The organism is Haloarcula marismortui ATCC 43049 (assembly GCF_000011085.1).
Classification (GTDB): Archaea; Halobacteriota; Halobacteria; order Halobacteriales; family Haloarculaceae; genus Haloarcula; species Haloarcula marismortui.
In genome coordinates this window covers 1,409,682-1,521,312 of record NC_006396.1, presented here as the reverse complement: position 1 = coordinate 1,521,312, position 111,631 = coordinate 1,409,682, and the positions used below count along the sequence as shown (strand labels likewise).

General features: G+C 60.3%; 118 protein-coding genes, 3 tRNA genes and 6 pseudogenes (2 of these 127 only partly in view). 86 read left to right on the top strand and 41 right to left on the bottom strand.

What is annotated here, in order from left to right:
* Positions 1–138 carry the end of an ABC1 kinase family protein gene (locus RR_RS11620; RefSeq protein ID WP_049938911.1) on the top strand. 1,581 nt of this gene lie to the left of the window's left edge, so the window shows 138 of its 1,719 coding nt (coding positions 1,582–1,719); its start codon lies beyond the left edge, outside the window; the stop codon is at positions 136–138.
* Positions 139–159: 21 nt separating this feature from the next.
* On the opposite strand, the gene RR_RS11615 is transcribed toward RR_RS11620, so the two are convergent.
* Positions 160–687, bottom strand: a complete 528-nt coding sequence (locus RR_RS11615; protein ID WP_007187704.1) for a GNAT family N-acetyltransferase — start codon at positions 685–687, stop codon at positions 160–162.
* A gap of 220 nt (positions 688–907) precedes the next feature.
* On the opposite strand from RR_RS11615, the gene RR_RS11610 reads away from it, so the two are divergent.
* Together RR_RS11610 and RR_RS11605 are read left to right on the top strand one after the other, a co-directional pair.
* The gene (locus RR_RS11610) at positions 908–2,326 is read left to right on the top strand and encodes a sulfatase-like hydrolase/transferase (RefSeq protein WP_011223796.1); all 1,419 of its coding nucleotides are present in this window, start codon (positions 908–910) and stop codon (positions 2,324–2,326) included.
* A gap of 6 nt (positions 2,327–2,332) precedes the next feature.
* Positions 2,333–2,743 (top strand): GtrA family protein, encoded by a 411-nt coding sequence (locus RR_RS11605; protein ID WP_007187702.1) that lies wholly within the window; start codon positions 2,333–2,335, stop codon positions 2,741–2,743.
* Here the strand turns inward: RR_RS11605 and RR_RS11600 are convergent.
* Complete coding sequence (locus tag RR_RS11600; RefSeq protein ID WP_011223795.1) at positions 2,740–3,687, bottom strand: AAA family ATPase; 948 nt, start codon at positions 3,685–3,687, stop codon at positions 2,740–2,742. The genes RR_RS11605 and RR_RS11600 overlap by 4 nt on opposite strands.
* 85 nt (positions 3,688–3,772) lie before the next feature.
* Between RR_RS11600 and RR_RS11595 the strand changes: the two genes are divergently transcribed.
* A tRNA-Ser gene (locus tag RR_RS11595) sits at positions 3,773–3,857 on the top strand.
* A gap of 70 nt (positions 3,858–3,927) precedes the next feature.
* On the opposite strand, the gene RR_RS11590 is transcribed toward RR_RS11595, so the two are convergent.
* From RR_RS11590 to RR_RS11575, 4 genes are all read right to left on the bottom strand, one after another.
* Positions 3,928–5,784 carry a DUF2070 family protein gene (locus RR_RS11590; RefSeq protein ID WP_011223794.1) on the bottom strand — a complete coding sequence of 619 codons (1,857 nt, stop codon included), beginning with the start codon at positions 5,782–5,784 and terminating at the stop codon, positions 3,928–3,930.
* Between the two features lie 55 nt (positions 5,785–5,839).
* The gene (locus tag RR_RS11585) at positions 5,840–6,409 is read right to left on the bottom strand and encodes a GMP synthase subunit A (RefSeq protein WP_004957654.1); all 570 of its coding nucleotides are present in this window, start codon (positions 6,407–6,409) and stop codon (positions 5,840–5,842) included.
* A 69-nt stretch (positions 6,410–6,478) separates the two neighbouring features.
* A complete protein-coding gene (locus RR_RS11580; RefSeq protein ID WP_049938910.1) occupies positions 6,479–7,576 on the bottom strand; it encodes an ATP-binding protein in 1,098 nt (365 codons plus the stop codon).
* A 67-nt stretch (positions 7,577–7,643) separates the two neighbouring features.
* Positions 7,644–8,189 carry a DUF7097 family protein gene (locus tag RR_RS11575; RefSeq protein WP_011223792.1) on the bottom strand — a complete coding sequence of 182 codons (546 nt, stop codon included), beginning with the start codon at positions 8,187–8,189 and terminating at the stop codon, positions 7,644–7,646.
* Positions 8,190–8,271: 82 nt separating this feature from the next.
* Here RR_RS11575 and RR_RS11570 point away from each other — a divergent pair, with 82 nt between their 5' ends.
* Both RR_RS11570 and RR_RS11565 read left to right on the top strand, forming a co-directional pair.
* Positions 8,272–8,616 carry a DUF192 domain-containing protein gene (locus RR_RS11570; RefSeq protein WP_049938909.1) on the top strand — a complete coding sequence of 115 codons (345 nt, stop codon included), beginning with the start codon at positions 8,272–8,274 and terminating at the stop codon, positions 8,614–8,616.
* A gap of 196 nt (positions 8,617–8,812) precedes the next feature.
* The gene (locus RR_RS11565; RefSeq protein ID WP_011223790.1) at positions 8,813–10,321 is read left to right on the top strand and encodes a (R)-citramalate synthase; all 1,509 of its coding nucleotides are present in this window, start codon (positions 8,813–8,815) and stop codon (positions 10,319–10,321) included.
* A 72-nt stretch (positions 10,322–10,393) separates the two neighbouring features.
* Here RR_RS11565 and RR_RS11560 read toward each other — a convergent pair whose 3' ends face one another.
* From RR_RS11560 to RR_RS11540, 5 genes are all read right to left on the bottom strand, one after another.
* Positions 10,394–11,362: a terpene synthase family protein gene (locus RR_RS11560; RefSeq protein WP_011223789.1), complete on the bottom strand. Its 969-nt coding sequence runs from the start codon at positions 11,360–11,362 to the stop codon at positions 10,394–10,396.
* Positions 11,363–11,789: 427 nt separating this feature from the next.
* Positions 11,790–12,089: a HalOD1 output domain-containing protein gene (locus RR_RS11555; protein ID WP_011223788.1), complete on the bottom strand. Its 300-nt coding sequence runs from the start codon at positions 12,087–12,089 to the stop codon at positions 11,790–11,792.
* Between the two features lie 99 nt (positions 12,090–12,188).
* Positions 12,189–14,642, bottom strand: coding sequence for a PAS domain S-box protein (locus RR_RS11550; RefSeq protein ID WP_011223787.1), 2,454 nt, complete (start codon positions 14,640–14,642; stop codon positions 12,189–12,191).
* A gap of 90 nt (positions 14,643–14,732) precedes the next feature.
* Complete coding sequence (locus RR_RS11545) at positions 14,733–15,407, bottom strand: HAD family hydrolase (RefSeq protein WP_007187695.1); 675 nt, start codon at positions 15,405–15,407, stop codon at positions 14,733–14,735.
* Positions 15,408–15,450: 43 nt separating this feature from the next.
* Complete coding sequence (locus tag RR_RS11540; protein ID WP_007187694.1) at positions 15,451–15,912, bottom strand: bifunctional nuclease family protein; 462 nt, start codon at positions 15,910–15,912, stop codon at positions 15,451–15,453.
* Positions 15,913–16,229: 317 nt separating this feature from the next.
* Here RR_RS11540 and RR_RS11535 point away from each other — a divergent pair, with 317 nt between their 5' ends.
* Positions 16,230–16,760 carry a hypothetical protein gene (locus RR_RS11535; RefSeq protein ID WP_011223786.1) on the top strand — a complete coding sequence of 177 codons (531 nt, stop codon included), beginning with the start codon at positions 16,230–16,232 and terminating at the stop codon, positions 16,758–16,760.
* A gap of 78 nt (positions 16,761–16,838) precedes the next feature.
* Complete coding sequence (locus RR_RS11530) at positions 16,839–17,165, top strand: hypothetical protein (RefSeq protein ID WP_004957624.1); 327 nt, start codon at positions 16,839–16,841, stop codon at positions 17,163–17,165.
* A 53-nt stretch (positions 17,166–17,218) separates the two neighbouring features.
* Here RR_RS11530 and RR_RS11525 read toward each other — a convergent pair whose 3' ends face one another.
* Both RR_RS11525 and RR_RS11520 read right to left on the bottom strand, forming a co-directional pair.
* Entirely contained in the window at positions 17,219–17,455 is a 237-nt protein-coding gene (locus tag RR_RS11525; RefSeq protein ID WP_004957622.1) for a hypothetical protein, read from the bottom strand.
* A 4-nt stretch (positions 17,456–17,459) separates the two neighbouring features.
* Complete coding sequence (locus tag RR_RS11520) at positions 17,460–17,849, bottom strand: prefoldin subunit beta (RefSeq protein WP_004591484.1); 390 nt, start codon at positions 17,847–17,849, stop codon at positions 17,460–17,462.
* Positions 17,850–18,053: 204 nt separating this feature from the next.
* On the opposite strand from RR_RS11520, the gene RR_RS11515 reads away from it, so the two are divergent.
* Positions 18,054–18,356, top strand: coding sequence for a hypothetical protein (locus RR_RS11515; protein WP_004957619.1), 303 nt, complete (start codon positions 18,054–18,056; stop codon positions 18,354–18,356).
* A 13-nt stretch (positions 18,357–18,369) separates the two neighbouring features.
* On the opposite strand, the gene RR_RS11510 is transcribed toward RR_RS11515, so the two are convergent.
* Positions 18,370–18,687 carry a hypothetical protein gene (locus RR_RS11510; protein ID WP_049938908.1) on the bottom strand — a complete coding sequence of 106 codons (318 nt, stop codon included), beginning with the start codon at positions 18,685–18,687 and terminating at the stop codon, positions 18,370–18,372.
* A gap of 437 nt (positions 18,688–19,124) precedes the next feature.
* Between RR_RS11510 and RR_RS11505 the strand changes: the two genes are divergently transcribed.
* Entirely contained in the window at positions 19,125–20,474 is a 1,350-nt protein-coding gene (locus RR_RS11505) for an IS200/IS605 family transposase (RefSeq protein WP_011223782.1), read from the top strand.
* A gap of 47 nt (positions 20,475–20,521) precedes the next feature.
* On the opposite strand, the gene RR_RS11500 is transcribed toward RR_RS11505, so the two are convergent.
* Together RR_RS11500 and RR_RS11495 are read right to left on the bottom strand one after the other, a co-directional pair.
* A complete protein-coding gene (locus RR_RS11500; RefSeq protein WP_011223781.1) occupies positions 20,522–21,031 on the bottom strand; it encodes a hypothetical protein in 510 nt (169 codons plus the stop codon).
* The gene (locus tag RR_RS11495; protein WP_004957605.1) at positions 21,028–21,330 is read right to left on the bottom strand and encodes a UPF0175 family protein; all 303 of its coding nucleotides are present in this window, start codon (positions 21,328–21,330) and stop codon (positions 21,028–21,030) included. Before RR_RS11495 ends, RR_RS11500 begins: the two co-directional genes overlap by 4 nt.
* Positions 21,331–21,488: 158 nt before the next feature.
* Between RR_RS11495 and RR_RS11490 the strand changes: the two genes are divergently transcribed.
* Together RR_RS11490 and RR_RS11485 are read left to right on the top strand one after the other, a co-directional pair.
* Positions 21,489–22,325: a pantoate kinase gene (locus RR_RS11490; protein ID WP_011223780.1), complete on the top strand. Its 837-nt coding sequence runs from the start codon at positions 21,489–21,491 to the stop codon at positions 22,323–22,325.
* 61 nt (positions 22,326–22,386) lie between these two features.
* Positions 22,387–23,115: a DUF2103 domain-containing protein gene (locus RR_RS11485; RefSeq protein WP_011223779.1), complete on the top strand. Its 729-nt coding sequence runs from the start codon at positions 22,387–22,389 to the stop codon at positions 23,113–23,115.
* Positions 23,116–23,136: 21 nt separating this feature from the next.
* Here the strand turns inward: RR_RS11485 and RR_RS11480 are convergent, their stop codons facing one another.
* Positions 23,137–23,781, bottom strand: a complete 645-nt coding sequence (locus tag RR_RS11480; protein ID WP_011223778.1) for a hypothetical protein — start codon at positions 23,779–23,781, stop codon at positions 23,137–23,139.
* A gap of 75 nt (positions 23,782–23,856) precedes the next feature.
* Here RR_RS11480 and RR_RS11475 point away from each other — a divergent pair, with 75 nt between their 5' ends.
* The 3 genes from RR_RS11475 to RR_RS11465 all read left to right on the top strand — a co-directional run bounded on the left by RR_RS11475 (position 23,857) and on the right by RR_RS11465 (position 24,685).
* Entirely contained in the window at positions 23,857–24,165 is a 309-nt protein-coding gene (locus RR_RS11475) for a 50S ribosomal protein L37ae (RefSeq protein WP_004591489.1), read from the top strand.
* Between the two features lie 26 nt (positions 24,166–24,191).
* Entirely contained in the window at positions 24,192–24,326 is a 135-nt protein-coding gene (locus tag RR_RS11470; protein ID WP_004517024.1) for a DNA-directed RNA polymerase subunit P, read from the top strand.
* A gap of 107 nt (positions 24,327–24,433) precedes the next feature.
* On the top strand, positions 24,434–24,685 hold the full coding sequence (locus RR_RS11465; RefSeq protein WP_004957592.1) for a KEOPS complex subunit Pcc1: 252 nt from the start codon (positions 24,434–24,436) through the stop codon (positions 24,683–24,685).
* A 44-nt stretch (positions 24,686–24,729) separates the two neighbouring features.
* Here RR_RS11465 and RR_RS11460 read toward each other — a convergent pair whose 3' ends face one another.
* Positions 24,730–25,332 carry a metal-dependent hydrolase gene (locus RR_RS11460; RefSeq protein WP_004957591.1) on the bottom strand — a complete coding sequence of 201 codons (603 nt, stop codon included), beginning with the start codon at positions 25,330–25,332 and terminating at the stop codon, positions 24,730–24,732.
* A gap of 75 nt (positions 25,333–25,407) precedes the next feature.
* Between RR_RS11460 and RR_RS11455 the strand changes: the two genes are divergently transcribed.
* The 7 genes from RR_RS11455 (at position 25,408) to RR_RS11425 (ending at position 32,277) form a co-directional block, all read left to right on the top strand.
* Positions 25,408–26,049, top strand: a complete 642-nt coding sequence (locus RR_RS11455; protein WP_049938907.1) for a hypothetical protein — start codon at positions 25,408–25,410, stop codon at positions 26,047–26,049.
* Positions 26,050–26,066: 17 nt separating this feature from the next.
* Complete coding sequence (locus tag RR_RS11450; RefSeq protein ID WP_049938906.1) at positions 26,067–26,672, top strand: hypothetical protein; 606 nt, start codon at positions 26,067–26,069, stop codon at positions 26,670–26,672.
* A gap of 173 nt (positions 26,673–26,845) precedes the next feature.
* A complete protein-coding gene (locus RR_RS11445; RefSeq protein WP_049938905.1) occupies positions 26,846–29,608 on the top strand; it encodes a PAS domain S-box protein in 2,763 nt (920 codons plus the stop codon).
* A gap of 158 nt (positions 29,609–29,766) precedes the next feature.
* Complete coding sequence (locus RR_RS11440; RefSeq protein ID WP_049938904.1) at positions 29,767–30,126, top strand: DUF7344 domain-containing protein; 360 nt, start codon at positions 29,767–29,769, stop codon at positions 30,124–30,126.
* 75 nt (positions 30,127–30,201) lie between these two features.
* The gene (locus RR_RS11435) at positions 30,202–30,963 is read left to right on the top strand and encodes an aldo/keto reductase (RefSeq protein ID WP_011223772.1); all 762 of its coding nucleotides are present in this window, start codon (positions 30,202–30,204) and stop codon (positions 30,961–30,963) included.
* A 168-nt stretch (positions 30,964–31,131) separates the two neighbouring features.
* Positions 31,132–31,962, top strand: a complete 831-nt coding sequence (gene hop, locus RR_RS11430; protein ID WP_011223771.1) for a halorhodopsin — start codon at positions 31,132–31,134, stop codon at positions 31,960–31,962.
* A 132-nt stretch (positions 31,963–32,094) separates the two neighbouring features.
* Positions 32,095–32,277 (top strand): hypothetical protein, encoded by a 183-nt coding sequence (locus tag RR_RS11425; RefSeq protein WP_007187680.1) that lies wholly within the window; start codon positions 32,095–32,097, stop codon positions 32,275–32,277.
* A 473-nt stretch (positions 32,278–32,750) separates the two neighbouring features.
* On the opposite strand, the gene aspS is transcribed toward RR_RS11425, so the two are convergent.
* A complete protein-coding gene (gene aspS, locus RR_RS11420; RefSeq protein WP_011223770.1) occupies positions 32,751–34,055 on the bottom strand; it encodes an aspartate--tRNA(Asn) ligase in 1,305 nt (434 codons plus the stop codon).
* A gap of 192 nt (positions 34,056–34,247) precedes the next feature.
* Here aspS and RR_RS11415 point away from each other — a divergent pair, with 192 nt between their 5' ends.
* From RR_RS11415 to RR_RS11390, 6 genes are all read left to right on the top strand, one after another.
* Positions 34,248–35,147, top strand: coding sequence for an ABC transporter permease (locus RR_RS11415; protein WP_011223769.1), 900 nt, complete (start codon positions 34,248–34,250; stop codon positions 35,145–35,147).
* The gene (locus RR_RS11410; protein WP_049938903.1) at positions 35,144–35,893 is read left to right on the top strand and encodes an ABC transporter ATP-binding protein; all 750 of its coding nucleotides are present in this window, start codon (positions 35,144–35,146) and stop codon (positions 35,891–35,893) included. Before RR_RS11415 ends, RR_RS11410 begins: the two co-directional genes overlap by 4 nt.
* Positions 35,890–36,462, top strand: coding sequence for a hypothetical protein (locus tag RR_RS11405; RefSeq protein WP_011223767.1), 573 nt, complete (start codon positions 35,890–35,892; stop codon positions 36,460–36,462). The genes RR_RS11410 and RR_RS11405 overlap by 4 nt, the downstream gene beginning before the upstream one ends.
* Positions 36,463–36,611: 149 nt before the next feature.
* Positions 36,612–37,103 carry an Lrp/AsnC family transcriptional regulator gene (locus tag RR_RS11400; protein WP_004957559.1) on the top strand — a complete coding sequence of 164 codons (492 nt, stop codon included), beginning with the start codon at positions 36,612–36,614 and terminating at the stop codon, positions 37,101–37,103.
* A gap of 157 nt (positions 37,104–37,260) precedes the next feature.
* Entirely contained in the window at positions 37,261–37,695 is a 435-nt protein-coding gene (locus RR_RS11395; protein ID WP_232508572.1) for an NAD-binding protein, read from the top strand.
* A gap of 2 nt (positions 37,696–37,697) precedes the next feature.
* Complete coding sequence (locus RR_RS11390; RefSeq protein ID WP_011223765.1) at positions 37,698–39,902, top strand: APC family permease; 2,205 nt, start codon at positions 37,698–37,700, stop codon at positions 39,900–39,902.
* On the opposite strand, the gene RR_RS11385 is transcribed toward RR_RS11390, so the two are convergent.
* Positions 39,903–40,616, bottom strand: a complete 714-nt coding sequence (locus tag RR_RS11385; protein ID WP_049938902.1) for a phosphoglycerol geranylgeranyltransferase — start codon at positions 40,614–40,616, stop codon at positions 39,903–39,905.
* A gap of 145 nt (positions 40,617–40,761) precedes the next feature.
* Between RR_RS11385 and RR_RS11380 the strand changes: the two genes are divergently transcribed.
* The 3 genes from RR_RS11380 to RR_RS11370 are packed head-to-tail and all read left to right on the top strand — an operon-like array spanning position 40,762 to position 41,886.
* Positions 40,762–41,238, top strand: a complete 477-nt coding sequence (locus tag RR_RS11380; protein WP_004957546.1) for a hypothetical protein — start codon at positions 40,762–40,764, stop codon at positions 41,236–41,238.
* A gap of 58 nt (positions 41,239–41,296) precedes the next feature.
* A complete protein-coding gene (locus tag RR_RS11375) occupies positions 41,297–41,698 on the top strand; it encodes a Rieske (2Fe-2S) protein (protein ID WP_049938901.1) in 402 nt (133 codons plus the stop codon).
* Positions 41,695–41,886, top strand: a complete 192-nt coding sequence (locus RR_RS11370) for a hypothetical protein (RefSeq protein WP_007187673.1) — start codon at positions 41,695–41,697, stop codon at positions 41,884–41,886. The genes RR_RS11375 and RR_RS11370 overlap by 4 nt, the downstream gene beginning before the upstream one ends.
* Positions 41,887–41,898: 12 nt before the next feature.
* On the opposite strand, the gene RR_RS11365 is transcribed toward RR_RS11370, so the two are convergent.
* Positions 41,899–45,993, bottom strand: coding sequence for a DNA topoisomerase I (locus RR_RS11365; protein ID WP_011223762.1), 4,095 nt, complete (start codon positions 45,991–45,993; stop codon positions 41,899–41,901).
* Positions 45,994–46,219: 226 nt separating this feature from the next.
* Between RR_RS11365 and RR_RS11360 the strand changes: the two genes are divergently transcribed.
* Together RR_RS11360 and RR_RS11355 are read left to right on the top strand one after the other, a co-directional pair.
* Positions 46,220–46,765 carry a hypothetical protein gene (locus tag RR_RS11360; RefSeq protein WP_049938900.1) on the top strand — a complete coding sequence of 182 codons (546 nt, stop codon included), beginning with the start codon at positions 46,220–46,222 and terminating at the stop codon, positions 46,763–46,765.
* 170 nt (positions 46,766–46,935) lie between these two features.
* On the top strand, positions 46,936–47,232 hold the full coding sequence (locus RR_RS11355) for a hypothetical protein (protein WP_004957532.1): 297 nt from the start codon (positions 46,936–46,938) through the stop codon (positions 47,230–47,232).
* 52 nt (positions 47,233–47,284) lie between these two features.
* Here RR_RS11355 and gatB read toward each other — a convergent pair whose 3' ends face one another.
* Complete coding sequence (gatB, locus tag RR_RS11350; protein ID WP_011223759.1) at positions 47,285–48,802, bottom strand: Asp-tRNA(Asn)/Glu-tRNA(Gln) amidotransferase subunit GatB; 1,518 nt, start codon at positions 48,800–48,802, stop codon at positions 47,285–47,287.
* Positions 48,803–48,931: 129 nt separating this feature from the next.
* Here gatB and RR_RS11345 point away from each other — a divergent pair, with 129 nt between their 5' ends.
* From RR_RS11345 to RR_RS11325, 5 genes are all read left to right on the top strand, one after another.
* Positions 48,932–49,681 (top strand): DICT sensory domain-containing protein, encoded by a 750-nt coding sequence (locus RR_RS11345; protein ID WP_232508571.1) that lies wholly within the window; start codon positions 48,932–48,934, stop codon positions 49,679–49,681.
* A gap of 111 nt (positions 49,682–49,792) precedes the next feature.
* Positions 49,793–50,095: a DUF7518 family protein gene (locus RR_RS11340; protein WP_004957526.1), complete on the top strand. Its 303-nt coding sequence runs from the start codon at positions 49,793–49,795 to the stop codon at positions 50,093–50,095.
* A gap of 21 nt (positions 50,096–50,116) precedes the next feature.
* Positions 50,117–53,704, top strand: a complete 3,588-nt coding sequence (gene smc, locus RR_RS11335) for a chromosome segregation protein SMC (protein WP_011223756.1) — start codon at positions 50,117–50,119, stop codon at positions 53,702–53,704.
* Positions 53,697–54,785, top strand: coding sequence for a segregation/condensation protein A (locus RR_RS11330; protein ID WP_049938899.1), 1,089 nt, complete (start codon positions 53,697–53,699; stop codon positions 54,783–54,785). The genes smc and RR_RS11330 overlap by 8 nt, the downstream gene beginning before the upstream one ends.
* Before the next feature lie 79 nt (positions 54,786–54,864).
* Positions 54,865–55,968 carry a site-2 protease family protein gene (locus RR_RS11325; protein WP_011223754.1) on the top strand — a complete coding sequence of 368 codons (1,104 nt, stop codon included), beginning with the start codon at positions 54,865–54,867 and terminating at the stop codon, positions 55,966–55,968.
* Positions 55,969–55,998: 30 nt separating this feature from the next.
* On the opposite strand, the gene RR_RS11320 is transcribed toward RR_RS11325, so the two are convergent.
* A complete protein-coding gene (locus RR_RS11320) occupies positions 55,999–56,649 on the bottom strand; it encodes a hypothetical protein (protein ID WP_007187665.1) in 651 nt (216 codons plus the stop codon).
* A 48-nt stretch (positions 56,650–56,697) separates the two neighbouring features.
* On the bottom strand, positions 56,698–56,934 hold the full coding sequence (locus RR_RS11315; RefSeq protein WP_004957514.1) for a DUF7576 family protein: 237 nt from the start codon (positions 56,932–56,934) through the stop codon (positions 56,698–56,700).
* A 93-nt stretch (positions 56,935–57,027) separates the two neighbouring features.
* Here RR_RS11315 and RR_RS11310 point away from each other — a divergent pair, with 93 nt between their 5' ends.
* Entirely contained in the window at positions 57,028–57,279 is a 252-nt protein-coding gene (locus tag RR_RS11310) for a hypothetical protein (RefSeq protein ID WP_004957510.1), read from the top strand.
* 338 nt (positions 57,280–57,617) lie between these two features.
* On the opposite strand, the gene RR_RS11305 is transcribed toward RR_RS11310, so the two are convergent.
* The 3 genes from RR_RS11305 to RR_RS11295 all read right to left on the bottom strand — a co-directional run bounded on the left by RR_RS11305 (position 57,618) and on the right by RR_RS11295 (position 58,960).
* Positions 57,618–57,863, bottom strand: coding sequence for a hypothetical protein (locus RR_RS11305; protein WP_007187664.1), 246 nt, complete (start codon positions 57,861–57,863; stop codon positions 57,618–57,620).
* A gap of 215 nt (positions 57,864–58,078) precedes the next feature.
* Positions 58,079–58,510, bottom strand: coding sequence for a hypothetical protein (locus RR_RS11300; RefSeq protein WP_007187663.1), 432 nt, complete (start codon positions 58,508–58,510; stop codon positions 58,079–58,081).
* Positions 58,511–58,522: 12 nt separating this feature from the next.
* Positions 58,523–58,960 carry a pyridoxamine 5'-phosphate oxidase family protein gene (locus RR_RS11295; protein ID WP_004957479.1) on the bottom strand — a complete coding sequence of 146 codons (438 nt, stop codon included), beginning with the start codon at positions 58,958–58,960 and terminating at the stop codon, positions 58,523–58,525.
* A 194-nt stretch (positions 58,961–59,154) separates the two neighbouring features.
* On the opposite strand from RR_RS11295, the gene RR_RS11290 reads away from it, so the two are divergent.
* Positions 59,155–59,745, top strand: a complete 591-nt coding sequence (locus RR_RS11290; protein WP_007187662.1) for a HalX domain-containing protein — start codon at positions 59,155–59,157, stop codon at positions 59,743–59,745.
* A gap of 192 nt (positions 59,746–59,937) precedes the next feature.
* On the opposite strand, the gene RR_RS11285 is transcribed toward RR_RS11290, so the two are convergent.
* A tRNA-Met gene (locus RR_RS11285) sits at positions 59,938–60,082 on the bottom strand.
* A 145-nt stretch (positions 60,083–60,227) separates the two neighbouring features.
* Between RR_RS11285 and RR_RS11280 the strand changes: the two genes are divergently transcribed.
* Positions 60,228–61,238: a DUF7115 domain-containing protein gene (locus tag RR_RS11280; RefSeq protein ID WP_004957470.1), complete on the top strand. Its 1,011-nt coding sequence runs from the start codon at positions 60,228–60,230 to the stop codon at positions 61,236–61,238.
* A gap of 220 nt (positions 61,239–61,458) precedes the next feature.
* On the opposite strand, the gene RR_RS11275 is transcribed toward RR_RS11280, so the two are convergent.
* Positions 61,459–61,848 carry a DUF5830 family protein gene (locus tag RR_RS11275; RefSeq protein WP_049938898.1) on the bottom strand — a complete coding sequence of 130 codons (390 nt, stop codon included), beginning with the start codon at positions 61,846–61,848 and terminating at the stop codon, positions 61,459–61,461.
* 51 nt (positions 61,849–61,899) lie between these two features.
* Here RR_RS11275 and RR_RS11270 point away from each other — a divergent pair, with 51 nt between their 5' ends.
* Complete coding sequence (locus tag RR_RS11270; RefSeq protein ID WP_011223751.1) at positions 61,900–62,559, top strand: TVP38/TMEM64 family protein; 660 nt, start codon at positions 61,900–61,902, stop codon at positions 62,557–62,559.
* Here RR_RS11270 and RR_RS11265 read toward each other — a convergent pair.
* The gene (locus RR_RS11265; RefSeq protein ID WP_049938897.1) at positions 62,537–65,068 is read right to left on the bottom strand and encodes a PAS domain S-box protein; all 2,532 of its coding nucleotides are present in this window, start codon (positions 65,066–65,068) and stop codon (positions 62,537–62,539) included. The genes RR_RS11270 and RR_RS11265 overlap by 23 nt on opposite strands.
* Before the next feature lie 46 nt (positions 65,069–65,114).
* Positions 65,115–65,237: an HVO_2523 family zinc finger protein gene (locus tag RR_RS22980; protein WP_004591539.1), complete on the bottom strand. Its 123-nt coding sequence runs from the start codon at positions 65,235–65,237 to the stop codon at positions 65,115–65,117.
* 105 nt (positions 65,238–65,342) lie between these two features.
* On the opposite strand from RR_RS22980, the gene RR_RS11260 reads away from it, so the two are divergent.
* Both RR_RS11260 and RR_RS11255 read left to right on the top strand, forming a co-directional pair.
* Entirely contained in the window at positions 65,343–66,863 is a 1,521-nt protein-coding gene (locus RR_RS11260) for a sulfite oxidase (protein ID WP_011223749.1), read from the top strand.
* Between the two features lie 43 nt (positions 66,864–66,906).
* The gene (locus RR_RS11255; protein WP_004957453.1) at positions 66,907–67,197 is read left to right on the top strand and encodes a DUF7526 family protein; all 291 of its coding nucleotides are present in this window, start codon (positions 66,907–66,909) and stop codon (positions 67,195–67,197) included.
* Positions 67,198–67,280: 83 nt separating this feature from the next.
* On the opposite strand, the gene RR_RS11250 is transcribed toward RR_RS11255, so the two are convergent.
* Positions 67,281–70,379 carry an adenosylcobalamin-dependent ribonucleoside-diphosphate reductase gene (locus tag RR_RS11250; protein WP_007187656.1) on the bottom strand — a complete coding sequence of 1,033 codons (3,099 nt, stop codon included), beginning with the start codon at positions 70,377–70,379 and terminating at the stop codon, positions 67,281–67,283.
* Between the two features lie 573 nt (positions 70,380–70,952).
* Between RR_RS11250 and RR_RS11245 the strand changes: the two genes are divergently transcribed.
* From RR_RS11245 to RR_RS11235, 3 genes are all read left to right on the top strand, one after another.
* Positions 70,953–71,522, top strand: a complete 570-nt coding sequence (locus tag RR_RS11245; protein ID WP_004957446.1) for a J domain-containing protein — start codon at positions 70,953–70,955, stop codon at positions 71,520–71,522.
* Positions 71,523–71,559: 37 nt separating this feature from the next.
* Positions 71,560–72,243, top strand: coding sequence for a phosphoglycolate phosphatase (locus RR_RS11240; protein WP_011223747.1), 684 nt, complete (start codon positions 71,560–71,562; stop codon positions 72,241–72,243).
* A gap of 459 nt (positions 72,244–72,702) precedes the next feature.
* Positions 72,703–74,334, top strand: coding sequence for a GTPBP1 family GTP-binding protein (locus RR_RS11235; RefSeq protein ID WP_011223746.1), 1,632 nt, complete (start codon positions 72,703–72,705; stop codon positions 74,332–74,334).
* Positions 74,335–74,346: 12 nt separating this feature from the next.
* Here RR_RS11235 and RR_RS11230 read toward each other — a convergent pair whose 3' ends face one another.
* The 5 genes from RR_RS11230 to RR_RS11210 all read right to left on the bottom strand — a co-directional run bounded on the left by RR_RS11230 (position 74,347) and on the right by RR_RS11210 (position 77,419).
* Positions 74,347–74,844 carry a hypothetical protein gene (locus RR_RS11230; protein WP_011223745.1) on the bottom strand — a complete coding sequence of 166 codons (498 nt, stop codon included), beginning with the start codon at positions 74,842–74,844 and terminating at the stop codon, positions 74,347–74,349.
* A 3-nt stretch (positions 74,845–74,847) separates the two neighbouring features.
* Entirely contained in the window at positions 74,848–75,780 is a 933-nt protein-coding gene (gene mch / locus RR_RS11225) for a methenyltetrahydromethanopterin cyclohydrolase (RefSeq protein WP_011223744.1), read from the bottom strand.
* A gap of 24 nt (positions 75,781–75,804) precedes the next feature.
* Positions 75,805–76,137, bottom strand: a complete 333-nt coding sequence (locus RR_RS11220) for an MTH1187 family thiamine-binding protein (RefSeq protein WP_011223743.1) — start codon at positions 76,135–76,137, stop codon at positions 75,805–75,807.
* A 99-nt stretch (positions 76,138–76,236) separates the two neighbouring features.
* Positions 76,237–76,884, bottom strand: coding sequence for an HVO_2922 family protein (locus RR_RS11215; RefSeq protein WP_004957428.1), 648 nt, complete (start codon positions 76,882–76,884; stop codon positions 76,237–76,239).
* A 463-nt stretch (positions 76,885–77,347) separates the two neighbouring features.
* Positions 77,348–77,419: transfer RNA gene (locus RR_RS11210), tRNA-Gly, on the bottom strand.
* Positions 77,420–77,767: 348 nt separating this feature from the next.
* On the opposite strand from RR_RS11210, the gene RR_RS11205 reads away from it, so the two are divergent.
* From RR_RS11205 to glmS, 28 genes and pseudogenes are all read left to right on the top strand, one after another.
* On the top strand, positions 77,768–78,613 hold the full coding sequence (locus RR_RS11205) for a putative RNA uridine N3 methyltransferase (protein WP_004957426.1): 846 nt from the start codon (positions 77,768–77,770) through the stop codon (positions 78,611–78,613).
* A gap of 4 nt (positions 78,614–78,617) precedes the next feature.
* Positions 78,618–79,634, top strand: coding sequence for a 50S ribosomal protein L3 (rpl3p, locus tag RR_RS11200; protein ID WP_004957423.1), 1,017 nt, complete (start codon positions 78,618–78,620; stop codon positions 79,632–79,634).
* A gap of 3 nt (positions 79,635–79,637) precedes the next feature.
* Complete coding sequence (gene rpl4p / locus RR_RS11195; RefSeq protein ID WP_004957420.1) at positions 79,638–80,378, top strand: 50S ribosomal protein L4; 741 nt, start codon at positions 79,638–79,640, stop codon at positions 80,376–80,378.
* Positions 80,375–80,632 carry a 50S ribosomal protein L23 gene (locus RR_RS11190; protein ID WP_004591553.1) on the top strand — a complete coding sequence of 86 codons (258 nt, stop codon included), beginning with the start codon at positions 80,375–80,377 and terminating at the stop codon, positions 80,630–80,632. Before rpl4p ends, RR_RS11190 begins: the two co-directional genes overlap by 4 nt.
* Before the next feature lie 2 nt (positions 80,633–80,634).
* Positions 80,635–81,357, top strand: a complete 723-nt coding sequence (locus tag RR_RS11185) for a 50S ribosomal protein L2 (protein ID WP_004957415.1) — start codon at positions 80,635–80,637, stop codon at positions 81,355–81,357.
* On the top strand, positions 81,354–81,776 hold the full coding sequence (locus tag RR_RS11180) for a 30S ribosomal protein S19 (protein WP_004516967.1): 423 nt from the start codon (positions 81,354–81,356) through the stop codon (positions 81,774–81,776). The genes RR_RS11185 and RR_RS11180 overlap by 4 nt, the downstream gene beginning before the upstream one ends.
* Before the next feature lie 2 nt (positions 81,777–81,778).
* Entirely contained in the window at positions 81,779–82,246 is a 468-nt protein-coding gene (locus tag RR_RS11175) for a 50S ribosomal protein L22 (RefSeq protein ID WP_011223742.1), read from the top strand.
* A complete protein-coding gene (locus RR_RS11170) occupies positions 82,246–83,160 on the top strand; it encodes a 30S ribosomal protein S3 (protein WP_004957404.1) in 915 nt (304 codons plus the stop codon). Before RR_RS11175 ends, RR_RS11170 begins: the two co-directional genes overlap by 1 nt.
* Positions 83,157–83,372 (top strand): 50S ribosomal protein L29, encoded by a 216-nt coding sequence (gene rpmC, locus RR_RS11165; RefSeq protein WP_004516964.1) that lies wholly within the window; start codon positions 83,157–83,159, stop codon positions 83,370–83,372. The genes RR_RS11170 and rpmC overlap by 4 nt, the downstream gene beginning before the upstream one ends.
* Positions 83,372–83,656 (top strand): ribonuclease P protein component 1, encoded by a 285-nt coding sequence (locus RR_RS11160; RefSeq protein ID WP_007187647.1) that lies wholly within the window; start codon positions 83,372–83,374, stop codon positions 83,654–83,656. The genes rpmC and RR_RS11160 overlap by 1 nt, the downstream gene beginning before the upstream one ends.
* Entirely contained in the window at positions 83,647–83,985 is a 339-nt protein-coding gene (locus tag RR_RS11155; RefSeq protein WP_004591559.1) for a 30S ribosomal protein S17, read from the top strand. The genes RR_RS11160 and RR_RS11155 overlap by 10 nt, the downstream gene beginning before the upstream one ends.
* Entirely contained in the window at positions 83,985–84,383 is a 399-nt protein-coding gene (locus tag RR_RS11150; RefSeq protein ID WP_004516961.1) for a 50S ribosomal protein L14, read from the top strand. Before RR_RS11155 ends, RR_RS11150 begins: the two co-directional genes overlap by 1 nt.
* 4 nt (positions 84,384–84,387) lie before the next feature.
* Complete coding sequence (rplX, locus tag RR_RS11145) at positions 84,388–84,750, top strand: 50S ribosomal protein L24 (RefSeq protein ID WP_004957398.1); 363 nt, start codon at positions 84,388–84,390, stop codon at positions 84,748–84,750.
* Entirely contained in the window at positions 84,747–85,451 is a 705-nt protein-coding gene (locus RR_RS11140) for a 30S ribosomal protein S4e (protein WP_011223741.1), read from the top strand. The genes rplX and RR_RS11140 overlap by 4 nt, the downstream gene beginning before the upstream one ends.
* Positions 85,448–85,981, top strand: coding sequence for a 50S ribosomal protein L5 (locus RR_RS11135; protein WP_004957391.1), 534 nt, complete (start codon positions 85,448–85,450; stop codon positions 85,979–85,981). Before RR_RS11140 ends, RR_RS11135 begins: the two co-directional genes overlap by 4 nt.
* Positions 85,978–86,163: a 30S ribosomal protein S14 gene (locus tag RR_RS11130; RefSeq protein ID WP_004591563.1), complete on the top strand. Its 186-nt coding sequence runs from the start codon at positions 85,978–85,980 to the stop codon at positions 86,161–86,163. Before RR_RS11135 ends, RR_RS11130 begins: the two co-directional genes overlap by 4 nt.
* 2 nt (positions 86,164–86,165) lie before the next feature.
* Entirely contained in the window at positions 86,166–86,558 is a 393-nt protein-coding gene (locus RR_RS11125; protein ID WP_004516956.1) for a 30S ribosomal protein S8, read from the top strand.
* A 2-nt stretch (positions 86,559–86,560) separates the two neighbouring features.
* Positions 86,561–87,097, top strand: coding sequence for a 50S ribosomal protein L6 (locus RR_RS11120; protein WP_011223740.1), 537 nt, complete (start codon positions 86,561–86,563; stop codon positions 87,095–87,097).
* Positions 87,097–87,822 carry a 50S ribosomal protein L32e gene (locus tag RR_RS11115; RefSeq protein WP_011223739.1) on the top strand — a complete coding sequence of 242 codons (726 nt, stop codon included), beginning with the start codon at positions 87,097–87,099 and terminating at the stop codon, positions 87,820–87,822. Before RR_RS11120 ends, RR_RS11115 begins: the two co-directional genes overlap by 1 nt.
* Positions 87,822–88,271 carry a 50S ribosomal protein L19e gene (locus RR_RS11110; protein ID WP_004516953.1) on the top strand — a complete coding sequence of 150 codons (450 nt, stop codon included), beginning with the start codon at positions 87,822–87,824 and terminating at the stop codon, positions 88,269–88,271. The genes RR_RS11115 and RR_RS11110 overlap by 1 nt, the downstream gene beginning before the upstream one ends.
* Positions 88,271–88,834 carry a 50S ribosomal protein L18 gene (locus tag RR_RS11105; protein WP_011223738.1) on the top strand — a complete coding sequence of 188 codons (564 nt, stop codon included), beginning with the start codon at positions 88,271–88,273 and terminating at the stop codon, positions 88,832–88,834. Before RR_RS11110 ends, RR_RS11105 begins: the two co-directional genes overlap by 1 nt.
* Complete coding sequence (locus RR_RS11100) at positions 88,831–89,469, top strand: 30S ribosomal protein S5 (RefSeq protein WP_004957374.1); 639 nt, start codon at positions 88,831–88,833, stop codon at positions 89,467–89,469. Before RR_RS11105 ends, RR_RS11100 begins: the two co-directional genes overlap by 4 nt.
* The gene (gene rpmD / locus RR_RS11095; protein WP_004957369.1) at positions 89,469–89,933 is read left to right on the top strand and encodes a 50S ribosomal protein L30; all 465 of its coding nucleotides are present in this window, start codon (positions 89,469–89,471) and stop codon (positions 89,931–89,933) included. The genes RR_RS11100 and rpmD overlap by 1 nt, the downstream gene beginning before the upstream one ends.
* Entirely contained in the window at positions 89,933–90,430 is a 498-nt protein-coding gene (locus RR_RS11090) for an uL15m family ribosomal protein (protein ID WP_011223737.1), read from the top strand. The genes rpmD and RR_RS11090 overlap by 1 nt, the downstream gene beginning before the upstream one ends.
* Positions 90,431–90,436: 6 nt before the next feature.
* The gene (gene secY, locus RR_RS11085; protein ID WP_011223736.1) at positions 90,437–91,900 is read left to right on the top strand and encodes a preprotein translocase subunit SecY; all 1,464 of its coding nucleotides are present in this window, start codon (positions 90,437–90,439) and stop codon (positions 91,898–91,900) included.
* 279 nt (positions 91,901–92,179) lie between these two features.
* Positions 92,180–92,620, top strand: a complete 441-nt coding sequence (gene tnpA, locus RR_RS11080) for an IS200/IS605-like element ISHma17 family transposase (RefSeq protein ID WP_049938896.1) — start codon at positions 92,180–92,182, stop codon at positions 92,618–92,620.
* Positions 92,617–93,924: an RNA-guided endonuclease TnpB family protein gene (locus tag RR_RS11075; RefSeq protein ID WP_049938895.1), complete on the top strand. Its 1,308-nt coding sequence runs from the start codon at positions 92,617–92,619 to the stop codon at positions 93,922–93,924. Before tnpA ends, RR_RS11075 begins: the two co-directional genes overlap by 4 nt.
* Before the next feature lie 37 nt (positions 93,925–93,961).
* A pseudogene (glmS, locus tag RR_RS11070) lies at positions 93,962–95,787 on the top strand (glutamine--fructose-6-phosphate transaminase (isomerizing)).
* Positions 95,788–95,945: 158 nt separating this feature from the next.
* Here glmS and RR_RS11065 read toward each other — a convergent pair.
* Positions 95,946–97,355: a sugar transferase gene (locus RR_RS11065; protein WP_049939161.1), complete on the bottom strand. Its 1,410-nt coding sequence runs from the start codon at positions 97,353–97,355 to the stop codon at positions 95,946–95,948.
* Between the two features lie 178 nt (positions 97,356–97,533).
* Positions 97,534–98,026 (bottom strand): annotated as a pseudogene (locus RR_RS11060) (sugar phosphate nucleotidyltransferase); the annotation flags it as partial.
* Positions 98,027–98,315: 289 nt separating this feature from the next.
* Between RR_RS11060 and RR_RS11055 the strand changes: the two are divergent.
* From RR_RS11055 to RR_RS22815, 5 genes and pseudogenes are all read left to right on the top strand, one after another.
* Positions 98,316–99,428, top strand: a complete 1,113-nt coding sequence (locus RR_RS11055; protein WP_011223731.1) for a glycosyltransferase family 4 protein — start codon at positions 98,316–98,318, stop codon at positions 99,426–99,428.
* 459 nt (positions 99,429–99,887) lie between these two features.
* Positions 99,888–100,613, top strand: coding sequence for a glycosyltransferase (locus RR_RS22425; RefSeq protein WP_079890987.1), 726 nt, complete (start codon positions 99,888–99,890; stop codon positions 100,611–100,613).
* Between the two features lie 652 nt (positions 100,614–101,265).
* Complete coding sequence (locus RR_RS22055; RefSeq protein ID WP_137440608.1) at positions 101,266–102,255, top strand: hypothetical protein; 990 nt, start codon at positions 101,266–101,268, stop codon at positions 102,253–102,255.
* Positions 102,256–102,615: 360 nt separating this feature from the next.
* The gene (locus tag RR_RS22050; protein WP_137440607.1) at positions 102,616–103,446 is read left to right on the top strand and encodes an O-antigen ligase family protein; all 831 of its coding nucleotides are present in this window, start codon (positions 102,616–102,618) and stop codon (positions 103,444–103,446) included.
* Positions 103,447–103,574: 128 nt separating this feature from the next.
* Positions 103,575–104,034: pseudogene (locus tag RR_RS22815) on the top strand (IS5/IS1182 family transposase); the annotation flags it as partial.
* A gap of 219 nt (positions 104,035–104,253) precedes the next feature.
* On the opposite strand, the pseudogene RR_RS11040 reads toward RR_RS22815, so the two are convergent.
* Positions 104,254–104,865 (bottom strand): annotated as a pseudogene (locus RR_RS11040) (IS5 family transposase); the annotation flags it as partial.
* Positions 104,866–105,154: 289 nt separating this feature from the next.
* Between RR_RS11040 and RR_RS21505 the strand changes: the two are divergent.
* From RR_RS21505 to RR_RS21490, 5 genes and pseudogenes are all read left to right on the top strand, one after another.
* Positions 105,155–106,168, top strand: a complete 1,014-nt coding sequence (locus RR_RS21505; RefSeq protein ID WP_079890986.1) for a glycosyltransferase family 2 protein — start codon at positions 105,155–105,157, stop codon at positions 106,166–106,168.
* A 928-nt stretch (positions 106,169–107,096) separates the two neighbouring features.
* A pseudogene (locus RR_RS11030) lies at positions 107,097–107,471 on the top strand (ISH3 family transposase); the annotation flags it as partial.
* 76 nt (positions 107,472–107,547) lie between these two features.
* Positions 107,548–108,372: an IS5-like element ISHma9 family transposase gene (locus RR_RS11025; RefSeq protein ID WP_011223724.1), complete on the top strand. Its 825-nt coding sequence runs from the start codon at positions 107,548–107,550 to the stop codon at positions 108,370–108,372.
* 590 nt (positions 108,373–108,962) lie between these two features.
* Positions 108,963–109,895, top strand: a complete 933-nt coding sequence (locus RR_RS21495; RefSeq protein ID WP_011223723.1) for a glycosyltransferase family 10 domain-containing protein — start codon at positions 108,963–108,965, stop codon at positions 109,893–109,895.
* On the top strand, positions 109,895–110,779 hold the full coding sequence (locus RR_RS21490; RefSeq protein WP_079890985.1) for an alpha-1,2-fucosyltransferase: 885 nt from the start codon (positions 109,895–109,897) through the stop codon (positions 110,777–110,779). The genes RR_RS21495 and RR_RS21490 overlap by 1 nt, the downstream gene beginning before the upstream one ends.
* A gap of 125 nt (positions 110,780–110,904) precedes the next feature.
* Here the strand turns inward: RR_RS21490 and RR_RS21485 are convergent.
* Positions 110,905–111,547: pseudogene (locus tag RR_RS21485) on the bottom strand (DDE-type integrase/transposase/recombinase); the annotation flags it as partial.
* 46 nt (positions 111,548–111,593) lie between these two features.
* On the opposite strand from RR_RS21485, the gene RR_RS11020 reads away from it, so the two are divergent.
* On the top strand, positions 111,594–111,631 hold the 5' portion of the coding sequence (locus tag RR_RS11020; RefSeq protein WP_011223722.1) for a helix-turn-helix domain-containing protein. It continues 355 nt past the right edge of the window; the window shows 38 of its 393 coding nt (coding positions 1–38); it begins with the start codon at positions 111,594–111,596; its stop codon lies off the right edge, out of view.

Genomic DNA, 111,631 nt, shown 5'->3' with positions numbered 1-111,631 from the left:
TCGTTCCGCTCGAAAAAGGCCGTCCGCGCCAAGCCGCAGTTCACGCGACAGAGTATGCGTGAGCAAGACAGGGAGAGCCCGGGCGGGCTCAACACCTCCTTCGGCGAGGACACCGACGACGCCTACAGCGGTGACTGAACGCCGCGTCCGATTGTTGGGTCAGAGCCGTTTCTCGAAGTGGACGAGTTCGTACTCGCCCTGTGTTGACTGGTCTACCTCCTGGTATCCTTCGTCGCGGTAGAACGCGACCGCGGCGGGCTGGCTCTGTGATGTCGTCGCAAGCAGGACCTCGTATCCCTGCTCGACCACTTGCTGTTCGAGTTTGTGGAGGAGGCTCCGACCGTAGCCACGTCGTTGCCGGGACGGAGCCACCCGCATCCGGTGGAGTTCGGCCGCGCCGGGGACGGTTCGCTCGTCCGCGTGCCCGACTTCATTCGGGAGGAACCCGCCCATCGCGGCCAGGCCACCGTCGAACGTCTCCGGGAGTTCGTCGTCGACGGCGGGCACGACGCCGACGAGAAACGCGCCGCCGGTGTCGAAATACCGGGTCTCGATGTTTTTCAGGTCCGACGTTCCGGGGATGTCGCTGGGGTCGTTGCCGGTCGCTCGCATCGCCCACTCGTGGAGGCGCCAGACGGCGTCGGCATCCCGGCTGTCGTAGGCTCGAAACTGAATCCGGTCGGTCATCGAATATGTTCTGAAGCGCACATTATCGCAGAAGGGGTTTAATTCTACCTTATTAGCGTATGGTTCTATTATACCGCTCTGAATTTATCCGGAACGTTCAGTATTCAGTGTCTGGTATAGGGGGTATGAGAAAATACGGTGGCACGCATTGGGTGCAACCCCCGGTCTGTGGACGCGATACGTCGGTAACATTGCGAGTGAGGGGGAAGGTGGGTCGGTTATGACGGCTTCAGAACCCCAGAACGTGGTGCTAGTCACGGTTGACTCGCTGCGGGCCGACGCACTGGGTGGTACTGACAGCGTCTCCCCAGTCATGGATTCCCTCGCCGACTCGGGCGTCGTCTTCGAAAACGCCGTGGCACAGGGGAACTGGACGCCGTTTTCGTTCCCTAGCATTCACGGGTCGCGACCGGTGTTCACCGAAAGCGAAGACATCGGTCTGGCGTCAACACCGACGCTGGCCGAGCAGGTGTCCGATGCCGGTGTCGAGACGGCAGGGTTCAACGCCGCCAACGGCTTTCTCACCGACCACTGGGGGTACGACCGCGGATTCGACGAGTTCGAGCCGTTCGTCGACAGCGGCGGCTACAGCAAGTATCTGGCGGCCCATCCGACGATTCAGGCATGGGTCCAGCTGGGAACCTCGCCGTTCCGGCGCGCCGCAACCGTTCTCAGCGGCGGGTCCGACGAACGCCCCTTCGCCGACGTGTCCCGGATGGGTGACCTCGAAGACCACGCTACTGAGTTCTTGGAGACGACCGACGGACCGTTCTTCCTGTGGGTCCACTACATGGATACGCACACGCCGTACGTCCCGGCACCACGGCACATCCGTGAAGTGTCGGACAACCACTTCGGCGTCCTCCGGATGCTCACGTCCCACCTCCGAACCGGGCTGGGCTGGGAAGTCGACGACCGGACGCTGGAGACGCTCCGGACGCTGTACGAGGCGACGGTCCGGCAGGTTGACGCCAGCGTCGGTCGGCTCCTCGACACTCTCGAAACTGAAGGCCACCGCGACGACACTACCATCATCGTCGCCGGCGACCACGGCGAGGAGTTCCTTGAACACGGTCATCTCGCTCATTACCCCAAGCTCTACCGGGAACTCATCGACGTTCCATACATCGTCTCGACGCCGGACAGCGAGCACCAGTCGGTCGAGACGCCGGTCGGCCTCGACACAATTGCGCCGACAGTGTGCGACCTGCTGTCGCTCACGCCGGCGGCGGAGTGGGACGGGGCGTCTGTCGCTCCAGCGGTCCACGGCGAGGCCATCGAGGACCGCGGTCCCATCGTCTCCGCAGCGGTCCGGGGCGAGAGCGTGACCAGTCAGCCGATTCCGCGGAACCGTGCGGATGGGGAACTCCTCCTCAGCGCACGCGACGAGCGCTACACGTACATCGAATTCACAGAATCGGGCCACCAGGAACTGTACGACCGGACGAACGACCCCGAGGAACAGGTCGATCTGTGTTCGGGCTCGACGGATGCCGACCCGCCTGCAACCGTCCTCGACCGCCTGTCGGATGCCGTCGCCGACCACCTCGCCACACTCGACAGCGACGGGACGGGGGCTGGAAACACCGAGGCATCCGACGAGATAACAGCACGATTAAAGGCACTCGGTTATCAGTAAGGCTGTATGGCGTCCGCTGTCGTCACACCGGCCCGGCGACAGCAACTCGTCCGGTTTTTCCTCGTCGGTGTGTTTGCTGCATCGGTCCAGCAGGCGCTCCTATGGCTGTTTACTGATATCGGTGGCCTGAATTACATTTTCGCAGCCGCTATCGCCATCGAATGTACGATCCTGCTACAGTACGCTCTGAACAACGCCTGGACGTTCCACCGGTCGCAGCATTCGAGCCTGCGGGAGTACGTACTCGGGCTAGGGAAGACGAACCTCGTCCGCGGGACAGCTATCCCACTTCAGTTAGGCCTTCTCTACGCCTTTGTCACCTGGGGCGGCGTCGTGCCGTTGGTCGGGAATGCCGGGGCCATCGTCATCACAGGTGTGTATCGCTACGCGCTTGATGCCCACTGGACGTGGGGTTAGACGGTCGGGACGGGGACCTCGTCGAGCACGCTCTGGATGACGGTTCCCTTGTCGACTTGCTCGACGCGGGCATCGGGCGTTAACACGAGCCTATGGGCCAGCACCGGCTGTGCGACCCGCTTGATGTCGTCCGGTGCAACGTACTCCCGGCCGGCGATTGTTGCCATCGCCCGCGTTGCCTCGAACAATCGCTGGGTCCCGCGCGGTGAGACCCCCACATCTACGCGGTAGTCGTCTCTGGTCGCCCGGACGAGGTCAGCCATGTACTGCAGCAGGTCGTCGTCGACCGTAACTGTCTCCGGAACGCTCCGGAGTTCTTTGACTGACTCCGCGTCAAGCACCGGTTCCACGGTCGGACTCTGTGTCGTTCGACCGGCACGCCGCCGGAGGAGTTCGACCTCGCCCTCGCCGTCAGGATAGCCGAGTGATGTCTTGGCCAGAAACCGGTCGACCTGTGCTTCGGGGAGTTCGAAGGTCCCCTCCATATCGACAGGGTTCTGCGTGGCGATGACAAAGAACGGTTCCGGCAGCTCGTACGTGTCCCCGTCGACGGTGACCTGTCCTTCTTCCATCGCTTCGAGCAGCGCGGACTGGGTCTTTGGCGGTGCGCGGTTGATCTCGTCGGCCAACAGGACGTTGGCGAACACCGGTCCTTCGGTGAATTCTAAGCTCCGGGACTCCTCGTTGAAGATGTGTGTCCCCGTGATATCGGCCGGCAGGAGGTCCGGCGTGAACTGGATGCGGGAGAAGGACAGTCCCAGCGCGGTCGCGACGCTGCGGGCGGTCAGCGTCTTCCCTGTGCCGGGAACGTCCTCAAGCAGGACGTGGCCCTTCGCGACGACCCCCAGCAGCACCGTCTCGAAGAAGCCGCGGTCAGCGATGACGGCACTCCCGATCTCATCGAGGATCTGACTCGACACCTCGCTTGCCTCGGTAGCGTCCATAGCCTGTCATGTTACGGGTCCGATAAAGGGGTGTCGAGTCCGAAATCGAAACCCCTAAAGAGCAAACGGCGGTACTGATTGATGAGCCGAGGTAGCCTAGCCTGGCCAAGGCGGTTGCTTCGAGAGCAACTGTCCTCACGGACTCAGGAGTTCAAATCTCCTCCTCGGCGCTTTCTAACGGTACAGTTCGCTGAGCGACAGCGCTGTATCTCTGACGGAGCATATTCGGTCGACCGCCCGTCAGGTCAGCAGGAAAATCAGCACGCTAACCGTCATGACGATGAGAATAAACGCTGCAGCCAGCGCACCGCCCATCGACACCATCGCGTTGGCAGTCGAGGCCAGCGTCTCGGTCCGGTCGTTGCCGAACACCGTTACCGTCGCCTGTTCGCTCGCCATCCCGGCCTCGACGGGCTCAAGATCGGCGATGGCCCTGTCGACGAGGTCCCCAATGAGCGCAACGATCTCCTTCTCAGAGATAACCTGTCCGACCTGATTCTCGGCTTCGACTGTGTTGACGATATGGGTGTCGCTGGTCATCACCTCCATCGTATCCACGCCTTCAGCGGCGTCGATGATGCGCTGGCGGAGGCCCGGCTCCATGTTGTTGCCGTCGATGAGTACGTACGCCGTCCGCTGGTCGTTGACCTCGAAGACACAGACCCGGATTCCGAGCGGGCCGATACCCTCCTCGGGCTTCCAGGGGGTTTCATCCCAGGCGACGCCACAGCGGAGTTGGCCAGTTTCGGCGTCTGTGAGCAGGCTTCCAAGCTGTCCAGCGCCGTGAAGCATATCGAAGGACCGCTGACTGCCGGGAACGACGTGGCCGAGGTCGTCGCCTTCGAGCCCGTCGTTGCAGTTGTGTGCGTCGACTAGAAGCACGTCGTCGAGCCCGTCGGCCCGCGCTTCCGACATCGCAGAGAGTCCCACGGCGTACTCCACGTCGTCGGCACAGCCCGGCGCGTACGTGTTCACGACGAGCGCGTCGGAGCCAAACGCCTGTCCCGTCAGCGTGGCCTCTCCCTCGGTGACCCGGTGTCCTGCCGTCGCTTGGCTGTCGTATTCGATGTTCTGGTACGCAGTCTCGGCCGTCGACAGGATCTTGTCGACTTCCCGTTCGGTGACGAGGTTGAAGTCGTGGCCGGCGGTCGCGTGTGGCGGGAAAGCAAGGCCGTCAGCCGACTCGGCGACGCGTCTGGGGAGGTTGCCACCACCGATTTCACCCATCGGACCAGGGTGAATCATCGGCAGGACGAACCGGGCTTTCTCCTCGCCGTCCGGCCGGCGGACCGACAGCAAGGTGACTGGGACGACGGCTTCTTCGCCGATCTCCTCGAAGAACTCCTCCAGTTCGCGCGTGCCCTCGGCAATGTGGCCGATGAAGCCCCGGAGGAAATCGAGTGCGGAAACACCCAGCGAGGAGCGCCACGGTTGGTCGATAACGACGAGGAATAGCCAGACTGCCAGCGCATAGATGACACAGATAACCGCGAGAATGATGAAATCCTCCGGGATGAACCCCTGTACCTGCGGGGGGACCTCTTCCGGGCGGGAGAGGTACTCCCGGAGCATCGGGTCTTCGAGGATGAACGCGGTTGCGCCGCTGTATATCGCCAGCAACACGGCGGCAGTGACTGTCTGGACGCTCGCCGGAATCGTCGCTTTCAGCAGCGAGTGCCGCGAGACGGCCATCAGTATCAGCAGCCGGAAGGCGAATATCGATGCCAGCGCGACCAGCAATACGTCGAAGACGAAGTTCTGGCCGAGGCGGACAGTAAAGACGGCGATAACGCCGGCGATGGTCAGCATCGCAATCGTGATGAGCTCACAGATGACCGCAAGCAGGGTGGCGCGGTTCGGGGTTAATTGTCCGCCCAGCTGCCGGTCGACCCACGGCGTCACGGCACTGGCGATTGAGGTCGGCAGGCCGATAAGAAACACGCCCTGCCAGGCGTCGTCGAGGATGAACCGCGAATCGAACGCAACGATACCAGTCATCGCCGCGATGACCAGTGCAAAGGCCAGGCTCGTATACCAGGTCGGAGCCCTGAAAATAAACCGCGAAAGACTAGCGAGATTTCCCTGTGTCGCCGTCATTTATGTATCACATCCTACGCGTGAATATAAAACCAGTTACATCACGCTGCAGCGATTACTGGCGAGCGACAGACTGCTGGTCACAGACCGACAGGAAGTTCTCGAACACTTCCTCGCCCTCTTCGGTGTGAGCGACCTCTGGATGCCACTGGACGCCGTATATCGCTTCGTCTGTGTTGCTCATCGCCTCGACGCCACAGACATCGGAGGTCGCGGTCCGCTCGAATCCGGGCGGGACTTCCTTCACTTCGTCAGCGTGGCTGGCCCACACACGCGTTTCGGGATACAGCGAGCCGAGCAGCGGGTCGTCATCATCGAGGATGTCCACCGTCACGTCCGCGTAGCCGCCGTACTCGCCGCCGCCGACCCGACCGCCGAGTTCGTCAGCGATGAGTTGCATCCCCAGACAGATGCCGAGCACGGGCACGTCGAGATCGAGATACTCGGGGCAGTTTCCGATATCGTCCATGTCGGGGCCGCCGGAGAGAACAATGCCGTCGGCGTCGATCTCCTCTGGCGGAGTCGTGTTGTCCCTGAGCGAGACATCGACACCCATGTCACGGAGCGCGCGCTGCTCCAGATGTGTGAACTGTCCGTGATTGTCGATAACGTCGATTCGGGTCATTACTGACGCGAAGGCTGCGAAGGCGTATATATCTCCTGATGCGGTCGACGGTTCCCTTTGCGACTGGCTTCAGGGCCACTCTCGAAGTGTTTGGCGGATCTCGTCGAGAACTGTCGGGCCACACAGTTCCAGCGTCACGGTGTTGCCGTCGTCCGAGGTTGTGAGGTGCACTGCCCCGCCGTAACTCTCGACGATCCACGTCGTCAGCCACAGTCCGACTCCTTTTGAGTGGCACAGTTGCGTCTCCACGCCGCTATTGAGGACATCCCGTTCGTGCTGTGGAATCGACGGACAGTTATCCCCGATGTGGACGAATACGGTTCGACCGTGTTCTTCGACTGAGATATACAGTGTCGGGGTCTCTTCGCAGTGGACGACTGCGTTCTCGATAACGTTCCGGAGCACGGTGTCGAGCATCCAGTCGGCGTACACCCGCGACTGTTCAGGGAGGTCGAGTTCAACAGTTGCCTCCGGAGTCGACTGCGTGATCTTTTTTGCCTGTTCTCTGACGCATGGCACGAGGTCAATCGGCTCCTGCGCACGGCGGTCCGCATCGAACGCGAACTCTATCTGTCTCGCCTTCTCTGTGGTAGCGATGATGCCATCGATAGTTCCGCTCAACTGCTCGACATGTGCGCGTGACTCGGGCCTGCCGCGCTCTGCCGTCTCCCGCTGCAATTCACCGAGGTGTCCGAGTGCGACATTGAGGTCGTTCCGCAGGTCATGCCTGAGGACTCGAAACAACACTTCGTTGCTCTGGGCGAGGCGGCGTCGAGACCGCCGGAGTTCCAGCAGCCACCCGAACAAAATCCCGCCGAACCCGCCGACTGCGACCCCGCTTGCAAGTATCGACGGGATCATCGAGGACTGCGGTACCGGGGCGAGCAATACGACGATTTTGATAACGGTAAACAGCGCGACACCCAGCCCGCACCACTCCGCGGCAGTCCATATCTGGTCGCCAGACAGTCCACTCACCGGTAGCCAGTAGTTCGCTGCTACCAGGGCTAGCGCCGGTGTCAGCCCCACGCCGAGGATGACCACGTCTACCGGGGACGGCCGGACGATAGACATGCCGTGGGCGAGTAATGCGCCGGAAATCACGACGCCCGTTGCGACGACATATCCCGTCCCCAGCGACTGTTTCGTGAGCGCTGGAGAGGTCACTTTAGTAACTGGTTACTACGTGACTACTTATCTGTGCGGCAGTAATTATCAAATAAGATATTTAGAATCACTCCGAGTCGTCATAGCGGTCGGCCGCCGATTCGAAGCCCAGTTCGGATTGCTCCTTAGAACGGCGCTGTTCACGCTGTGCGATGGCTTCGGGGTCCGGGTTCGCGTCATCGTTGATTCGCGCCCACGACTGATGAATCTTCGCGTGACACCACCGGCAGAGAAATACCGTTATTTCGTGAGATAGCTCGTCGCCGCCGTCGCGGTACGAGAGATGGTGTTCCTCCAGCAGCGGTCGGTCCGCAGAGTGGGCCATCCGTCGCTCTTCAAGTCCGCAACGAACACACTCCCGGTCGTGGTTTCGGGAGCGGAAATGCGGGCAGTCGGCCCAGTCCCATTCCGGCTCCGTGTCCGTGTCATCTGGCGCAATTGCTGCCGGACAGCGAAAGTCATCGGCGCTCCGGGCATTGGCGAATTCGGGGTCGTGACGGCCGTGTTCGCGCGCCCAGCGACACTTCCCCTCGCTGGTGACGAAGTCACACCGCTTTACATGGTCGTACGGGTCGTCAACGCCGACGGATGTCCCCCCGGGAGCCTTTTCCATGCGAGGTAATGAGTGTCCGTGCCCCCTCAAATCCACCGTTCCGACAGAAGACTTTTTGCCTGCCTACGACTTCGGCGGTGGTATGCGGCTCGTTCACGACCCCGACGGCGCGGCACACCCCCTCGCAACGGAGGTGGAGTACGCCGAGTCGATACTCGAACAGGGACGGGGGCTGATGTTCCGGTCATCAATTCCCGACGACTACGCGCTCGTCTTTCCCTTCGACCACGCGAGCCGACAGTTCATCCACATGCTGTTCGTCCGGTTTCCGCTTGATGTGCTCTGGCTCGTTGACGAGGAGGTCCAGGCTGTCGACACCCTGCAACCCTGGCGCTCAATTGGCTACGCGACCGCAGACACTGTCATCGAACTACCCGGTGGCGCGGCGTCGGACGTTTCCGAAGGTGACACGGTCCGTCTGGAATAACGAGTCTCAATAGCATGGGTCGTGGTAATCAGTTCCGTCACCTTTTAGACCGTGAAGAGTAGAGTAGACACCACTATGTCGGAATACCCGACGGAGGATAGAGGAAGTCGCCGCGAGGCGGCTGGCCGCGAAATTCGTGGCGCGTGATGGAGCATCTTCTGTGAGTCAGAACACATTGTTCGAGGGGCACCCAGCGATGCGTGCGCTCTCAGATGTCGGTGAGGTACAGTTTCTCGACACGACGCTGCGTGATGGCGAGCAAGCCCCCGGCGTGTCGCTGACGCCGGACGACAAGGCCGATATCGCCCGCTCGCTCGATGCGGCGCGTATCGACGTCATCGAAGCCGGGAGCGCCTGTACCGGCCCCGGCGAGCGCGAGACGATTTCCCGCGTCGCGGGGCTTGACCTCGACAGCACTGTCACCAGCTTCTGTCGTGGTATCCAGAACGATATCGACCTCGCGCTTGACTGTGGTGTCGACGGCATCAACCTCGTCGTCCCGGCCAGTGACAAGCACGTAGAGCAGAAGGTCGGGACCTCCAAGAGCGAAAACGTCGACAACACCGTCGAACTGGTGGAGTACGCCGTCGACCACGGGCTCTGGGTCGAGGTCATCGGCGAGGACGGCTCCCGAGCCGATCTGGACTACCTCGAAGAATTACTCGGAGCCGCCGTCGAGGCCGGCGCAGACCGCATCTGCTGGGCCGACACCGTTGGCCACGCGACGCCGGACCGCGCGCTCGAATGCGTCTCCCGGCTCTCGGACCTGGGTCCGGTGAGCACACACACCCACGATGATCTGGGGCTCGCAGTGACGAACGCTCTGGTCTCCATCGCAGCGGGTGCGGACCTCGTCCACGGGACGATAAACGGCATTGGCGAGCGCGCCGGCAATGTCGCCCTTGAAGAGGTCGCCATTGCGCTCGACCATGGCTACGGCGTCGAATCGATGGCCCTCACCGAGGTGTACGACCTCGCTCAGCTCATCGCCAACCGGACCGGCATTCCGCTGGCTCCCAACAAGGCGGTTGTCGGGGAGAACGCCTTCACGCACGAGTCCGGCATCCACACCGACGGGACGCTCAAAGACGACTCGATGTATGAGCCGTACCCGCCGGAGAAGGTGGGCCGCGAACGCCGACTCGCGCTCGGTAAACACGCGGGCCGAGCCGGTGTCGAGGCGGCACTCGACGAGCATGATGTCGAGGTCACCGATGACCAGCTCTCGGAGATCGTCAGTCGCGTCAAGGAGATCGGCGACCGCGGCAAGCGCGTCACCGACGCCGACCTGCTGACCATCGCCGACGAGGTAACCGACGATGCGCGCGCCCGCCGGGTCGAGCTGCTCGGCCTAACTGCCGTTTCCGGCTCCGATACGCCGACGGCGAGCGTCCGACTCTCGGTCGATGGCGAGGAACGAAAAGAGGCAGCAGTCGGCTCCGGGCCGGTCGATGCCGCGATGAACGCTGCCGAGGTGGCACTGTCCCACACCGCCGATGCGACACTCGAAGACTACCACGTGGACGCCATCACCGGCGGGACGGACGCGCTCGTTACGGTCGAAATCGAGATGTCACGCGGCGATGACCACGTCGTTGTCTCCGCCAGCGACTCAGACATCACGCGGGCGTCTGTGCGCGCAATGGTCGATGCGATGGACCGCCTTGTCGCCGACGACGAGGAACCGCTCGTCGCCGACGACTGACGGTACGACAGTTCTGTTTTAAATACGTAGAATCAGTTCGCACCTGTCCGCGGACCACGGAACGTCGCTTTGTTACTTGTGTCCGCGGCTGGCTTCGTGGTACTGGAACACTGTTTCCATGCCCTGCACCAGCGCGTCAAGGTCGACACTATCCGTATCGAACTCGCGGTCACGCACGGACTGATAGATGTCGGCCCACCGGTCCCGGAACCGTGCCTCGAGCTGCTCGGTTTTGATTTTGTCGATGAGTTCGGCTTTCCGGTCAGGGTTTTCGAGTTCTTCAGGTGTAACGAACCCTTCTTGAAGGGCCAACACGACGATTCCCGCAGTGTAGTCTCCTTCCTTGACCTCTCGCTCCCAGGTCGTGAGCCAGTTGCCGATTCGGGCCATCTCCTGCAGGTCCCAGATGAGGTCCCGGACCGTGCCGTAGTCCGCGAGATCGAATTCCGGCGAGTACATCAGGTCAACGGCCGCGTAGGGGAACATTACCATGTTATGTGCCCCATAGGTTTCGGCCCCGCTGAGGTTCGCAATCCGTGGGTTCTCGTTGACGACGGCGCTGTAATCCATCGCGTTTAGCGTCTGTCGCATATCGTAGGTGAACACGTCGTAGAACTCCTCAACACGCGGTGCGTCAGTCAGGCCCCCCTCAAACTCCCGCCATACACGCTCGATAAAGGAGAAATATTCCTCGCTTACCGCTGCACGACTCGGGTCCACGGCTGACGGGTCCTGAACGAGGCGTCGGGCCTCTTCGAAGGTGTCTCGGTCCCCGTCGTTCTCGACGATGTCGTCCAGAATCGTGACGTACATCGTGAGTATCGTCTTTTGTGTCCGGACGTGGTCGGCGTGATCCGGGTGGACAGAGGAGAGCGTAAACTCAGGGAACAGCGAGTAGATCCACTGCCAGAGGAACCGATCACGCTCGCCACAGATCCGTTCGTACTCGTCTGCCAGTTCTGCAACCTGGTCCGGGAGACTGGTTGTCCGAACCTCTTCAAGAAGGTCCTGTGCATCAACCGCCGGTGACTCAACACTCATTGTGACTGCCTCCCGATAGTTGCACCCTGAATATCGACACAGGCGGTAGAATAATGTCCAATTAACTGGTGTTTGGGTGCTTCTACTTCTTCAGATTGAACGGTCACTGCCTTGGCGCTCTTGCCCGACTGCGAGTCGGTTCCGATCAGTTGGTGTCCACGGTCCATACATTTGAGAGGCAAAGTTGCGCTTATAGTGGTACTGACGTGTATGCTGCTAGTAGTATATTATTAACAAAGTAGTTGGTCAGCTTTACTCCGAGTTACGTACCAGTTTTTCAATTGCTACCACAAAAGAAATATCTACTTACTGAAATATAGCAGCGATCTGTGGGTGATATGTAAAAATAAAGTGACAATAATACGTTTGCTGGCGGCAATATCTCTCTAAATAAGGTCACACAGCGCCAGCAGAACAGTCGCGCGAGTTATGCCTCGAGTTCAGTTGCCACCGAGCCGCCGCGGGACGGTGTCACCAGCACCGAACGGTTCCCTTCGACTTCGATACGACAGCCAGCCATACTGAACACGACCAGCCCGTCAGGACTCGTGGTGCCGTCCGTCTCGGGACGGAACAGTCGGTCCAGCGCATCAGGGTCGATACAGTCACTGATTCGGTCATCGAGGTCGACAGGGTCGATACCCAGCGTGTCGGCTACGGCGTGGACGATGGTTTCGCTCAGCGGTTCATTGGGTGTCGGTCTGTAGACCAGTTTTGCCTGGGACATGATTCGTCGCTGTTTGTCTCTTGATCAGTGGTTCAAAAGGTGATTGTGGCTATACAGATACCGCCCGCCGGACTGGTCACTAGTAGTATAGCGCCGCTATCAGCTATCGCCGAACACGAGTTCGAGCAACTTTCGCTCGCTGACGCGGAGGTGCCGATTGACCGTCGGCTGTGACACGTCTAAACTGGCCGCGATTTCCTGACCAGTCGTCTCCCGGGGCCAGTCGAAAAACCCACTCAGATACGCCGTCTGAAGGACTTCGAACTGTCTATCGGTGAGTTGCTCCTCCAGTGCCGACCGGACCGTCTCGTCTCGTTGACCGTCGGACTGTGCGCCGTCACGGCGCGCGATCAGTGTGACGTTCGCGTAGCGCTCGCCGAGCTGCTCGACGAACTGCCGGACATCGGTTTCGCCCGAGACGACAACTGTCACAGTGAGTCCATCCGTTGACGTTCGGATCGATTTCAACCGCCCGCCCTGCTCCAGTACCGTCTCTGCAACGGTCTGACCAGTCACGACGACCTCGTAAAACCCGTCCAACTGGTCGGTCGAGATCGACCGCGCAGTGTCGACACGAGCCATCGAGACTATCTGCTCCTCAACGACAGCGGGGTCACAGTCCGAGATAGCGAGGAAGAGACGGGTCGCACCGTCGCTGCGCTGTACGGCCCCTTCACAGATGACCGGGGCACCGACCTGGTCTGAGAGGTGGGTCAAGAAAGACTGTGGGGCCGACAGCGATAGTTCGAGCTCGACGGTCCCGTCGCCGGCCCGCCGCTGTCGGGACTCAACCTCCTGTATCGCATTCGCGATGGTCTCGCCGAGTTCGGCAAACACCTCCTGAAGCATCTCGCCGAACCCGTCTTCCTGCTGGGCGTACACCGTCAAGACACCGTAGACAAAATCGTCGTATTCGAGCGGAATGCTGAGTGCTGACTGGAATTCTCGGGAAAGTGCCTCCGTCCGCCAGTGGTCTCCTCGAAGGTTATCCGCCACTGATGGGACGATAGTCATCGCTTCGGACTGTGCAGTCTGGACGGCCGGTGGCCCGCCCTCGCGCTCCAGCGACAGCGAGATGGCGTCCAGATAGCTGGCGGTGTCGCCCGCCCACGCTCTGGGGACGAGTTCCGTTGCATCCTGTCGGCCGAGCCAGGCGAAGGAGAACCACTGTGACTCGGCCAACTGGTCACACACCGCCTGCTCTATCTCCTCGGTGGTCTCCGCTTCGACGAGCACCTGATCAATCCGGCGGATGATGGCATTGACTTGCTTGAGCCGTCGCAGCTCCCGGTTCTGTTCGCGGCGCTCGGCCTCGCGTTCACGGAGCGTCGTCTCGCGGTCCACACGTGCGAGCGCGGCCTCTGCGCTGGCGGCGAGCAGATCTACCATCTCGCGTGTTCTGGCGTCGCTGTGTTGCTGGCCCAGTTCGATGTAGAACACGCCGTGGTCTTCGAGCGGGAGGCAGAGCCGCTTCGCGTCCGCCGTGACCGGCCCCGCCCCGAGGTCGATGCTCTCGCCGGGGGGAACTTCGACAGCGCTGTCCTGCACGAACACATCCCACGCTGTACTCTCGCCCGGGCCGATCGACGCGCTTCGGTCCGCGTCGACGTCGCCGACGCTGCGAAGGGTGTTGTCGCTTCGGTCGAACAGGTATATCTCCACGTCGGGGAGCTCCAGCACGTCGACGGCCGTGTCGAGTATCTGCTCGGCCACGGCCGTCTTGGTTTCCGTATGTAGCAGCTTTCTGGTTGACTCGTGCAGTGCCGCGAGTGTCTCCTCGAACCGCTTCCGGTCAGAGATATCTCGAACGACGCCGACCTGCCGGTAGCTCCCGTCCTTGCGGTCGTACGTCGTGAATTTGGTTTCGATCGGCAGCGTGTCCCCGTCAGCGGTTCTGAGGTCCGTCGTCAGCGTGCCCACATCGCGCTCGCCCTCGATGAACTGTCGCGACATCTCTGCGGCCTCCTCGATGACGGATTCATCTGCCAGCAGCGTCGCGTTCGACCCGACCAGCGTGTCCTTATCATAGCCGGTCATCGACTCGACGGCACTGTTGACCGTCTGCATCGTGAACGCCTCGTCAAGTGTGTAGATGCCGTCCTCAATGGTCTCGACGATCCGTTCGTACTGTTCGAGCATCTCCGTCCGCTCGTGGCGCTCGGTGATATCGTGGACGATTCCCAGATACAATTCTTCGCCGTCCCACTGCTGGGGCTCGAAGGCGATTTCGACCCACCGCTCCGTGCCACCAGCAGAGCACGACGACGTTAGCGGTGTTCCCGGTGACTGACTACAGTGGGCTCTAAGGTCAACGTCATCCAGACCTGGGAAGAACGTCCCTATCTGGCTTCCAAACACGTCCGATGGGTCCGAGTCGAGGAGGTCACAGAGGTGGTCGTTCCCGGTCCGTATCTCCCCGTCAGCGGCAGAAACGACCACTGGCTCGGGCATTCGCGCGGCGAGCGTCTCCAACAGCACAGGAGGGGACTGCTGTGCCGGTGTGTCGCGTGCCGCTTGTTCGTTCTCATCCGTTCCACCGACCGGCTTCTCCATACCGTTTCACGGCACTTGCCATGGGAAAGGTTGCTTTCAGTATACGTACCAGAACACGAAGAGTGCGTGTCCGTTAGGTCCGGATACGTCTCAGTCGCTCCCGCTGCGTCGACTGGCGAGGTGAACCACGTCTTCGAGGCCAGACACATCGTGGTCCGGTGTCACGTCGAGTTGCGTGTCGACCCGATGTGGGCGACGAATAAACGCCGAGTCGATCCCGGCCCGATGTGCTGCCTCGATGTCGGATTCGTTGTCGCCGACGAACAGGGCATTACTGACGTTGAGGTCGTCCATCGCCCGCTCGATGTAGTACGGCCGCGGTTTCTTCCGGCGGAGGCTCTCGACTGTCGGCTCGCGTGCCCAGACGGTGTCGAAGTAGTGGCCGATATCGAAGTGCTCAAAGGCGAACGCGACGGTGTCGCGCTGATTCGAGGAAACCACACCCAGCGGGCAGTCTAGCCGGTCGAGCACAGATACATCGGCGTATGGCTGTTTCTCTCCGGCCCGGATAAGCGCCCGCTGGACCGCGGTCAGGGCCTCGTCACGAGCCCGGAAGAACCGCTCGGGGTCGATATCGTACTGCGTACAGATGTCGGTGAGCTCGGGCACTGTCACACCGATGCTCATCGCCTCGACGTGGGCTGTCGACGGCGAGACCACGCCCAGTTCCTCGAATGCCTGGCGCGCGCCGACGTAGTGTGCATCCATGTCCGTCAGCGTCAGCAACACGCCGTCGTTGTCGAAGATGACCGATTCGTACCCCATCACGTACTTTCAGGGCGGACAGACGCAGAAAGGTTTCGCGTCCTCACAGCCCGAGATCCTCACTGCCACTCCCGCTCTGGTCGAACTGCTCCGGCGATCGCCCGGCCTCGTCGATAACATCGTCTGTCACGACGACCGGACAGTCTACCCGGAGGGCAATCGCGATGGCATCCGAGGGGCGAGCGTCAAATACCATGTCCTTGCGCCGGTCGTCGGTGTACTGTTCCGCGTCGATCTTCCCGTAGAAGGTCCCGTCGGCGAGGTCGTCGATACGGACCCGGTCGATAGCTCCCCCGAACTCCGTCACCATCTCGACCAACAGGTCGTGAGTGAGCGGGCGCTCAAAGGGTTCGCCGTCGATAGCCAGTTGCATCGACTGGGCCTGGTCCGTGCTGACAAAGATTGGGACGATCTCCTCACGTGCACGGAGTAGAACGACCGGCGTGCCGCTCCCTTCCTCGCTGACACCGACGCCGACCCCTTCGACCGTGGCATCGTGTTCCATGAACCAGTGTTGGGCTCGCTGGTATGAAAAGCTACCCCGGCGGCGGTTTCAGGGGCCTGTCCCGTGCGCTATCATCTGACCGACTCCAACTATGTCTTCGTCGGCCGGGCCGGCCCCGCGACGCGCACGCCAACCATCTCACCCAGCGGTCCGATCTCGGCGCGATGACGTGGTGAGTGGGCTTTGAAGCGGGATTAAATCGAATTAAAACAGACGATAGAACACTCAAATCGGGCAAATTCGACTTAATTCGCCTTTTCGGCTTGCCCCCTTCATATGCCATCCGACCAGAGAGCCAAGCGGAGGCAACGACCACAATGAAACTCACTACGATTGCCGGCGGCCTGCTTGCCGTGCTCGTCATCACGGGCTCGGCGGCGGCACTTCCCGGCGCAGCAGGCGCACAGGCTGATGACCACGCGGACAACGCACAGGCAGACAACGCTGCTGAGCAAGCAGCGAACGACACTGAACAGGCAGCGAACGAAACAGCGAGCGCTGACGAGAACACGTCGGACGGCGCCGCCTCGGCGTCTGACCGTCGCGGCCCACCTGCTGACGCCGGCCAGGCAGGCGACCAGCGTGGCCCGCCGTCGGACCTCCCCGAACAGGTCCCTGATTTCGTCAGCGAGATTCACACGCTCATCGGACAGAAGCAGGCCGGCGAACTCACGGGTGATCTGGGCGCACAGATCAGCGACCTGACCCCCGGTGACGAGAGCGACGCGGCCGAGAACGAAACCGAATCGCCGTCTGAGAGCGGTGGCGCGGACGACGCTGCTGCGGAGTCGACTGAGGACGCGGCTGGAGACGATGAGCAGTCCACTGACGACGACAGCGACGCGTAATCCCCCTGACCTGACGGCTCTTCACCCGCCGAGTAATCAAGCGCGGTTTTTTTGCTTGCTGAACTCTGAGTGATGGGTATGGATGACACCGCCGAGTCCAGCGTCCGCGCTGGCGACGGAACCCGTGACCGCACGACGGCAGACCTACTTGCGGGTGACGAGGACTCGTCGGCGTCGGAATCGTCGGGTGAGATGAACCGGAAGCGTGCTCTCCTGTTCGTCTCGCCGTTTCTCGCTATCGGGCTGTTTGATCTGGCCCTGCTACTTGGCTGGGGACTGGACCCGCTGTGGGGGTTCATGATTCTCCCGCCGATACTGTTCGTCTCAGTGCTTGGCTGGATCGCGTTCCGAACCGGGTTCGCGAGCGACCGGACCGGGGACCCAGCCGCCGATAGCCACGACTGACCGTTCGCGGTGTCGGTAGAACACCGAGTGACTGCCCGCTTGGTTGCGGGTGCCTATTCTTCGAACAGGTCGTCGACGGCGGCCCGTGCGGCAAGGGCAGCGTCGTCCGCGACTTGTGCCTCGTCCTGACGACTGTCGGGCGCGTTGACGTACACGTCGACGTCCAGTACGCCGTCTTCGAAGGTGACAGTCACGTCGAGGTCCTCGACCGCGCCGACGTCGTACCGAGAGAAGACAACGTCTTCGGCGGCGGCTGAGGCTGTCTCGACGACCTCATCGTCTGTCGGCATCGCCTTATGCGCCGCCAGCGCCGGGGCCGCCGGCCGGACCCGCGCCGCCTGCGCCGCCGAGCATCTGCTGGAGCTCGCTCTGGAGCTCTTCGAACTGCTCCTGAACGCGCTCTTCCTGCTTTTCGAGTGTCTCAACGCGGACTTCGAGGCTGTTGACCTTCTCTTCGAGGTCGTCCTGTGCCTCGTCGAACTCGGTCTTCACGAGAAGTTCGCCGACCTCGCGGTACATGGTCGAGTCCTCGTCGATGTCGTCGAGCTCGTCCAGAGCCGTCTGGGACTCCTGGAGCTCCGTCTCGGCCTGCTGTTTCTGTGCGGCGACCTGCTGTGCTGTCTGCTGAAGGTCCTGCAGTTCCTCGAGCTTCTCCTGTGCTTCAGGCGGAAGATTACCCTGCATACCTCCAGAGTTGGGAGCCGGAGTGTTAAACCCATGCATCTAGCTCCGAACGCGGGTGCTGGCACCCCGGCCCGTTCAGGGCCCAGAATGTCCGATATCGGCGTATACCGTCCAAATTGACGGGGAGGTCAGCTCCACGCACCGATAGTAGAATGACGGGACAGTCGGCGTAACACGTTTGCGTCTCACAGCCCTTACTACAGTATGTCCCACCCGTCACCGGAGACAGCCGCTGACCCGGAGGAGTTGGTCGCTGCGCTACCGGACCCGCCGGCACCGTGGCAGCGAAGCGACGCCAACGGCGGCATCGTCGAGTATCGGATTCCGGACGACGACGGCGTCTGTGCTGCAGCCAAACTTGTTGTTCGCCCTGAGCTCTTCGACGATAGCGCGGTCCGAATCGACAGAAAACAGGGCTGCAAGGATGTCGGAACAGGGAGACATCCAGACGTTGAGAGCGCTGTCGACGTTGTTTCCACAGAGCTCTCCGCTGCGGTCGGTGAATAGCTGCCGCGGCTGTCTACGCTGGCCCGTCGGCCAGCCCGGCGACCGTGACGTACAGTCCGAACGTCGAGACGACTGTTCCGGCGAGCTGTGTTCCTGCGGTCGCGAGAAAGCCGACATCAGTGTACAACAACGGGGCGAGCATGAACCAGCCGCCGAAAATTGTTGTCAGGACGGCCGGCGGTAAACTCGGCTCGCCGGTCACGCGGAGCAGTTGGAGGTTTCGCACGGTGAAGACGAGTCCGAGAAGCCCGCTTGAAGTCACGCTGCCGGTAAACGCGGCTGATGACCCGACGACAATCGGGAGCAGTGCTCCGACGAGACAGCCCAGCACGCAAACGGCGGCCGAGGCCACAAGAAACTGAGGCGCGGGTTGTTCTGACACGGCACGGAGTACGGACGATGTTTATTAGTTCCTTATCCCAGCACAGATGGGGTTACTCCGGCGCCTTCTCAATCGGCGCTATCTTGATTCAGCGAGAGAATCCCGCCCTTCCTGCGAAAGACGAGCGTTCCGACGCTCAGTCGGAACCGAGGACTGAGCAGGGCGGGAGTGAATCGCGTAAGCTCTGGTGAGAAACTGCCGTGTTACTGCTGTTATTGAGTCTCCAGCGTGTCGAGTCCGGCTCCTAACACCTCTGTATAGGCTTCCGAGAGAGTCAAATCGTTTGCCTCTGCGTAGTCTTTGATACGTCCGTGGATTGCCCAGTCAATGTCGATGTTTGGCCTCATCAGTAGACTTATTAGACATTGAGACTGATTATACTTTGGATGAAGCGTGCCAACACGTTCGCCGTGCGACCGCTTTCAGACGATGGTAAGCAGGTGCTACGGGACCTGTTGGACGCGTGTGCCGCTCTCTGGAACGAGATAAATTACGAACGCCTCATGCGCTACAACGACGAAGACGGCTTCGAGGGCGAAGACGTGTGGGACGCCGATACAGGCCGACTTGAGGGCAAATACAAAGCCGTTCTCGGCGCATCCACCGCTCAAACTGTCCGGCGAGCAAACAGCGAAGCGTGGCGCGGGTTCTTCGAGAGCAAGAAGGCGTATCACGACGAGTCAAACACGTCGGTTACGGAACACCCGGAACCGCCGGGCTTCCGTGGCAACGAAGACGACGGACGTGTTCTCAAAGGCGTTGTCCGAAAGGACGCCTACACCATCGAGTGGGGTGACCGTTCTCGGCTTGAAATGGTCGTCGGAAAAGAACTCCGTGACAGGCACAACAGCCCGAAAAGTCGTCTTCGGCTCGAAATCGTTGGCGACCCGAACTGGCCTGATTACGAGGACCAGAGCCGGTTGGAACTGTGGTACGACGAGACTGACAACACGTTCAGGGCTTCGCAACCCGTGACTGTTTCTGATGATGCACGGGACACTCCACTGGCCGACGAGAAGGCCGCTCTGGATATTGGTGCGAACAATCTCGTTGCCTGTACCACGACAACTGGCGAGCAATATCTGTACGAGGGCCGTGAGTTATTCCAGCGATTCCGTGAAACGACACGAGAAATCGCCCGGTTACAGTCGAAACTCGAAGAAGGCAGGTACAGTAGTGAGCGCATCCGGCGGCTGTACCGGAAACGCACTCGTCGCCGCGACCACGCACAAGAAGCACTGTGTCGTGACCTGCTCGAACGACTGTACGCCGAAGGTGTCGATACCGTGTATATCGGTGGCCTGACCGACGTACTCGAAACGCACTGGTCGGTCGAAACCAACGCCAAGACTCACAACTTCTGGGCGTTCAAGCAGTTCACCGAACGACTGGCGTGTACCGCCGAAGAATACGGTATTTCGGTGGAAGTCCGGTCGGAGGCGTGGACCAGCCAAGAGTGCCCGCAGTGTGGTTCGACGGGCCGAACGACACGGCACCAAGACACACTCACCTGTCAGTGCGGGTTCGAGGGCCACGCCGACCTTACGGCGTCAGAGACGTTCCTGAAGCGGCAGATAAAGCAGGCAGTTAGGCCGATGGCACGGCCCGTGCGGTTCGAGTGGGACGACCACGAGTGGTCGGAGCTACCACGCTCTCATGAAAGTCCCAAAGAACAGCGCACAGACCCAAGTACCGTCCACCGTGACGGGAATATTGCTTCCGGGGAATCGGCATAGCCGAGACTCCTACGGAGGAAACCGCGCCGTTCACGGCGCGGAGGATGTCATGCGACCTCGCCAACCGCCCGCTCGCGCAACTCCCCTGTCAGGTGCATCCCATGCTGGTCGATGCGCCTGACGATCCGCTTTGCCTGTGTCGGCTTGAGGTATTTGTCCTCGATGGCGGCCCGGACCACGACGCCGAAACTGCTCGTCACCTCCGCGCCGAGACCCTGTGCCATCCGTCGGACAGTGCGGTCCTCGGAGACGACAGCCACGGCTGAGCGGTCGTCGCTGTCGCGGTGGGCTAACACGCCAGCGAGTACCGTCACAGCAGCGCCAAGGTCGGCATCGCCCAGCAGGGACTTGGCCTGGTCGATGTGGTCTTCGTCGACGCCAGTGTCGATGCCGTTCTCGCGGTACTCGGTCAGGTTCGTCGCGGTCGGTTCGACCTGGACCTCGTCGATGACGGGCTCGGGAATGACGATGTCGCCGTCGAACGCGTCCAGCAGCGACAGCTCTCCCACCTGCCCCAGCGAGTACAGCGCCGTCGGCCCGACATAGATGCGGGTCATAGCTCCGCGGCTGTGTCAGCATCGAGCTCCAGATCAGAGAGTTCGAGCTGTGTCGTCAGGTTTCGCTCGCGGGCCACGTCGAGCCACTCGGCGATGGAGAGGTCCGCGAGCTGTGCGGCTTCGGCCGCCGACACGTCGCCAGACTGGTACTGCTCGACGGCGACGCGAAGTCGGAGCGTCTCCAGTCCCTCCCGGAGCGCCTTTCGAATCGTTGTCGACCGGTCCTCGGAGAGCAACTCGGCGACGTCGTCCAGTTCGGCTTTCTCTTCGCTCGGGAGCCGCGCGCTTATCGTCGGCATGTTTGCACAGTCATCCGCCGTAAACACACATCAAACTACGGGTCGGAGAACCGCCTGTCGGTTTTCTGAAACCCTGCGTGGAGCGAACGTCCGCCAGCCAGCGTGGCCGGAGCGGGCGACCACCAATCCTTAACGCCACCGGGTCCCACGGGGAGGCAATGAGCGACGAAGCACACGCGTTCGTTCCCGGCCACATCACGGGCTTTTTTACCGTCGACCGGGGCGATGACCCGATTGAGACCGGTTCTCGCGGGGGCGGACTGGCCCTGTCTGACGGCGTTTCTGTTACCGTCAGCCGCGGGGCTGAGACCAAGGTAACGCTGAACGGCGAGCCGATTGAGGTGGAGGCCGTCGAGCGAGTGCTGGACGCCCTTCGAACCACGGCGACCGTCACTGCCGAAACGCCACTCCCGCTCGGGTCCGGCTTCGGCGTCTCCGGCGGACTGGCGCTTGGTACTGCGCTGGCGGCCAACGCCGTCTTTGGCCACGGGCTCTCGTACAACGAACTCGTGACTATTGCCCACGGCGCGGAAGTCCAGTCCGGTTCGGGCCTTGGCGATGTCGTCGCGCAGGCTCGCGGCGGCGTGCCGCTCCGCCTCGAACCCGGCGGGCCGCAGTTCAACTACCTTGACGCCATCCCGGTCCGCAGCCGCATCGAGTACGTCACGCTCGGCGAGCTGTCGACAGCGGACGTGGTCGGCGGCGACACGGAAACGCTAACGGCCGCCGGCGAACGTGCACTCTCGACCGTCGTCAAAGAGCCGAAGCTCTCGACGTTTATGAAGGCCTCCCGGCAGTTCTCCCGCGAGGCTGACCTCCTGACGCCGGAGGTGAAAGGCGTCATCGACGACGTGGCCGAAGCCGGCGGAGACGCCGCGATGGCGATGCTCGGCGAGACGGTGTTCGCCCTCGGGACTGGCCTCTCCGACGCCGGCTACGACGCTGCTATCTGTGCCATCTACCCGCCCGGCGCGACCATCGAAGACGAGCGCTGAGCTTATGATTGCGTAAGATGTGAACCGTCTCCCTTATCCGCGCGGACCCATAGCCACAGCTATGGACTGTCGGCAGTGTGCCACGCCGCTTGACCGGCCGGGTGACTACTGCCTGGTCTGTCACACTGCCAATACGGACGCCGTCGTCCTCGAACTCGACCGCGAGCGGGCGACGGTGACCTCGCTTCTGGACGGGTCGGTCGTCGGCCAGCGGACGGTGACGACGACGCCGGAAGGCGAAGGGAGCGACGAAACGGTCGTCGTCGAACTGCGGAACTTCGCCGGCCTCGTCGCGGACGAGGTACGACGAAAACGGCCCGAGGAAGTGTACGTCACCGGCGACCGCGACGTTATCGCCGCCGTTCGCCCCCAACTGCACTACGAGTTCTTTCGCGTCGAGGGCGACGACCCCGTCCAGCGGGTCATCGACCGTCAGGGCGAGCCCGCACTCGAAGTTGTCGACGCCGCGCCGGCGGAGAAACTGGGCGGGAGCCACTCGACGCTCATCGGCGGTCGGTCGGGCCAGCGAGTCATCCAGACCGTCGCCGGCCACCCTCACGTCAAGAAGGTCATCCCCGGCCCCATCGACGCTGGCGGCGCGAGTTCGCCGACGGGCGTCCGGGCGAAGGCGACCCGCGCCGACGCCAACGGCAACGTCCGGGTGCTCATCCGCGACGGCTCCAGCGTGCAGGAGAACCGCGTCGTCACGACGGCCGGCGACCGCGAACTCGGCGAACACGTCCGGGCAGATCTGAACGAGGCCCTCAGGGAAGCCGAACTGCAGGAGTAGCACCCGCGCCAGGACCGGTGGTCACGCCATGACAACACCAGCAACAAGCACGGCGGCCACCGCGACTCCGACGACACCGGTCCGGTGAACGGCCGGTAACGACGTTCGAACGTCGAGGGCCATCGGGAGCGCATGGAGTGCGGCGAGCGCCAGATAACCGACTGGGGAGACAAGCGGAAACGCTACCGCCCCGACGGCCAGCAGACAGAGGCCGACGACGCCCGCACCCACATAACCACGTCCGCGCACAGGCTGTCCAGCCCCTTCGAGGACCCCACCGGTCCAGCAGTAGCCGATCGCCGTTGCGCCGACCCACGCGTGCCAGAACGCCGCTTGTGCGGGTATGACACCGAGGAGGCCACCGATAGTCACCGCTGTCGCAGTAGTATTGACCGTTCCCCAGGCGAACATCGCGTCCGAGAAGCGGACCGAATCCGGTGCGTGGAGGACTGTCAGGCCGACGAAGCCACTGATTAAGACAGCCCACAGCGCCGTGGCGAACAGCGCGCCGTTAGCGCGGCTCGACCACGTAATCGCCTGCGTGCCACCCCAGCCAAACAGACCCGCCGCCGCGCCCGACAGCAAGAACTCCGAGGCGGTAAGCCGCCCGCTCGTGGCCGGCGCGACCCGCTGGAGGCGATTGCGAACTCCGTCGAACGCTGCCATCGAGCGATGGTTTGCCCGCCTCCCCCTTGAGTTATGTCGCCGCGGGCTCGCCGGGAACCGAATCTCGAAGGCCTTATGTGGCCGCTCGGCGGACAACAGACCACTATGGCTAGCAAGAGCGGAAAGACCGGCAGCTCGGGCCGTTTCGGCGCTCGCTACGGTCGCGTGTCCCGACGCCGCGTTGCGGAGATCGAATCGGAGATGAACGAGGACCACGCCTGTCCGAACTGCGGCGAAGACCGCGTTGACCGTCAGGGCACGGGCATCTGGCAGTGCAGCTACTGTGACTACAAGTTCACCGGCGGCAGCTACAAGCCGGAAACGCCTGGCGGCAAGACTGTTCGACGCTCCATTCGGGCCGCACTGTCCGAAGACGAGGAGTAAAGGACCTTCATCCCTATCTCTCAGCTATGAGCTACAAGTGTTCACGCTGTAAGCGCGACGTGACGCTGGACGAGTACGGCGGCGTCCGCTGCCCGTACTGCGGACACCGCGTCCTGCTGAAGGAGCGGTCGCCCGACGTCAAAGAGATCAACGTCAACTGAGACTGTCGGTGACGCGGTTGATAGTCGACGGCCGGCTGCGCCACGTTGCGAACGGCTTTTCTGGGGCAGCCCTGTGACCGATACGAGGACGCCCCATCCCGAACAGTATGACTGCACCACATCAGACCCGCCTGACCGCCGAGTACAGCAGCGCCGACCGGGCTCGCGCCATTGAGCAGAGCATCCGTCCCGAAATCAACGATATCGAGGGCGACCGGACGACGGCGCGGCTCAGTCGGGACGGACAGCGGGTCGAACTCACTGTTGCGGCGTCTGACCTCGTTGCACTGCGGGCGGGTATCAACACGTGGCTGACGCTTCGCGGCGTTGCTGAGAACGCTCTGGTGGGACGGAAGTGACGAGAGCAGCAGTGAAATAGCGAAAGCGTCGCGGCAGCCAAGCGTTACTGCCGGTAGCGGTCCGGAACGTGGGCTGCAATCGAGTCGGGAACGTTCCCGAACACGACCGGGGCCAGGGCTGCCAGTCGACGACGCAGGAGCCCGTAGGTCGCGCCAGTGAGGAGGGCTGCGGCGACGACCCACCGGAACGGCCCGTCAAGCACGACGAATAGTGGTGCACCTGCAAGTACCATCAGTCCCACGTCGGCGGGCGCACCGTCGTACTGTATCCATCGCTTCGGCGGCCGCCACCGCCCACGAACGTGGTCGTACACGGCACGTTCGGATGTGGCCTCCCACGGACGGAGTTCGAGGCCGCCGCCGTACCGGTCCATCCGGCAGTGGAGTGCAGCGCCCATCAGAACGAAGGTGAGCGCAATGAGCAGCGGTGTCTGGAGGATGGCGGCGAACCCAGCAGCCGGGACAACCGCGAGTGTGTACCCGCTGGGGTAATGCAGCGTGCGCCGATGGCCCGAGTACAGGTCGAGGTCGGGAAGAACGCCACCGACGAGGCCGCCAGCGAGCGCTACAGCGGCGTGGTCTGGCGCAAGGACGAGCAGCGGTGTCGCAATGGCGAGCCCCGCTATCGCATGCGTCGGCAGCATCATATACCTGTAGAAGGGGCTGTAGCCGGTATAAACACGTCGCTGGGTTTATTCGCTGTCGTACCACAGTTCACTGCAATGAGCGATGGGTCCGGCCGTTCCGACAGTCGTCCCGGGACTATCGGCCTCGAGGACTCGTTCAAGAAGCTCTTTCGTGACGGGCGAACCAACGCAGTCATCGCGTGGGCGCTTGTTGCGATTCTCACGGCCGTGTTCGTCGAAAGCGTCTTCGAAGCTGATTACCGGTGGATACTGTTCGTCAGTGTCGTCGGCTTCGTCGTCCTCGTCCCGCCGGTGGCGTTCCGCGAGTGGCGCGTGATGCTCCCCTGGGAGTTGCTCGTTCTCGCGTTGCTCCCAATCTTAGCCCGCGGGCTCGTCGGCGGCACTGTCGGAACCTTCGCCAGCTACCTCTCACTTGCTGCACTGGCCCTGCTCGTCATCGTTGAGCTTCACATGTTTACCGATCTCGCGCTCACGCACTGGTTCGCCATCGGGCTCGTCGTCCTGACGACGCTTGCCGCGGTGGCGGTCTGGACGGTCTTCCGGTGGAACGCCGACCGGTTTCTCGGGACGTCGTATCTCACGACCAACGAGGCGCTGATGACCGAGTGGCTGTACGTCACCCTTGCCGGACTCGCCGCGGGTGTGCTGTTCGATGGCTACTTCAGACGGCGGGACCGCCGTCTCTGGCGTGGTATCCGACGGATGGTGCAGCGATGAGGCTGCCCCGACCGTCGATGCGGAACCAGCGACGGACCACCCGCGCGATGCAACTCGTCTTGCTTGGACTGGTCGGCTACGGCATCCTCGCCGGTCAGCCAAAGCCGATCACGAACGGCGGTATCGGTCTGCTCGTCACGTTCCTCCCCGCGATGATGCGGCGAAACTACAATCTCGCGCTTGACCCGTGGCTCGCCCTCTGGATCACGACCGCGGTGTTCCTCCATACGCTCGGTTCAGCCGGGCTCTACGGGCAGATCGGTTGGTGGGACCACCTCACCCACGCGATGTCAGCCTCACTCATTGCCGCGTTCGGATATACGACAGCCCGGACCATCGACCTCCACAACGACGCGATTCACATCCCCAGACGCGTCTTTTTCGTGTACATCTTCGTCGTGGTGCTCTCCTTTGGCGTGATCTGGGAACTGTTCGAGTTCGCGCTCGATATCGTTGCCACCGAAACGGGTGTCACGATGCCGCTGGCGCAACACGGCCTTGATGATACGGTCCGGGATACGATGTTCAATTCGCTCGGGGCGCTTCTGGTCGCGGCGTTCGGACAGGCCCACCTCACTGATGTTGCCGAGACCCTTCGGGAGCGGCTGTTCGTTGTCGACTGACGCCGGGTGTGTCACCGGATTCGATGGCCAGGAGGCTCCGAGAGAAGCCGTGTGCCATCCGCAACGTTTCGCCACTGTGGTCGTTGAACGTGTGCGTTCGCTGTCTGGCAACCACTGTCGCCGCAGAACAGTTATTACGCCGCAGTAACGTGATTGAACAGCATACCAGGGTGATGATTAGAAACGACCTCGACGACATCGCGTTTGCGGGAGCGAGACAGACCGGCGCTGCCAACCGGGAAATCGAAGTCGTGTATCTCGATTCCGACGCGACGGCACGAAAGCAGATACACGAGAGGCTGACGGACCACCACACCGAAATAACGGTGACGAGCGTGGCAACGACAGATGCCGCGCTCGAAGCCGCCGCATCGACGGATGTCTCCTGTCTCGTCCTCGACCCGACTGGGCTGGGTGATATCCCGGCTGCACTGGTGTCGAACGACCGCTACCCGGTCGTCCTCTACACCGACGCCACTGCGTCGGACAGCGTTGCGCCTGTCTTCGACGACGCGGAGACGGTCGTCACGAAACAGGCGGACGGACAGCCGCTGCTGCTGGCGGAGAAGATCGTTAGCGTCGTCTCAGCCCCAGTCGACCGGACCGAGTCCGCGCTGCGGGATGCAGTGTCCGGAATTGAATCGCGTGCTGAAGCGAACGAAATCGCTGTTCTGCTGGCGGATGATGGGACAGTACAGTGGTCAAGCGAAGCGGTGTCGGCATTTGTCTCCGGCCTCGACGAGACCTGCCGGGTCGAGGACTTCTACGACGCCATGGATAGGGCACTGCCCGACACGCCCAGCGGCCGTCGGCAGCTACAGCGGCTCCGGGATTCCCCGACCGAGCCGGTTGCCCTCGGGGTCTCCGGCACGGACCACGACCAGTATCTCCTCCGGCACGGGTACGAACTGCCGGACGCCACGGGTGGGCTCACGCTCGTTCTGCTACGAGACATCACCGAGACCGCTCGGCGTGACGCTTGCACGGCGCTCCTTGATCTCCTCGTCGAACGGGCACAGGACGGGCTCTACACGATCGATGAACGTGGTGTCATCGACTTCTGTAACGATTCGTTCGCGGCGACTCTCGGGTACGAGCCGGGCAAACTGTGCGGGACACACATTTTGGAAGTCCTCGCACCCGGTGAATTCCCGAAGGGACAGGCGGCCGTCGAAGAGTTACTCGAAGCACCTGACCAGGAGAGCACGACCGTCGACCTGACATTTCGACGAAAGGATGGCGCCGAGCGAGAACTCTCGTTCAACCACACGTTGACTCACGACGAAGCCGGCAACTACAACGGAGTCATCGGCGTCGCCCGAGACGTTACGGAGCGAAAGCGCCGTGAGCGAGAGTATCAGGAGATGATGGAGCGATTTAACTTTGCGCTCAAGGGTGCCGAACTCGGCGTCTGGGACTGGAACCCGAAAACGAACGAGGTCACCTTCGATGAGCGCTGGACCGGAATGCTCGGCTACAGCAAGGATGAACTGGAGCCACACTACGAGTCGTGGGCCGATCTCGTCCATCCAGACGACCTCGACCGAGCGGAACAGGCGCTCGAGAAGCTGAAGACTGGCGAAACCGAGCTGTACCAGTGTGAATTCAGAATGCGGACGAAAGACGGGGACTGGCGATGGATTCGTGACCTCGGCAAGGTATTTGAGTGGAACGACGACGGCGAGGCGATCCGGGCTGTCGGAATTCACCAAGATATCACCCAAGAGCGGAAACGTCAGAACGCAATCGAACGACAGCGTGACGAGCTGGTAACGCTTGACCGAGTTAACGTTCTGGTTCAGGATCTCATCCGTGCGCTGGGAACGACAACGACTCAGGACGAACTCGCCGAGACAGTGTGTGACCGGATTGTCGAGTCTGAGCTGTGGGATCTGGCCTGGATCGGTGAGCGATCTGGAGGCAACGGCAATCTCACTCCACAGGCGGTCGCCGGCGACGACGAGGAGTGTCTCGATAGCATTACCAGTGCCGATCAGACCGACCCTGGTCCGGGTGAAACGGCGCTTCGGACGGGAACGATTCAGACGACGACCGTCGAAAGCGGGACCGAATCCACGTCGTGGGAAGATACCGAGGGTGACCGGGGAACCCGCTCTATTGCGGCGATTCCAATCGTTCATGGCGACATCGTCCACGGAGTCTTGTACGTGTGTACCGACCAGCAGGATGGATTCACGGCACGTGTCGCAGAGAGTTTCGCCGTCCTCGGCGAGATGCTCGGCTTCGCGTTTATGGCTGTTCAGAACCGGCGGCTGCTCTCCCACGACAGGATCCTCGAACTGACATTCGAATCGCGAAACGCTGATACGCCCCTCATTTCGGTAGCGAACGCATACGGGTGCCGAATCGAGGCTGTCGGGTCCGTCGATATCGACCCGACCCACCTCCTGTACCTTTCTGTCGATGGGGGGCCGGCTGATGCAGTCTCAGAGCAACTTCGCTCTCACGAGGACATTCTCGACTCGCGGGTTGTTCGCACAGATGACGACGGTGGTATTCTCGAACTGCAGGTGACGGAAACCATCCAGTCGCTCCTGCTTGATGTCGGCGCTCGCCGCCGAACGCTGGTCGCAGAGGGTGGGACGCTTTCGATAACTGTCGAGGCACCACTGGGCGCTGATTCTCGCACGATACAGGAGGCGCTCGCTGTCTGTACACCTGATTTTGCGCTGACGGCAAAACAAGAGTGTAAACAGCCAAACGACATACTCAACGCTGAATCGGACCCGCGTGACCACTTGACTGATCGCCAGCAAGAAGTCCTTCGCACGGCATTTCTGGCCGGGTACTACGCCTGGCCACGAGACACGAGCGCTGAGCAACTTGCGGCCACGCTCGATATCGCTTCATCGACACTCCTCCAGCATCTCCGGCGAGCAGAACGGAACCTCATTGACGCTATTTTTGATGGCTAGTAGTGAGTACAATTATACTGGTAAGTAATTCACATACGCTTCTTGGTCATTACCTAGTAATCTAGGCGTGTGGTTGATGATTCTGGCAGTAGCTAATTTAATGCGCACAAATGAGCAACCAAAGGAATGCTGGGCCACGAAGTGACCAGTGGAGTGGGATGACGCCGGCGGACAGGTCGCTGTCTACAGCGGATGTAGATGATGTGTTTGAGGTCTTGGCTGACTGGCGGCGTCGTGCCGTCTGTCACTACTTCGCGAGCGGTGACCAGACGACCGCTAACGTTGCGGTGCTAGCATCGGCAATATCGGAGCAGGAGGGCACGAGCACGGTCGATGCAACAGACACGTCGCCCTCGACTATCCGAACACAGCTCGAAGAGGAGCACTTGCCAGTGCTTCACCGGATTGGACTCATCGACTACGACGAGCGAAGCGGCGCAGTGAAGTACTGGGGGTCGCCCACCGTCGAAAAGTGGGCTGATCACGCTCAGGCAGTCACACAGCGGACCGACTTCTAACGAAGAGCCCGTATCTGGGGGGATACGGACTAGTGGAGACGGGCTGTTTTTTACCACAGCGTTCAACTGGAATGCATGGACCTTCCACCGGTCGGACTCGGTACGATGGGTATCGAGGACGAAGCCGTTGTTCGGACAGCCATTGACTGTGGCTACCGCCACCTCGATACCGCTCAAATCTACGACAACGAGAGCACTGTGGGCGCGGGCATCGCCGCCGCCGACACCGACCGGGCCGATCTGACTGTCGCGACGAAGCTCTGGATTGACGCGCTTGAAGCAACTGCTGTCCGCCCAGCGACGGAAGCGAGCCTCGACCGGCTCGGCCTCGACGCCGTCGACCTGCTGTACGTCCACCGTCCACGTGGCGACTACGACCCCGAAACGACCCTGCCCGCTGTCGAGGCTGTGCGCGAGGCGGGACTGACAGCGCACGTTGGGCTCTCGAACTTCGACCCGGACCAGTTGGTTGTCGCGCGCGAGTTCCTCGATAAGATTGCTGCACATCAGGTCGAGTTCCATCCGCTGTTCTGGCGCGAATCACTGCTCACTGACGCACAGAAACACGACTACCCACTGGTCGCGTACGCACCACTGGCCGGCGGTCGCGTGTTCGAGGAACCGACCATCCTCAACATCGCTGCCCAGCACGAGACGACGCCGGCCGCCGTCAGCATCGCCTGGGTGACCAGCTACGAGAACGTCGTCACGATTCCAAAGGCGTCCTCACAGTCCCACCTCGAAGCCAACCTCGCCGCTGCCGACCTGGAACTGACCGACGCCGAAATTGCGCGCATCGAAGCCATCGAGCGTGAAGAAGAGCTGTTCCCGGAGTGAGCCGCCCGCCGCTGACGCGAGTGGATAGGCATAGTATGAGACAGTTTAACACAGTAATTCCACCTCGTGTCCGGGACTGGTCTTGTCCTTCCGAAACCCGAATCTAACAGCGGATACCGATACCGTTTGGGTACGCGTCTTTAAGTGTTCTCTTCGTAATTAGTGTACATGACAGCTGCCAGTACCACTGCAACGACAGTGCTTCAGGCGACACAGTCAGACGTGTTACAGGAGATACAGTCGAATTTCCTCCTGAATTCATCGATCTGGGTGAACATCGCGCTGGCGGGCGTCGTCATCCTCCTGTTCGTCGCGATGGGTCGAGACCTCGAGTCGCCCCGCGCGAAACTCATCTGGGTCGCGACGATGCTGGTGCCGCTGGTCTCGATTTCCAGCTATGCCGGTCTAGCCTCCGGGCTGACAGTCGGGTTTCTGCAGATGCCGCCGGGCCACGCCCTCGCCGGACAGGAGGTCCTATCACCGTGGGGCCGCTACCTGACGTGGACGTTCTCGACACCGATGATTCTCCTGGCGCTGGGCCTGCTGGCTGACACTGACATTGCGTCGCTGTTCACCGCAATCACGATGGACATCGGGATGTGTGTGACCGGCCTCGCCGCCGCGCTCATCACCTCTTCGCACCTGCTGCGCTGGGTGTTCTACGGCATCAGCTGTGCGTTCTTCGTCGCAGTGCTGTACGTCCTGCTCGTCCAGTGGCCGGCCGACGCAGAGGCCGCCGGAACAAGCGAGATATTCGGGACGCTCAAGATTCTCACTGTGGTGCTCTGGCTCGGCTACCCGATTCTGTGGGCGCTGGGCTCCGAGGGCGTTGCCCTCCTGAGCGTCGGCGTCACCTCGTGGGGCTACTCCGGGCTGGACATCCTCGCAAAGTACGTCTTCGCCTTCCTACTCCTGCGCTGGGTCGCCGCCAACGAAGGCACCGTCTCAGGGTCCGGGATGGGCATTGGCTCCGGCGGCGCTACGCCCGCAGACGACTGAGTAGCGCATCGAGACGTGGGCAGTATCCTCCTGCTCGCGTATCCTTGGCCGTATTCTGGCCGTTCTCTATCCCTGCCCGTACAGTAGCAGATGCAGAAAAGATAAGTTATGCTGCCCAAGTGACTAGTCTGTATGCCCTCCCCATTCGAAAATCCAGCCATTCGCTACGGTATCCCACTGGTCAGCGCCACGGTCGTCGCGGCTGTCGCGTTCCTCCTGCTTGAAGGAACGATACGGTATGTTGCACTCGGTATCGCTGTCCTCGAAGCTGTGGTCGCTCCTCAGATTCTGAAGCAGGCGGCGGCAAACGCATAGTCAGGGGCAGGTCGGCCCCCGCCCTCGTGCTAACTCGGTGTGCAGCCCTGCGGCTGTCCGCGTTTAATACCCTACGCTTGGCAAAGTTGAATCACTGCGAGACAGGGCGAGGGTCTTCCTCGGGGACAGCCCCTCGATTTCTACGGCAAGAGTCGCTGTCGGTCCTGCGGGACTCACTACGCTCGTCCCGCTGGCTCTCAGGTCTTCGCCGCTCGCGGGTCGTTTCTCCCCGTCGTCGGGCGGTGGTACCGCCCGACTGCCTGCGGGACCTTCGGTCCCGCTCTGCTCACGTTACCGAGGTTCTTCCCTGCGGTCAAAACCTCGCTTCCTACGGGCTCAGACGCTGCCGGTCTCGCGGGAACGGGGCGATTCCTACGGAATCGCCTGCAGTCGGCTCGCCACGGCGAGCCGACGACACTGTGAGACTCGCTCCGCTCGCCTCACAACCTCCCGCTCGGCAGTCGCGTCGTCGCCTACGGCGACAGACGCTGCCGGTCTCGCGGGAACAACACCGCTTCCCGGATGTTCTCCAGCCCGAGCATCGTCATGATGAGGCGCTCGCCGCCGAGGCCCCAGCCGGCGTGTGGCGGCATGCCGTACTTGAACATCTTGGTGTAGTACTCGAAGGCTTCCGGGTCCAGCCCTTGCTGTTCGAATCCTTCGACGAGGTGGTCGAAGCGGTGCTCACGCTGGCCGCCTGAGACCAGTTCCATCGACGGGTGCATCATGTCGAAGCCGGTCGAGACCTCTTCATCGTCGTCGTGGTCCTTGATGTAGAACGGCTTGATCTCGCTGGGCCAGTCCGTGATGAAATAGTGCTCGCCGACTTCCTGCCCGAGGACGTGCTCGGCCTCCGTCGAGAGGTCGTCGCCCCACACCAGCGGCTCGTCGAGTTCGCCGGTGGCGTTGATTTTGTCGAGCGCCTCTTCGTAGGTGAGCCGTGGGAAGTCGCCCTCGGGGGCCGCGAACTCGTCTTCGAGCCCGAGCGCTTCGAGCTGGTCCTGACAGTTCTCGGCGACGCCCTCGTAGGCGGACTGGACGACGTGCTCGCAGGCGTCCATCGCCTCGGTGTGGTCGTAGAAGGCCGACTCGAAGTCGATGGAGGTCGCCTCGTTGAGATGCCGTGGCGTGTTGTGCTCCTCGGCGCGGAAGATCGGGCCGATTTCGAAGACGCGTTCGAGGCCGGAGCCGACCATCAGCTGCTTGAACAGCTGCGGGCTCTGGTTCATGAACGCTTCCTGGCCGAAGTACGTGATCGGGAACAGCTCGGTGCCGCCCTCGGTCCCCGTGGCGACGATCTTCGGCGTGTTGATCTCCGTGCAGTTGAGCTCTCGGAACGCCTCGCGGACCGACCGGAGGACCTCAGCGCGGATCTCGAAGATAGCTTTCACCTCGTCCTTGCGGAGGTCGAGCGTGCGGTTGTCGAGGCGGGTCGGCAGTTCGGCGTCGACCTTCCCTGACGGGTCGAGCGGCAGTTCGGGGTCGGCTTCCGAAATCACGTCGACGGACTCCGGTGTGACCTCGACACCGGTCGGCGCGCGTGGCTCCTCTTCGACAGCACCGGTCACCGAAATGACCGATTCACGCTGGACGTTCAGCCCCGTCTCCACGAGGTCGTCGTCCATCTCGTCTTTCTCGAATTTGACCTGTATCTTTCCGGTGGTATCTCGAAGGATAAGGAAGGCAATACCACCGAGGTCTCGGATCTCGTGGACCCAGCCGGCGACGGTGACCGTGTCACCCGGCGTTGCGTCCGCCGTGTAAGTTCGGTTTTCCATGGCTGTTCGTTCTTGTGGCCACAACTTAAGAACAGTCTTTCGAGGCGAGGGTAGGGCACTCTCAGAACACGGTTGGTCTTAAGCAGGGACGCCAGTGCCTTTCAGGCCCGACCGGAGCGATAGCTCGTTTTCGTTTAAACATAGTAGCAGTTGACAGTGTGTTTTATATACTACACTTTCAAACCCGACCACATGGCCCTCCCCCGATGGTTTCCCCTTGCACGGAAAGAGGCAGTTGCGTTGCTCAAATCGAAAGGAATCTGGATACTTGCACCCCTGCTCGTCGTCTGGGGATACGGTCCCACCTACATCAGTTGGGATCTGCTTGGCCCGGACGTTACGGTCGGGTTCGTGCAGGTAGCCGGGTCGATCCTCCTTCCGCTCTGTGTGCTGTTACTGACGTATCGGTCGATTATTCAGGAGCGCACATCGGGCAGTCTGAAATTCCTGCTTGGATTGCCCCTCACACGGACTGAAATCCTCATCGGCAAAGTCGTCGGTCGGAGCGTCGGCGCTGTGCTGCCATTTGCCCTTTCAGCAGTTGTTCTTGGGGTTATTGGTGGTGTGAAGTTTGGTCTGTTCTCCCCGTTACGTTTCATCGGCGTGTTTCTGGTGACGGTGCTGTACATCGCTGTGTTCGTGTCGATCGCAACAGCGGCATCGGCAGTGACGACCAGCACAGTCCGTGTAACCGCCGTGCTCTTTGGTGGGTTCTTTCTACTGCTGACACTGGGGTGGAAAATCGTCGGTGTCCGTCTCTACTCGGCTGTAACCGGGAACGCAGTGAATCCGCTCAGCCCACCGGCTGACGGCCTGTTGTTCGCTATCCTTCGGTTTTCGCCGGGTCGAGCGTACCGAACTGTCACGAACTGGATACTCGGACTGGCGAACTCCGGTGGCCAGTACACGTCAGTCGCCACGGTACTGTATCCCGGGCACTCGGTCAACGAGTACGTCGTCGACGCAGCGTTCAGTGGACAGCCAGTCCCGGCCTATCTCCATGAATCAATAGCCCTCGTCGTATTGCTTCTCTGGGGAGTTGTCCCGCTGGCACTGGCCCGGTATCGATTCAACCGAGGTGACCTCGCGTGACGCCGCCGGCAATCGAGACCGATGGGCTTTCGAAACAGTACGGCGAGACTGTTGCGCTTGATGCGCTGAACATGACTGTTGCACAGGGCGAGGTGTACGGTTTCCTCGGCCCGAACGGCGCTGGCAAGTCGACCACGATCAATCTGCTGATGGACTACATCAAACCAACGTCGGGGACAGCGCGCGTTCTCGGCCACGACCCGTGGAACGATGTCGTCGCCTGTCATCAGCGCGTTGGTATCTGTCCCGACCGTTTCGAGACCTACGAGTCGCTGTCCGCGCGGCGGCATCTCGAACTGGTGATTGATACGAAGCGTGCGGACGACGACCCGCGAGCACTGCTTGAGCGCGTCGGACTGGTGGATGCTATTGAAAGACCCGCTGGCGAGTTCTCACAGGGGATGGAACAGCGGTTGGCACTCGCGATGAGTCTTGTCGGGCAGCCGGATCTGTTGATTCTTGATGAGCCGTTCACCGGGCTTGACCCCCACGGTGTCGCGCTGGTGCGGGATGTCGTCGAAGCCGAGTCTGAACGTGGTGCAACAGTATTCTTCTCCAGCCACGTCCTCGGTCAGGTCGATCTGGTCTGTGACCGCGTCGGGATTCTCTACGAGGGGGACCTCATTGTGGAAGGAACCCTGCCGGCGCTCCGAGACACCTGTGACCTGTCCTCAGACGCGACAGTTGAGGACATCTTCATGACACTGACCGATGGCTCCGCCCATGCTACGGAGGTGGACGCATGAACCGCCGCCGGTATCTGACCGTGTCGACAGCGGCGCTGTCCGGACTCGCCGGCTGCCTGGGCGATCCTGAGTACACTATCTCCAGCGTGGAAACCGAGGATGATTCGCACCCGCTGGGACTCGATGTGACACCGGTCGACCGAGAAATAACAATCGAGAGTCCCGGGCAGCTGAACATAGCGCTCCGAAACACTGGGACACAGGACGTTATCATCAAGAACACCGGCGTCTGGCCACTCGGGGTGTTAGGACTGGCTCTAGCGGGAGAGTCGGTGTCTGCTGACATTCTACTGCTGGCTGACGAGTATACGGAGGCAGATACCGTCGAGGTACGGCCAAGCGGGGCGAGTAAAGACGGCACCCCACTCACTGGAACGCTAGCGGCTGCTGAATCGATTGAGCGGCAGTACGAACTCAACGGGCGGCGGGTTTCAGGGGCCGGCACGTACACGCTGCAGGGCTACTTTGACGAAGTTCCCCTCTCCTACCGCACAGGCGAGGATGCCGACTGGGTCGCATACCACCCATCGGTAACCGTGACACTCACCGAACAGTCGGTGCTTCCCTGAGACACAGCGGCGTCTGCCTCGAACCCGCGTAGCGACTCCCTCCGCGCTGCTGGCGAGGCACAGATGAGTGTCGAAAACAGCCGGACGAGACCCCAGCGTCCGGTCCAATATCCTGAACCTTTGTACTGGTAGCCGCCGAAACAATCGACATGGCCGACGCGGAGTACCCTATCGACGACTTGGACCGGAACATCATCTACGCGCTCCAGCAGGATGCGAGACACACGTCAGCGAGTGAGATAGCCGAATCGCTTGACGTCTCCGCACGAACTGTTCGGAATCGCATCACGAAGCTCGAAGACGCTGGCGTCATCGCCGGCTACGATGTCGATGTCGATTACGAGGCCGCGGGGTATCAACTCCATACGCTCATTGTCTGTACGGCTCCAATCCACGAGCGTGAGGAGGTCGCACAGCGGGCACTCGACGTGTCCGGTGTCGTCGCCATCAGGGAAGTCATGACTGGGGCCGACAACGTCCACGTCGAGGTTGTCGGAACTGATGGAAACGACCTGAGCCGCATCGGAAGGGACCTCAACGATATCGGACTGGAAGTCGTCGACGAGGACCTCATTCGGAACGAGTACACCCGGCCGTTCCACCAGTTCGGGCACGACGATGCCGATGCAGACACTAGCTAATATAACCTTCCGAATATTGATTATATAATCATAATAGTCCGGAATCGGAATTTCATCCTAGATATTTATCGGCTATCGGAACCAATGGGTGCGTGTCGGCCGGGTCGCTCCGGCCGCTACGAACCCAATGATATCTCTTACCGCACTCCGCGAGCGAGTGGACGACGACATCGACCCTCCGTCGGTACTGGTCATCAGCGACCGGCACGTCGGGTCTGAGGTAGTAACGACGTTAGACCGAAGCACCAATGTCTGTCTCGTCACCGACCACGACGGCGTTGCCGGGCAAACGCCCGACGACACCCGCGTGGTAGTCGGTGACGGGCGGGAGCGCGCTGTTCTCCGGGACGCTGGGGCCCAGACGACCGATATCGCCCTGATATCGATGCAGGCGGACCACGGGGCGTTCCTTGTGACACAACTGCTTCGGACGCAGTTCGATGTCGAAACCGTGGTCGTCGTGCTCAACGACCCGCAGCATCGACCAGCGTTCGAGTCGGTCGCTTCCGAAGTGGTCTGTAGCTCGCAGGTCTTGGCGACCGAACTGGAACGCGCTGTTGCAACGACACTTCAGACGCCTGAAACCGCGTAACAATGGCCAAGGACCTGGAACGCGACCTCGGACTGCTGTCAGTAGTAGCGATATCTATCGGCGCGATGGTTGGCAGTGGCATCTTCATTTTGCCGGCGCTGGCGGTGAAAGACGCCGGAGCCGGCATCATTGCCGCCTACCTGCTCGCGGGCGTGCTTGTGCTTCCTGCCGCACTCAGCAAGGCCGAAATGGCGACAGCCATGCCGGAGGCCGGCGGCACATACGTCTATATCGAGCGGTCAATGGGGCCGCTGCTTGGCACCGTCTCCGGCCTCGGCACATGGTTCTCGCTCTCGTTTAAGGGCGCGCTCGCACTCGTCGGTGGCGTGCCGTACCTCGTTCTTCTCTTCGACCTGCCGATCCGCCCGGTTGCAATCACGCTCGCCGCCGTCCTCATCCTCGTCAACATCCTCGGCGCGGAACAGACCGGACGACTCCAGATCGGCATCGTCGCAGTCATGCTCGTGGCGATCGGCTGGTTCGTCGCCGGCGGCGGGCCGGCAGTCAACACCGCGACGTACGGCGGGATGTGGGAGTACGGCGTCGAAGGCATCTTCGCCGCGACCGGCCTCGTGTTTGTCTCCTTCGCTGGCGTGACGAAAATCGCCTCTATCGCCGAGGAGGTCGAGGACCCGGACCGCGTCATTCCGCTCGGGATGCTGGGCTCGCTCGCCTTCACCACGCTGCTGTACGTACTCGTCGTCGCCGTCGTCGTCGGCGTCATTCCGCTCGACCAGCTCGCCGGGAGCACGACGCCCATCGCTGATGCAGCCGAGGCAACGCTCGGTACCGCTGGCGTCGCGGCCGTCGTTCTGGCGGCGATTCTGGCGCTGGTCAGCACGGCCAACGCCGGTATCCTCTCCTCGTCGCGCTACCCGTTCGCCATGAGTCGTGACGGGCTCGCGCCCGACCTGCTCAGTACGGTCAGCGACCGCTTCGGCACGCCGGTGACTGCCATCACGCTGACCGGCGGCGTCATGTTGCTCCTCATCCTCTTCGTTCCGATTCTGGAAATCGCCAAGCTCGCGAGCGCGTTCAAGATCCTTGTGTTCGCGCTCATCAACGTCGCGCTCATCGGCTTCCGTGAGAGCGACGCTCCCGACTACGACCCCTCCTTCGAGGTTCCGCTGTACCCGTGGACGCCGATATTCGGCACCCTGACCGGTTTCGCCCTGCTAACGCAGATGGGCCTTATCGCGATTGTCGGGGCCGTCGGCATTGTCATCGCCAGTGTCGTCTGGTATCTGGGCTACGTCCGACCGCGAGTCACCAGAGAGGGCGCGATCAAGGAATCCGTCCGCCGGAGTATCGGCGACCGCGCGCTCGACCGGACCGAGGAGACGCTCGATGAGACAGCAGAGACCTCCGTCCTTGTCGCACTCCCCGAGGGCGCTTCGCGGCAGAGCGAAGCCACACTGCTTGAAGTCGGGGCCGCGCTTTCGCCCACTGACAGCAGCCTCTCTGTCGTCCAGTTCGACGAAGTGCCTGACCAGCAGCCCCTCGATTATGCCTCCGGCGTGCAGTCTCCAGACGACCTCGAATTCGAGTGTCGGACCGATACGCTGGCGGCTGCCCTCGATACCCCTGTCGAGTACGGCGAACTCGTCAGCCACCATCCTGAGCGGGCCGTCGCCAACGCTGTCGACGAGCGTGGCGTCGATGTGCTGCTGGTGGAACGCGGTGCGTCGTTCGAAGACTCGCTACTGGGTGACAGTATCGACCGCATCCGGAAACAGGCCGACTGTGACACTATCGCCGTCGACGCACAGCCGCTTGACGCGCTGGAGACGATCACGCTGATCACGACCCGCGGCCCGTACGACCCGCTGAAAGTCCGCGTCGGCAACGCTGTCGCGACGGCAACCGGGACGGACCTCCAGTTCCTCTACCCGCTCGACGAGCGCCAGTCCGCCGAGGAACGCCAGCAACTCGAAGCGTACCACGACGACCTGCTGGATCTCTGTGACGTGCCGACAGAGCGGACCTTCGTCGACCGAGACGACCTTTCAGCGGCGATGGACGCGGCTGACAACGACAGAACGCTCCTGATCCACGCAAGCAACGGTGGGCTTTCAGCCCGTACGTCAAACGACAACGGGACCACGCAGTCGGCAATTCAAGATAGCAACCACGCGTCGATGGAAGTAGACACGAAACGCCACCCCGGCGGCGTCGTCGGTCGGCTGCTCGAACGGCTGGCGTTCTAGCTACCGGACTGTCGCCGTCGCGTCTTTCGCGCCCTTCACCGTCTCTCGCACCGCATCGACGCCTTCATCGTGGACGAGGTCACCGACGACGATGGTATCCGCGTGCTGTGCCATCGTGCGGGCGGATTCGTAGTCGTGGATGCCACCGCCATAGAACAGCGTCGCGTCGTCAAGGATGTCCGCGGCGGCGGCGACGATATCGGGGTCGCCGAGCATCCCCGAGTACTCCACGTAGACGATTTCCTGTCCCAGCAAGTGTTCTGCGGCTTCGGCGTAGGCGGCCACGTCGTCCGCGTCGAGGTCGCAGTTGGCCTGCGTGTAGGATGCCACCGACGCCTCCGGGTTCATGACGATGTAGGCCTCGGTGAAGGTTCGTGACCAGTCAATCTCGTCGTCGATACGTATCCACTCCTTGTGCGCGCCGGTGATCCAGGTTACGTCGCCAGCGTTCATCACGACCGGCACGAGATAGCCGTCGTGACGGTCGCTGTGGACGACAGACGCGGGGTTGGACGGCTCGATATACACGGGAATGTCGTGTTTCCCGCAGGCGTCGACGACCCGCTTCATCTTCTCCTCTGTCATCCCGGTGGTCCCGCCGACTTCGATGGCGTCAGTCCCCGTCGCCGCGACGTCTTCGAACGTCTCTCCATCGACCAGCGTCTTGTCGGGGTCTATCTTCACGATGTGGTCCCAGTCCGCCCAGTCGCTCATACCAGCCAGACTTGCGCGTGGCCGTATAACCGCTTCGGATACACCCATCACAGTGGGTCGCGCTGACAGTCCTGCCCGGCCGGTATTGGCTCCGGATATATACGTCTCCGAAGATTTATGATGGCTATGTTACAATCGTCAGACAATGACCGCGGACAAACGCCGGTACGTCGTCACTGCCATCCGGGGTGTGCTCGTTCTTACGGGTGCTGTCGTGACGGTGGCAGTGCTGTACTCGTTTTCGACGATGCCGACAGCGTCGGCGTCCGACGACGGCTTCGTCCGCGGACTCTCGTATCTGTTCGGCAGCGTCTTCTTCATCCTCGCGCTGGGCGGTGCCGGGCTCGGTCTCGCCTTACCATCGCTGTTGGGGGCTGATGACGCGCTGGCGTTTGACCGCTGGCAACGCCGCTGTCTTCAGGCTTCCGGCGGCCTCTTCGTCGGCGGGTTCGTCGCCGGACTGGTGGCGGGACTGCTCACTGCGTTGCAGTACGGCCTTCTCCTCTGGCTGGTCGCCATCGTCCTTGCCGTGCTCGTCGTCAGCTGTGTGCTGGTCTGGCGACTGTTCGAGGTATTCGTCACTGCGCTGGTGCGTCTCATCGCTGCGGAGACCGGCGAGTGAACTCATAGCTCTACTCCCACGGTAACGCTGATACTGGCGGCAACCTAACGCGCCAGTCGTGCAGCGATTAACGACAGTCGAGACGGTCCACGAGGACGGGTCGTGGCTGTTCACCGCCGAAGACCCCTACGGCGACCTCGAAGAAGTCGTTCTCGTTCCCTGCGAGGACGGCGTCAAGGCGTGGGTGAACCGATGTACGCACGAGGCACAGCGGTTCGACACCGGGCGGGGCGTCCCGATGCGGGACGACCAGCTCATCTGTCTCCGACACGGGTCACTGTTCGACGCCTGTGACGGCGGCTGCGACAACGGCGACGCCGCGGGGACGACGCTCCCAGGTATCGAAGTTTCGGAAACCCACGGTGACGTGTTCCTCACGGACGACGACTATACGTTCGCCCACGAGGGCGGTATTGATGACGACGACGGCCCGAGTTCCACGTCCCACCTTCAGTTATGACTCCTGGCCACAGCATCGAACGAGACCGACTGCGAGCCGGCGTCGTTGAGTGCCCGCTCTGTGAGCGCCAGATACCCAAGCCGCTAACGCACGCAGTCGTCTACGGTGCTGTCGACACAGTCACAGCCGACAACGCGGACGCCGTCGAGTGTCCGGTCTGTGACGGCGTGACGTTCGTCGCTGACTGACCGGCGGCCCTCTCAGGCTTCCAGTTCGTCCTGCCAGTCCCGGACCTGTGTGGCGCTGACGCCCTGTACCTCGGTCGCGACGATGTCGGGGTCGGCCTCCCGCAGCGCCGCCAGCGAGTCGACGCCGGCGTCGCCGAGCTTTTCGGCGGTCGCCGAGCCGATACCGTTCAGGTCTTCCAGATCTTCGATGGCGGTGCGGGCCTGATACTCCTCGTAGTTACAGATGGGACAGCCAAGCTCCCAGGGGTCGTCACTGTCGGCGTCGATGACCAGCTCCGGCAGGTCGTGTTCCTCGCAGAACGCCTCGGTCACCGAGATGTCGCCGTTGCGTGGCAGCGGCAGCGAGTAGTCACAGTCGGGGTAGCGCGTACAACCGACCAGCCGGGAGCCCGAGCGGAGGTGTTTGATTGCGAGGTCGCCGTCGTGTTCCGAGCCACACTCCGGGCATGGCCCGATGACCTCGTCCTCGCTCTCGTCGGCCTTCTCGGCCTCACAGCGGGGACAGCCGTGGACAAACGTGTCCCGGCCGGCGAGCATCTTGACGTGGTGCATGTCGTGTTCCTCGCAGTGGTCTTCGAGCACCTGCGGCTCGCCCGTCGACGGGAGCGGGAGCGTGTTACGGCACTCGGGGAAGCCGTCACAGCCGACGAAGTACGACCCCTGACGCGAGCGCCGGACCAGCATGTCCTCACCGCATTTCGGACAGGGGCCGAGCGTCTTGTCGGCTTTCAGCGACTCTTGGAGGTGCTCGCCGATCTCCTCGCGGGAATCGCGAAGCTCATCGAACACCCGCTTGAGCATCTCGCGGGACTCATCGGCCACGTCGTCGAGCGTGGCCTCGCCGTTGGCGATGGCGGTCATGTCAGCCTCTAGCTGGGCGGTCATCTCGTCGCTGACGACGTGGTCGGCGAACTCCTCGGCGGCTTCGACGACGGCCATCGCCAGCGTCGTCGGCCGGGGCGGGTCGCCCTCGATGTAGCCGCGGTCGTACAGCTTCTCGATGGAGTTGTGGCGGGTTGAGTTGTGAACTACTGCACCGCCATTGACGGCGAAGTTTGGCGCGTTCTCGCTGACAGTGAGGTCGTACACCGGACCGTCGTACTCGCGGCGCTCGACATCTTCAACGGTGACCGACGACGGTTCGCCGCGGAGTGTCGCGTATACGGACCCTTCGAAATCGGCTGCAACATACTGAACAGTTCTGTTCTCGTCTAGACTTCGATTGCTCCCCTCAATTTGTTTTTCGATATGACCGCTCTCGCGCAGTTCGCGGAGATACTTGTTTACGCTGCCCCGGGTGACGCCGAGAGTCTGGGCGAGCGCGGCACTCGTCTTCGGCTCCTGCCGAATCGCTTCCAGTAGCTCCGCTTTCCTCGTAGTTACGTCGTACGCGTCGAGCGCGTCGAGTCCTCGATAGAACTTCTCGTCGGACGCAATGGGTATTCTATCGAGGAACTGCTCGAGGTTCCGCCGCCCCCGAATGTGGAGTTTGTGCTGGTCGGGGGCCAGTTTCGTTTCAATACCCATCTCCGCGAGCATTTCTCCAACGCCTGTCAGAAGCGTGTGGTCCGTGTTTGAAATAAAGGCCTTCCCTTCTCGGGAAATGTGACCCTCATCGTCGAACAGTGCACCAACGAACGCTGGCCGAACTGCGTCCGGAAGCCCCGGCGTTCCGTTCTCAGTTACGGCCTCCAACACGCACACGAGGACACGCCCGACCGCTGATGGAACATCGACCTGATACTTTCGCTTGTGATGTGACTCTCGTCCCGGACGGTCGGTGACGGTCGGCTCGATATCGAATAGTCGTTCAATATCCCGAGCGAATCGCTCTATCAATGCCTCATCCGTGTTGTGATACCGCACGTCAACGACGTTCTCATCGTCGTTGCGGTGTATCGAGCCATCACCCAAGAGGCAGCCAATGACCTGCGCCAGTTCCGGTGACCACTCCAAGGGGAATGGATTCTCGAAGCTCGTCTCGTAATTCAGCCCGTGAATTCTGTCCGGCCTGATATCCAACTCGCCAAGCAACCAGACGGGGACATCCTTTTCACCGCGTTCGTATTTGCCAACCGCAGAGCCGTAGGAACCGTATCGCTCGGCAAACGCAGTCTGGCTCTCGTCACGCGCCGCTCGTTGTGCCGCGAGTTCTGTTCCGCAATCGACGCCGTAGAGCTTCGAGTGCTTGTCGCAGTCCGCAGCGAACGTTTCCCACGAAAGCACCGTTTCGTCGGATGGTTCGACCATCGTGTCCGGCGGTCTACGAGCCGCGACGAGGTCGGTTCCCGCCTCGATATCCGACGCTGGACGGACTGTGACTTCGCCGTCCTGCCGGATGTACATCGGGTGGTCGTCGGTAACTGTAACCGCTCCGCGACTGGTTTCGATTGTTCGAACGCTCTCATCGTCTCTCAACGGCCGCTCACTGACGAGCGTTGATTCCTGTTCGGAGACACGTTCAGTCGCTTCGTCAAGCGAAAGGACCGTCGGTGTCTCCTTACTGACCGCAATATCTGTGTCTCCGTCAGCGAGGACGACCTGTCCGTCGCTAAAGAGCGAGTCGACTGTCTGTCGCTCGATATCTCCGTTTTCAGACCTGACAAGTACGTCACTGTCCGCTGTGAGGCATTTCGTCCCAAGCCCTTTGTCCTCCATCGTCTGGATGAGCCGCGACTGGCCGTAGCGACGCGGCGGCTGGGTCTGCTTGGCCTCCATCCGCACCTCGGAGATGGCCAGTTCTTCGCCTTCCTCCACGTCAGGGACGTGGTTCTCGCTGGCGCTGGAGTAGGGGTACACCTCGTGGTAGCCCGGCTCGACGAGGCGCTTGCCGTTGGCTTTCAGCGAGCGGCCGCCGGCGTCGGCGACGACACGGAGGTGCTCCCACGTGGCGGCCTCGGCGACCGTCGCGAAGAAGCGCCGGACGACCAGTTCGTAGATTTCCCACTCGTCGTCCGAGAGGTCGGCCTTCGGCGGAATCTCGCCCGTCGGGTGAATGGGCGGGTGGTCGGTGGTCTCCTCGTCGCCCTCGGTGGCGGTGATGTCGTCTTGCTCCAGCAGCGCCTCGGCGTCCTCGCCGAAGTGTCCGGCCCCGACGAACTCATCGAGCAGGGCATCTTCTTCGAGGTCGTCCGGGTAGACCGTGTTGTCCGTTCGGGGGTAGGTGATGTAACCGGTGGTGTACAGCTCCTCGGCGATTGACATCGCCTGCTGGGCGGAGTAGCCCAGTGAACTCGCAGCGGAGATGAAGGCGGTGGTGTTGAACGGCGTCGGCGGGCTGTCGGTGCGGGTCCGGCGGCGGACGCTCGTCACCGTCGCCGCGTCGACGTTCGTCAGGTCGGCGTAGGCGTCGTCGGCGTCGTCCTCGACCCAGACCCGTTCTGCCTCTTTCCCGTCGTCATCGTAGAAGTACTGGGCCTCGAACCCCGAGCCGTTCTTCTGGAGGTCGGCGAAGATCTCCCAGTAGTCCTCTGGGTCGAAAGCCTGAATCTCGCGCTCGCGGTCGACAATGAGTTTCAGCGTCGGCGACTGGACTCGGCCCACAGAAATGAAGTCGTCGCCCAGTTGCCGGGCCGACAGCGAGAGAAAACGAGTGAGTGCTGCGCCCCACACGAGGTCGATAATCTGACGCGCCTCGCCTGCAGCCGCCAGGTCGAAGTCGATGTCGTCGGGGTTTGCGAAGGCGTCGCGGACCTCTCGCTCGGTGATCGAAGAGAAGCGCACGCGGTCGACGGGCGCGTCGGTTTCCTCACGGATGAGCTCGTAGGCCTCCTTGCCGATGAGTTCCCCCTCGCGGTCGTAGTCAGTCGCAATGGTGGCCTCGTCGGCCTCGCGTGCCAGTTGCTTCAGCGTGGTGACGATGTTCTCTTGCGTGGGTTCTTTCGTCACGTCGGCGTCGATGAGTTCGACTGGCTCTACGTCGCGCCAGTCGTTGTACTCCTCGGGGAAGTCGACGCCGACAACGTGCCCGGAGAGACCAACGACGCGGGTGTTTCCCCACCGATAGACGTTGACGCCGTTTCGCCGATTCGCGGACGCGCCCCCTTCTGAGAGGATCTCCGCGATGCGGCGAGCGGCGTTGTCCTTCTCGGTGATAATCAGCCTCATCGGACACCACCTGTCTCTGTCATTACCCGTCGGTACGGAGTCAGTTGTTCTAAAGGCTTTCGGGAAAATCAGGCGACAGCGCGGGTGTGCGGGCGCTTGCGGGGCCGCTCGCGCTCGCGCGGAGGTAGCCCCATTATCAATTCGGCAGCGGTCCAACGCAAGTGGGCAGCTGTGGCACCACTCATCACTTCGACGCACTCTTGCCACTGCCTCCCCGACTGCCGGTATGGATCGCCGGACGACCAAACTCCTCCGCGGAACCGCCGCCGCACTCGTCTTTGCGACGGCGGCGTTTCACCTCTGGTGGGGACTCCCGCGAAGTATCATCTACGCGCAAGCGATGGAGGGACTGTTCGGCCGGGGGCTCCCGCCGGACCCTCGCCCCTTCCTGTTCGTCGCCTTCGCCGCGGTGTTGCTCGCCGGCCCGTATCTCATTACACGGGGCGTCATCGGCCTGCGGAACGCCTATATCGCCGGGACGCTCCTCATGGTCGCATCCATTGCCGCGTGGGTGTTCTGGCACGCCACCGGCCACGGTGCCTTCCTCGTGGATGGGTTCTCCGCGCCGTCGTCCGGGAGCGGCGGCCACCACGGCGGGAGCACTGCCCTGCTGATACTGGACCATTTCAACACCGAGCCGACCGAGTCCGCGGTCAAAACCCTCGAAGCGCTCGCCGCTGCGATACTCGTCACACTGCTGTGGAAAGACCCTGCGATTATGCCGGGCGAGCGACGTGACAGCGTCGAGTCAAGCACGTCGAGCGAATCGTAGCGCGCAGCTCAGCGTACTGGACAGTAGGATAGCCTTATACGGTAACCACGCCTATAGAGTTCAGGACCGACTCGGCAAGGGAACGGCGGTACCCTGACATTTATTATCAGTAGTGTGTCTCTTGTTATTGGATGGAAACTTCTATCCCGGACGTGATATGGGACACAGGGATGGACCGGGTGTTTGAGGCATTGTTTACCCGCCGTCGTCGAATGATTCTGTTCATGCTGAAGCAGGATAGTCCACGGCAGATTGTCGACTTTCTGCCAAGAAGTGTCGGCGCTCAGAGTACTGAAACTGAACTCCGTCACGATGACTTACCCCGTCTGGCCAGTTTAGCGTACATCAACTGGGACCGAGCGGCCGATGAGGTATCACGAGGCCAGCGATTCGACGAAATAGAACCGATGCTCGAACTGCTTGAGAACCACGCCGATGAACTGCCGGACAACTGGCCACAGCGATGACTGCAGCAATTCAGGCTCGCCACTGCACCATCAGGCCGAGTAGGACGCTATCTTAGCTCTCCAGTTCCTCGCGCAGCAACCCATTCACGTCACCGGGGTCAGCGCTCCCGCCGGTTTTTTCCATGACCTGTCCGACGAGGAAGTTGATTGCGCCGCCCTCGCCGCTGTGGTAGTCTTCAACGGCGTCGGGATTCTCGTCGATAGCTTCCACGACAGCCTGTTGGACCTCGTCGCCGGAGGTCTTGCCCAGTCCCTCGCGGTCAACGACGGTGTCGGGGTCGTCGCCCGTATCGAGCATCTCTCGGAGCACAGTCTCATGGGCGTTTTTGGCCGTGATTTCGTCCTCGGCGACGAGTGCCACGAGCTGGGTCACCTCATCGAAGCGGTCGTCAATGTCGGTGATGGCCATGTCGCGGTAGTTCAGTTCGCCAAGCAGGTTGTCGGCGACCCACGTCGCGGCCAGGTTGGCGTCGAAGCGCTCGGCCACGTCCTCGAAGAAATCCGCGACCTGTTTCGTGCTCGTGAGCTTCGAGGCGGCTTCCTCGCTGAGCCCGTACTCCTCGACGAACCGCTCGCGGCGGGCGTCGGGGAGTTCCGGAATCGGCACCTCGTCTTTCCAGTGGCTAACTCGAAGCGGCGGCAGGTCGGCCTCCCGGAAGTAGCGGTAGTCCTTCTCCTCCTCCTTCGAGCGCATCGACACCGTGTTGCCGTGCGTTTCGTTGAAGTGACGGGTCTCCTGTTCGACGGCGCGCCCTGACTGGATGAGTTTTCGCTGGCGCGACGCTTCGAAGGAGAGCGCCTGTTCCGCGCCCTTGTGGCTTGAGATGTTCTTGACCTCGGTGCGGTTGGCGTCTTCGAGGACGGACTTGTCGATGTCGCCGTCTTCGCCAACTTCGCTGGCGTCGACCAGTGAGAGGTTCGCATCGATGCGGAGACTGCCATCCCGCGTCGCGTCGAACACGCCCAGATACTCAAGCACTTCTTCGAGTTTTTCGAGGAACGACCGGACCTCGCCCGGTGCACGGAAGTCCGGTTCCGTGACGATCTCCATCAGCGGCGTCCCGGCGCGGTTGTAGTCGATGAGCGTGTAATCCGCGCGTTCAATGGAGCAGGTGCGGGACTCAAGCGGGCCCGAGCCCTCACGGACGTGTTTGATCGAGCCGGGGTCCTCTTCGAGGTGTGCCCGGCGGATATCGACGCTACGGCGCTCGCTCTCGACGGAGAACTCCAGTTCCCCGTCCTGGCAGATAGGCGAGTCGTACTGCGTTATCTGGAAGTTCTTCGGGAGGTCGGGGTAGTAGTAGTTCTTCCGGTGGAAGGTGGTCTCCGCCGGGATGTCGGCATCGATAGCCTTGCCGACCTTCACGGCGGCCTCGACCGCTCCCTCGTTGACCACCGGGAGCGCGCCGGGAAGGCCCAGACACACCGGGCAGGTGTGGGTGTTGGGTTCGGCATCGGCCACGTCGGTCGAACAGCCACAGAATATCTTCGTCTCCGTCTCAAGCTGGACGTGGACCTCCAGCCCGATGACGGCCGCGAGTTCGCGGGCTTCGGACGCTTGCGCAGTCATTGTCCGGGATTCGGTGGCGCGTGGCTAAAGGCTAACGACCCCATCCGCAGCAACTCCCCAGCCAGACCTGTATTCACTCTCGATAACGGCCCCGCCACTTTCAATACGGAGAATCAAATGTGTGGCAGTGTGACGATATCGGCGTTCATCGATACGGTTCCGTTAGCTCGGCGGACGCTCACGGTGTTTAACGACGATGAACCCGAGCCGCTAGTGCGGATGCTCAGGCGGATGGTTGACTCGCCGGCCGTCGAGGTTCAGGCTGGCGAGATGTCGCCAGAATCCCCCGAAAACGCCGTCGTCGTCAAGGACGCCGACGGCACGGAGCTGGCCGTCTCGTCGATCAATGCGGTCGGCGCGTGCGTGTTGCTCGTCAACTCCGACCTGTATGTCACGGGAACGCGGTCTCTGGACGAGGTCGACACGCCGGCGGCGCTGTTGCACCTTGACGAGGTCCCCTTTACTGTCACGGGCAAGCGGAAGATGCTGCTCATCGAACTCTCGCGGTACATCGAGTCGCTTGGGTGGCAATCCGACGATAACACGCTCCACGCGGGGTTTCAGTACCTCTCTCGGATCGACGACGAGCGCGGGACCCGACGCGTGTACGACCGACTGGCCGACAGCGATACCGACCTGCACCTGTACGGCCTTCCGGACCGTGTCCCCGAACTATCCGAGGACCCTACTATCCATACTGAACCGCGTGACGAGCTCCGGGAGTCTTGGTTCGTCGTCAACACTGACTGTACCGCCGATATGAAGGGAGTCCTCCTCGCTGAACGGACCGGACCGAGCCAGTGGCGCGGCTACTGGTCGTTCGGCGCCGACCACGTCGACGAAATTTCGGCGTACCTCCGGAAGCGCTACTCACCGTGACACAGGCGTACTGTCCGTGCCCTGCGTCTCCCGTCAACTCTGCATAATGTATCACTCGGACTGCCAATGTCTGACGTAGGTATAAGTGTCCACAATGGCTGGGTTACGGATATGTGCGGCAACCGAGTCGAGGAACTCGAAACGCGCGTCAGAGAACTGGAAGCGTCGGTCGAGGGACTGACCGACGAACTCGTCGAATGTAAGGTCCGTATCCGGGAACTCGAAGCCAGCGTCGATGAGGACAACGGATTCAGCGCTGACGAGCCCGACTCGGAGGAATCGGCCGCCACCTCGACGGAGGCCGACACACCTAACACTGAGGATACCAACGAGATTGATAACAGGGAGGAGGCCGAGGCCGCGTCGGAGACCGAGACCGAAGAGGACTCGGAGTCCGACATCATCGTCGCGTAGGGCTGTCGGCTACATCACCGCATGCATATTAAAGAGCTCGTCCTCGACAATTTCAAGAGCTTCGGACGGAAGACCCGAATCCCGTTCTACGAAGATTTTACCACTATCAGCGGCCCGAACGGCTCGGGCAAGTCCAACATCATCGACGCGATTCTGTTTGCACTTGGACTCGCTCGCACCTCGGGTATCCGCGCCGAGAAACTCACTGACCTCATCTACAACCCCGGCCACGCCGACGAAGATGCCGAGTACGACGGCGAACGGCAGGCCAGCGTCGAGGTAATTCTGGCCAACGACGACCGGACGCTGTCCCGTTCACAGGTCGTCAACGCCGCCGGCACTGAAGATGTGGGTGACGTGGACGAGATCGCCATCAAACGCCGGGTCAAGGAGACCGAGGACAACTACTACTCCTACTACTACATCAACGGTCGCTCGGTCAACCTTTCGGACATTCAGGACCTGCTCGCTCAGGCCGGCGTCACGCCTGAAGGCTACAACGTCGTCATGCAGGGCGACGTGACCGAGATCATCAACATGACCGCCGGCTCCCGCCGGGAGATCATCGACGAGATCGCCGGCGTCGCCCAGTTCGACGCAAAGAAGGCCGACGCCTTCGACGAACTGGAGGTCGTGCAAGAGCGCATCGACGAGGCCGAGCTCCGCATCGAGGAGAAACAGGAGCGTCTTGATCAACTTGAAGACGAACGGGAGACGGCGCTGAAGTATCAGGACCTCCGTGACGAGAAAGAGGAGTACGAGGGGTACCGCAAGGCTGCCGAACTCGAAGACAAGCGCGAGGAACTGACAGCCGTTGAGGAGTCCATCGACGAACTCGAAAGCGAACTCACCGAACTCCAGGCGGAACTCGACGAGCGCCAGGGTGCGGTCATCCGACTGGAAGACGAGCTCCACGAACTCAACCAGGAAATCGAGCGCAAAGGCGAGGACGAACAGCTCGCCATCAAGCGCGAGATCGAGGAGATCAAAGGCGACATCTCCCGGCTGGAGGACAAGATCGAGTCCGCCGAGGAAACAGTCGAGGCCGCCGAGAACGAGCGCCGGCAGGCGTTCGTCCAGATCGACCGCAAGCAGGAGACCATCGACGATCTTGAAAGCGACATCCGCGAGACGAAAGTCGCCAAATCCAACGTCAAGGCCGACATCGCGGAGAAGGAATCCGAACTCGCGGAGGTCCAGCAACGAATCGACGAGGTCGGCGAGGAGTTCCAAGAGGTCAAAGACGAACTGGAGGAGAAACGCTCGCGACTGGAGACGCTCAAAAGCGAGAAGAACGACCTCCAGCGCGAGCAGGACCGTCTGCTTGACGAGGCCCGCCGGCGCTCGAACGCCGAGGACGAGAAGCGAGCGGCTATTGAGGAAGCCGAAGCCGAGATCCCCGACCTCGAAGCCGACATCGAGGACCTGCAGACGGAACTGGAGAAAGCGAAACAGAACAAGGCGACTATCGGCGAAGTCGTCGACGACCTCAGGGCCGAGAAGCGGGAGCTCCAGTCTGATCTGGACGACCTCGAAGACGAGATCAGCGCGAAACAGCAGGAGTACGCCCAGCTAGAGGCGAAGGCCGGCGAAGACGGCGACTCCTCGTACGGCCGGGCGGTGACGGCGATTCTCAACGCCGGCCAAGACGGCGTCCACGGCACCGTCGGCCAACTCGGCGGCGTCGACCCCGAGTACGCCACGGCCTGTGAGACGGCGGCCGGCGGGCGTCTCGCCCACGTGGTCGTCGATGACGATAGCGTCGGCCAGCGCTGTATCGAGTACCTCAAATCCCGTAGCGCCGGCCGGGCGACGTTCCTCCCTATCACGCAGATGCAGAACCGCTCGCTGGGGTCTCTGCCCAGCGCCGACGGGGTCATCGACTTCGCGTACAACCTCGTGGATTTCGACCGCGAGTACGCGGGTATCTTCTCGTACGTGCTGGGCGACACCGTCGTCGTCGACAGTATGGACACCGCCCGCGAGCTGATGGGCGACTACCGGATGGTCACGCTTGAGGGCGACCTCGTCGAGAAGTCCGGCGCAATGACCGGCGGCTCCTCCTCGGGCACGCGCTACTCCTTCTCGGGCGGCGCTGGCAAGCTCGAACGGGTCGCCACGCGCATCAACGAACTCGAAGACGAGCGCGCCGACGTGCGCGATGACCTCCGTGATGTCGAGGAGCGCCTTGACGACGCCCGCGACCGCGAGTCCGATGCGACCGAACAGGTCCGGGATATCGAGACGAGCATCGAGCGCAAGCAGACCGCGCTCGAAGACACCCGCGAGCGAATCGAGCAACTGGAAGCGGACCTCGAAGAAATCGCTGACGAGCGCGAGGACGTGGCCGACCAGATGGACGAACTGGAGGCCGACATCGAAGCAAAGACCGAGGAAATCGACGCGCTCCAGCGCGACATCGACGAGCTAGAAGCCGAGGTCGAGGATTCGGAACTACCGGACCTGACCGACCAGCGCGAGTCGATCAAGGACGACATCGATGCGCTCGAAGACCGTCAGGGCGAACTCGACGCCGAACTCAACGAGCACCAGTTAGAGAAGCAGTACGCCGAGGAGGCCATCGAGGACCTCCACGACGACATTGAGGCGGCCCAGAACCGCAAGGCCGACCACGAGGAACGCATCGACGACCTCGAAGCGACGGTCGCGGAGAAGCAGGAGCTGAAAGGCGAGAAGGAACAGGCCGTCGCCGACCTCGAAGAGGAACTGGCCGAACTCAAGTCCGAGCGCGAAGACCTGAAAGCCGACCTGCAGGAAGCCAAGGAAGCCCGCGACGAGCAACAGGCCGCGGTCTCCGAAATCGAGCGCGACCTCGAATCTGAGCAGGAAACTCAGGAGCGTCTGGAGTGGGAAATCGATGAACTCGAAGCGCAGGTCGGCGACTACGACCCCGAGGACGTGCCCGACCACGAGACGGTCGAGCAGGAGATTGACCGGCTGGAAACGGAGATGGAGAAACTGGAGCCGGTCAACATGCGGGCTATCGAGGAGTACGACCGGGTCAACGACGACCTGCAGGAACTCGAAGATAAGAAAGCGACGCTGGTCGAAGAGGCCGACGGCATCCGCGACCGCATCGATACCTATGAGGCCCGCAAGAAGGAGACGTTCATGGAGTCGTTCACGGAGATCAACGACCAGTTCCAGAACATCTTCGAGCGGCTCTCGAACGGCACCGGCCATCTCCACCTCGAAGACGAGGACGACCCCTTCGAGGGCGGGCTGACGATGAAGGCCCAGCCCGGCGACAAGCCGATTCAGCGGCTGAACGCGATGTCGGGCGGCGAGAAGTCCCTGACAGCGCTGGCGTTTATTTTCGCCATCCAGCGACACAACCCCGCGCCGTTCTACGCGCTGGACGAGGTCGACGCTTTCCTCGACGCGGCTAACGCCGACCTCGTCGGCGAACTGGTGGACGAACTCGCCGGCGACGCCCAGTTCGTCGTCGTCTCACACCGCTCGGCCATGCTGGAGCGGTCCGAGCGCGCTATCGGCGTGATGATGCAGGGCGACAACGTGAGCGCCGTGACCGGGATCGACCTCAGCGGTGAGGGCGACGGTGATGAGGAGGTTCCGGCTGATGACTAGCGAGGAGCCGACGGAGCAGCGCGACGGAGACTCCTCGGAACAGTCGAGCGGGGAGGGCGAGGCGCGCCCGGAGGAAGCGCCTCGGGGTAGCGAGCGGGGAGCGAATGTGGCCCGCGAGCGCAGTGACCCGCGAGACGATGCCGATGACATCCCGCTCAACATCACCGGGCACGAGGACCGCGAGCCGCCAGGTGGCTCGGACGACGCGGCGGCGCTGCTGGGCGACTCCCCCGACCCAGACGACGAGACAACTGCACAGGACAGCCCCGAAAGCGACCGGACGACCGACGAGGACGAGGACGAAGACGTCGAACCGGTCGAAGTGCTGGTCCAGCTCGCGGACGACGGCGAAATCGACCCGTGGGATATCGACGTGGTGCGGGTCACCGACAAGTTCCTCCAGCGTATCGACGACGCGGACCTGCGCACGTCGGGGCGGGCGCTGTTCTACGCGAGCGTCTTGATTCGGATGAAAAGCGACGCAATGCTCGGCGAGGGCGAGACGGAAGAGGAGCCGGCCGAGCCGTGGGAGCAGGCAATGCACGAGGACGCCCCCATCGAGGACCCGGACCCCTTCGCTGCGCTGGAGTCGGAGATGGACCGACGGCTCGAACGCCGCCGCGCCCGCGGGATGCCACAGACGCTCGATGAACTCGTCCGGGATCTCCGCGACGCCGAACGGGAATCGTGGTGGAAGGAGTCCCGCGAGTACGACACCGGCGACTCGCCGAGCGGGTACGACCGCGGGACGCAGGAACTGGACTACCGCGGGGCCGACGACATGCGACTGGACGAGGAACCGTCGGCCGCCGATGTGACTGGAACAGCCCACGCCGAGAACATCGATGACATCATCGCCGACGTGCACGACGCCGTCCGCGAGCAGTACGACCAGGGCCGCGAAGAGGTGCTGTACCGCGAGGTCGACACGGCCGGTGGGTCTCGCGTTGAGACGTTCCTCGGATTGCTCTTTTTAGCTCACCGCGGTCAGGTCCGCCTCCAGCAGGACGACCTCTTTGGGGACCTCTGGATTCAGGACCCCAGCGCCGCGACCGGGTCGGACGAAGCCATCGCAGACTGAGCGAGCCAGTTGGGCGGCTCTACTGTGTCCAGTGGGGCCAGCAAACAGGTTCAAACGGGTCGAACCCTAAACGTTGGTAATGGCGACTCAGTCCTCGCCGCCGGAGTTACCTGACCCGGAAGCGCTCGCAGACACGTTCCACGTGTACGAGATCGACAGGACCGCCGAGGACGGCGTCCGGTATTACGGCGAGCCACTGACCGAGTCCGAACAGGTCATCCACCGCATCGCGCCGGCGTTCCGTCAGCGCGGGTACCGCGTCGCGCTCAAGCGGGAGATGGGCGAATGGGTGCTGATTGCCCACGAGCGGTCGCTCGGCGTCGACGGTATCCCGTGGTTAAACGTCGGGCTCGCCGTCCTGACGCTGTTGTCGACGCTGTACGCCGGGACCCGCTGGTACGGGCTGTCCGTGCTCGAAGACCCGACAGCCATGCTCGCGGCGTGGCCCTTCGCCGCGGCCGCACTGGGTATCCTCGCAATTCACGAGTTCGGCCACTACATCATGAGCCGCTACCACGAGGTTGAGGCGAGCCTGCCGTACTTCCTGCCGTTCCCAAACGTGCTCGGGACGCTGGGTGCGGTCATCAGCATGAACGACCACATCCCCGACCGGAAGGCGCTGTTCGACATCGGCGTCGCCGGCCCGCTGGCGGGTCTCGTTGCGACAGTCGTCGTGACTGCCATCGGTGTGACGCTCCCACCAGTGGAGGTAACTCGCGGCATCGTCACGAACATCGAACTTGGTTACCCGCTGTTGTTGCAGGGTATCGCCGCAGTCATGGGTGAACAGCTTGAGTACGCGAACCCGCAGCTCCTCCCGAACCCGGTCGTCATCGGCGGCTGGGTGGGAGCGTTCGTGACCTTCCTGAACCTCCTGCCAGTCGGCCAACTCGACGGTTCACACGTCGCCCGGTCGCTGTTTGGCGACCGACTGTCCCTGGTCCAGCTCGCCGTCCCCGTCGCCCTGTTTGGACTCGCTGGCTACCTTGTCGCCTTCGAGGGGGGCCGAGCGGCCGGGCTGTGGGCGTTCTGGGGGATTCTGGCGCTGGTGTTCGGCCGGCTCGGGTCGGCGACGCCGCTTGACGAGACGCCGCTGGGACCGGGCCGCTGGGCTGTCGGCCTGCTTACCTTCGTTCTGGGGATGCTCTGTTTCGTCCCGGTGCCGCTCGTCATCACGATGTAGCGCCCGCCGCTCGTTCTCCCCGCAGACGACTCACAGCCCGTACGGGTCGTATTCGGGTCTGTTGTCCGCGTCGGCAGAGAGGTCATATCGCTCCCGGAACTCCGTGAGTAGGTCATCAGCGCCAGCAGTGAACAACACAGCGACGCCATACGGCCGGGAGTACGAGTCAGCATCGGGCGGGTCAGGGTCGATGAAAATAGCGTCTGTCGGCGGGTCGCCGATACCGGGGAGTTCGGTCAGCAGTGATTCCATCGGCACGAGCCCGGTGAGCACGCTCGGGACGAACGTGCCGCCGGGCAGCGGCGCGCGCGGCTGCACGAAACACTCCGCGACCGGCTTGCCGTCTTCTTCGAGTACGGCGCTCGCCGGGCGTTCCAGCCCCGGCTCCCAGAGGTCAGCCGCGACTTCGGGGACTTCGGCGTCAACGACGAAATCCATCGCGACGCGGTCACGACGGTCGAACGAAAGCAGCGACCAGGCTTCCTCCGAGTCGTCGGGATCGCCGCCGAGCGTCGCCTCGACGAGATCACCTGTTCGGAGGTCGTCAACTGCCGGCTGTCGTTCGCCGTAGCCGGACTGGTACACGGTGTAGAGCCGCGTTGCATCGGTGTCGAACAGATTGATGTGCGGGACCGCATCGACGACCCGGTAGACCCTGAACACGCCCGTGCGCTCGTCCATACTTTCCCGACGCGCTCCATCGTCAAGACTCCGCGGACTCACCGGCGCTCAGGCAGCCGTCATGAGTTTGAGCCACTCGGTCAGGCAGTCGTCGCTACAGTGGTGGTGGCGCTGTCGTCCGCTGCCTGTATCCAGAACTCCGACGACGAGATGCCAGTCGTCGGCGTACACGTGGCCGCCACAGACCACGCAATCGCGCACCGTCTCGTCGTCCGTCCGTTTCCCGACCGACACGGTCTCGACGTAGTAGGTCCCTCCGAGGGCGTACGGCGTTTCCAGCTCCATCGGCACAGTCTGGGGACTACACACCCCTAAATGACGGGGCAAACCGCCTCGGTCGACACAACACGGAGGTAGCTCCGGCTCCAAGCAACAGGTATGAGTCAATCCACGGATCTCCCGGACCCGGACCCCGAACAGCTCCGCCTGGCCGTCGAACGGTTACTCGACGAGACGGTCGATCGCGACGAGGCACTCCATGTGACGGCCGACGATCTGTCGATTGCCATTCCGATGCGGTTCGGTTCGGACTCCCAACAGGCGACGTGGCGGTTCGACGGCGACGTGACGATATCAGCCGACGGTGTTCGTGGGCCGCTCAGAGAGTGGGTCGACCTCCTCGAAGAATAGCCGGCATCGGAGCCGAAGCGCTCAGAATGCCGCGACGTGGGGCAGAGATCAAATTATAGTGTCCACGCCGAGCGGTCCTGTTCGACGAGGTGCCAGTATGACCGGCGATTTCGGTCGGATCGAGCGAGGACTGTGCGTCGCAGTTACTGTGTCCGCGGCAGTTAGCGGGAGAATCTGGCCAGCGATTCGCCGAGGCCCGGACCGACACCTGCGGTGACTGCTGTTCGGGACGTGTGCACGCGAACGACTACTGGGAGAATGAACGTATGGCCACAGCAGTAATACGGAGTAGCAGGGCACGATATCCACGCTGGTGACCGAAATTGAAGCGTTCCGTTTCAGGCATCTCCTCTGTGTGCGTGGCCGATAAACAGTGTCACGGCGTTGCAGACGACGAGTGCGACGAACGCGACCCGCGTTGCCCCGGAGTTCAGGCCAGTAATTAGCAGCGGGAGATACAGAAACGGGAGCGCAATCGCTGTCCAGAACGCGAAACCTCGAACGGCGGAGACGAAAGGCTCGTCGAACTCCGGTATCGAGTCATCAAACTGGGCGAGTAATTCGTATGCGGACGAACTTGACATATGGAGGGAACCTATCCACGGCTTCTACTGGAGATAGCTTATAACCTCTAGAGGTTTCCGGCCGTTTCGCTTCGTTTCACGTACAGCGGTCCCCCAATAGTTCATTTTACTACAGGCTGAGCGGCGCGGAGACGTTTTATTAGCGGCGGAGATCTGGTATGACACCTGTGGCACTTCTGATATCTATGACATTCTCGGTGGACGTGCACGACCGATCACGGTCCGAGTAGTGACACGGTTACGTCGTGTTCTGTATCCGTTAGTGTGGTGCTATCAACGACGTGGTCCGGCAGCGACTCCCGCCACTCGGCGAGTCGTTGCTCGTGGTAGGTCCGATGGCGCTCCACCGAGTACGTCTCGTCGTCCGCGTCCCGGAGCTCGTCAGCGGTGTCGTCAGGCGTTGGATACGACGGTGCGTCCGTAGCCAGTAGCGAGCCGGGCTCGATGAGAATCGGTTCATCGTCGTCGTCGGGCTGGACGACGTGGAGACGCGCCCGCATCCGGCCGCTAAACGGCGGTGTGACGCGCAACACCGTCTCTGACCCGTCCGCAGCCGCTTCGATGGCTGCAACGAGGTCGGTGGCGCTTATCGCGAGTGATTTGATATCTGTCGGGTCGCTGTCCATGGTTGAGTCTGTATGTTCCATTGGTTCAGGCTGTTACATCCGATTGCTGTAGTCCCAGGTGTGGAGTCGGTCGGGCGTAATCGTAATCCGTACCTCGCGGCGGTCGGGTGCAAGCAGTTGGTCGGCCAGTGGTGAGTCGGTCCCGCCGAGATAGCGGTGCAACAACTCGGTGAGAACTGTCTTATCCTCGTCCGCTGTCATCGTCGCTGTTCCGTTGCCTCTGACGCCGCAGTACGGCGGCTCGTTCGTCGAGATTTCGAAGGAGACGCTGGCGTCATAGTCGAGGTAGTCGACAACTGCCGCATCCGCCCCAGTCGCACACTCGAAGACACCGTCAACGAACCGATACCAGAGCGAGAGCATCCAAGGCTTGTCTGCTGGAGTTCGACACCCGAGACGGAGTGGCACAGTTTCGGCGCTGAGAAACTGTTCCATCTCCTCGCTCGTCCACGGTCCGGAGACGGTCACCATACACACAGCCTACGGTCGCCGCTATGTTAACATCTCTGGGATGAGTCACTGCATTGTGACAGCACAGTTTCACGAGAATCGACAATAGGACAACCATAGCATTCTCAAAATAGATAATCTGCTGGGTAGCTTTATTTTGCTGTTCAGGAAAGTCACCGTGAGAGCAGTGCGTGAGTCGACAGGAGGGACAACAAGTGCAAAAGCGTGGTGAGACCGAGGAGGCAACAGTGCTCGTCGTTGACGATGAGCAAGATATCGCGGACCTGTATTCGACGTGGCTGCTGACCGCACACGACGTTCGGACCGCACACAGCGGTACTGAGGCGCTCCAGTTAGCCGACGCGTCCGTCGACGTCGTCTTTCTGGACCGACAGATGCCCGACATGAGTGGTGACGAGGTCCTCGACACCATCGCAGAACGGGGTATCGACCCCGCAGTAGTGATGGTGACGGCCGTCGACCCGGACTTCGACATTGTCGAGATGCCCTTCGACGAGTATCTGACCAAGCCGGTCAGCCGCGAGGACCTCCTCGACACCGTCTCGGAGATGCTTATCCGAACCACGTACGACGACCGGGTTCAGGAGTACTTCGCCGTAGCTTCGAAGAAGGCGACACTAGAAACCCAGAAGAACACACCACAACTCGAAGCAAGCGATGAATACCAGACCGTCAACGAGCGGTTCGAAGAACTCCGCCAAAGGGCCGATGCCACGGCCGCAGAGATTGACGATTTCGAGTCCGTATTTCAGCAGTTCCCCGGTAACGGGCTCTCATCTGGCTAATCGCTGGCGATTCTTTTCTCACGGAGCGACAGTAATGCGTCGAGCAGTCGGAGCAAACGTACTGGCGTTTGAGAACAACTCGTTGACGACGCAGTCCGCTTGCTCGGCACACCGCCGCTCGGACTGGTGTAGTGCTGTTCCCGAATCCGAGATAGAGACGCTACTGGCTGCTTGTCGATGTGATCTGGAAAATGCCCGGGGAGGGCTCCGAACCCTCGATCTCCGCATGGCCCAGGTCTGGGGCGTGACGAGCGCCCCGGGGTCATGACGGGTGCACTGCCGCATGAGTCGAAAGACCCTATGAGTGCGGCGCTATGTCCAGCTAAGCCACCCGGGCGCGGGTGCATTCAGCCGTTGGCCGTTAGCCGTCTTGAAGGTTCTCATCTCTGTCGAGACTGTGGTACAGTCCCACGCCGCGAGCGCCTCACCGGCGTTGCTACTCGACCCGCGGATTTAAGCCACCACGCAGGTATGCAGGCAGTATGGAGATACCAGACCTCGTCCAGCAGGAACTCGGGGACGAGGAGATCCGGGGCGGTGTCAACCTCGGTGACGAAGACGCGGCCTGTTTCACACCGACCCGGACGCTCGTCTACCGCGGTGAGGGCCTTCTCAGCGACGAGAAGGTCGCCAGCTATCCGCACGACTTCGAACGGCTCACGGTTTCGGAAGGCCGCCGCAAGACCAAATTCTCGCTCATCTACACCAGTGAGAAGCTCGAACTGTCTGTCCCCGGGAGCCGCGCTGATGCCGTCCTCGAACGGTTGCTCGAAGGGAAGCTCACTGTCTCGGGCGGCATCGCCCCCGACGAGAGTCTCGTCGGCGTGTTCCGGTTCAGCGAACTCACGCTGGTGGTTACCGACCGCCAACTGCTCAAGCACATCGGCAACGTCACCTGGGACGCCGACTACGAGGCGTTCTCCTTCGACGACGTGACTGGTCTAGAGTTCGAAGAGGGGAGCGTCGCTACGGCCGTCGTCCTCTCGTTTAACGAGCGGCCAGAACGCATCAAAGCGCCGTCCGAGGAAGCACCAATGGTCCGGAAAGCGCTGGAAGAGGCCCTCTTCGCGTACCACGAAGTCGATTCACTTGCCGACCTCAATGCCAAGGTTGGAGCCGACCCCGACAAGAGTGCTGACGAAGCCGGCAACGGTCTCGGCCTTGAATCTGGCATCGACCCGCTTGTGAGCAACGACGAGGAGGGCGGTGACGATTCCGAGAGTGAGTCCACGAGCGCCAGTACACAGGCTGCGACCGCATCGACCAATGAGCAGGGACCCACCACTGAAGCCCCGACGGAGACACGATCCAGTGACACAGCTGGCATAGACACCGGATCGGTCGAGTCGGACACCACCACAGACCCCGATATCGCTGAACTCGAGGCACAGGTCGCAGAACTGACCGCCGCTGTCGAGGCTCAGAACGAACAGCTCCAGAGACAGGAGCGAACGATCAAACAGCTCATCAAGGAACTCCGGCAGGGTCGCTAAGCCGCCGCGTTCCGCCTTGATGCCCGTCTCGGGAGGCTCGCTATTCTCTGGCCGTTGTCCTCAATGACACGCTGAGACCGTCGCTGCGACAGCAACCGCGCTTTCGCTGCTTGCGGCTCGTTTCGGTCGCTGCTCGTCCACCGAGGGCCACACCCTGGTCACGGGTCGCGCCGCTCCCCGTTCTCAAACCGAGGACCACCCCCTTCTGTCGTGCCCCTCGCTACTCTCTCCCCAACACTTTCCGAATGCACGTCGACCCGAACGGGCCCAGTTCGCCGTCGTCAAACTGGACGAAGTGGCCCGTACTGATAGCTGCACCACAGCGCTGACACGAGAACTCCCCGTCACGGACGACGACATCGCTGTCGAAGTTCACGTACGACCCCTGTGATCGCGGGCGGATAACGCCGTTCTCGCGTTCGATGAGCCCCCGCATCACTGCAGTGTCGAGTATCTCGCGCTGGACCTGTGGGTTGGTCGTCACCGTCTCGATACGGTCGAGGGCGTCGGCGACGGACAGCTCCCCGTGTTCCAGATGGGCGAGTAGTTCGACACCGAGCTCGACCGGGTCTCGCGTCTCGGACACAATCGCCGATTCAACCCCGAGCAACGTAAAAGATACCACAAAGCGTTTGTCGATTGCTACCGCCCACTTGGGTAGATGGACCGCCTCGCGAAGCGACAGCTGATCGGGACCGCCGGACTGGTGGCAGTCGTCGCTATTGTGACGACGCTGCTTACACCCGAGCGGGTGGTGGCCCAGCTGCTGCACCTCGCTGACCACCCTGTCTACCTCGCGGGTGTCATCGTCGGCCTGTATCTGGTCCGCCCGTTCTTCGCGTGGCCGACGATGCCGTTATCTGCGTTCGTCGGGTTCGTCCTTGGGGTCAAGTACGGCTTCCCGGTCGCGCTGATGGGTGCACTCGTCACCTGCCTCATTCCCTACCGATTCGCACTCCGGGCCGGTGAGCAAGGCGGGATGTTCGGCTGGCTTGGGGACTCCGGCCGGCGGATCATCGAGGTGACCGGCGAGACGCGGGGCGTCCTCGCGGCGCGACTCTCACCCGTGCCCGCGGACCCCGTCTCCTACGGGGCCGGGTTCGCCCGCGTCTCGCCGCGCTCCTTTGCTGTCGGGACGTTCATCGGCGAGATTCCGTGGGTCGCGGTCGAAGTCACTGCGGGCGCGTCGCTGCGGTCGCTGACGCTCACTGGCCTCACCATCGACGCGCTCCCACACGTCCTGCTGTTCTCCGCGGCGCTGGCCGTGCTGGTGCTTGCGGGGCCGGCCTATCGCCACGTCAGCGCTCCGAACTCGTCGTGAACTCGAACCGCGCGCCGCCGCTCTCGCTCTCTGTCACCGACACCGACCACCCGTGGGCCTGTGCGACCTCAGCGACGATTGCCAGACCGAACCCGGTCCCCGCGTCGCTCGTGGTGTAGCCGCGCTCGAACACGTCATCTCGCTCTTCAGGTGGGATTCCGACGCCGTCGTCGGCGACATAAAACCCGGTGTCCGTTGTGCCGACGGAGACGGTGATTGGGGCGCCGTCCGCGCGACGCCCGTGTTTCACAGCGTTGCAGAACAGGTTCTCGAACACCGCGCGGAGCCGTGCCGCGTCAGCTTCAATCGTCGCTGTCCCGATCTTTTCGAGCGTGGCTTCGCCGGTTTCGACATCGATCCAGGCCTGACCTGCGAGGGCAGCGAGATCCACCATCGCCGTCTCGCCGACCGTCTCGCCCTGCCTGGCGAGCGTCAACAGGTCGTTGATGAGTTCGTCCATCCGGTCGGCCGCGGACTCCGCCGCCTCGAGGTGTGATACGTCGCCCGATGTCCGGGCGACCGATATCCGCCTTTTGACCACGTTCAGCGGGTTTCGGAGGTCGTGGCTAACGACAGAGGCGAACTCCGCGAGCTGTCGCTCCCTGTCTTTCCGGTCGCTGATATCGCGGATGACGCCCGCTGTGCCGTTGAACTCCCCGTCTGCGGCTGGAAGCAACGCGATATGGATCTCGATAGGCGTGTGATTCCCGGTCTGGTCGACAATATCCGTTTCGAAGGTCACGTTCTGTCGGGTCGGGTCAGACAGGATTGTCCGGATGAGCTCGCTTCCGCGGTTGATGTCCTCGCCGGTCATGATCGTCGAGATGTGCTCGCCGATCAGTTCGTCCGGTTCGAACCCCGTCAGTTGCTCTATCGCCTCGTTCACGTAGGTGAATACACCCTCGTCATCGAGCGTGTACACCGGGTCGCCAACGGCCTCGATAATCGTCTCGTAGCGTTCGAGTTCCCGCTCGCGTTGCTTGCGCTCCGTCGTCTCGCGCATCACACCGACCGAGCCGTCGAAGTTCCCCTCCTCGTCGAACAGCGGCGCGATCCTGTCCTCGTTGATCCGGACCGTCCCGTCCGCGGATATCGTCCGCATCTCGTAAGCAGCCCACGTTCGCTCGTCGTCGCCAAGCAGGTCACGGATGAGTGCTGTCCCTCTTTCGACGTCCGCTTCGGGCATGAACCGGGCTGGCTCCGAGCCGACGATCTCCGCGCGGTCGTACCCGAGATGGGCGGCCATCGCCTCGTTTGCCATTTCGATGCGACCGTCGGTGTCGAGGATATACATCGGGTCCCCGACGTTCTCGACCAGCGTGCGGTACTCCCTGAGCTCCCGCTCTCGACGTTTCCGTTCGGTGATATCCCGGCCGATACCGGCAATCCCGAACAGGTCGCCACGCCCGTCTTCGATAAGCGATCCCTTAAATTCGTACTGGAGCCTCTCGCCGTCAGCCGTCTCGATTCCTGCCTCAATGGTTCCGTATCCAGTTTCCAGCGTCTCCTCGAATACCTCCCATAATTTCTCGTGGTCGGAATCCGCGACGATGTCCCCAATGTCCATCGACGCCAACTTCTCGTTGGTGTAGCCGGTCACCGACGAGACGGTGTCGTTCCACCTGACCAGGCTGCCGTCGGTACCGACGACGTAGAACATATCGTCGATGGAGTCGATGAGCTTCTCGGTAAATGCCCGTTGATCCGCGAGCTCCCGTTCACGCTCCTCGCGCGCAGTCACGTCGGTGATGAACCCTTCGAGGATTTCGACGCCATTGTCGTCAGTGTCAACGACACGCCCACGCTCCCACATCCAGCGGGTCTCACCGTCGGCCGTCTCGATCTGGTAGGAGACCTCGAACGGTTCGCCGGCGGCAATACAGGTCTGGACCGTTTCCCAGAGACGCTCCGTTTCGGAGTCCTTGATCAGCGCACCCCAGGAGACATCGCCACGCTCGAACGCCTCCGAACTGTAGCCGACTAGCTCCGCTGCACCGTCGCTAACGAACTCCATCGGCCAATCAGGCTCGTTCCGGGCGCGATACACCATCCCCGGCAGATTCGAAATGAGCGTCGACAGCATTCGCTCGGACTCTTCGAGCGCGGTCTTGGCCCGTCGTTCCTCGACAGCCCGCTCGATACGGTTGGCAAGCACGGCGTACTGGTCTGTCCCCATCCCTTTCTGGAGGTATTCGGTGACACCGGCTGAGATAGCATCACTCGCGATTTCCTCGTTTCCTTTGCCAGTAAAGAGAATAAACGGGAGTTCGTCGTACTCCTCGCGAACGACCTTCAGAAATTCGAGCCCGCCCATGCCCGGCATGTCGTGATCGCTAACGACACAGTCGAACGTGTGCTCGGACAATCGTTCTAACCCATCGGCCGCACTTCGCTCGGTACAGACAGAGAGGTTGCCGTGCGTTTGTTCCAGATGGACCGCAACGAGGTCGCCAAGGTCGGGGTCGTCGTCGACGTGCAGCACCGAAATCTCCTCCCCGTGACCACTCATACCACTCTTTTCATTGTTCCAAGCTAATAAACCCGTGAGCGTCTCGTCAGTAGAACGTGTCCGCGCAGTCGTACACGACCCCGTGTTCCGGACAGACGTACTTGCAGTGTCGGTGGTACATCGCCCGCTCACAGAGCGGGCAGGGCCGACCGCCGGGCTGCTCGTCCATGATTCTGTAGAGCAGCCCCGCTCGCTTGTGTCTTCCGGAGTTTCGGAACGGATTCTAGCCGAAATTGGAACAATCCCTTTTGCGGGGTAGGCCGTCGGTTCAGCCATGACTGACGACCTCCTCGACTCGCCCGGCGGTCGGCTGCTGGTCAGCGTCGCCGCAGCTATCGCGGGTCTGGCCGGGTCCTACGCGGTGACCGGCTACGCGCCCGCATTTATCGCCTCGCCAATCGAGCGGACGCTCGCGCGGTCGATGCCCGGTATCGTCGTCTCGACTGCTATCTCGACGCTCGGCAGCCTCGGCCAACAGCTCAATCTCCTGCTCGCCATCGCGCTCGCTGGGCTGTTCATCGCACTGGCGGCCAGGGCAGCTATCCTCACCGGGCAACTGACGAACAACCGCGCCCTCCCTGTCGTCGGAACGGCTGTCGTAACGTGGGCCGTCAGCGTCGTTCTCACCGGCGAAGTCGTCCTTGCCGCTGGCCCGGCGGTCCCCGCCGCCGCCGTCGTCGGCCTTGCGCAACTCCTCGACGGATTCGGTGGCTCGGTGTCACCGATATCCTCGAAACGACGGCGAGCGCTCTCGACGGTCGGCGCGGCCATCGGCGCGGCGACGGTCGGCTACGCGGCTGGCAACCAGCGGTCGGTCGCCGCGACGGGTGACGACGCGCCCGTACTGAATGCGCCGGGGGCGGACCTCGACGATGTCGACGAGAAGCTTGCCGTCGCAGCGGAGTCATCGCTGGGCTTTGGCGACATAGACCCGCTGGTCAGCGAGAACTTCTACGAGGTCGACATCAACTCCATCGACCCGCAGATCTCGGCCGCGGACTGGTCGCTCTCTATCACCGGTGCTGTCGAAGAGGAGGTCACGCTCGACTATGAGGATATCATAGAGATGGATGCCGAAAACCGGTTTGTTACGCTTCGTTGCGTGGGGGAGAGCCTCAACGGCTACAAGACGGATAACGCGCTATGGACCGGCGTTCCCGTCGACAGCCTGCTCGAAGAAGCCGGCGTCCAGAGCGGCTGTGAGTGCGTCATGCTCCGGGCCGAAGACGACTACTACGAGGAGTTCCCCATCGACGCGCTCCGGGGCGGGATGCTCGCCTACGGGATGAACGGGAAGATACTCCCGCGCGGCCACGGCTACCCCGTCCGAGCGCTGGTCCCCGGCCACTGGGGCGAGGTCAACGTCAAGTGGCTCTCGGAAATCGAGGTGCTGGACGAGGAGGCCGACGGCTACTGGGAGAAACGCGGTTGGCAGGGGACCGGACCGGTGAATCCGGTCGCTAAACTCCACCACGAATCGATGCTTTCGGACGGCCGCCGACGTATCGGCGGCCCTGCTTACGCCGGCCTGCGCGGTGTCAAGCGCGTCGAAGTCTCCACCGACGGCGGCGAGACGTGGGCGGACGCGACGCTCTCGGACCAACTGCCCGCAGCCAGCGGCGACGGCCCCGCCGCGGACGCCTGGCGGCAGTGGGAGTACACTTACGACCCACCGTCCAGCGGTCACACCGTCGTCGTCCGAATGGTCGACCAGCGCGGCGAGGTGCAGCCGGAAACAGAGACCGACTCGTATCCCAGCGGTGCCTCGGGCTGGGTCTCCAAACAGTACTCATAGTGCAAAGCGAGCGGCACATACCGCTGTAGTCGCTACTGTGCGTATGGACGAGACGATTGCGGGCGAGGTCATCCACGTCGTCCCGCCAGCCGACCACGAGGACTACGACTTCGAGCCCAAGATGGCGTCGCTCGCGGACTCACGCTACGTCATCGTCTGCCGCAAGGGCGGGAAGCCGTCGTGGCTCGAACGGATTGCGGCATTTCTCCGCCGCCAACCCATCGAGCCAGTGACGCTTGTCGCAGACTCGGCAGCCGAAGAAGGGACAGAAATCACCGCGACTGTCGAGGAAACGACGATTACCGGCGTGTACGACGTGACGGAATTCCGGTAGCCGGCCCTCAGCGAGTCAGTGCACAGCGAAAAAGCGGGCTTCAGGCGCGGCGAAATCCGAATCCGCGTCTCAGGCGGCGGCGTTCAGCACTCGGACCAGCCACAGGACTCGCAGGTCTTGCAGCCTTCCGAGTAGTACAGCGACAGCGAGCCACAGTCAGGACACTCCGGGCTCTCGCCGGCGTCGATGATGTCCTGCTGGTCGCCACCCGCGTCAGCTGCGGCGGCCGCGCCGCCGTCGGTCTGGGTCTGGGTGGCGGTCTCGCCTTCAGCTTTTTCGGCGGTTTCCTCTAGTGTGGTCTGGTCGGGGTAGGCCTTGTCGACGTCGCCGTCGAGGTAGCGACGCAGGGCCGTGCCGATGGCGTCCGGGATGGACTGGATCTGCTCGCCCTTGTCCCAGGCGACCTTCGGCGACCGGATACCCTGCAGTTCGTCGGCGATCTCTTCGGGGTCGACGCCCGAGCGAAGTGCCGTCGAGATGGTCTTGGCCAGCGCCTCGGTGAAGGAGGCGGTGAAGCCACCGGAGTTGCCGATGTTGGCGAACAGCTCGAACGGCCGGTCGGCTTCGGGGTCCTCGTTGATGTTGACGTAGAGCTTCCCGTAGCCGGTGTCGATGCGCTGTGTCACGCCGTGGAGCACGTCCGGCCGGGTCTGCTTCTCAGCGTACTCGGCGTCCCCGTCGGCGACACCCAGCACCTGCTGGATGGAGTCGTCGATGGCGGCCTGAACGGCCTCGTCCTCGAGGAAGCCCTCGATGCCGCCGAAGACCTCTTCGATCTGTGCGACGATCTCGTCGGCGTCCATGTCCGAGAACTCCGTGTTCTGGGCGCGCGTGGTCAGCACCTGCTTGCTGCGGGTACCGTCGCGGTAGTAGGTGACGCCCTTGCCGCCGTGGTCGTAGATGTACTCGAACACTTCGGCGGCGTCCTCTGTCGTGGAGTCGTTCGGGGCGTTGACCGTCTTCGAGATGGCGGAGTCGACGCCCTCCTGACAGGCTACCTGAATACCCGCGTGCTGCTTCGCCGAGAGGTCGCCGGTGGTGACGAACAGCTCGCCGATGGCGTCGGGCACGGTCGTCAGCCCGTCGACGCCGTCGAACTCGTTGTTGGCCATCTGCTCCTGAGCCTCCTGCTTGACGGCCTCGACGTCGATGTCGTTGTCCTCCAGTGCGCGGAGGAAGTAGTCGTCGAACTCAACGAGCATCTCGTCGCCCTGCACGTCGTCGGAGACGTTCTTGTAGTAGGCGACGTTGTAGATGGGCTCACACCCGCCGGTGGTGTTGCCAATCATCGAGGTCGTCCCGGTCGGGGCGATGGTCGTCGTGTTGTGGTTGCGGATCGGGTAGCCGTCTTCCCAGTCCGCCGCGTCCTCGCCGGTCTGCTTCTCGAACCAGTCGGAGTAGTCTGTCGGGTTCGCGTACTTGGAGTTCTCCCACTCAGTGAAGACGCCCCGTTCCTCGGCGAGTTCGTGGCTCGCGGCCTTGGACCCGTGGTTGATGTGGCGCATCGTCTGGCGGGCGATCTCGTTGGCCTCCTCGGTCCCGTAGGCGACGCCGAGCTGGATGTACAGCTGGGCCAGCCCCATGATACCGAGGCCGATTTTGCGCATCTCCCGGACCTTCTGCTCGATCTTCTCGACCGGGAAGTCCGACATCGTGACAACGTTTTCGAGGAAGCGGGTCCCGAGTTCGATGCGTCGGTCGAACTCGTCCCAGTCGATCGCTTCTTCGAGGAACGCGTCGATAGCCGCGTCAATCGAGTCGTACTCGTCCGCGTGGGCCTCCGACCAGACGCGCCAGTCCGGCGCGTCCGTGGCGGCCAGCGTCGAGAGGTTGATGTGGCCAAGGTTGCAGGCCTCGTACTCTTCGAGTGGCTGTTCGCCACACGGATTCGTGGCGAGGATCTCGTGGTCGGGGTGCTCCTCCACGTCGAAGGAGTGCTGCTTGTTCACCCGTTCGAGGTAGATAACGCCGGGTTCGCCGTTCTCGTGCGCGCCCTCAACGATATCATCCCAGAGTTCCTCGGCCGGGATCGAGAGTTCCTCGCCGACCTCGACGTGCTCGCCGAGGCCGAACATATCGTACAGCTCTTTCGTCTCCTCAGTGACAATATGGGCGTCGCCCGTTCGCGGGTTCGTGAAGGTGAATTCCTCGCCGGCCTTCAACGCCTCCATGAAGTCGTCGGTGACGCCGACGGAGATGTTGAAATTCGACAGGTGACCCTCGACGGCGTTGCGGAGGTGCTTTGGCACCTGTCCGTCGTCGTCGATGAGTTCCCGTGCTTCCTCCAGCGCCTCTGCGAAGGAGTTGTGCGTGAAGTCGTCCGGGTCGTTCAGGCGCAGCGTCTCGGCGAGTGAGACGTCCTTGTTCTTGGCGTGGATGAACTGGATGACATCCGGGTGGGAGACGCGCATGACACCCATCTGTGCGCCACGGCGGGCGCCGCCCTGCGCGATGGTCTCGCACATCTGGTCGTAGGTCCGCATGAACGTGATGGGACCGGAGGCGATGCCGCCGGTCGAGCCGACGGGGTCGCCGTACGGGCGAAGCTTCCAGAACGCATAGCCCATGCCACCGCCGGACTGGAAGACCTGCGCGGCCTCCTTGGCGGTCTGGTGGATGTCGTCGATGTCGTCACCCGGTGAGTCGACGAAACAAGCAGACAGCTGCTGGAGTTCGTCGCCGGCGTTCATCAGCGTCGGCGAGTTCGGCATGAAGGAGAGCTGCTCCATCTGCTCTTGGAAGGCGTCGGCGGTCGATTTGACGTGGTCGCGGACACCTTCGGGCAGTTCCGGCACGACCGTCTCGTAGGCAAACTTGTTGACGTTGTAGACAGAGAGTTCGGTCTCGACGTCGTCGTCGACGGACGTTCCTTTGCCGAACACCTCGTCGGCGAGTTCGTCGCGGCGCGGGTGGTCGGGCTTCAGCTGGTCCGGCGAGACGTGTACGTCGACGTCCTGCTTGTTGGCCTCGAACACAGCTTCAGCGAGCGCGATGTTCTTTGCGACACGGTCAAAGAGGTCTTCGGGTCCCTCGATGAGGTCCCCGTTGGCATCCTTCCGGAGGTAGCGAGCCGGGAGGATGTTGTGGTAGGCATTGCCTGTGAGTCGCTCTTCGATAGTGTCACCGTCGGTACGTTTGATCGGGAGCGTAATCTCGTCAGCGGAAAGGTCGCTGTTACTCATCGCCCGCTCCTCCTCCCGACAGCGGCCGTCTGTCGGTCGATACCCCTCGTCGTAGCTACCCGTGATCCTGTCATTTCTGGCGGCGAATACGTAGTCATCGATAGCGTTTAATCCTTCTTGTCTGCGATTCGGCGGCGGCCGTAGCAATCTCCGGAGTCGTGGCTACGGTGCTCGACGAACTGTGCTGGTGACGCGTGAAACGATAGCCGCGTACAACGGAATAGATGCCGTCGGTTCTCCTTAATACTGTCTAGACCGAGGTGAAAGTGAAAACCCGACCCCGTGAATCACCAGACGTGAGCGAGATATCCAGTAGAAACTCGTGGGGGTTTGCGCGTGGTGATAAACACTTACTAACAGTTCGTAGGGAGGTACTGAGGCTGTGTCAGACACGCTGCCGTGGTGCGGTTTTGGCAAAACAGGTCTGTCAGTCCGTTGGTGTCGATATCGTGTGGTTCCGTTCTGTTCCGGTCCTGTATCATCCGGGAATGTGCCCGCTATCTAGTTCGAAAACGGACTGGATGGACGGCGAGAGGCGGGACGCTTACAGGTCTGTGGACCGAAGGAACGTGCGTGCAGTACGATGGGCTCACCAAGGGAATCGCGGTGGTGTTCGGAGGCCTGACAGTCGTCCTGACGGCGGTGGGTCTCGTGATCAATCCTGCGGTGCTCTTCCTGGCGCTCATGTTCGGGGTGTCGACGTATTTCATGTACTACCACCTCAGCGGGAAGATGGCTGCGAGCCTCTACGAGCGGGTTGAGCGACAGGCGGCACAGAACACGGGGAACGCCCGCCGTGGGGGGTTCGGGGCTGGCCCGCGGGAGGAATGGGAACCACCGCGGGACGGCCGCCGGGCGCGCCGTTCGCAAGCGACCCAGGGCGGCCAACGCCGTGGGCAGGGGCGGCAACGGCAGCGCCGCCAGCAAGCGGGTGGCCGGCAGCGCCGACAGCGCGTCCAGTCGTCGGGACCGAGTCCGGCGGAGGCCTACAAGCGGTTAGGCCTCGACCCGGACGCCGACCAGAGTACTATCAAACGAGCCTACCGCGAGAAAGTCAAAGAGGTCCATCCCGACACCGACAGCGGGAGCGAGAGGGAATTCAAGCAGGTGCAGGCGGCCTACGAGACGCTAACTGACGACTGACCGCAACCCACATATCCGACGCTCCGAACCCGAACGTATGGACAGCGACACACCTCCCCTTATCGTGGATATCGATGGGACACTGACCGACGAGAGTCGCGCGCTTGACCCTCATGTCATACCGGTCCTCCGCGAGTGGCCCGCACGTGTCGTCATCGCGACTGGGAAAGCGATGCCGTTCCCGATTGCGCTCTGTGAGTTTCTCGGCCTCGATCGGACAGTCGTTGCCGAGAACGGCGGCGTCGTGTTCGTCGAAGCCACCGATGAACTCAGATTGGAAGGCGACCATGAGGCGGCGCTGGCGGTCGGCGAATCCTATCGCGACCTAGGTCACGACCTCGGCTTCGGACAGATAGACCTTGCAAACCGTTGGCGCGAGACGGAACTCGTTGTCTCGCTCGACCAGCCGCTCGAACCGCTGGAAGAACTGGCCGCGGCACGCGGGCTCGTCGTCCTCGATACCGGCTTCGCCTACCACGTCACAGACCCTGTCGTCGACAAGGGGACTGGGCTCGAAGCGGTGTGTTCGGAGTTGGATCTGGACCCGGCAGAGTTCCTGGCGGTCGGCGACTCGGTGAACGACGCACAGATGTTCGACTTGGCCGGTGAAGCCGTAGCCGTCGCCAATGCCGATGAAACGGCGCTCGAACGGGCCGACCGGGTGACTGATGCGAGCTATGGCGATGGCTTCCTCGAAGCGGTCGCGCCGTATCGAGACTGAGGCACTGGTTTCGAAAAGCACGGTACGCGGTCGCCGGTCTGCTGATGCCACGTACCGGGTTGGCTTCGCTGCGTAAGTCAACGACCACTCTACGCAGTATGTCGTGACGGTGTCTCTCTTTTTGACCGGCCCGTCTGTACTGCCCCTCGGTATCGCGTATGCAGACCACACACTGCACGAGTGGCTTTCGTGAGCAGCCAGATGTCACGCTGACCAGTGGTTAGCCAAATTGGCGGACAGGTGACGCCATCGACAGCAGTCGGCTATCTACGGGGCGGCGCCACACGACCGCAAACCCCGTATAGTGGTTCAGTCCATGAGCCGGTCTGGCTGCGCCCTCGCGTATAAATATCCGTCCGGCTGTTATTGTGAGAGAGAGACTCATTCACTGGATTCAGGAGGGCTCTGGAGGCCTAAATCCGGGGAAGGCTTATGTCTGCCCCACGGTAACGAGGGGATATGAGCCCCGACCGGGCTGTCCTCCGGCGCGCGCTTGACCGCGGTGAACGGGAGGGCGGCAGCGTCGAGTTCAAAGAACGGCTCACCGAAGATCTCCACCTGTCCGAGGGGCGACTCGAATCCCTCGCGGCGCAACTCCGCCACCGTGTTCTCTCCGGAGATGGGGAGGCGACGTACGTCGTCGGCGTCACCGACGACGGCGGTCTCGCCGGCATCTCGCCGGCAGAGTTCTCCGAGTCGATGGACGTGCTTAGCCTGCTGGCAGAGGAAGCCGGCGCGCACATCGAGGAGGTCAAAACGTGGGGCGTTGACGGCGTTTCAGAGAACGGATCGACGGACACAGACGGTATCGTGGGTGTCGCGACAGTCTCCGAGGGGTCGGTCCTTGCAGACGATGACCACATTGTGGTGGGAACTGCCGGGCACGTCGACCACGGCAAATCCACGCTCGTGGGGTCGCTAGTCACCGGTGACGCCGACGACGGCGAAGGTGGGACACGCGGCTTCCTTGACGTGCAGCCACACGAGGTCGAACGGGGCCTCTCGGCGGACCTCTCATACGGCGTCTACGGCTTCGACGCGGACGGCGAGCCAATTCGCATGGACAACCCGCACCGGAAGGACGACCGCGCGCGGGTCGTCGAAGAATCCGACAGGCTCGTCTCCTTCGTCGACACCGTCGGCCACGAGCCGTGGCTCCGGACGACCATCCGCGGCCTCGTCGGCCAGAAACTCGACTACGGCCTCCTGACCGTCGCGGCCGACGACGGGGTGACAGAGACGACGCGCGAGCATCTCGGCATCCTGCTGGCGACGGACCTCCCGACGATTGTCGCGCTCACCAAAACCGACCTCGTCGACGGTGAACGGGTCGCCGAAGTCGAACGCTCAGTCGAGCAAGCACTGCGAGAGGTCGACAAGACGCCGCTCCGGGTAGAGCGCCACGGCGTCGACACGGCTATCGACGAAATATCTGAGACTGTCGTTCCCGTCGTCACCACCAGCGCCGTCACCAAGGCGGGGCTGGACGCCCTCGACGAGATGTTCGAGGCGCTACCAAAGACTGCCGGCGAGGTGGGCGATTTCCGGATGTACGTCGACCGGACGTACAACGTTCAGGGGGTCGGCGCGGTCGCCTCCGGCACCATCAAATCCGGCGAGGTCGAGGCTGGCGACGAACTGTTACTTGGACCGATGCAAGACGGGAGTTTTCAGGAGGTCGAAGTGCGGTCCATCGAGATGCACTACCACCGGGTTGACGAAGCCAAGGCCGGCCGTATCGTCGGCATCGCGCTGAAGGGCGTCCGCGAGGCGGATATCGAGCGCGGGATGGTCCTGCTACCGAGCGATGCCGACCCGTCGCCGGTACAGGAGTTTGAGGCTGAGGTAATGGTGTTGAACCACCCAACCCGCATCGGCGACGGCTATGAGCCCGTGGTCCACCTCGAAACAGTCAGCGAGGCCGCGGCGTTCTATCCGGAAGGCGGGCAGTTGCTCCCGGGCGACGCCGGCAAGACCCGTGTCCGATTCAAATTCCGCTCCTATCTCGTTGAAGAGGGCCAGAAGTTCGTTTTCCGCGAGGGGAGTTCGAAGGGCGTCGGGACCGTCACCGACACCGACCCGGCGGAGTAGCGGCCCGTCATTTCACTCATTTTCGTTGTTTTCGGTTGGCTGTCTGTAGCCGTCATCCGTTTTTTGAGCGAGTCCGAACACTACGGCCCATTCCAGCAGGTTCGCCGTGCGCTCCTGCCAGACCGATTCCCAGTCGGTGTGGCGTTCGCGTTCCCAGCGGGGAATCTCAGCCCGGAGCGCATCGAACGCAGTGTCACCGTCTACCGACTCCGAATCGAGAGCAGCGAGGAGCACATCGACGCCGAAGACCGATTCCTCGAAGGCCGTCGCTAGGTCCGCCCGGTCGAGGTCCGTCCTCGTCCGGTAGTAACCCCGCTCGCTCTCGGCGACCAGTCCCAGCGCCTGCAAGAGCACGAGGTACTTCTGGGCCGTTTCGCGGTCGGACACGTCAGTCGCCGTCTGTATCGCGCGACAACAGTCCGCCTCGCTGTCAGGGACAAGCGGAAGCGCCTCTCTTGCGGTCTCCAGAAACGGGCGCGAGCGGGCCGGCGGCGCGACCTTGTAGCGCATCTCTTACAGGCCGAAGCTCTCGGCCAGCACGTCCTCGCTCGTCTCACCCACCACGTGCGTGTCGCCGCCGACCACGTCGATGGTGACCGCAGCGGGACCGAACAGTTCGACGGGGAGTTCCGCGAAGTCCCAGTCCACGTCCTCGAAGACGCCCTCTAGCGGCTCGCCGTATTCTCGGGCCGCGACGGAGGGGACCTCGTCGAACCGGTCGAAGGACTCGTCGACGGTGAGGTGGACCTCGCTGCCGTAGGCGAGTGCGTCTGTGGTCCGAGCCATCGCAGTTGCTTCGTCATCGGCGACCGGCGCGACCGGCGCGCGGCCGCTGGCCGACAGCACCGACACCGGGTCGAAGCCGAGTTCGGCCAGTCGGAAGACAGCCAGCTCGGCGGCCCGGGCCGCGGCGACGACGCTCCCGGTGACACTCGCAGTCGCGAACGACGGCAGGAACACGCCCGTCTCGGGGACGCCTGTGCGCTCAGCGACTTGGCTCGCAACGTCCTCGTCCGGCAGTTCGTCGGTCTCTACGGCCAGCACGGCGAAGTCGGCGTCCTCGCGGTAGCCGATACGCTGGAAGGCTTCCTCCTCGGCGACGAGCGCGCGTGCGGGGCCGCTCCCGAGCGCCTGAAAGTCATCGACGGCCAGCTCCCAGCCGCCCTTTTGTGAGCACAGCAGGGCCAGCGCCGGGTGGTCTGTCGACAGTTCGACGTGGTTCAGCGGCGCGCCCCCGACGGTGGCCATCGTGGACTGGACCGTCGCCAGCCCGGCCGTCTGGATTTCCGCGAGTAGCATGCCGGCCTCGACAGCGCCGGGGACCTCGACGCCGAAGTCCAGCACCGCGGCGTCGCCCTCCAGCGCGTGTACGTCTATCGTGAGTTCGTCGGCGAAGTCGATGGCCTCGTCAACGAGTTCCGTGGCCATCCGGTTGAGACTATCCATACGCCGTCTTTGGCACCCTTCCCTTTAATCTCCGCCTTCGGCCGCGTCGCTTCTGGCCGCCCGATCTAGATGCTCCTCGACGGCGTCGACCTTGTCTCGCGCCTGCTGGTCAACGGTCCGCTTGTCGTCGATTTTCAGGAACGTGCTCACGCGGTCGGCCTGCTCGCCGACAGCCTCGTGAGCGGCGTGGGTGGCCGCGAACAGTTCTTTGCTGTCCTCCGCTTCGATGATCGTTCCCATCGGCGTCGTCTCGTACTCGACATCGAACGCCTCCAGCGCCGCGACGGCGTCAGCGACGTACGACGACATGCTGCCTTCGATGACCGGTGCGACCGAGAGAAACCCTATGCAGGTCATACTGGTTTCTCACGCGCGCTCGAAACCTAACCGCTATGATGCTCGCGTAACGCTATCGGTGTCTGACTGGAGGAACGAAACTACCGCTGTTCGGAACGCTTACTCGCCTTCTTCGACCGGTGCCCCGCGAGCGTTCGTCTTGACGCTCTGGAGCCCCTGCTTCGCTTTCTGCTTGGAGGCGTAGCCCTGCCCGCAGTCGGCAATGATCTCTCCGTTGTCGTGGCGGAGCCGCCAGCGCGCCTTCCCTTCGCTGTCTTTGAACAGTTCGAATGTCGCCTTGCTGCCCCCTTCTTCGACAACACTGTCGTCTTTCGACTCATCGACGACGTACGCCCCGGGCGCGTTGGATTTGACGCTCTCAAGACCCTGCTCGGCCTTCTGCTTGGAGGCGTAGCCCTCCCCGCTGTCGGCGATGATGTTCCCGTTGTCGTGGCGGAGCCGCCAGCGGTACTGCTCGGCGCTGTCCTCGTACACCTCGAACGTGGCCTTGCTCGCAGCCACATCGGTCGCCACCTCTCCCTCATCCTCGTTCCACTCCATATCGATTTCAAGGGTGACAGTGCCGTCCTCTCGCTCGACCTCAACCTCGAACTCGGATTCGGCCGGCGGCGTGACCGTTACAGTCTGTTCCTCATCCGCTGGGGCTGGCTCACCGCGGCTGAGCCTGTTTGCCAACCGCCGGAAGTACGATGCGATTCCTCTGCGACTCCGTGTTTCCTGTGACTCGTGGACCGTCTCGTCCGTCATACACTCTCATTGTCGATGGGGCAACAAATAATGGTACTCCCCGGTTTCCGGGTGGCGCTCCGACGACTCAGATGAGTACATGACAGCGGTACTATATGACTGGGCGACGCGATAAGACGCATCGCTTGCCGATTTGGAATCAGAGAAATGCGCCGGCTGGGAGTGAGCAATCGCGACGCGATTGCGAATCACGACGGACGAAGTCCGTCGGTGTTTGAACCCGATGCAAATCCAGTGCGATTGCACGACTCACGGATACCGAGCACACGCGACGCGGTGCTCACTGGAATAGTTCGTCGTAGAAATGCGCTGGCTGGGATTTGAACCGGAGCCAGACGTTCCCGCTCGCTCCCAGTGGTCGCTCGCGGGCTGCGACTGGCAGGGCTCAAATCCAGTGCGATTACACAGCATCCAGTACGCGGCGCGATAAAACGCGCCGCTCGAGAGTTTGGATGAAGGGAAATGCGCTGGCTGGGATTTGAACCCAGGTTGTGACCATGGCAAGGTCACGTGATACCAACTACACTACCAGCGCTTGCTTCGTTTGCCCTGACATTCACGACCGGTGGTCGCTCAGTGCCAGCGCGCAACGCCTCGTTGCAATCAAATCTGGCGGGGGTGAGAGTAAAAAGCCTTCCGTTTTCCGGGGAAAATCGTGGGAAGTGAGGGCAATCATCTCCCCGTCTGAGCGCCGGATCATGTGATGGCGTCACGAGACATGACCTTTCGGAAGCGGCAAAACAGTGAATGCGTGCATCGGTTCCGAACCGGCATGACGGACCATGTGAACGCGACGCATCGCGTGCGTGAAACGGGGGCTTTTTAAGCCCTGGAAAGGGAGATATCGGCACAGTCTAGTGGCGCGACGTGGAAGCGTCACGGCATGACGACCAGCGTACTCGTGCCGTCTTCCCTTGCACGGGAAGCCGAAGACAGACGCGAGGCAACTCGCAAGCTCGGTTACGTGGCCCGCGCGGCCGCGGTCTACCGGGTTGATCGGCTGACAGTGTACCCCGACCCTGACGGGGCGGGCAAATGGGAAGACGGGTTCGTCGAAACCGTGCTGCGGTACGCCGCGACGCCCCCACACCTCCGAAAGGAGATGTGGGGTAAGCGGGACGAACTGGAGTACGTCGGCGTCCTGCCGCCGCTCCGCGTGCGTTCACAGACCGGCTCCGGATCTGAGGGTTCGGGGTCGTTAAGACAGGGAATCGTGACCGAGGTCGGAGCTGATGGGCGCGTCCGGGTCAATTGCGGCATGCAACACCCGATCTCCCTTCCCGTCCCAGCGGATATGGACGTGGAACAGGGAGAGCGCGTGACCGTCAGGGTCTCTTCGCGACGGCCGGTCCGGGCGAAACTCGTCGACGCCCCCACAACGGGATTCGACGTTGTCGCCGCGGACCTCGATGCGGCACTCTCGCGCGACGATGCCGGGCTCACTATCGCGTCCTCGCGATACGGCGAGCCGGTAACGTCGACCCGTCTCGGCCAGTTGGCCGAGCGGCGCGACGCCGAGGGCGGCATGACCGTCGCCTTCGGGGCACCCGAGCGCGGGTTACCGTCGATACTCGACGTTGCCCCGGACGCCGTCGGGGGAGACCAGACGAGCGACGAACCAGAAGGGTTCGACCTCTGGCTGAATACGGTTCCGAACCAGGGCAGTGAGGTTGTGCGAACGGAAGAAGCTCTGTTCGCCTCCCTCACCTGTCTAACCCTCACGGAGTAAACGAATGCCACAACCAAGCAGACCACGCAAAGGCTCGCTGGGCTTCGGCCCGCGCAAGCGCTCGACGAGCGAGACGCCTCGCTTCAACAGCTGGCCGTCTGACGACGGGCAGCCGGGCGTCCAAGGGTTCGCCGGCTACAAGGCAGGCATGACTCACGTTGTGCTTGTCAACGACGAACCTAACTCCCCCCGCGAAGGGATGGAGGAGACTGTCCCGGTGACAGTCATCGAGACGCCGCCGATGCGCGCCGTCGCCCTGCGAGCGTACGAAGACACGCCGTACGGTCAGCGTCCGCTGACGGAAGTCTGGACCGACGAGTTCCACTCGGAGCTCGACCGGACCCTGGACGTTCCGGAGGACCACGACCCGGACGCTGCTGAGGAACAGATACGCGACGCACACGAGGCCGGTGACCTCGGGGACCTGCGACTCATTACGCACACCGTCCCCGACGCCGTCCCGAGCGTCCCGAAGAAAAAGCCCGACGTGATGGAGACTCGCGTCGGCGGTGGGTCCGTTTCGGACCGCCTCGACCACGCCCTTGACATTGTCGAGGACGGTGGCGAACACGCCATGAACGACATCTTCCGCGCCGGCGAGTACGCCGACGTGGCCGGTGTCACGAAAGGCAAAGGGACGCAGGGTCCCGTCAAGCGGTGGGGCGTCCAGAAACGGAAAGGCAAGCACGCCCGCCAGGGATGGCGCCGACGGATCGGCAACCTCGGTCCGTGGAACCCGTCCCGCGTGCGCTCGACGGTCCCCCAGCAGGGGCAGACCGGCTACCACCAGCGCACCGAGCTCAACAAGCGCCTCATCGACATCGGCGAGGGCGACGAGCCCACCGTCGATGGCGGCTTCGTCAACTACGGCGAAGTCGATGGGCCGTACACGCTCGTGAAGGGCTCCGTGCCCGGTCCGGACAAGCGCCTGGTGCGCTTCCGGCCCGCGGTGCGTCCGAACGACCAGCCGCGCCTCGACCCCGAGGTGCGCTACGTCTCCAACGAATCGAACCAGGGATAACCTATGCAGGCAACAATCTACGACCTGGACGGCAACACAGACGGCGAGGTCGACCTGCCGGACGTCTTCGAGACGCCGGTTCGGTCCGACCTCATCGGCAAAGCTGTACGTGCCGCACAGGCCAACCGAAAGCAGGACTACGGGTCCGACGAGTACGCCGGCCTCCGAACGCCGGCCGAGTCCTTCGGTAGCGGCCGCGGCCAGGCACACGTCCCGAAGCAGGACGGCCGTGCCCGCCGCGTCCCGCAGGCGGTCAAAGGGCGAAGCGCCCACCCGCCGAAAACCGAGAAGGACCGCTCGCTCGACCTCAACGACAAGGAACGGCAGCTGGCCGTTCGCTCGGCGCTGGCTGCGACAGCCGACGCCGACCTCGTCGCCGACCGCGGCCACGAGTTCGACCGTGACGAAGTGCCCGTCGTCGTTTCCGACGACTTCGAGGACCTCGTCAAGACGCAGGAAGTCGTCTCGCTGCTGGAGGCGCTCGACGTCCACGCGGACATCGACCGCGCCGACGAGACGAAGATCAAGGCTGGACAGGGTTCGGCCCGTGGACGGAAGTACCGTCGTCCCGCCTCGATCCTCTTCGTGACCAGCGACGAGCCGTCGACGGCCGCCCGCAACCTCGCGGGGGCCGACGTGGCGACCGCCAGCGAGGTCAACACGGAAGACCTCGCGCCCGGCGGCGCGCCCGGTCGACTCACCGTCTTCACGGAATCCGCACTCGCGGAGGTGGCCGAGCGATGAGCTGGGATGTCATCAAACACCCACACGTCACGGAGAAGGCCATGAACGACATGGACTTCCAGAACAAGCTCCAGTTCGCCGTCGATGACCGCGCCTCCAAGGGCGAGGTCGCCGACGCCGTCGAGGAGCAGTACGACGTGACAGTCGAACAGGTCAACACGCAGAACACGATGGACGGCGAAAAGAAGGCCGTCGTTCGCCTCTCTGAGGACGACGACGCCCAGGAAGTCGCCTCCAGAATTGGGGTGTTCTAACGATGGGACGACGAATCCAAGGACAACGGCGCGGCCGCGGGACCTCCACGTTCCGTGCTCCGTCGCACCGTTACAAGGCTGATCTGGAGCACCGCAAGGTCGAGGACGGCGACGTCATCGCCGGCACGGTCGTCGACATTGAGCACGACCCTGCCCGCTCGGCTCCGGTCGCTGCCGTCGAGTTCGAAGACGGCGACCGACGACTTATCCTCGCGCCGGAAGGCGTCGGGGTAGGCGACGAGCTACAGGTCGGCGTCAGCGCCGAGATCGCACCCGGGAACACGCTCCCGCTGGCCGAGATCCCAGAGGGGGTCCCGGTGTGCAACGTCGAATCCAGCCCCGGTGACGGTGGGAAGTTCGCCCGCGCGTCGGGTGTCAACGCCCAGCTGCTCACCCACGACCGCAACGTCGCGGTCGTCAAGCTCCCCTCCGGGGAGATGAAGCGGCTTGACCCGCAGTGTCGTGCTACCATCGGCGTCGTCGCCGGTGGCGGCCGAACTGACAAGCCGTTCGTGAAGGCTGGCAACAAGCATCACAAGATGAAAGCGCGAGGGACGAAGTGGCCCAACGTCCGCGGTGTGGCGATGAACGCCGTCGACCACCCGTTCGGTGGTGGCGGACGCCAGCACCCCGGCAAGCCCAAGTCCATCTCGCGGAACGCCCCGCCTGGCCGTAAGGTCGGGGACATCGCCTCGAAGCGAACAGGTCGAGGTGGCAACGAATGAGCTCAGAATATCAAATCGGCCACGAAGGAGAGTTCTCCTTCCGCGGCCACACGCTCGACGAGCTGCAGGAGATGGAGCTCGAGGAAGTCGCGGAACTGCTCCCCGCTCGACAGCGGCGAAGTATCGTACGCGGCCTGACCGAGGAGAAACACAAGCTCCTCGAGAAGGCCCGCGAGGCCGGCGAAGAGGAGACAGCCAACGACCCGATCCGGACACACCTGCGCGACATGCCGGTGGTCCCGGAGATGGTCGGGCTGACCTTCGCCGTCCACGACGGCCAGAACTTCGAGCGTGTCAAAGTCGAGCCCGAGATGCTCGGCCACTACCTCGGTGAGTTCCAGCTCACCCGGAGTAGTGTCGAACACGGTCAGGCCGGTATCGGAGCGACACGCTCCTCGAAGTTCGTACCGCTCAAATAATCATGGGAATCAGTTACTCAGTCGAAGCCGACCCGGACACGACGGCCAAAGCGATGCTCCGGGAGCGGCAGATGAGCTTCAAGCACAGCAAGGCCATCGCCCGCGAGATCAAGGGCAAAACGGCCGGCGAGGCTGTCGACTACCTCGAGGCGGTTATCGAGGGCGACCAGCCCGTTCCGTTCAAACAGCACAACTCGGGCGTCGGCCACAAAAGCAAGGTCGACGGCTGGGACGCCGGGCGCTACCCGGAGAAGGCCAGCAAGGCCTTCCTCGACCTGCTCGAGAACGCGGTCGGCAACGCCGACCACCAGGGCTTCGACGGTGAGGCCATGACCATCAAGCACGTCGCCGCCCACAAGGTCGGCGAGCAGCAGGGTCGCAAGCCCCGCGCGATGGGGCGTGCCTCGGCGTGGAATAGCCCGCAGGTCGACGTCGAACTCATCCTCGAAGAGCCGGAGGTCGAAGACTAATGGCCGACGAACAACAGTTCATCGAGGACGGACTCCAGCGGACCCAGATCGACGAGTTCTTCGCAGAGGAACTCGGTCGAGCCGGCTACGGCGGCATGGATGTCGCCAAGACGCCGATGGGGACCCAGATCGTGCTCAAAGCCGAGAAGCCAGGGATGGTCATCGGCAAGGGCGGGAAGAACATCCGGAAGATCACGACGGAACTCGAGGACCGATTCAACCTCGACGACCCGCAGGTCGACGTGCAGGAAGTCGACGAGCCGGACCTCAACGCCCGCATCGTCGCGGACCGACTGGCCAACGCACTCGAGCGTGGCTGGTACTTCCGCAAAGCGGGCCACACCACCATCGACCGCATCATGGAGTCGGGCGCACTCGGCGCAGAGATCGTCCTCTCCGGCAAGGTCACTGGTGCACGCTCGCGCGTTGAGAAGTTCAACCGCGGCTACGTCAAGCACAACGGCGAACCCGCAGAGGAGATCGTCGACAGCGGCGTCGGCGTCGCCGTGATGAAGCTCGGAACCATCGGGGTCCGAGTCAAGATCATCCCGCCGAACGCGGAGCTCCCCGACGACTTCGAGATCTACGAGGATGTCGACGTCGAGGACTACGTGGCCGACACCGACGGCGAGTCCGTCGAGGAACTCCTCGAAGGCGAGCCCGAAGACAGCGAGACGGCCGAAGAGCTCGACGAGGACGTGGCCGCCGGGGCCGACGACGACTCCGAGGCTGACGAGGAGTTCGTCGACGAGGAAATCGTCGAAGAAGACGTCGAAGTCCCGACTGACGACGATGTCGAGGATGTCGACGTTGACGAACTCGAAGAGGCTGTCGACGAGGAACTCGACGAGGACGTCGAGGCGGAAGCCGAAGAGCTGATGGATGAAATGGACGAGGAGGGTGACGACGAATGACCGTCCTCCACGTCCAGGAAATTCGGGACATGACGCCCGCCGAACGCGAGGCGGAACTCGACGACCTGAAGACCGAACTACTGAACGCCCGGGCCGTCCAGGCCGCGGGTGGTGCGCCGGAGAACCCCGGTCGCATCAAGGAGCTGCGGAAGGCCATCGCCCGCATCAAGACGATTCAGGGCGAAGAAGGCGACCTGCAGGAGAACGAATAATGCCACTAACACCCGAGACGCTCCCACGACACGAACTCGTCGGCCTCGACTGCGAGGTCGTCGCGGCGTCCAATCCGGATGTCATCGGTATCAGCGGAACTGTCGTCATGGAGACGACACAGATGCTGACACTCGAGGGGGCCGACCGGGTGTGGCACGTGCCGAAGGACAGCGCGACGTTCGCGTTCGACCTGTCGACCGAGACGGTTCTCGTCGACGGCGACCGCCTCGTTGCCCGTCCCGCTCGTCGCACAGAGAACACAGGAGATTCACTATGGCGCTAGGACTGAACGTACAGGAACCGGAGGAGACCTGTGCCGATCAGAACTGCCCGTTCCACGGAGAGCTCTCCGTGCGCGGACAGACACTGAACGGCGAGGTAGCCTCCACTGACATGGAGAAGACCGTTGTCGTCGAGCGCGAGTACGACGTGAAGGTGCCGAAATACGACCGCTTTATGAAGCGGCGGAGCCGCGTTCCGGCTCACGCACCGGACTGTCTCGACCTCGCGGTCGGTGACACGGTCACGATAGCAGAGTGTCGACCGCTCTCGAAAACGAAAAGCCACGTCGTCGTTGGCGTGGTCGCCGACGAACAGGACGGTGATGCCTGATGGAAGCACTCGGTGCTGACGTCACGCAAGGCCTAGAGAAGGGCTCGCTCATCACGTGTGCGGACAACACGGGAGCGCGCGAACTCAAGGTCATTTCCGTCCACGGCTACTCGGGAACGAAGAACCGCCACCCCAAAGCTGGGCTGGGCGACAAGATCACGGTCTCGGTCACCAAGGGGACGCCCGAAATGCGTCGTCAGGTGCTCGAAGCCGTCGTCGTCCGCCAGCGAAAGCCGATCCGTCGACCCGACGGCACCCGCGTCAAGTTCGAAGACAACGCGGCCGTCATCGTCGACGAAAACGAGGACCCGCGCGGGACCGAGCTGAAAGGTCCAATCGCACGGGAAGTCGCACAGCGATTCGGCAGTGTGGCATCAGCAGCGACGATGATTGTATAGAACCATGAGCAAGCAACCAGACAAACAACGCAAGAGTCAACGACGTGCCCCGCTTCACGAGCGGCACAAGCAGGTCCGGGCGACGCTGAGCGCCGACCTCCGCGAGGAGTACGGCCAGCGGAACGTCCGCGTCAACGCTGGTGACACCGTTGAGGTGCTCCGTGGTGACTTCGCCGGCGAAGAAGGCGAAGTCATCAACGTGGACCTCGACAAGGCTGTCATCCACGTCGAAGACGTCACGCTCGAAAAGACAGACGGCGAGGAAGTCCCGCGACCGCTGGACACCTCGAACGTCCGCGTGACAGACCTGGACCTCGAAGACGAGAAGCGCGAGGCGCGTCTCGAATCGGAGGATGATTCCGCATGAGTAACCACCAGAAGCGACTCTCGGTGCCAAACAGTTGGCCCGTAGAGCGCAAAACCGCGACGTTTACGGTGAAAGCCGGTGCCGGCCCACACGGTGAGTCGGGGGTTCCCCTGCTCATCGTCCTTCGGGACGTGCTCGGCTACGCCGACAACCGCAAAGAAGCCCGCTACGCTCTCAACGAGGACAACGTCCTCATCAACGGGAAGGCCATTTCTGACGAGGAACGCCCCGTCGGGATGTTCGACATCCTGGCCTTCACCGAGCGCGAGGAGTACTACCGCGTGTTCCCCGGCGAGGGTGGTCGGCTGGCGCTGACCGCAATCGACCCGGACGCGGCACAGTCCAAGCTCGGCAAAATCGTCACCAAGACGCACGTCTCCGGTGGCGACGTCCAGCTGGGTCTCCACGACGGTGAGACGCTCATCGTTGAGGACGACCAGACCTACGACGCTGGCGACTCCATCGTCGTCGGCAACGAGGACGGCGAAGTCGTTGCCCACTTCGAATACGAAGAGGGCGCACTCGTCACGGCCGTCGACGGTGCCCACGCGGGCGAAGTCGGCGAAGTCGAGGAGATTCAGGTGACGCCGGGTTCGGCCCAGAACAACGTGATCGTCTCGCAGGACGAGGGCGAAGGCTTCGAGACAGTCGAAGAGTACGTCGTCGTCATCGACGAGAACTTCACGGGTGATGATGAATGAGCTCCGAGAGTGAGTCCGGCGGCGACTTCCACGAGATGCGCGAACCGCGTATCGAGAAGGTCGTCGTTCACATGGGTATCGGCCACGGTGGCCGTGACCTCGCCAACGCAGAGGACATCCTCGGGGAGATCACCGGGCAGATGCCGGTTCGAACGAAGGCCAAGCGGACTGTCGGCGAGTTCGACATCCGCGAGGGCGACCCCATCGGTGCGAAGGTCACCCTCCGCGACGAGATGGCCGAGGAGTTCCTCCAGACGGCGCTGCCGCTCGCTGAACTGGCGACAAGTCAGTTCGACGACACCGGCAACTTCAGCTTCGGCGTCGAGGAACACACCGAGTTCCCGAGCCAGGAGTACGACCCGAGCATCGGAATCTACGGGCTGGACGTGACGGTCAACCTCGTCCGTCCCGGCTACCGCGTCGCCAAGCGCGACAAGGCGTCGCGCTCGATTCCGACGAAGCATCGACTCAACCCGGCGGACGCCGTCGCCTTCATCGAGTCGACCTACGACGTGGAGGTGAGCGAATGAGCGAAAGTGAAACCACAGACGAGCCCGATTCCGAGACGGCATCCAGTGAGCGAACTGGCCAGCTCGAGTCCTGTCAGCGCTGCGGTCGCGAACAGGGACTCGTCGGCAAGTACGACATCTGGCTGTGCCGCCAGTGCTTCCGCGAGATTTCGCGAGGCATGGGCTTCAGGAAGTACAGCTAACAATGACAGGGAACGACCCATTTGCCAACGCACTGTCGGCGCTTAACAACGCCGAAAGCGTCGGGCACCTAGAGCAGACAGTATCGCCAGCTTCGAACGAGATCGGCAGCGTCCTCGAGGTCTTCTACGACCGCGGGTACATCGACGGATTCAGTTTCGTCGACGACGGCAAAGCCGGCGAGTTCGAAGTTGAACTGAAAGGAGCCATCAACGAGTGTGGCCCGGTCAAGCCCCGCTACTCTGCGGGCGCAGACGAGTTCGAGAAGTGGGAGAAGCGGTTCCTCCCCGCCCGTGACTACGGGACCCTCGTCGTGACGACCAGCCACGGCATCATGAGCCACTACGAGGCTCGTGAGCAGGGCGTTGGTGGCCAAGTCATCGCGTACGTATACTAACAATGCCACGAGTAGAACTGGAGATTCCGGAGGACGTGGACGCCGAGCAGGACCACCTTGACATCACTGTCGAGGGGGACAACGGCAGCGTCACACGTCGGCTCTGGTACCCTGACATCGACGTGTCTGTCGACGGCGACACGGTCGTCATCGAATCCGATGAAGACAACGCCAAGACGATGTCGACGATCGGTACCTTCCAGAGCCACATCGAGAATATGTTCCACGGCGTGACCGAGGGCTGGGAGTACGGTATGGAGGTCTTTTACTCTCACTTCCCGATGCAGGTCAACGTCGAGGGTGACGAAGTCGTCATCGAGAACTTCCTGGGCGAGAAGGCCCCCCGCCGCACGACGATCCACGGCGACACGGACGTCGAGATCGACGGGGAAGAGCTGACTGTCAGCGGTCCCGACATCGAAGCTGTCGGACAGACCGCCGCGGACATCGAGCAGCTCACGCGTATCAACGACAAGGACGTGCGTGTGTTTCAGGACGGGGTGTACATCACCCGCAAACCGAACCGAGGTGACGCCTGATGGCGGATAACGAGGAAGACGTCGAGGCAGAGGAAGAGTACACCGAACTGACCGACATCAGCGGCGTCGGCCCGTCCAAGGCGGAGTCACTCCGCGAGGCCGGCTTCGAATCGGTCGAAGACGTTCGCGGTGCCGACCAGTCCGCGCTCGCCGATGTCAGCGGTATCGGGAACGCGCTGGCGGCCCGAATCAAGGCTGACGTTGGCGGACTCGAAGTTGAGTCCGAGACCGAAGCCGAAGTCGAAGAGGAAGGCGGCGAGGAAGCGCCCGACGAGGACGTGGAGACGGAACTCCAGGCCCGCGGGCTCACCGAGAAGACGCCAGACCTCTCCGATGAGGACGCGCGGCTACTGACCCAGCGACACCGGGTCGGCAAGCCGCAGTTCAACCGTCAGGACCACCACAAGAAAAAGCGCGTCTCGACCTCGTGGCGCAAGCCCCGCGGCCAGCTCTCGAAGCAGCGCCGCGGTATCAAGGGCAAGGGCGACACGGTCGAGGCGGGCTTCCGCTCGCCGACCGCGGTTCGCGGCAAGCATCCGTCCGGCTTCGAGGAGGTTCGCGTGCACAACGTGGACGACCTCGAAGGCGTCGACGGCGACACAGAGGCTGTCCGGATCGCCTCGAAGGTCGGTGCTCGCAAGCGCGAGCGAATCGAAGAGGAAGCCGAGGACGCGGGCATCCGTGTGCTCAACCCCACCTACGTCGAAGTCGAGGTGAGTGAGTGATGACTGATCTCTCCGCACAGAAGCGACTCGCGGCTGACGTCCTCGACGTCGGGAAGAACCGCGTCTGGTTCAATCCCGAGCGACAGGGCGACATCGCCGACGCGATTACCCGCGAGGACGTTCGCGAGCTGGTCGATGAGGGCGCCATTCAGGCGAAAGACAAGAAAGGCAACTCCCGTGGACGCGCCCGGGAGCGCCAGAAGAAGCGTGCGTACGGCCACCAGAAGGGAGCCGGTTCCCGGAAAGGGAAGGCAGGCGCACGGCAGAACTCCAAGGAGGACTGGGAGTCACGCATCCGCGCACAGCGGACGAAGCTGCGCGAACTGCGTGACGAGGGAACGCTTTCGAGTTCGCAGTACCGCGACCTGTACGACAAGGCCGGCGGTGGCGAGTTCGACAGCGTTGCCGATCTCGAACGTTACATCGACGCAAACCACGGTGACGCATAATGGCGACAGGACCACGATATAAAGTACCGATGCGGCGACGCCGCGAGGCCAGAACCGATTACCATCAGCGGTTGCGCCTGTTGAAATCCGGTAAGCCACGTCTCGTTGCTCGAAAGAGCAATAAACACGTCAGGGCGCAGCTGGTGACGCTTGGCCCCAACGGCGATGACACTCTCGCGTCCGCTCACTCGAGCGATCTCGCCGAGTACGGCTGGGAGGCCCCGACGGGCAACATGCCCTCGGCATACCTCACCGGTCTGCTCGCCGGGCTTCGCGCGCAGGAAGCGGGCGTCGAGGAGGCAGTGCTTGACATCGGACTCAACAGCCCGACCCCCGGAAGCAAAGTATTCGCAATACAGGAAGGCGCAATCGACGCCGGCCTGGACATTCCGCACAACGACGACGTACTCGCCGACTGGCAGCGCACGCGCGGTGCCCACATCGCCGAGTACGACGAGCAGCTCGAGGAGCCGCTGTACAGCGGCGACTTCGACGCTGCAGACCTCCCGGAGCACTTCGACGAGCTCCGAGAGACCCTACTGGACGGTGACATCGAACTATGAGTGCTAACAACGGATGGGAGCCACGGACACGCCTCGGCAAGCAGGTCGTCGAGGGCGAAATCGACTCCATGCAGGAGGCGCTGAACTCCGGGCTCCCGCTGAAAGAATCGGAAGTCGTCGACCAGCTCGTTCCTGATCTGGAAGACGAAGTGCTGGACATCAACATGGTCCAGCGGATGACAGACTCCGGCCGCCGCGTGAAGTTCCGCTGCGTGGTCGCCGTTGGCAATCGCGACGGCCTCATCGGCTACGCCGAAGGGCGCGACGACCAGGTCGGCGGTGCCATCCAGAAAGCCATCGACATCGCGAAGCTGAACATCATCGATGTCTCCCGCGGCTGCGGGTCCTGGGAGTGTGGCTGTGGCCGTCCGCACACGGTCGCGCTGCGCACCGAGGGCAAGGCCGGGAGCGTCGAGGTTGAGCTGCAGCCGGCCCCGCGAGGGCTGGGCCTCGCGGGCGGAGAGACCGTCCGCAAGGTGCTCGAACTCGCCGGTATCGAGGATATCTGGACACGCAGTAGCGGGAACACGCGCACGACGGTCAACTTCGCAAAGGCGACGTTCAACGCCCTGCAGAACACGGCCGAGGCGCGTGTCCCCGAACGAACCTTCGAGAAACGAGAGGTGATCGAGTGATGCACGCACTCGTCCAGCTCCGTGGCGAAGTCAATATGCACACTGACATCCAGGACACGCTGGAGATGCTCAACATCCACCACGTGAACCACTGCACGCTCGTCCCTGAGACGGACGCCTACCGCGGCATGGTGGCGAAGGTCAACGACTTCGTCGCCTTTGGCGAGCCGAGCCAGGAGACGCTGGAGACGGTTCTGGCGACGCGCGCTGAGCCGCTCGAAGGCGACGCCGACGTCGACGACGAGTGGGTCGCCGAGCACACGGATTACGACGATATCTCCGGGCTCGCGTTCGCGCTCCTCTCCGAGGAGACGACGCTGCGCGAGCAGGGTCTGTCCCCGACGCTCCGTCTCCACCCGCCCCGTGGCGGCCACGACGGCGTCAAACACCCCGTCAAGGAGGGCGGGCAGCTCGGGAAACACGACACCGAGGGAATCGACGACCTCCTGGAGGCGATGCGATAATGACGAGTAAAAAGAAACGACAGCGCGGCTCACGCACGCACGGCGGCGGCTCACACAAGAACCGACGTGGTGCCGGTCACCGCGGTGGTCGCGGTGACGCAGGCCGTGACAAGCACGAGTTCCACAACCACGAGCCGCTCGGCAAGAGTGGCTTCAAGCGCCCGCAGAAGGTGCAGGAAGAGGCCGCAACCATCGACGTTCGCGAGATCGACGAGAACGTCACGCTGCTGGCCGCCGATGACGTCGCCGAAGTCGAAGACGGTGGCTTCCGCGTCGATGTCCGTGATGTGGTCGAAGAGGCCGACGACGCCGATTACGTGAAGGTACTCGGTGCGGGCCAAGTGCGCCACGAACTCACGCTCATCGCCGACGACTTCTCCGAGGGCGCTCGCGAGAAGGTTGAGGGCGCAGGCGGGAGTGTCGAACTGACCGACCTCGGCGAGGAGCGCCAGGCCGAGGCCGAAGAAACCGAAGACGCGGACGCGGACGAGGAATAACGAACGATGAGCTGGAAGGACACCGCCGAACCACTGCTTGTCCGGATGCCCGCAGTCCAGCGGCCGGAAGGACACGTCCCGTTCAAGCGCAAGCTCACTTGGACAGGTGGCGTGCTCCTGCTGTATTTCTTCCTGACGAACGTGAAGCTGTTCGGGCTGGACATCGACGCCAGCCAGCAGGTGTTCGGGCGCTTCTCGTCGATTCTGGCCTCTGGCCAGGGGAGCATCATGCAGCTGGGTATCGGTCCGATCGTCACGGCGTCCATCGTGTTACAGCTCCTCGGTGGGGCGGACCTGCTCGGGCTGAACACCCAAGACGACCCGCGTGACCAGATCCTCTATCAGGGGCTCCAGAAGCTGCTGGTACTCGTGATGATCTGTCTCACCGGGCTCCCGATGGTGTTCGCTGGTGGGTTCCTGCCGGCTGACACGGCGGTCGCGAACTCACTGGGTATCGGCACGGCCGGTGTCCAGTGGCTCATCTTCGCCCAGATGTTCGTCGGCGGTGTCCTCATCCTGTTCATGGACGAGGTCATCTCCAAATGGGGCGTTGGCTCCGGTATCGGCCTGTTCATTGTCGCCGGCGTGAGCCAACGGCTTGTCGGTGGCCTCTTGACGGCCCCGTTCCTCGGGAACAGCGAGGGCATCATCTACACCTGGTACCTGTTCATCACCGGCGAGCGCGGCACCGGGCCAGTGTTGGCCGCTGATGGCCTCCAGACCGTGTTGCTCCAAGGCGAACTGCTGGGGCTGTTCACAACGGTCCTCATCTTCGCAGTGGTCGTCTACGCCGAATCGGTCCGTGTCGAGATCCCGCTGTCGAACGCCCGCGTGAAAGGAGCCCGTGGCCGATTCCCGGTCAAGCTCATCTACGCGAGCGTCCTGCCGATGATCCTCGTCCGGGCGCTTCAGGCGAACATCCAGTTCCTGGGCCGGATCCTGAACGCCCAGCTGGGTTCGATGCCGGCGTTCCTCGGCACGTACGCCAACGGCCAGCCGACCGGCGGCCTGTTCTACTTCCTTGCCCCAATCCAGAGCCGTGGCGACTGGATGTGGTGGCTTGAAGGCACGGCCCAGCCAGTCTGGCAGATCCTGACCCGCGTCGGCATCGACCTGTTCGTCATGCTGGTCGGCGGCGCAGTCTTCGCCGTGTTCTGGGTCGAGACCACCGACATGGGTCCGGAAGCGACGGCCAAGCAGATCCACAACTCCGGGATGCAGATCCCCGGCTTCCGACAGAACGTCGGCGTCATCGAGAAGGTCCTTGAGCGGTACATCCCGCAAGTGACTGTTATCGGTGGTGCCTTGGTCGGGCTGCTCGCAGTGATGGCCAACATGCTGGGTACCATCGGCGGCGTCTCCGGTACCGGACTGCTGCTGACAGTCTCCATCACGTACAAGCTGTACGAGGAGATCGCCGAAGAGCAGCTCATGGAGATGCATCCGATGATGCGCCAGATGTTCGGATAGTTCTTGAATATCATATTCTCTAATTTCTCAACGACCTCTGAGCCGCTGCTTTGGCCTCAATCTTCCCTGGCCAAGAGGTGGTCCGCTGATAGAGATACGAGCGCATACCCCCGCCTTCCCGTGAGTGGCGAGTGTTCCGACGCTCTGTCGGACCGAGGAGCGAACAGGCGGGGGTCGAGCGGACAGCATAGTGTGACAGTCCACCGTTCTATTGCAGGGCTGGATTTCCTACCGTTTCCGCAAGACATTTGCCTGACAGGACCATAGTGTGTAGCACGGGTGAAGACCACACGGCACGCAACCTACAACCTCAACTACCACATAGTGTGGCTCCCGAAGTCTCGCAGAACCGACGGTTCTGCGGATATCGCGGAACGCAGTTCCGCTCAATACCGTAAGGCGGTACTGACCGGAGAGGTTGCCGACCGTGTGGAATCCATCCTCCACGAAATTGCCGACGAGAAGGGCTTGGACATTCAAAACCTGACTGTTCAGCCCGACCACGTTCATTTGTTCGTCAGTAGCCCGCCCAAACACAGCCCATCGCTGCTCGCCAACTGGTTCAAGCGCATTTCCTCACGGAAGTACAATCACCGCCACACCGACCACGACGGCGAGAAAATCCGGTGGGCACGCGGCTACTACGCCGGCACAGCCGGGCACGTCTCCAGCGAAACTGTCGAGAACTACATCGACCGACACAAGGAGGTCCAAGCGTGACCGAACTCACGAAAACGCTCGAACTGAAGCTTGTGGACCCGAACACCCACAAGCGACAGAAGCTTCGTGAGACACAGGACGCGTACCAGCAGGCACTCCAAGCCGCTTTCGCCGCTGGCTGTGACACACAGTCAGCGGCCAACGACGTGGTTGTTGAGTACGACCTGAGCGGCTACGCGAAAAACGCCCTCAAGAAGTACGTCCCACAACTCTGTGGGAACAGCTATGACGCCGACGAGCTTCACGACAACCACCCGGTGCGGTTCACCAATGAGGGATTGCAACTTGACCACCAGCCACAGAACGCCATCGAGTGGTACGTCAAAATCCCGCACCACGAGGATTACCACCTCTGGATTCCAGCACGCGCTAATCCCGAACAGCGGGAGTGGCTCGAAGCGTTAGACGCAGACGACGCCGAGATGGGTGAAAGTCGGCTGTTTGAGCGGGACGGAACGTGGTATCTCCACATCACCGTTACCCGCGACGTGGAGGACCAATCTGAGGCGTCCGCCGACGAGCGGACACCGCCAGACGAGTCTGGCGAGCCCTGTCTCGCTGGACTCGACAGGACGCCGATAGGCGTGGATATTGGAGAAGCGAGTCTCGTCACGGTGTGTCACCGCGACGGCTCTGGTTCTCCGGTTCGCCCCCGCCTGTGGGCCGACGACGGTAAAGCCGTTCGTCGGCTCCGCAAAACCTACTTCACCGCCAAGCGACGGCTTCAGCAGCGCGGCAGTGAGCGAATCGCGGAGTCCTACGGCGACTCGCTGTGGGACCAGATTGACGACGTGTTCCACCGTGTAACCCGTGAGGTCGTGGAGTACGCCGAGTCTGTCGAGAACCCAGTGTTGGTGCTGGAAGACCTGACGTACATCCGCGAGAACATGGACTACGGCGAGTACATGAACCGCCGGTTGCACGGATGGGGGTTTGCCAAGCTCCACGCACAGATTCGCTACAAAGCCACAGAGAAGGGGATTCCCGTCGAGACGGTGAATCCCCGGAACACGTCGAAGGCGTTCCATGCCTGCGGTGAACACGGCTCCCGGCCACGACAGGCGACGTTCAGATGCTCGAACGACGACTGCTGGCTCGGTGAGTATCAAGCCGACGTGAACGGGGCGATAAATATTGCAGACCGCTACCGTAGTGGAGAGAGTCACCGCCGAAGCGACCGGAGTTCCCGGCAGAAGGCCGGTGACGATGACTCGGCTACGGATGGGGCCTCTTTGACCGGGCCACAAGACAGCCACGCCGATGCTGGAACCCAGCAGGAGACGCGTGGAACGTATGCGTCTTGAAACCAACAGGTCGCTACACTCGGCCTGAAATCCCGTGGTGGGATTCCTCCGCGTTCACGCGGAGGAAGAGGTCAAATGCGGTATCATCAGCTGCGCTACCCGCGGCGACGAGACGCTCGATACGTCGGTCCACGGCTTTTCGAAACTGGAGTACCGCGGGTACGACTCCGCCAGCGTCGTGCTGGCGAACAGTCATATCGACATGTGCAAACACTCAGGCAAAATCGCTGACCTGCGCGAGGCACTCTCCGAGCACACCTCTCTGGCTCGGTCGGCATCGGCCACACCCGCTGGAGCACCCACGGGCCGCCGACCGACGAGAACGCCCACCCCCACCAGGACTGTACCGGCGACGTCGCCGTCGTCCACAACGGCATCATCGAGAACTACCAGTCCCTGCGGGACGAACTCGTCGGGGCCGGCCACACCTTCACCTCCGATACCGACACGGAGGTCGTCCCCCACCTCATCGAGGACGCCTTGGAAGCGGGGGCCGACCCCGAGGACGCCGTCCGCGAGGCGATCAGCCGCCTGGACGGGAGCTACGCCGTCGCCGTCGTCGTCGCTGGCTGTGACTCGGTGTTCGCCGCGCGCAACGACTCGCCGCTCGTCCTTGGTATCGATGACGGCGCGACCTACCTGGCGAGCGACGTGCCCGCATTCCGGGACTTCACCGACAAGGTCGTCTACCTCGCCGACGGGGAGTTCGCCCGCCTCAACGGCGACGGCTGGACCGTCACTGACACCGACGGCACCGTCATCGAGAAGGACGTCGACACCGTTCAGTGGGACCCCGAGGAGACCGGCAAGAGCGGCTACGACCACTTCATGCTCAAGGAAATCCACGAGCAACCGCGCGCGCTCCGGCAGTGCCTGCGTGGCCGCGTCGACGAACTCGCCGGGACGGTCGACATCGGCGACCTCGGGGACCTCTCCCCGACCGGCGTCCAGTTCGTCGCCTGTGGGACCTCGTATCACGCCGCCCTCCACGGCGCACAACTGTTCCGCGAAGCGGGCATTCCCGCCCAGGCGTTCCTCGCCAGCGAGTACGCGACTGCGACGCCGCCTATCGGCGACGCCTTAGTCGTCGGCGTCACCCAGAGCGGCGAAACCGCAGACACGCTCTCGGCGCTCCGGGCGGCCCGCCGCTGCGGTGCACGCACGCTGGCCGTGACCAACGTGGTCGGCTCCACTGCGGCCCGCGAATGCGACCACGCGCTGTATATCCGCGCCGGCCCGGAGATTGGCGTCGCCGCCACCAAGACCTTCGCCTCGCAGCTGGCGGCGCTGAACCTGCTCGCACTCGGTACGTCCTCGACCGGCGACGCCCGGCAGGTCATCAGCGCGCTCCGTGACCTGCCCGGCCACGTCCAGGAGGTCCTCGACGAATCTGCCGCCCAGGAAATCGCCGAGCTGTACCAAGACGCCGACGCCTACTTCTTCATCGGCCGCGGCTATCAGGAGCCCGTGGCGCTGGAGGGCGCGCTGAAAATGAAAGAAATCACCTACAAGCACGCCGAGGGCTTCGCGTCCGGCGAACTGAAACACGGTCCGCTGGCGCTGGTGACCGAGAACACGCCGGTGTTCGCTATCGTGACCGGCGACGACGAACGCGCCCACAAGACCATCGGGAACGTCAAAGAGGTCGAAGCGCGGGACGCCCCGGTGGTGGCGATTACGGACGGGCAAAACGACGTCGAACGCTATGCCGACCACGTACTCGAGATTCCGGCGACCCATCCGCGAGCCGCCGCCGTGTTGGCGAACACACATCTACAGCTGGTGTCGTATCACACGGCCGCGTTGCTCGGGCGAAACATCGACAAGCCCCGGAATCTGGCGAAAAGCGTAACGGTGGAGTGAGTAGCTCCGACAGACGGAATCGTAATTGCGGTGTCTCTCCGGGTCGATTGTTTCATCACTGAAGAGGTCTGGTAGCGTCGGAGAACCCGCCTCGGGGAGAACGTCTCACACCTGCAAGTGGATATCGGGTTGTAGACTGGTTTTATAAATAATGTCCTCTAGCGAGAGAGCGCCGCCCGAACCACAACCAGTACATCTCCGAGCACTTTCCAGACTTGCCGGATGACTAGCTTCAGGTCGAACGCAAAGGACTGCTTGCGGATGTATTTCAGGTCGAGGCGGAGTTTTTCTGAGGGGTTCGTACTCTTGATATCGTTCACTTGGGCCAAGCCCGTCAGCCCGGGTTTGACGAACCACCGCTGGCGCCAGGACCGGGTATCGGCCTCCAATAAGGACTCTTCCGCCGTCCAGACCGCCCGTGGTCCGACTACACTCATATCACCGACGAGAATCGACCAGAGCTGTGGCGTTTCGTCCAGATGCGTTCGGCGGAGCACCCTCCCGACATCAGTAATACGGTTGTTCTCGTCGTCTTCTACTGGCGTCGCTGACTCCTCGTCCGGAGACATACTTCTGAATTTGTAGATATTGAAAGCTTCACCGAACACCGCCGTTCGTTCCTGTGTATACAGTATCGGCCCGCCGTCATCTATCTTGATAGCGGCTGCAATCACGATAATCACGGGTGACAAGAGAATCAATCCGACAGTTGCAAACACAACGTCGAACGCTCGTTTCAGGATGTAGTCCTGGATGTCCCAGGGTTCGATTTCCACGTCGACCAGCATCCCAACGTCCGTGTCGGCGGTCAACACGGAGTCAGTGTGGTCGCGGTGGACTTTGGCGCTGACACCGTACTCGTAACAGGCATCGAGCGCGCCGAAAAACTCCGCTCTGTCGGCATGTTCGAACGCCAAAACCACGGTATCGACGTCGTACTCCACGAGGACGTCTTCGATCCGTGAGAGTCCGCCCAACCGTTCCAGCCCACCCGTGCTGGTGCCACCGTCAGCGATAGCTTCGGCGGTCCCGTTCCGCGTCCTGACGGCATTCGTCGGACAGAGGTATCCCAGGAGCGGTTCGTTGACCTCACTGGCGACCTCTTCGATAACTTGGAGGTCATCGCCGACGACAATGGTTCGCTCGCCGCTCGACGGCGGCCGTTCGCGGATCCACACGAACCACGCGGGCAGTGTGACGAGCAACAACGGGGTCACCAACACGACGGTCAGGCGCGGCAGTCGGTACGTATAGTCGAAATAACCGATTGTCGCGAGCACGAGAGCCGCCACGAGCACCCGTTTTTGTGCCAGTGTGACGGCGTTAAGAATCCGGCGCGGGCGAGGTTTATACAGCGGGAAGAACACACTGACGGCGACTCCAATTGTGACGAGGAGTTCGAACGTGAACTCCGACCCTGTCGGGGGGTCGGTCGGGAGCCGGCTGAGGACCGGGATTGTGGTCACTACCGACTGAACGGTCGCGTTGTTGACAACTGCGACGGCAACCGCTGTCAGAACGATGACGCCGGTCACGCTTGCAATCCGGTATCGCCAGCCACTATCCATCATGAATGTGATTGCCGAGTTCCGTGATAAGTCCTGCGTCACAGGCCTCAGTTGAGTACGCGCGGAGGCACAGCCGCACTGCTCCGTATGTCCGCCGGTAGTGAGAGCAAATGTTGCCGACAAGAAACTTGAGAGCCGAGACGACCGTAGCGAGTACACCAGTACAGGCGTCTCCGTTTCACTTGCCCGCGGCGATGCTTCCGCCAGTTATTTTAGGGCCAATCTCGTCTTGGAGTCGTCTTTTTCCTGGTCGCGGTCCTCGTGGTAGCCGACGTCGATGCGCCAGCCGTCGAGGCCGATGGCGTCGATGGTGCGGCCCGACTGGATGAGCAGATCCACCGCGTCGCTGATCTCGTACTCGCTGCGGTCCGACGGCTGAACGAGGTGGCAGGCGTGGAAGATGTCGGGCAAGAACGTGTAGAAGCTGGTCATTACAAGGTTGCTCGGCGGGTCGTCGGGCTTCTCGACGACATCGGTGATCTCGCCGTACTGGTTGGTGTCACAGACGCCGTACTGACTGATTTCACCCCTGGTATATTTTCGACGAGGAAGGCAGCGTTAGCACGCTCTTCCTGTTGGCGGTTGGCGACATCTTGTAGGTTTCCCCTGGAGAGATTGTCGCCGAGCATTAGCATGAAATCATCGTCGATGTGTTCTTCGACAGAAACGATTCATAATAATAAGCACTGTGAATATCAAGGCCATAGCAACTGTGGCGCAATCGTTAATATCGCCATAAAATATCAAAAATCATATACGAATGTGCCTGCTCTCAATAGCCTTTCCACTGTCCGGACGGTGCGATGGCAGAGTACACTGTGCAGACACGCTGAGCTCGCGGCGGCGGGCTATCCCGCGTCATATCCCCGGCAACTCGGGCGGTGCAGGCGGCATGTGATGGGGTCGTTCAGACACCTCGTATCGCAACGTTCCTTTAGCGGCAGGATGTAGCCTCTGTTGATGCGAATCCTTCGGGTCGCGCCGTGGATCTACCCTGACACCAAGGGAGGGGGCGACTACCATGTCCATGCGATGTCGCGAGACCAGGCCAGAATGGGGCATGACGTGACTGTGCTCACAACGCGAGAGGATGAGTCGTTGCCGAGACTTGAGGAAACAAATGGATACACCGTGCTCCGGGTCTCTCCGGGTGTGCCCCTGCTCGGGAACGACGTCTCGCCCGCGGTGGCGCGGTACCTCTGGCACGCGGATAGCGACGACTTCGACGTGATGCACGCGCACTCGCACTGCTACTTCGTGACGAACCTCGCGGCGTTGAAGCGACGGCTTGGCGATATTCCCCTGGCGATCACGAATCACGGCCTGTACAGTCAGAACGCGCCGGAGCGCCTGTTCTCGCTGTACCTGAAGACGCTCGGGCGGTGGACGTTCAATCAGGCTGACGTGGTGTTCTGTTACACCGACGTGGACAGCCAGCGCGTGCGGGATCTGGGCGTGACCTCCCGGATCGAGGTGGTTGCGAACGGAATCGACACGGAGCGGTTCACGCCGGAGGGCCCTGAGAGTGATTTGATCAACGCGGAGGGGCCGGTCGTGTTGTTCGTCGGGCGCTTTGCGGAGGGAAAGCGGCCGTGGCTCGCGGTCGAGGCGTTCGCGGAGGTGCTTGCGGAATATCCGGACGCGGAGCTATACCTGTGTGGGGACGGGGCGTTACGCGAGGACCTAGAGTCGCAGGTGGCCGAGTTGGGGATTGAGGAGGCGGTGACGTTCCTCGGACACGTGCCTTATGACGAGATGCCGAATGTGTACCGGAGCGGGGACGTGCTGGTGTTGCCGAGCCGGGCTGAGGGAGTGCCGCGGACGGTGTTGGAAGCGATGGCGAGTAGCACGGCTATCGTCACGAGTCAGCTTGAGCAGATCGATGACATCGTGAAGACGGGTGGTCTAACGGTAGAACCTACTACGGGAGAAGCATTAACCAAAGCTATCATTTCGCTTCTTGACGAAACAGCGGGTACTGAAAATCGAGTGGTCAGAAATCACCGATGGAAGTCGACAGTCGAAGTAACAACTGATCATCTGAGTACGATCATCAATCAACATCAACAGTAAAGTGGTAGTATGCCTTGTTCGTTAAGAACGACTTAGTTACTTATGGACGTTGTCTTCGTTACATTAGTTGATTTGACAGGGACATCAGGACAGAATGTATACTCTCGGAATGTCGCGAGTGCACTTGCGGGTCATAAAAACGTCTCGCTCACCCTAATCTGCCCAGACCCAAAAAGAAAACTACCAAACGAGCTGAATCTAGCCTGTGAACGCGTTATCACCCTTCCAGAGAAATCATCTAGATCCCTTTTGTGGCATACTTCTATACAGAAAGAATTGTATTACCAATTAAACAGTATTTTGTGCTCTGAGGACACAGACCTCCTCCTCTCAACTCTTCGGCCATCGTTACTAGTCCCCCCATATCTAGCTCGTCGACATCATGTCCGATATCGGATTCTGATTGAAGGAAACATCAGCAACGAAGTAGATACTATCTCAAGTCTCCCATTCGCTTCAATGGTTTCCGATTTGGTTTCTATCTGGAACATTCGCACCGCTGAGCGGTGTTATGCGGTGAATCGCGATGTTAAAGAATGGGTCTCATCGTTACCGTTCAGCAAACCGCAGATCGAAATTCTACCACACGGTGTCGACGTTCCAGAGTTACTTCGTCAATCAGGACAGTCAATTGAATCCACCTCTGAACACGCATTTATACTGTGTTATGTAGGGAGCTTCAAGGATTATCATTGCCTTCTGCCCCTGATTCAGGCAATCTCACGGCTCCGTGAGGATAATTATGATGTTGGATTATCTCTTGTTGGAACCGGACCAGAACTCAATTCAATTCGGAAAACAGTGGAGCAACATGGAATCAGTTCGGCTACAACTTTCCACGGATTCGTGGATCCCTCGAAAGTTCCAGAATATATCTGTTTGGCCGACGCTTCTTACGGTGTTATTGATCCGGAACGCACAGGTAGTCCAATGAAAGTGTATGAATACCTTGCAAATGGAACGCCCGTTATTGCCACAGCAGATGATGAGTTTGACTTTATCAAAAGCGAAAAGGTAGGTGTGTTAATTGAAGAACCTACGACTGAAGCTGTAGCAGGTGCGATAAAAGCAATTTACAATATTCCGGAATCTAAACGTTCAGAGATATATGACCGCGTGCGAAGTGTAGGGTATAAACACGGACATACATGGGCTGAGTTCGCAAACCGAGTCATCACAGAGTAAGTCTTTGTGTAGTCGCCTATTTGTCGCCCAGATCCCGCTTTCTCTTGGGACACAAGTTGCGGTGGGCTAAAGTAACTATACCATCACCATTTGGGGAGCCCCAAGAAATCCTTCGGTAACACTCATTGCCTACATACCCACAAACCACGCAAAGACTGTGTTTAAAAACTACGACGAACCCACCTGTCCCATTTACTCTGTTGAATCCGCAGAAGGCGTTGGGATCAGGTCTTTATATTTAGTTCAGTGTCGCTGGCGTGAGAACCCAGAGATGGAATCTTGACAGCCAGACTAAAGATCGAGATCGCCAGGTGGATCGATCCAAGTCTTTGATGATGAAGAAGGGAAGTATCTATGATTTCAGATATTGGACCCCCGTGCTGTCATCGGATTCAACAGAGCAGTCTAACCTAATTCAGCGAGCCATGTGAGCTTCTCCATGACCCTCTCGCTCTCAGTAACTATTGTTTTGATTCACTCGACAAATATAACCATGGATTGATAGTATCCCTGGTTAACTTTCAATCCAAAAGTAAGAAAGTACATTTATTGATTGCTATCTCTCAGATACACCAATAAGCCATAGAATGTAAGATATTGTCTCTCAACCAAATACAGACACTTTATAACCGTGTATTAATGATTACTACCTATGAGGGATGAACTTAGAAAACTCTCTAACTCTATAAGAGACGAAGGAATAACCAAAACAGCTGGGTTGGCAGCCCGTCAATTACACCAAGACATAAAAAATAGAAGCAGTAGTACTATCAGACGGCTAGTGCAAGAAACTGTTTTTAGGTATAATTATGGGGTAGGAACAGAAGTAATTAAAGAGGACTGGGACAATTTAATTATCTTAGACGCCTGTCGGTACGATGATTTTAAAGAATTCTGTAGACTAGAGGGTAAACTAGAGAGTCGAATTTCACTCGGGACTGATAGTCCTCAATTTTTATTAAGGAACTTTGGTGGGAGAAAAATACATGACACAGTATATATCACAGCTAATCCCCACTATAAGAAATTACCAGAAGAAACGTTTCATGCGATTGTGGATGAACCAATTTCTAATTGGGATACAAAATTACAGTGTGTAAAGCCTTCTGACGTCACAGAAGCGGCTCTAAGGGCTTATAGAGAATATCCCAACAAACGGCTTATCATACACTATATGCAGCCTCACGATCCACCGTTAGGTGAAACAGGGGAAGAATTGAGAGAAATAATCGATTTTAAAGGACCTTCACCGATAGGGATGAAAAATGACAAATCTGGCATGCGAATTATGAACGCAGTCAAAAGTGGGTTGATACCCGTGGAAGATGCGCGTGAGGCTTATCGTGAGACATTATTAATCGCTTTGGATGAAGTTCAAACGCTTTTGGATGATGTTGGTGGAAAATCAATCATAACTTCAGATCACGGAGAAATGTTTGGCGAAAAGCCGTACCCATTAATTAGTCAAATGTACGAACACGGAGGACTACCAGCAAAAGAGTTGAACAAAGTCCCTTGGTTTATTACTGATGGGCATAGCGATCGTAGAACGATTGTTTCAGAACCCCCTAAAAAAGCACAAATTACAAGAGATGATGACAAAAATATCACGGATCAGTTGGAGGCCCTTGGATACAAGTAAATTTAAATTATGTATCCTAACAAAATCTCAACATATAATTATCAGTTAATATTTGTGTCTTTTGGACTAATAATTTCTAATGTTCTATTTCTATTCCCTTTTGCTGAAGTCGCTGGCTATAAATTAAGCCTATTCCACCTCTTTGCTCCGATCTATATCGTATTCAGCATAATTTTTTTCACACAATCAAAAAAGATTATTATGGGTCGGAGTCTGCTAATATATTTATCTGCTTATTCAATAGTTCTATTTTTAATTGTATCCATCGAGATAGTCACAGGTAGGCTAAATTATAGTGAGATTCTGAAGCAATCTCTCGTAGTTGGATTTATTTTCTGCTTAGCACCATTTTTGAGATCAGTGGATTATGAATATACGTTATTTATTATTTCTACTTCGGCTTTACCAGTATTATTTGCTGATTTACTTTCTATACTGGGAGTTATAAGACCTGGAGCCACTTCAGTAAGTGTAATTCCATTCTTACAATTAGGAATGATTGGTGTTCCAGTTAGCTTTGGGACTCATGGTACCGTCCTTGCTACTAGCTTCTTTGCCAGTCTTGGACTATTAGCAGCTAAAAAAACTAATTACATCTATTATACTATTTGTTTTGCTACAATCATGTTTATATTAATATCACAGTCTAGATCAAGTATATTGGCCATAATATTACCATTGGTACTGGGTGCTTTTATTTTCTCAACTACATATAAGCGATTAATTTCCTTATTGACGGGTGTCTGTATTATTTCTTCTCTAATGATATACCTTATAATCGGACGTCTATCTACTGTTATTGCCAGATTAAATCAATACGAGCAGGCGTTATTAGTTATTATTGATCACCCATACGTAGGTTTAGGTTGGGACAAATTTTTTATACAGTATGGCACACATCTACATAATACGCCATTGAATTACTTCGTAGCGAGCGGACTTCTAACTGGGCTAGTCTTCACCCTATGCCTTATTTATCCACTTTATACCATTTTGAATTACAAGAATATTGGGAGAAAGCAAAACAAACATATAATTTATATTCATCTAGCCATGTACAGTTCTGTAATAATCGAACTTTTATTTTATCCCCAATTCCCAAGTATTCATATGCTTATATTTGGTTCTATCTGTTGTGCCTTCGCAGAGCAACAGTCCTCAAACAAAATGAGTGGTCTCTATCATTCATGAATACCGGCTCAATATCTGGTATCGTGTTTGAACAAGTGATTTTATGCGAAGGGCTGTGTTGAATCGCCATACAGCAGCGATGTAGGCCACTAAATCTGAGGAGTTGAAGCGAAAAGATTCAGTTGCCTGTGACACAGATCTCCCACCTCATCAGGAGGTTGTACCGGTTACCCAAAGAGTCACTGACGATAGAGGTGAATCCGCCGCCCCGGACGGTGGGAGAGATTTGCCGACTACACACTCGTTTCTCTCCACTGTGTCGGATTTGCCTCGATACGTCGTATCGCATAACGATCGACCTGCTCAGAGGGATACGATAAATAATGGGGAGGATCGGTCACACTGAGGCCGATCCTCCCCGCGCCGTCCACGTTGTGTAAGACGTTCGATTGGATCAGCATGAACGTGTGTCGAGTGCTGCTGCGCCGGTCGACGCAGCTGTACGATCTTTCCAAACACGCCGCGATCGACGTCACGTTAAGCGATCGCTCACCAGCCAGCCGCCACTACTGCCAGCGAATCAGCTACCGCGATCAGAAGCTTAAAGTCACGAACCTGGTCGATAAAACGTCGCAGGCCGTCCTTGACCCTTACTTGCCTTGTTGAACGCAAGACAGCTCGGGGTAGGGTCGGTAACTCACGGTTTCACGGCGTTAAAGCACGGTTCTTACACTCAGAAGATGTAGTAGCTGCCGCTGGCGGTGGTCGTCAAAGGGTCAAAACTATTGTAGCTTACTCCCATGATCAAATGACGACGGCGATGCCTCTCCCAAATATGTCCGGAGAAGGGGGAGCAGGCGGCGAGCCCTAACTCGCCGCCTGCGTTAGGTTATGTATGATGCACTTCCGCGTGAGCTCCCGGAACTGGCCGTGCCAGCTCCGGGAGCGTAGCTTCTCGCCGTCGTCTTCCTTCAACTGCGAGAAGCCGGTTTCACTCATTCAGCGCTGGTTGTAGTCCTCATTCATCCGGGCGTTGTGAGCCTTCTGTAGCGGTGTTTGCTCTCTGTGCTTGATCAGTGGTCGCGTTGAGTTGGAGCGACACTCCTCACGGAGATCGCTCCAGGAGTAGTTCGCGTCAGCAGACAACACGCGCAGGTCTTCCGCGTTCCGGCGGAAGACCTGCATCCCAATATGACCGTCCCACGCCTTCTGCGTCGTGAAATGAACGTCCTTGATCGCTAGCGAATTCACGTCGATCAAGATCGTCGTCTTCATCGAATGGAACGAGTAATTTGCGCGATCGCGGTAGTGGTAGCTGGTTTGATCGCGTTGAAAGCCGCTTGCGTCAATTGCAGCTTCACCACTCCAGCCCGCCTGCTCCGCGCTTCGTCGGAGCAGGCGGCGGAGTTCACGCATTCGGTACTTGTTTTCCTACCGACAAAACGAACTGTAGTGCGGTGCGTCGTCGAGATCAAACACGGCGTGGATGACATAACGGTTCTCGTAGGTGGACCAGTTTCACTTCAGCGAACCTATCGCAAACACGACCTCGACCTCAGATACGAATGACATAGAATTCCGACAGTGTCGAACCTGTACTTTGTTATATAACACGTTGGACTACCCGTTTCTTAAACTGTTCTAGTAATCCGACGCAGAAACTGAAAACGAGTAGCTCAAACCGTTCGCCTTTGTATGGAACTAGCCTGTTTGAAAACTGGTACAGAGCTCCCGGTGAATTTATTTCTTTGGGATATAAATTAGGAGCATGTGTAAAGATGATCTAGTTTCAGTGGTAATGCCGACATATAACGAGTCCGATTATATACGTGAAGCGATAAGTAGTATTTTAAATCAGTCATACGCCAATCTCGAACTTATTATAGTTGATGGAGGTTCAACGGATGGAACTATAGATAAAATTAATAAACTAGATAGCAATAAAATAAATTTAATAGTTGAACAAAAGCGGCAGGGGATCTCCAGTGCTTTGAATAAAGGCATAAGAGAAGCCAATGGAGAGTATGTTGCTAGAATGGATGCCGATGATATATCTCTTCCTGAGCGAATCAGCTGCCAAATCTCTATTATCAATCAAAAGCCAGAAATAAAATTGGTGTCCTCTTGGTACCGATTTATTGGACGCGATAGTGAACATATTTGTGAAAACAAATTTGACCCAAATCGTTCCTATAGTCCTCATGATATTATAAAAAAAGGACAAGATTTCGCGCATGGATCAGTTATGATGTCTAAAGAAGCGATAGAATCCGTGGGAAGGTACCGGGAACAATTCGATACTGCCGAGGATCTAGATCTTTGGCTAAGACTATCCGAACGATACGGTGAAGATAGTTTCCATATAATTCCAAAGGTACTCTATGAACACCGACTTTCAGGAGACAAAATGGCCCGGCGTACTCGTCAACGGGTTGTTTCACAGTATGCTAAAGACGCACATTATAAGAGAAAAAGGGGAGAACCGGAGCCGATAGATGAAGTAGCAAAGAAATCAAATTCAATTTCCAATAAAAAACTCACAAAGAACGAGAGAGATTCCATGTACTATTACTTAGTTGGTGATGCTTATTTCCGGGCCAACAAGAGTAATGCGGCCCGGCATAATTTTATAAAATCCATAAAAAAGCGGCCATTTAATATATATCCCCTGTATAAAATTTTTCTCACCTTTATTGATAGAGAGTCACAAGACAAAGTTCAAAATATAGCTTACAAAATAGCTAACATTAAAACTAAAATACGAACAGCACTTTCAATATAAAATAAGAACAAAATAAAACAAATAATATATATATATATATATATAAAAAGACTAGGATAAACGCAGAGTATAACCCATGATCACTGATTTATAAAACTGGTTAGTTGGTTGTCTGCTTGCCGATAACGTGTCATCGAAACGGTAAGCAGACAATGAAATTCACGAGTACCAGCCCTTGATTTTCCCATTAATCTGCTCCGTTGAACCCGCAGAATGCATCGGGATCGAGTTACTCTGTACCCTTCTCAGGGACGCTGTTGGGAGCGCTCAGAGAAAGAATCTCAGTAGAGAGTGAGGATTTAGATCATTAGTGAATTGATAACCCCCTGACGACGCAGAATGAGACGATCGGTTCTCTGTAGATCGTAACCCCCATGCTGTCATCGGATTCAATAGGACAGGGATCACTATTCATTAGGACCAGGATCACCGTTCACCTTTAGCTGAGGCAGACAATTATACCCTATAGATTCTGATAAAATCCTTAGAGAGCTGCCTGTTCGCCTTGTCGTTCCATGAGATGAAGGATCTCACGAAGTTGCAGATTATCCGGCTTACTGAGAAGGCGATCCATCTAGCACGCCGAAATGTTTCTTCGATCAACGCTTAAAGTGGTTAAATCGTCGATGATCGAGAGGAACGAGTTCATTAGCTGAACACCAATTAACCGAGTGAGAAATCCTTGCCGGCGAGGATTTCTCGCCCGTTCACGCTGAACGGATCCCAGCCGTAGCTGATCCCGTGTTTGTCGGGGTGAGCGTAGACTTGACTTTTAAAGTCCGCGCGCTTTTCGACCAATCGTTTCCCGCCGCGCACTCTTGCGCAGCCCATTCGGAGTTCTTCGGACGCAACGTCGGTACTTCCCAACCAGCGTAATCAGCTGAATTGAATCGCTGAATTAACCACACGAAAGTGTCTGGATCTGGATGTGTTCACTATCCCCGATCCAGACGGGTTCCTTTCGGCGTCAGATGTAAAAGACGTAGCGGAAGAGGTCATTACGTCCCTTCCCTTGCCGGGTGTCGGGGGGAGTCCCCTCGACCCCGGCGACATCTGGCTTGTCGTTATCATGGCCTGTGTCAATCAGAACTCGATTTGGGATACCTGCAACGACACCAACGGAACACCGTGCGACGACACTGTTCTGACGTGGCTGCATACACTCAACCGTCAGCGGCTTGAGTTCGTCGCAAACCTTCTGCTCGGACGCCTTGCGATGACGATTCTCGACCCTGACCGGTCGAGAACCGTCTCCATCGACTTCATCGATAACCCATATCACGGCAATCACTACGCCAACGAAGTGCCGTGTTGAATAGCGGTCTAATCAGTTGATATCACGGAGTAGAAGGACGAAGCCGAGGAAATCGACTCTACCTATGGAGATCGACATCCTCGACTTCGTTGAGCAGTGTCGGCGTCTAGTCAAACAAGCGTTAGGGAAGCACGCGGGCGAGCCCGCCAGCGGCGCGTTCGCCCGCTGGGTCCACGTCGTCTTGCACTGTTTCCGGGTCGAAGAAGAGCACAGCTACCGTGAAACGCCGAATCGGCTGGAATACATGGCTGAACTCCGTGAGATTTTTGATCTTGATCAGGACGAACTTCCGGACTACACAACAATCTACAAGTCTTTCGACCGGCTGAAAATGTGGGTCTGGCGGGCGTTGCTGCGCGTTTCAGCGCAGCAACACCCGCAGTCTGGACACGTAGCACTCGACAGCACGTTCTTCGACCGCCGTATCTCTTCATCGTACTACCGCCAACGCTCCGGAAACAGCGTTCAGACGCTGAAAGTGACGACATTAACGGATGTGGAGTCACTTGCTGTACTTGACGTACACATCTCTGCACGGTGGCAACACGACACCAAGACTGGACCGCAGGTCGGCCGGCGGAACGCGGACGACCTGCTGTCTGTCGCCGCTGACAACGGTTTCCAAGACTGGAACACCGAGTACGAGATCGCTGCACTAGATATCGACTATCTGGTTCACTACCGTGGTTCGTCACTGAACGCCACCGCGAATAACACCCTCATCCGGTCAAAAGTCTACTCTCAGCGCTGGATGGCCGAAACCTCGTATTCGACAATCAAGCGCTCGCTCGGCGACGCCGTGCGAGCGCTTGGCTGGTATCGGCAGTTCCGTGAAATCGTTCTCATGTTCGCCATCTCAAACATAGAACCGCTTTGTGAGCCTCTATAGCCGTGACTCAGCATCTATTCAACAGAGCAGTAAATCGGCTTTCTGAATTCAATGACGAACGGTAGGTCGACGTCGATCAACACCAAAATATTATGACTACATGATATTTGAAAGGGTAGACTCAAAAAATAGAATTTGATACTGAAATTTATTGTCGGTTCGGGTGCTGTTCCTCGTTCTATAGATTCTAATTCGGAATAGTTGCTGACGCGATTGGTACAAGTAATTTCGGGCATCATTCGTCTTTAGCTAATACTCACAGTTATACTGTTAGACCGTGATTTTCGATCGAATTTCGCCCATACACCACACCAAAACGCCGAAAGCTACCGATGTTATCATTGTTTATCGCAGGATTTCATGGGAAAAAGCACCTCAACCGACGGAATTGATCCTGCTAATATTCATAGTTATAATTGTATCTCCAAGAATTACTTCTGGTGTTAGCTAAAGACGAATGTTTCGGGCATTAACCACTCACAGAGTGCTCTGCCTTATCCCTCATCTTATATAAAAACCTGTTTGCGAAAATTCGACAGCTTGATATGAGCCTAAGGGTTATATCGCGGGCAGGACTTAAATAACAACTCATGAAAGATATCTACTTTGATGTTGATTGGACTAAAAACAAAAAATTTGTGAATAAAATAAAAAGGCAAACACCATCCGGTAATCCCACCTGGGGAAACATCCAAGCTGTCGACGATATTGAAATGGCAGATTATCATGTCATATTTAATTACCCAACAATAAAACTTGGAGACACACAAAGTCTCATTTTCAGCATGGAACCACCGAACAACCCACAAATTTCAGACTGGAAAAAATTAGATGTTGATCAGTCATTTCCAATCTCTGAGTTTTATTTCCCGCAATACTGGAAGATTAATAAATCATACACTGAATTGAAAAACATTAGTCCACCAGAGAAAACAAAGGATCTATCTTGGATTACCTCCAACAAGGGCCAGAGAGTAAATAAACTCTATCGAGTATTGAGATGGTTTATTTGGAAGCTAGGATACAAAAATCATGAGACCAAACAAATTTTAAGGGGACCGCTCGATGGACATTTGCTTCGGATGAGATTTTTAGACTGGTTGGCCAAAACTGGAATAGATTTTGACCTGTACGGAAGGGGAAATTTCAATTTAGATCAATATAGGGGAGAAATAAAAGACAAATGGTCGGGGTTATCCCAATATCGTTATACGCTTGCAATAGAGAATTATAAAGGAAAAAATTACTTCTCTGAAAAAATTTCAGATGCACTGTTGGCTTGGACAATGCCAATATATTGGGGATGTACAAATCTTAGCGACTTCTTGCCAGAGGATAGTTACATCCGAATTGATATTGAAGATCCATCAGCCCCGAAAAAAATCAGTGATATAGTCCAAAGTAATATCCGTGAGAAGAATATTGATGCAATCGCCGAAGCGCGAGAGCGTATATTAGATAGATATCAAGTGTGGCCAACTGTTCAGAATGCTATTGAAAATCATAAAATACAGACAAAATAATGGTTAAAATAGAAATAAAAGGAGGGCTAGGTAATCAGCTATTTCAGTATGCTGTAGCGAGGAGACTGTCTTTGAACACGAATTCAAACTTAATTCTAGACATATCTAACTATAGAGGTCCTAATTCCGATCACAGCCGCTGTTTTCATCTTAATAAATTTAATATATCGGGTGAAGTTACGTTTGATACTTCATGTATAGAAAAAAGTAAAAAAAGACTGATAGAAAATACCGGAAGCTATTCTCCACTTTTAGGACTGCGTGTGTTTAACATATATATTGAAAATCATCCATTTAAATTAGATGACAGATTTTTCGATCTTCCAGGTAATACCTATTTAAAGGGATATTGGCAAAGCCATAAATATTTCGCCGATATATCCAAAACAATCAAAAAAGATTTAATACACAGAACTCCGCTAAAAAGAAGAAACAATCAATTATATAGATCAATTCTCGAATCCAATTCGGTAAGCCTACATATTCGCCGTGGAGATTATGAAGATCTTGGTAAACAACTTTCAGTAGATTACTACGTACGGGCCATCTCTAAGATACAATCTATGGTAGAAAAACCACACTTCTTTATTTTCTCTGATGATAAGAAGTACGTGAGAAATTGCTTTCTAGAAAGAATTAATAAATTATTTCCACGTATAGAATATACGATAGTTGATGGGAATACGTCCGACCCAACCAAGGACCTTCGTCTGATGAGAGAGTGCGATCACAATATCATAGCCAATAGTACCTTTAGTTGGTGGGGTGCTTGGTTGAATGAAAAAGATGACAATATCGTATTAGCTCCAGGAACCTGGCACTCACACTGTATTGACGATATTGATGTCATTCCCAGTTCATGGAAAAGTATAAGTGTTAGCTAATTGATATAGTTGTTTCGATAGGTATCCAGCCTCCCGAAAGCGCCGATTGTAAGGAAATAGCGAGCCGAGATGACGTAACGAGACGAAACACACCTCCACCAACAAGTAGGCCGAGAAAGGAACACTTATTTGATTTTTTTATTACGCTCGTTCCTCCGTCTTCTGTCAAGTTGTGTTAGGATAAGTTGATCCCATCCGAAAGGGAAAGACCTGAGCCACTCATCAGCAGTTTCAGCGTCGGCACTACTGAAACAATATAAGAAACTGGTAGTTCGGCGTGTTATATCACGAACGACACGTTCGCCGCTGTTCCGATACATGTTGTTCTTATCTGAAATCGAGGTCGTGTTTGCGACAGGCTCGTTGGAGTGGCGTTGACCCATCTACGGAAACAGCTTCATCATCTGTGTGATATTTACCGCGGAAAGTAGCGAAAAATCGATTTACGAGAGCGTCATCTGTTGTTGGCTCAAGCTGTACATGGAGCAAATCGTTTGTTTCCGGATCGACAGCAGCGTACAGCCAATATTTATCATTCCTTAGTCGAATCACAGTTTTATTGACCGCAACGTGATTTGTACTCCGCCCTGACTCTCGCTGTAGATCGGTCTTATGAACTCAGTTTTGATCAGTGGATCGAGCCCGATTAACACTAAACATCTCGAGAAGCTAAACAGCATTCGAAATCAACAAACCTGCTAAATACTACAGCTGAATACTGAGCTTTATCAACAGCTGGGGTGTTGCTTCTCGCTTAACAACCTCTAATAGTGTCTAGGGAAATTTTTTACCGATAGAGACGCTGGTATTTGTAATGGGTCGGCTCGACGATATCACGCTCGAAGAGCTCTA

What these genes read in the sequence shown, in the direction of transcription:
- RR_RS11615 (WP_007187704.1), bottom strand. Translation starts at nt 687, where the DNA reads ATGACCGACCGGATTCAGTTTCGAGCCTACGACAGCCGGGATGCCGAC.
- RR_RS11610 (WP_011223796.1), top strand. Translation starts at nt 908, where the DNA reads ATGACGGCTTCAGAACCCCAGAACGTGGTGCTAGTCACGGTTGACTCG.
- RR_RS11605 (WP_007187702.1), top strand. Translation starts at nt 2,333, where the DNA reads ATGGCGTCCGCTGTCGTCACACCGGCCCGGCGACAGCAACTCGTCCGG.
- RR_RS11600 (WP_011223795.1), bottom strand. Translation starts at nt 3,687, where the DNA reads ATGGACGCTACCGAGGCAAGCGAGGTGTCGAGTCAGATCCTCGATGAG.
- RR_RS11590 (WP_011223794.1), bottom strand. Translation starts at nt 5,784, where the DNA reads ATGACGGCGACACAGGGAAATCTCGCTAGTCTTTCGCGGTTTATTTTC.
- RR_RS11585 (WP_004957654.1), bottom strand. Translation starts at nt 6,409, where the DNA reads ATGACCCGAATCGACGTTATCGACAATCACGGACAGTTCACACATCTG.
- RR_RS11575 (WP_011223792.1), bottom strand. Translation starts at nt 8,189, where the DNA reads ATGGAAAAGGCTCCCGGGGGGACATCCGTCGGCGTTGACGACCCGTAC.
- RR_RS11570 (WP_049938909.1), top strand. Translation starts at nt 8,272, where the DNA reads ATGCGGCTCGTTCACGACCCCGACGGCGCGGCACACCCCCTCGCAACG.
- RR_RS11565 (WP_011223790.1), top strand. Translation starts at nt 8,813, where the DNA reads ATGCGTGCGCTCTCAGATGTCGGTGAGGTACAGTTTCTCGACACGACG.
- RR_RS11560 (WP_011223789.1), bottom strand. Translation starts at nt 11,362, where the DNA reads ATGAGTGTTGAGTCACCGGCGGTTGATGCACAGGACCTTCTTGAAGAG.
- RR_RS11555 (WP_011223788.1), bottom strand. Translation starts at nt 12,089, where the DNA reads ATGTCCCAGGCAAAACTGGTCTACAGACCGACACCCAATGAACCGCTG.
- RR_RS11550 (WP_011223787.1), bottom strand. Translation starts at nt 14,642, where the DNA reads ATGGAGAAGCCGGTCGGTGGAACGGATGAGAACGAACAAGCGGCACGC.
- RR_RS11545 (WP_007187695.1), bottom strand. Translation starts at nt 15,407, where the DNA reads ATGGGGTACGAATCGGTCATCTTCGACAACGACGGCGTGTTGCTGACG.
- RR_RS11540 (WP_007187694.1), bottom strand. Translation starts at nt 15,912, where the DNA reads ATGGAACACGATGCCACGGTCGAAGGGGTCGGCGTCGGTGTCAGCGAG.
- RR_RS11535 (WP_011223786.1), top strand. Translation starts at nt 16,230, where the DNA reads ATGAAACTCACTACGATTGCCGGCGGCCTGCTTGCCGTGCTCGTCATC.
- RR_RS11530 (WP_004957624.1), top strand. Translation starts at nt 16,839, where the DNA reads ATGGATGACACCGCCGAGTCCAGCGTCCGCGCTGGCGACGGAACCCGT.
- RR_RS11525 (WP_004957622.1), bottom strand. Translation starts at nt 17,455, where the DNA reads ATGCCGACAGACGATGAGGTCGTCGAGACAGCCTCAGCCGCCGCCGAA.
- RR_RS11520 (WP_004591484.1), bottom strand. Translation starts at nt 17,849, where the DNA reads ATGCAGGGTAATCTTCCGCCTGAAGCACAGGAGAAGCTCGAGGAACTG.
- RR_RS11515 (WP_004957619.1), top strand. Translation starts at nt 18,054, where the DNA reads ATGTCCCACCCGTCACCGGAGACAGCCGCTGACCCGGAGGAGTTGGTC.
- RR_RS11505 (WP_011223782.1), top strand. Translation starts at nt 19,125, where the DNA reads ATGAAGCGTGCCAACACGTTCGCCGTGCGACCGCTTTCAGACGATGGT.
- RR_RS11500 (WP_011223781.1), bottom strand. Translation starts at nt 21,031, where the DNA reads ATGACCCGCATCTATGTCGGGCCGACGGCGCTGTACTCGCTGGGGCAG.
- RR_RS11495 (WP_004957605.1), bottom strand. Translation starts at nt 21,330, where the DNA reads ATGCCGACGATAAGCGCGCGGCTCCCGAGCGAAGAGAAAGCCGAACTG.
- RR_RS11490 (WP_011223780.1), top strand. Translation starts at nt 21,489, where the DNA reads ATGAGCGACGAAGCACACGCGTTCGTTCCCGGCCACATCACGGGCTTT.
- RR_RS11485 (WP_011223779.1), top strand. Translation starts at nt 22,387, where the DNA reads ATGGACTGTCGGCAGTGTGCCACGCCGCTTGACCGGCCGGGTGACTAC.
- RR_RS11480 (WP_011223778.1), bottom strand. Translation starts at nt 23,781, where the DNA reads ATGGCAGCGTTCGACGGAGTTCGCAATCGCCTCCAGCGGGTCGCGCCG.
- RR_RS11475 (WP_004591489.1), top strand. Translation starts at nt 23,857, where the DNA reads ATGTGGCCGCTCGGCGGACAACAGACCACTATGGCTAGCAAGAGCGGA.
- RR_RS11470 (WP_004517024.1), top strand. Translation starts at nt 24,192, where the DNA reads ATGAGCTACAAGTGTTCACGCTGTAAGCGCGACGTGACGCTGGACGAG.
- RR_RS11465 (WP_004957592.1), top strand. Translation starts at nt 24,434, where the DNA reads ATGACTGCACCACATCAGACCCGCCTGACCGCCGAGTACAGCAGCGCC.
- RR_RS11460 (WP_004957591.1), bottom strand. Translation starts at nt 25,332, where the DNA reads ATGATGCTGCCGACGCATGCGATAGCGGGGCTCGCCATTGCGACACCG.
- RR_RS11455 (WP_049938907.1), top strand. Translation starts at nt 25,408, where the DNA reads ATGAGCGATGGGTCCGGCCGTTCCGACAGTCGTCCCGGGACTATCGGC.
- RR_RS11450 (WP_049938906.1), top strand. Translation starts at nt 26,067, where the DNA reads ATGCGGAACCAGCGACGGACCACCCGCGCGATGCAACTCGTCTTGCTT.
- RR_RS11445 (WP_049938905.1), top strand. Translation starts at nt 26,846, where the DNA reads ATGATTAGAAACGACCTCGACGACATCGCGTTTGCGGGAGCGAGACAG.
- RR_RS11440 (WP_049938904.1), top strand. Translation starts at nt 29,767, where the DNA reads ATGACGCCGGCGGACAGGTCGCTGTCTACAGCGGATGTAGATGATGTG.
- RR_RS11435 (WP_011223772.1), top strand. Translation starts at nt 30,202, where the DNA reads ATGGACCTTCCACCGGTCGGACTCGGTACGATGGGTATCGAGGACGAA.
- hop (WP_011223771.1), top strand. Translation starts at nt 31,132, where the DNA reads ATGACAGCTGCCAGTACCACTGCAACGACAGTGCTTCAGGCGACACAG.
- RR_RS11425 (WP_007187680.1), top strand. Translation starts at nt 32,095, where the DNA reads ATGCCCTCCCCATTCGAAAATCCAGCCATTCGCTACGGTATCCCACTG.
- aspS (WP_011223770.1), bottom strand. Translation starts at nt 34,055, where the DNA reads ATGGAAAACCGAACTTACACGGCGGACGCAACGCCGGGTGACACGGTC.
- RR_RS11415 (WP_011223769.1), top strand. Translation starts at nt 34,248, where the DNA reads ATGGCCCTCCCCCGATGGTTTCCCCTTGCACGGAAAGAGGCAGTTGCG.
- RR_RS11405 (WP_011223767.1), top strand. Translation starts at nt 35,890, where the DNA reads ATGAACCGCCGCCGGTATCTGACCGTGTCGACAGCGGCGCTGTCCGGA.
- RR_RS11400 (WP_004957559.1), top strand. Translation starts at nt 36,612, where the DNA reads ATGGCCGACGCGGAGTACCCTATCGACGACTTGGACCGGAACATCATC.
- RR_RS11390 (WP_011223765.1), top strand. Translation starts at nt 37,698, where the DNA reads ATGGCCAAGGACCTGGAACGCGACCTCGGACTGCTGTCAGTAGTAGCG.
- RR_RS11385 (WP_049938902.1), bottom strand. Translation starts at nt 40,616, where the DNA reads ATGAGCGACTGGGCGGACTGGGACCACATCGTGAAGATAGACCCCGAC.
- RR_RS11380 (WP_004957546.1), top strand. Translation starts at nt 40,762, where the DNA reads ATGACCGCGGACAAACGCCGGTACGTCGTCACTGCCATCCGGGGTGTG.
- RR_RS11370 (WP_007187673.1), top strand. Translation starts at nt 41,695, where the DNA reads ATGACTCCTGGCCACAGCATCGAACGAGACCGACTGCGAGCCGGCGTC.
- RR_RS11365 (WP_011223762.1), bottom strand. Translation starts at nt 45,993, where the DNA reads ATGAGGCTGATTATCACCGAGAAGGACAACGCCGCTCGCCGCATCGCG.
- RR_RS11360 (WP_049938900.1), top strand. Translation starts at nt 46,220, where the DNA reads ATGGATCGCCGGACGACCAAACTCCTCCGCGGAACCGCCGCCGCACTC.
- RR_RS11355 (WP_004957532.1), top strand. Translation starts at nt 46,936, where the DNA reads ATGGACCGGGTGTTTGAGGCATTGTTTACCCGCCGTCGTCGAATGATT.
- gatB (WP_011223759.1), bottom strand. Translation starts at nt 48,802, where the DNA reads ATGACTGCGCAAGCGTCCGAAGCCCGCGAACTCGCGGCCGTCATCGGG.
- RR_RS11340 (WP_004957526.1), top strand. Translation starts at nt 49,793, where the DNA reads ATGTGCGGCAACCGAGTCGAGGAACTCGAAACGCGCGTCAGAGAACTG.
- smc (WP_011223756.1), top strand. Translation starts at nt 50,117, where the DNA reads ATGCATATTAAAGAGCTCGTCCTCGACAATTTCAAGAGCTTCGGACGG.
- RR_RS11330 (WP_049938899.1), top strand. Translation starts at nt 53,697, where the DNA reads ATGACTAGCGAGGAGCCGACGGAGCAGCGCGACGGAGACTCCTCGGAA.
- RR_RS11325 (WP_011223754.1), top strand. Translation starts at nt 54,865, where the DNA reads ATGGCGACTCAGTCCTCGCCGCCGGAGTTACCTGACCCGGAAGCGCTC.
- RR_RS11320 (WP_007187665.1), bottom strand. Translation starts at nt 56,649, where the DNA reads ATGGACGAGCGCACGGGCGTGTTCAGGGTCTACCGGGTCGTCGATGCG.
- RR_RS11315 (WP_004957514.1), bottom strand. Translation starts at nt 56,934, where the DNA reads ATGGAGCTGGAAACGCCGTACGCCCTCGGAGGGACCTACTACGTCGAG.
- RR_RS11310 (WP_004957510.1), top strand. Translation starts at nt 57,028, where the DNA reads ATGAGTCAATCCACGGATCTCCCGGACCCGGACCCCGAACAGCTCCGC.
- RR_RS11305 (WP_007187664.1), bottom strand. Translation starts at nt 57,863, where the DNA reads ATGTCAAGTTCGTCCGCATACGAATTACTCGCCCAGTTTGATGACTCG.
- RR_RS11300 (WP_007187663.1), bottom strand. Translation starts at nt 58,510, where the DNA reads ATGGAACATACAGACTCAACCATGGACAGCGACCCGACAGATATCAAA.
- RR_RS11295 (WP_004957479.1), bottom strand. Translation starts at nt 58,960, where the DNA reads ATGGTGACCGTCTCCGGACCGTGGACGAGCGAGGAGATGGAACAGTTT.
- RR_RS11280 (WP_004957470.1), top strand. Translation starts at nt 60,228, where the DNA reads ATGGAGATACCAGACCTCGTCCAGCAGGAACTCGGGGACGAGGAGATC.
- RR_RS11270 (WP_011223751.1), top strand. Translation starts at nt 61,900, where the DNA reads ATGGACCGCCTCGCGAAGCGACAGCTGATCGGGACCGCCGGACTGGTG.
- RR_RS11265 (WP_049938897.1), bottom strand. Translation starts at nt 65,068, where the DNA reads ATGAGTGGTCACGGGGAGGAGATTTCGGTGCTGCACGTCGACGACGAC.
- RR_RS22980 (WP_004591539.1), bottom strand. Translation starts at nt 65,237, where the DNA reads ATGGACGAGCAGCCCGGCGGTCGGCCCTGCCCGCTCTGTGAGCGGGCG.
- RR_RS11260 (WP_011223749.1), top strand. Translation starts at nt 65,343, where the DNA reads ATGACTGACGACCTCCTCGACTCGCCCGGCGGTCGGCTGCTGGTCAGC.
- RR_RS11255 (WP_004957453.1), top strand. Translation starts at nt 66,907, where the DNA reads ATGGACGAGACGATTGCGGGCGAGGTCATCCACGTCGTCCCGCCAGCC.
- RR_RS11250 (WP_007187656.1), bottom strand. Translation starts at nt 70,379, where the DNA reads ATGAGTAACAGCGACCTTTCCGCTGACGAGATTACGCTCCCGATCAAA.
- RR_RS11240 (WP_011223747.1), top strand. Translation starts at nt 71,560, where the DNA reads ATGGACAGCGACACACCTCCCCTTATCGTGGATATCGATGGGACACTG.
- RR_RS11235 (WP_011223746.1), top strand. Translation starts at nt 72,703, where the DNA reads ATGAGCCCCGACCGGGCTGTCCTCCGGCGCGCGCTTGACCGCGGTGAA.
- RR_RS11230 (WP_011223745.1), bottom strand. Translation starts at nt 74,844, where the DNA reads ATGCGCTACAAGGTCGCGCCGCCGGCCCGCTCGCGCCCGTTTCTGGAG.
- mch (WP_011223744.1), bottom strand. Translation starts at nt 75,780, where the DNA reads ATGGATAGTCTCAACCGGATGGCCACGGAACTCGTTGACGAGGCCATC.
- RR_RS11220 (WP_011223743.1), bottom strand. Translation starts at nt 76,137, where the DNA reads ATGACCTGCATAGGGTTTCTCTCGGTCGCACCGGTCATCGAAGGCAGC.
- RR_RS11215 (WP_004957428.1), bottom strand. Translation starts at nt 76,884, where the DNA reads ATGACGGACGAGACGGTCCACGAGTCACAGGAAACACGGAGTCGCAGA.
- RR_RS11205 (WP_004957426.1), top strand. Translation starts at nt 77,768, where the DNA reads ATGACGACCAGCGTACTCGTGCCGTCTTCCCTTGCACGGGAAGCCGAA.
- rpl3p (WP_004957423.1), top strand. Translation starts at nt 78,618, where the DNA reads ATGCCACAACCAAGCAGACCACGCAAAGGCTCGCTGGGCTTCGGCCCG.
- rpl4p (WP_004957420.1), top strand. Translation starts at nt 79,638, where the DNA reads ATGCAGGCAACAATCTACGACCTGGACGGCAACACAGACGGCGAGGTC.
- RR_RS11190 (WP_004591553.1), top strand. Translation starts at nt 80,375, where the DNA reads ATGAGCTGGGATGTCATCAAACACCCACACGTCACGGAGAAGGCCATG.
- RR_RS11185 (WP_004957415.1), top strand. Translation starts at nt 80,635, where the DNA reads ATGGGACGACGAATCCAAGGACAACGGCGCGGCCGCGGGACCTCCACG.
- RR_RS11180 (WP_004516967.1), top strand. Translation starts at nt 81,354, where the DNA reads ATGAGCTCAGAATATCAAATCGGCCACGAAGGAGAGTTCTCCTTCCGC.
- RR_RS11175 (WP_011223742.1), top strand. Translation starts at nt 81,779, where the DNA reads ATGGGAATCAGTTACTCAGTCGAAGCCGACCCGGACACGACGGCCAAA.
- RR_RS11170 (WP_004957404.1), top strand. Translation starts at nt 82,246, where the DNA reads ATGGCCGACGAACAACAGTTCATCGAGGACGGACTCCAGCGGACCCAG.
- rpmC (WP_004516964.1), top strand. Translation starts at nt 83,157, where the DNA reads ATGACCGTCCTCCACGTCCAGGAAATTCGGGACATGACGCCCGCCGAA.
- RR_RS11160 (WP_007187647.1), top strand. Translation starts at nt 83,372, where the DNA reads ATGCCACTAACACCCGAGACGCTCCCACGACACGAACTCGTCGGCCTC.
- RR_RS11155 (WP_004591559.1), top strand. Translation starts at nt 83,647, where the DNA reads ATGGCGCTAGGACTGAACGTACAGGAACCGGAGGAGACCTGTGCCGAT.
- RR_RS11150 (WP_004516961.1), top strand. Translation starts at nt 83,985, where the DNA reads ATGGAAGCACTCGGTGCTGACGTCACGCAAGGCCTAGAGAAGGGCTCG.
- rplX (WP_004957398.1), top strand. Translation starts at nt 84,388, where the DNA reads ATGAGCAAGCAACCAGACAAACAACGCAAGAGTCAACGACGTGCCCCG.
- RR_RS11140 (WP_011223741.1), top strand. Translation starts at nt 84,747, where the DNA reads ATGAGTAACCACCAGAAGCGACTCTCGGTGCCAAACAGTTGGCCCGTA.
- RR_RS11135 (WP_004957391.1), top strand. Translation starts at nt 85,448, where the DNA reads ATGAGCTCCGAGAGTGAGTCCGGCGGCGACTTCCACGAGATGCGCGAA.
- RR_RS11130 (WP_004591563.1), top strand. Translation starts at nt 85,978, where the DNA reads ATGAGCGAAAGTGAAACCACAGACGAGCCCGATTCCGAGACGGCATCC.
- RR_RS11125 (WP_004516956.1), top strand. Translation starts at nt 86,166, where the DNA reads ATGACAGGGAACGACCCATTTGCCAACGCACTGTCGGCGCTTAACAAC.
- RR_RS11120 (WP_011223740.1), top strand. Translation starts at nt 86,561, where the DNA reads ATGCCACGAGTAGAACTGGAGATTCCGGAGGACGTGGACGCCGAGCAG.
- RR_RS11115 (WP_011223739.1), top strand. Translation starts at nt 87,097, where the DNA reads ATGGCGGATAACGAGGAAGACGTCGAGGCAGAGGAAGAGTACACCGAA.
- RR_RS11110 (WP_004516953.1), top strand. Translation starts at nt 87,822, where the DNA reads ATGACTGATCTCTCCGCACAGAAGCGACTCGCGGCTGACGTCCTCGAC.
- RR_RS11105 (WP_011223738.1), top strand. Translation starts at nt 88,271, where the DNA reads ATGGCGACAGGACCACGATATAAAGTACCGATGCGGCGACGCCGCGAG.
- RR_RS11100 (WP_004957374.1), top strand. Translation starts at nt 88,831, where the DNA reads ATGAGTGCTAACAACGGATGGGAGCCACGGACACGCCTCGGCAAGCAG.
- rpmD (WP_004957369.1), top strand. Translation starts at nt 89,469, where the DNA reads ATGCACGCACTCGTCCAGCTCCGTGGCGAAGTCAATATGCACACTGAC.
- RR_RS11090 (WP_011223737.1), top strand. Translation starts at nt 89,933, where the DNA reads ATGACGAGTAAAAAGAAACGACAGCGCGGCTCACGCACGCACGGCGGC.
- secY (WP_011223736.1), top strand. Translation starts at nt 90,437, where the DNA reads ATGAGCTGGAAGGACACCGCCGAACCACTGCTTGTCCGGATGCCCGCA.
- RR_RS11065 (WP_049939161.1), bottom strand. Translation starts at nt 97,355, where the DNA reads ATGGATAGTGGCTGGCGATACCGGATTGCAAGCGTGACCGGCGTCATC.
- RR_RS11055 (WP_011223731.1), top strand. Translation starts at nt 98,316, where the DNA reads ATGCGAATCCTTCGGGTCGCGCCGTGGATCTACCCTGACACCAAGGGA.
- RR_RS22425 (WP_079890987.1), top strand. Translation starts at nt 99,888, where the DNA reads ATGGTTTCCGATTTGGTTTCTATCTGGAACATTCGCACCGCTGAGCGG.
- RR_RS22055 (WP_137440608.1), top strand. Translation starts at nt 101,266, where the DNA reads ATGAGGGATGAACTTAGAAAACTCTCTAACTCTATAAGAGACGAAGGA.
- RR_RS21505 (WP_079890986.1), top strand. Translation starts at nt 105,155, where the DNA reads ATGTGTAAAGATGATCTAGTTTCAGTGGTAATGCCGACATATAACGAG.
- RR_RS11025 (WP_011223724.1), top strand. Translation starts at nt 107,548, where the DNA reads ATGGAGATCGACATCCTCGACTTCGTTGAGCAGTGTCGGCGTCTAGTC.
- RR_RS21495 (WP_011223723.1), top strand. Translation starts at nt 108,963, where the DNA reads ATGAAAGATATCTACTTTGATGTTGATTGGACTAAAAACAAAAAATTT.
- RR_RS21490 (WP_079890985.1), top strand. Translation starts at nt 109,895, where the DNA reads ATGGTTAAAATAGAAATAAAAGGAGGGCTAGGTAATCAGCTATTTCAG.